Annotated in this window: 107 protein-coding genes, 2 tRNA genes and 1 pseudogene (1 of these 110 only partly in view); 58 read left to right on the top strand and 52 right to left on the bottom strand. The window is 73.7% G+C overall.

What is annotated here, in order from left to right:
• The 11 genes from ACK8HX_RS04420 to ACK8HX_RS04370 form a co-directional block, all read left to right on the top strand.
• Positions 1–694 carry the 3' portion of a cation:proton antiporter domain-containing protein gene (locus ACK8HX_RS04420; protein WP_411939451.1) on the top strand. The gene continues 629 nt to the left of window position 1, outside the view, so the window shows 694 of its 1,323 coding nt (coding positions 630–1,323); its start codon lies beyond the left edge, outside the window; it ends in the stop codon at positions 692–694.
• 186 nt (positions 695–880) lie between these two features.
• Positions 881–1,519 (top strand): LysE family translocator, encoded by a 639-nt coding sequence (locus ACK8HX_RS04415; protein WP_411939450.1) that lies wholly within the window; start codon positions 881–883, stop codon positions 1,517–1,519.
• A 137-nt stretch (positions 1,520–1,656) separates the two neighbouring features.
• Entirely contained in the window at positions 1,657–2,925 is a 1,269-nt protein-coding gene (gene serS / locus ACK8HX_RS04410) for a serine--tRNA ligase (RefSeq protein ID WP_411939449.1), read from the top strand.
• A 178-nt stretch (positions 2,926–3,103) separates the two neighbouring features.
• A complete protein-coding gene (locus ACK8HX_RS04405) occupies positions 3,104–4,156 on the top strand; it encodes an iron-siderophore ABC transporter substrate-binding protein (RefSeq protein WP_411939448.1) in 1,053 nt (350 codons plus the stop codon).
• A gap of 95 nt (positions 4,157–4,251) precedes the next feature.
• Complete coding sequence (locus ACK8HX_RS04400; RefSeq protein ID WP_411939447.1) at positions 4,252–5,235, top strand: FecCD family ABC transporter permease; 984 nt, start codon at positions 4,252–4,254, stop codon at positions 5,233–5,235.
• Entirely contained in the window at positions 5,235–6,323 is a 1,089-nt protein-coding gene (locus ACK8HX_RS04395; RefSeq protein WP_411939446.1) for a FecCD family ABC transporter permease, read from the top strand. The genes ACK8HX_RS04400 and ACK8HX_RS04395 overlap by 1 nt, the downstream gene beginning before the upstream one ends.
• A complete protein-coding gene (locus ACK8HX_RS04390; protein WP_411939445.1) occupies positions 6,320–7,228 on the top strand; it encodes an ABC transporter ATP-binding protein in 909 nt (302 codons plus the stop codon). Before ACK8HX_RS04395 ends, ACK8HX_RS04390 begins: the two co-directional genes overlap by 4 nt.
• Positions 7,225–8,076 carry a siderophore-interacting protein gene (locus ACK8HX_RS04385; protein ID WP_411939444.1) on the top strand — a complete coding sequence of 284 codons (852 nt, stop codon included), beginning with the start codon at positions 7,225–7,227 and terminating at the stop codon, positions 8,074–8,076. The genes ACK8HX_RS04390 and ACK8HX_RS04385 overlap by 4 nt, the downstream gene beginning before the upstream one ends.
• Before the next feature lie 70 nt (positions 8,077–8,146).
• Complete coding sequence (locus ACK8HX_RS04380) at positions 8,147–8,941, top strand: HAD family hydrolase (protein ID WP_411939443.1); 795 nt, start codon at positions 8,147–8,149, stop codon at positions 8,939–8,941.
• A 62-nt stretch (positions 8,942–9,003) separates the two neighbouring features.
• Positions 9,004–9,798 (top strand): DUF1206 domain-containing protein, encoded by a 795-nt coding sequence (locus tag ACK8HX_RS04375; RefSeq protein ID WP_411939442.1) that lies wholly within the window; start codon positions 9,004–9,006, stop codon positions 9,796–9,798.
• Positions 9,799–10,174: 376 nt separating this feature from the next.
• Positions 10,175–10,567, top strand: coding sequence for a hypothetical protein (locus ACK8HX_RS04370; RefSeq protein ID WP_411939441.1), 393 nt, complete (start codon positions 10,175–10,177; stop codon positions 10,565–10,567).
• Positions 10,568–10,582: 15 nt separating this feature from the next.
• Here ACK8HX_RS04370 and ACK8HX_RS04365 read toward each other — a convergent pair whose 3' ends face one another.
• Both ACK8HX_RS04365 and ACK8HX_RS04360 read right to left on the bottom strand, forming a co-directional pair.
• A complete protein-coding gene (locus tag ACK8HX_RS04365) occupies positions 10,583–11,314 on the bottom strand; it encodes a phosphatase PAP2 family protein (protein WP_411939440.1) in 732 nt (243 codons plus the stop codon).
• On the bottom strand, positions 11,315–12,094 hold the full coding sequence (locus ACK8HX_RS04360; RefSeq protein WP_411939439.1) for a phosphatase PAP2 family protein: 780 nt from the start codon (positions 12,092–12,094) through the stop codon (positions 11,315–11,317).
• Between the two features lie 48 nt (positions 12,095–12,142).
• Here ACK8HX_RS04360 and ACK8HX_RS04355 point away from each other — a divergent pair, with 48 nt between their 5' ends.
• Both ACK8HX_RS04355 and ACK8HX_RS04350 read left to right on the top strand, forming a co-directional pair.
• Positions 12,143–12,949 (top strand): TrmH family RNA methyltransferase, encoded by an 807-nt coding sequence (locus ACK8HX_RS04355; protein WP_411939438.1) that lies wholly within the window; start codon positions 12,143–12,145, stop codon positions 12,947–12,949.
• A 144-nt stretch (positions 12,950–13,093) separates the two neighbouring features.
• Positions 13,094–13,729 carry a VOC family protein gene (locus ACK8HX_RS04350; protein WP_411939437.1) on the top strand — a complete coding sequence of 212 codons (636 nt, stop codon included), beginning with the start codon at positions 13,094–13,096 and terminating at the stop codon, positions 13,727–13,729.
• Positions 13,730–13,794: 65 nt separating this feature from the next.
• On the opposite strand, the gene ACK8HX_RS04345 is transcribed toward ACK8HX_RS04350, so the two are convergent.
• The 4 genes from ACK8HX_RS04345 to ACK8HX_RS04330 form a co-directional block, all read right to left on the bottom strand.
• The gene (locus ACK8HX_RS04345) at positions 13,795–16,164 is read right to left on the bottom strand and encodes a heavy metal translocating P-type ATPase (protein ID WP_411939436.1); all 2,370 of its coding nucleotides are present in this window, start codon (positions 16,162–16,164) and stop codon (positions 13,795–13,797) included.
• Position 16,165: 1 nt separating this feature from the next.
• Complete coding sequence (locus ACK8HX_RS04340; RefSeq protein ID WP_411939435.1) at positions 16,166–16,474, bottom strand: metal-sensitive transcriptional regulator; 309 nt, start codon at positions 16,472–16,474, stop codon at positions 16,166–16,168.
• Between the two features lie 43 nt (positions 16,475–16,517).
• Positions 16,518–16,922, bottom strand: coding sequence for a hypothetical protein (locus ACK8HX_RS04335; protein ID WP_411939434.1), 405 nt, complete (start codon positions 16,920–16,922; stop codon positions 16,518–16,520).
• 64 nt (positions 16,923–16,986) lie between these two features.
• A complete protein-coding gene (locus tag ACK8HX_RS04330; protein WP_411939433.1) occupies positions 16,987–17,421 on the bottom strand; it encodes a MarR family winged helix-turn-helix transcriptional regulator in 435 nt (144 codons plus the stop codon).
• 76 nt (positions 17,422–17,497) lie between these two features.
• Between ACK8HX_RS04330 and ACK8HX_RS04325 the strand changes: the two genes are divergently transcribed.
• Together ACK8HX_RS04325 and ACK8HX_RS04320 are read left to right on the top strand one after the other, a co-directional pair.
• On the top strand, positions 17,498–18,124 hold the full coding sequence (locus ACK8HX_RS04325) for a mycothiol-dependent nitroreductase Rv2466c family protein (RefSeq protein ID WP_411939432.1): 627 nt from the start codon (positions 17,498–17,500) through the stop codon (positions 18,122–18,124).
• 11 nt (positions 18,125–18,135) lie between these two features.
• Positions 18,136–18,822, top strand: a complete 687-nt coding sequence (locus ACK8HX_RS04320; protein ID WP_411939431.1) for a maleylpyruvate isomerase family mycothiol-dependent enzyme — start codon at positions 18,136–18,138, stop codon at positions 18,820–18,822.
• Here the strand turns inward: ACK8HX_RS04320 and ACK8HX_RS04315 are convergent.
• The 7 genes from ACK8HX_RS04315 to ACK8HX_RS04285 all read right to left on the bottom strand — a co-directional run bounded on the left by ACK8HX_RS04315 (position 18,806) and on the right by ACK8HX_RS04285 (position 24,759).
• Positions 18,806–19,285 (bottom strand): GNAT family N-acetyltransferase, encoded by a 480-nt coding sequence (locus ACK8HX_RS04315; RefSeq protein ID WP_411939430.1) that lies wholly within the window; start codon positions 19,283–19,285, stop codon positions 18,806–18,808. The two genes, ACK8HX_RS04320 and ACK8HX_RS04315, sit on opposite strands and share 17 nt — an antisense overlap.
• Positions 19,282–20,721, bottom strand: a complete 1,440-nt coding sequence (gene purB / locus ACK8HX_RS04310; protein ID WP_411939429.1) for an adenylosuccinate lyase — start codon at positions 20,719–20,721, stop codon at positions 19,282–19,284. The genes ACK8HX_RS04315 and purB overlap by 4 nt, the downstream gene beginning before the upstream one ends.
• 90 nt (positions 20,722–20,811) lie before the next feature.
• Positions 20,812–21,333, bottom strand: coding sequence for a low molecular weight protein-tyrosine-phosphatase (locus tag ACK8HX_RS04305; protein WP_411939428.1), 522 nt, complete (start codon positions 21,331–21,333; stop codon positions 20,812–20,814).
• 73 nt (positions 21,334–21,406) lie between these two features.
• Complete coding sequence (locus tag ACK8HX_RS04300) at positions 21,407–22,294, bottom strand: hypothetical protein (protein WP_411939427.1); 888 nt, start codon at positions 22,292–22,294, stop codon at positions 21,407–21,409.
• Complete coding sequence (locus ACK8HX_RS04295) at positions 22,291–22,848, bottom strand: RNA polymerase sigma factor (RefSeq protein WP_411939426.1); 558 nt, start codon at positions 22,846–22,848, stop codon at positions 22,291–22,293. The genes ACK8HX_RS04300 and ACK8HX_RS04295 overlap by 4 nt, the downstream gene beginning before the upstream one ends.
• Before the next feature lie 43 nt (positions 22,849–22,891).
• Complete coding sequence (gene bioD, locus ACK8HX_RS04290; RefSeq protein ID WP_411939425.1) at positions 22,892–23,599, bottom strand: dethiobiotin synthase; 708 nt, start codon at positions 23,597–23,599, stop codon at positions 22,892–22,894.
• Positions 23,599–24,759: an 8-amino-7-oxononanoate synthase gene (locus ACK8HX_RS04285; protein WP_411939424.1), complete on the bottom strand. Its 1,161-nt coding sequence runs from the start codon at positions 24,757–24,759 to the stop codon at positions 23,599–23,601. Before ACK8HX_RS04285 ends, bioD begins: the two co-directional genes overlap by 1 nt.
• 196 nt (positions 24,760–24,955) lie before the next feature.
• Between ACK8HX_RS04285 and ACK8HX_RS04280 the strand changes: the two genes are divergently transcribed.
• Positions 24,956–25,372, top strand: coding sequence for a pyridoxamine 5'-phosphate oxidase family protein (locus ACK8HX_RS04280; RefSeq protein ID WP_411939423.1), 417 nt, complete (start codon positions 24,956–24,958; stop codon positions 25,370–25,372).
• 12 nt (positions 25,373–25,384) lie between these two features.
• On the opposite strand, the gene ACK8HX_RS04275 is transcribed toward ACK8HX_RS04280, so the two are convergent.
• The 6 genes from ACK8HX_RS04275 to ACK8HX_RS04250 form a co-directional block, all read right to left on the bottom strand.
• A complete protein-coding gene (locus ACK8HX_RS04275; protein ID WP_411939422.1) occupies positions 25,385–26,713 on the bottom strand; it encodes an adenosylmethionine--8-amino-7-oxononanoate transaminase in 1,329 nt (442 codons plus the stop codon).
• Between the two features lie 86 nt (positions 26,714–26,799).
• A complete protein-coding gene (locus ACK8HX_RS04270) occupies positions 26,800–27,288 on the bottom strand; it encodes a DUF6584 family protein (protein ID WP_411939421.1) in 489 nt (162 codons plus the stop codon).
• Between the two features lie 181 nt (positions 27,289–27,469).
• Positions 27,470–28,027, bottom strand: coding sequence for an NADPH-dependent FMN reductase (locus tag ACK8HX_RS04265; RefSeq protein WP_411939420.1), 558 nt, complete (start codon positions 28,025–28,027; stop codon positions 27,470–27,472).
• A gap of 235 nt (positions 28,028–28,262) precedes the next feature.
• Complete coding sequence (bsaP, locus tag ACK8HX_RS04260; protein ID WP_411939419.1) at positions 28,263–28,508, bottom strand: biotin synthase auxiliary protein BsaP; 246 nt, start codon at positions 28,506–28,508, stop codon at positions 28,263–28,265.
• 16 nt (positions 28,509–28,524) lie between these two features.
• Positions 28,525–29,538, bottom strand: a complete 1,014-nt coding sequence (gene bioB, locus ACK8HX_RS04255) for a biotin synthase BioB (RefSeq protein ID WP_411939418.1) — start codon at positions 29,536–29,538, stop codon at positions 28,525–28,527.
• 68 nt (positions 29,539–29,606) lie between these two features.
• Positions 29,607–30,329 carry an AIM24 family protein gene (locus tag ACK8HX_RS04250; protein WP_411939417.1) on the bottom strand — a complete coding sequence of 241 codons (723 nt, stop codon included), beginning with the start codon at positions 30,327–30,329 and terminating at the stop codon, positions 29,607–29,609.
• Positions 30,330–30,455: 126 nt separating this feature from the next.
• On the opposite strand from ACK8HX_RS04250, the gene ACK8HX_RS04245 reads away from it, so the two are divergent.
• Positions 30,456–30,899: a hypothetical protein gene (locus tag ACK8HX_RS04245; RefSeq protein WP_411939416.1), complete on the top strand. Its 444-nt coding sequence runs from the start codon at positions 30,456–30,458 to the stop codon at positions 30,897–30,899.
• 58 nt (positions 30,900–30,957) lie between these two features.
• On the opposite strand, the gene ACK8HX_RS04240 is transcribed toward ACK8HX_RS04245, so the two are convergent.
• The 6 genes from ACK8HX_RS04240 to ACK8HX_RS04215 form a co-directional block, all read right to left on the bottom strand.
• Complete coding sequence (locus ACK8HX_RS04240) at positions 30,958–31,812, bottom strand: M56 family metallopeptidase (RefSeq protein WP_411939415.1); 855 nt, start codon at positions 31,810–31,812, stop codon at positions 30,958–30,960.
• A gap of 174 nt (positions 31,813–31,986) precedes the next feature.
• Entirely contained in the window at positions 31,987–32,433 is a 447-nt protein-coding gene (locus ACK8HX_RS04235; protein ID WP_411939414.1) for a BlaI/MecI/CopY family transcriptional regulator, read from the bottom strand.
• A gap of 2 nt (positions 32,434–32,435) precedes the next feature.
• Positions 32,436–34,082, bottom strand: a complete 1,647-nt coding sequence (cydC, locus tag ACK8HX_RS04230) for a thiol reductant ABC exporter subunit CydC (RefSeq protein WP_411939413.1) — start codon at positions 34,080–34,082, stop codon at positions 32,436–32,438.
• Positions 34,079–35,746, bottom strand: coding sequence for a thiol reductant ABC exporter subunit CydD (cydD, locus tag ACK8HX_RS04225; protein ID WP_411939412.1), 1,668 nt, complete (start codon positions 35,744–35,746; stop codon positions 34,079–34,081). Before cydD ends, cydC begins: the two co-directional genes overlap by 4 nt.
• Positions 35,743–36,771, bottom strand: coding sequence for a cytochrome d ubiquinol oxidase subunit II (gene cydB / locus ACK8HX_RS04220; RefSeq protein WP_411939411.1), 1,029 nt, complete (start codon positions 36,769–36,771; stop codon positions 35,743–35,745). The genes cydD and cydB overlap by 4 nt, the downstream gene beginning before the upstream one ends.
• Before the next feature lie 15 nt (positions 36,772–36,786).
• Positions 36,787–38,241: a cytochrome ubiquinol oxidase subunit I gene (locus ACK8HX_RS04215; RefSeq protein WP_411939410.1), complete on the bottom strand. Its 1,455-nt coding sequence runs from the start codon at positions 38,239–38,241 to the stop codon at positions 36,787–36,789.
• 181 nt (positions 38,242–38,422) lie between these two features.
• Here ACK8HX_RS04215 and ACK8HX_RS04210 point away from each other — a divergent pair, with 181 nt between their 5' ends.
• Together ACK8HX_RS04210 and ACK8HX_RS04205 are read left to right on the top strand one after the other, a co-directional pair.
• Positions 38,423–38,818 carry a helix-turn-helix transcriptional regulator gene (locus ACK8HX_RS04210; protein WP_411939885.1) on the top strand — a complete coding sequence of 132 codons (396 nt, stop codon included), beginning with the start codon at positions 38,423–38,425 and terminating at the stop codon, positions 38,816–38,818.
• Complete coding sequence (locus ACK8HX_RS04205; RefSeq protein ID WP_411939884.1) at positions 38,811–39,296, top strand: VOC family protein; 486 nt, start codon at positions 38,811–38,813, stop codon at positions 39,294–39,296. Before ACK8HX_RS04210 ends, ACK8HX_RS04205 begins: the two co-directional genes overlap by 8 nt.
• A gap of 85 nt (positions 39,297–39,381) precedes the next feature.
• Here the strand turns inward: ACK8HX_RS04205 and galE are convergent, their stop codons facing one another.
• Both galE and ACK8HX_RS04195 read right to left on the bottom strand, forming a co-directional pair.
• On the bottom strand, positions 39,382–40,401 hold the full coding sequence (gene galE / locus ACK8HX_RS04200) for a UDP-glucose 4-epimerase GalE (protein WP_411939409.1): 1,020 nt from the start codon (positions 40,399–40,401) through the stop codon (positions 39,382–39,384).
• A gap of 53 nt (positions 40,402–40,454) precedes the next feature.
• On the bottom strand, positions 40,455–40,841 hold the full coding sequence (locus ACK8HX_RS04195) for a phage holin family protein (RefSeq protein ID WP_411939408.1): 387 nt from the start codon (positions 40,839–40,841) through the stop codon (positions 40,455–40,457).
• Positions 40,842–40,966: 125 nt separating this feature from the next.
• Between ACK8HX_RS04195 and hisC the strand changes: the two genes are divergently transcribed.
• From hisC to ACK8HX_RS04180, 3 genes are read left to right on the top strand one after another with little or no spacing between them, the layout of a single operon-like run.
• Complete coding sequence (gene hisC, locus ACK8HX_RS04190) at positions 40,967–42,058, top strand: histidinol-phosphate transaminase (RefSeq protein ID WP_411939407.1); 1,092 nt, start codon at positions 40,967–40,969, stop codon at positions 42,056–42,058.
• A 60-nt stretch (positions 42,059–42,118) separates the two neighbouring features.
• Complete coding sequence (locus ACK8HX_RS04185; protein ID WP_411939406.1) at positions 42,119–43,138, top strand: TIGR03885 family FMN-dependent LLM class oxidoreductase; 1,020 nt, start codon at positions 42,119–42,121, stop codon at positions 43,136–43,138.
• Positions 43,135–44,814: an alpha-amylase family protein gene (locus ACK8HX_RS04180; protein WP_411939405.1), complete on the top strand. Its 1,680-nt coding sequence runs from the start codon at positions 43,135–43,137 to the stop codon at positions 44,812–44,814. The genes ACK8HX_RS04185 and ACK8HX_RS04180 overlap by 4 nt, the downstream gene beginning before the upstream one ends.
• On the opposite strand, the gene ACK8HX_RS04175 is transcribed toward ACK8HX_RS04180, so the two are convergent.
• Positions 44,805–45,833 carry a serine hydrolase domain-containing protein gene (locus ACK8HX_RS04175; RefSeq protein WP_411939404.1) on the bottom strand — a complete coding sequence of 343 codons (1,029 nt, stop codon included), beginning with the start codon at positions 45,831–45,833 and terminating at the stop codon, positions 44,805–44,807. The two genes, ACK8HX_RS04180 and ACK8HX_RS04175, sit on opposite strands and share 10 nt — an antisense overlap.
• Positions 45,834–46,099: 266 nt before the next feature.
• Between ACK8HX_RS04175 and pdhA the strand changes: the two genes are divergently transcribed.
• The 4 genes from pdhA to ACK8HX_RS04155 all read left to right on the top strand — a co-directional run bounded on the left by pdhA (position 46,100) and on the right by ACK8HX_RS04155 (position 51,411).
• Complete coding sequence (pdhA, locus tag ACK8HX_RS04170) at positions 46,100–47,296, top strand: pyruvate dehydrogenase (acetyl-transferring) E1 component subunit alpha (protein ID WP_411939403.1); 1,197 nt, start codon at positions 46,100–46,102, stop codon at positions 47,294–47,296.
• Complete coding sequence (locus ACK8HX_RS04165) at positions 47,293–48,264, top strand: alpha-ketoacid dehydrogenase subunit beta (protein ID WP_411939402.1); 972 nt, start codon at positions 47,293–47,295, stop codon at positions 48,262–48,264. Before pdhA ends, ACK8HX_RS04165 begins: the two co-directional genes overlap by 4 nt.
• Before the next feature lie 15 nt (positions 48,265–48,279).
• Entirely contained in the window at positions 48,280–49,767 is a 1,488-nt protein-coding gene (locus tag ACK8HX_RS04160) for a dihydrolipoamide acetyltransferase family protein (protein ID WP_411939401.1), read from the top strand.
• Positions 49,768–49,947: 180 nt separating this feature from the next.
• Positions 49,948–51,411: a Rossmann-fold NAD(P)-binding domain-containing protein gene (locus ACK8HX_RS04155; RefSeq protein ID WP_411939400.1), complete on the top strand. Its 1,464-nt coding sequence runs from the start codon at positions 49,948–49,950 to the stop codon at positions 51,409–51,411.
• Here ACK8HX_RS04155 and ACK8HX_RS04150 read toward each other — a convergent pair.
• The gene (locus ACK8HX_RS04150) at positions 51,348–51,692 is read right to left on the bottom strand and encodes a hypothetical protein (RefSeq protein WP_411939399.1); all 345 of its coding nucleotides are present in this window, start codon (positions 51,690–51,692) and stop codon (positions 51,348–51,350) included. The genes ACK8HX_RS04155 and ACK8HX_RS04150 overlap by 64 nt on opposite strands.
• Before the next feature lie 119 nt (positions 51,693–51,811).
• Between ACK8HX_RS04150 and ACK8HX_RS04145 the strand changes: the two genes are divergently transcribed.
• Positions 51,812–53,017 (top strand): acyl-CoA dehydrogenase family protein, encoded by a 1,206-nt coding sequence (locus ACK8HX_RS04145; protein ID WP_411939398.1) that lies wholly within the window; start codon positions 51,812–51,814, stop codon positions 53,015–53,017.
• A complete protein-coding gene (locus tag ACK8HX_RS04140) occupies positions 53,017–54,243 on the top strand; it encodes an MFS transporter (protein ID WP_411939397.1) in 1,227 nt (408 codons plus the stop codon). Before ACK8HX_RS04145 ends, ACK8HX_RS04140 begins: the two co-directional genes overlap by 1 nt.
• 89 nt (positions 54,244–54,332) lie before the next feature.
• Here the strand turns inward: ACK8HX_RS04140 and nagA are convergent, their stop codons facing one another.
• The 3 genes from nagA to ACK8HX_RS04125 are packed head-to-tail and all read right to left on the bottom strand — an operon-like array spanning position 54,333 to position 57,543.
• Positions 54,333–55,448, bottom strand: coding sequence for an N-acetylglucosamine-6-phosphate deacetylase (gene nagA, locus ACK8HX_RS04135; protein WP_411939396.1), 1,116 nt, complete (start codon positions 55,446–55,448; stop codon positions 54,333–54,335).
• Positions 55,449–55,450: 2 nt separating this feature from the next.
• Positions 55,451–56,776, bottom strand: coding sequence for a PTS transporter subunit EIIC (locus ACK8HX_RS04130; RefSeq protein ID WP_411939395.1), 1,326 nt, complete (start codon positions 56,774–56,776; stop codon positions 55,451–55,453).
• Positions 56,773–57,543, bottom strand: coding sequence for a GntR family transcriptional regulator (locus tag ACK8HX_RS04125; RefSeq protein ID WP_411939394.1), 771 nt, complete (start codon positions 57,541–57,543; stop codon positions 56,773–56,775). Before ACK8HX_RS04125 ends, ACK8HX_RS04130 begins: the two co-directional genes overlap by 4 nt.
• Before the next feature lie 47 nt (positions 57,544–57,590).
• Between ACK8HX_RS04125 and ACK8HX_RS04120 the strand changes: the two genes are divergently transcribed.
• Genes ACK8HX_RS04120 through ACK8HX_RS04110 form a run of 3 tightly spaced genes read left to right on the top strand, consistent with a single transcriptional unit; the run spans position 57,591 to position 59,055 of the window.
• Entirely contained in the window at positions 57,591–57,950 is a 360-nt protein-coding gene (locus ACK8HX_RS04120) for a glucose PTS transporter subunit EIIB (protein ID WP_411939393.1), read from the top strand.
• Positions 57,947–58,405 carry a PTS sugar transporter subunit IIA gene (locus ACK8HX_RS04115; protein ID WP_411939392.1) on the top strand — a complete coding sequence of 153 codons (459 nt, stop codon included), beginning with the start codon at positions 57,947–57,949 and terminating at the stop codon, positions 58,403–58,405. Before ACK8HX_RS04120 ends, ACK8HX_RS04115 begins: the two co-directional genes overlap by 4 nt.
• Positions 58,402–59,055 carry an HAD family hydrolase gene (locus tag ACK8HX_RS04110; protein WP_411939391.1) on the top strand — a complete coding sequence of 218 codons (654 nt, stop codon included), beginning with the start codon at positions 58,402–58,404 and terminating at the stop codon, positions 59,053–59,055. Before ACK8HX_RS04115 ends, ACK8HX_RS04110 begins: the two co-directional genes overlap by 4 nt.
• 139 nt (positions 59,056–59,194) lie before the next feature.
• Here ACK8HX_RS04110 and ACK8HX_RS04105 read toward each other — a convergent pair whose 3' ends face one another.
• The 4 genes from ACK8HX_RS04105 to ACK8HX_RS04090 all read right to left on the bottom strand — a co-directional run bounded on the left by ACK8HX_RS04105 (position 59,195) and on the right by ACK8HX_RS04090 (position 62,748).
• Positions 59,195–60,853: an MDR family MFS transporter gene (locus ACK8HX_RS04105; protein WP_411939390.1), complete on the bottom strand. Its 1,659-nt coding sequence runs from the start codon at positions 60,851–60,853 to the stop codon at positions 59,195–59,197.
• The gene (locus ACK8HX_RS04100; RefSeq protein WP_411939389.1) at positions 60,850–61,329 is read right to left on the bottom strand and encodes a MarR family winged helix-turn-helix transcriptional regulator; all 480 of its coding nucleotides are present in this window, start codon (positions 61,327–61,329) and stop codon (positions 60,850–60,852) included. Before ACK8HX_RS04100 ends, ACK8HX_RS04105 begins: the two co-directional genes overlap by 4 nt.
• Before the next feature lie 79 nt (positions 61,330–61,408).
• The gene (locus ACK8HX_RS04095) at positions 61,409–61,885 is read right to left on the bottom strand and encodes an SRPBCC family protein (protein WP_411939388.1); all 477 of its coding nucleotides are present in this window, start codon (positions 61,883–61,885) and stop codon (positions 61,409–61,411) included.
• Between the two features lie 14 nt (positions 61,886–61,899).
• The gene (locus ACK8HX_RS04090; RefSeq protein WP_411939387.1) at positions 61,900–62,748 is read right to left on the bottom strand and encodes a maleylpyruvate isomerase family mycothiol-dependent enzyme; all 849 of its coding nucleotides are present in this window, start codon (positions 62,746–62,748) and stop codon (positions 61,900–61,902) included.
• A gap of 27 nt (positions 62,749–62,775) precedes the next feature.
• Between ACK8HX_RS04090 and ACK8HX_RS04085 the strand changes: the two genes are divergently transcribed.
• Positions 62,776–64,752, top strand: a complete 1,977-nt coding sequence (locus ACK8HX_RS04085) for a cytochrome c oxidase assembly protein (protein WP_411939386.1) — start codon at positions 62,776–62,778, stop codon at positions 64,750–64,752.
• A gap of 69 nt (positions 64,753–64,821) precedes the next feature.
• Positions 64,822–65,628: a carbon-nitrogen family hydrolase gene (locus ACK8HX_RS04080; protein WP_411939385.1), complete on the top strand. Its 807-nt coding sequence runs from the start codon at positions 64,822–64,824 to the stop codon at positions 65,626–65,628.
• Between the two features lie 139 nt (positions 65,629–65,767).
• Here ACK8HX_RS04080 and ACK8HX_RS04075 read toward each other — a convergent pair whose 3' ends face one another.
• The gene (locus tag ACK8HX_RS04075) at positions 65,768–66,682 is read right to left on the bottom strand and encodes a hypothetical protein (protein ID WP_411939384.1); all 915 of its coding nucleotides are present in this window, start codon (positions 66,680–66,682) and stop codon (positions 65,768–65,770) included.
• A gap of 185 nt (positions 66,683–66,867) precedes the next feature.
• On the opposite strand from ACK8HX_RS04075, the gene ACK8HX_RS04070 reads away from it, so the two are divergent.
• Both ACK8HX_RS04070 and ACK8HX_RS04065 read left to right on the top strand, forming a co-directional pair.
• Complete coding sequence (locus ACK8HX_RS04070; RefSeq protein ID WP_411939383.1) at positions 66,868–68,262, top strand: FAD-binding oxidoreductase; 1,395 nt, start codon at positions 66,868–66,870, stop codon at positions 68,260–68,262.
• Between the two features lie 170 nt (positions 68,263–68,432).
• On the top strand, positions 68,433–68,681 hold the full coding sequence (locus tag ACK8HX_RS04065; protein WP_411939382.1) for a DUF6458 family protein: 249 nt from the start codon (positions 68,433–68,435) through the stop codon (positions 68,679–68,681).
• Positions 68,682–68,810: 129 nt separating this feature from the next.
• Here ACK8HX_RS04065 and ACK8HX_RS04060 read toward each other — a convergent pair whose 3' ends face one another.
• Positions 68,811–70,682, bottom strand: coding sequence for an acyl-CoA dehydrogenase (locus ACK8HX_RS04060; protein ID WP_411939381.1), 1,872 nt, complete (start codon positions 70,680–70,682; stop codon positions 68,811–68,813).
• A gap of 129 nt (positions 70,683–70,811) precedes the next feature.
• On the opposite strand from ACK8HX_RS04060, the gene ACK8HX_RS04055 reads away from it, so the two are divergent.
• Both ACK8HX_RS04055 and ACK8HX_RS04050 read left to right on the top strand, forming a co-directional pair.
• On the top strand, positions 70,812–72,068 hold the full coding sequence (locus tag ACK8HX_RS04055; RefSeq protein WP_411939380.1) for a low temperature requirement protein A: 1,257 nt from the start codon (positions 70,812–70,814) through the stop codon (positions 72,066–72,068).
• Positions 72,065–72,598, top strand: coding sequence for a hypothetical protein (locus ACK8HX_RS04050; protein WP_411939379.1), 534 nt, complete (start codon positions 72,065–72,067; stop codon positions 72,596–72,598). The genes ACK8HX_RS04055 and ACK8HX_RS04050 overlap by 4 nt, the downstream gene beginning before the upstream one ends.
• Positions 72,599–72,605: 7 nt before the next feature.
• Here the strand turns inward: ACK8HX_RS04050 and dacB are convergent, their stop codons facing one another.
• From dacB to ACK8HX_RS04030, 4 genes are all read right to left on the bottom strand, one after another.
• A complete protein-coding gene (dacB, locus tag ACK8HX_RS04045; protein WP_411939378.1) occupies positions 72,606–73,892 on the bottom strand; it encodes a D-alanyl-D-alanine carboxypeptidase/D-alanyl-D-alanine endopeptidase in 1,287 nt (428 codons plus the stop codon).
• 129 nt (positions 73,893–74,021) lie between these two features.
• Entirely contained in the window at positions 74,022–74,498 is a 477-nt protein-coding gene (locus ACK8HX_RS04040; RefSeq protein WP_411939377.1) for an anthrone oxygenase family protein, read from the bottom strand.
• A 39-nt stretch (positions 74,499–74,537) separates the two neighbouring features.
• On the bottom strand, positions 74,538–74,738 hold the full coding sequence (locus ACK8HX_RS04035; protein WP_411939376.1) for a hypothetical protein: 201 nt from the start codon (positions 74,736–74,738) through the stop codon (positions 74,538–74,540).
• Between the two features lie 412 nt (positions 74,739–75,150).
• A tRNA-Gly gene (locus tag ACK8HX_RS04030) sits at positions 75,151–75,221 on the bottom strand.
• A 180-nt stretch (positions 75,222–75,401) separates the two neighbouring features.
• Between ACK8HX_RS04030 and dcd the strand changes: the two genes are divergently transcribed.
• Genes dcd through ACK8HX_RS04015 form a run of 3 tightly spaced genes read left to right on the top strand, consistent with a single transcriptional unit; the run spans position 75,402 to position 77,114 of the window.
• Positions 75,402–75,977 carry a dCTP deaminase gene (gene dcd, locus ACK8HX_RS04025; RefSeq protein WP_411939375.1) on the top strand — a complete coding sequence of 192 codons (576 nt, stop codon included), beginning with the start codon at positions 75,402–75,404 and terminating at the stop codon, positions 75,975–75,977.
• A gap of 10 nt (positions 75,978–75,987) precedes the next feature.
• A complete protein-coding gene (cutA, locus tag ACK8HX_RS04020) occupies positions 75,988–76,377 on the top strand; it encodes a divalent-cation tolerance protein CutA (RefSeq protein WP_411939374.1) in 390 nt (129 codons plus the stop codon).
• The gene (locus ACK8HX_RS04015) at positions 76,374–77,114 is read left to right on the top strand and encodes an alpha/beta hydrolase (RefSeq protein WP_411939373.1); all 741 of its coding nucleotides are present in this window, start codon (positions 76,374–76,376) and stop codon (positions 77,112–77,114) included. The genes cutA and ACK8HX_RS04015 overlap by 4 nt, the downstream gene beginning before the upstream one ends.
• Here ACK8HX_RS04015 and ACK8HX_RS04010 read toward each other — a convergent pair.
• The gene (locus tag ACK8HX_RS04010; protein ID WP_411939372.1) at positions 77,077–78,471 is read right to left on the bottom strand and encodes an MFS transporter; all 1,395 of its coding nucleotides are present in this window, start codon (positions 78,469–78,471) and stop codon (positions 77,077–77,079) included. The two genes, ACK8HX_RS04015 and ACK8HX_RS04010, sit on opposite strands and share 38 nt — an antisense overlap.
• A 155-nt stretch (positions 78,472–78,626) precedes the next feature.
• On the opposite strand from ACK8HX_RS04010, the gene ACK8HX_RS04005 reads away from it, so the two are divergent.
• The 4 genes from ACK8HX_RS04005 to ACK8HX_RS03990 all read left to right on the top strand — a co-directional run bounded on the left by ACK8HX_RS04005 (position 78,627) and on the right by ACK8HX_RS03990 (position 82,194).
• Positions 78,627–79,772, top strand: a complete 1,146-nt coding sequence (locus ACK8HX_RS04005) for an ABC transporter ATP-binding protein (protein WP_411939371.1) — start codon at positions 78,627–78,629, stop codon at positions 79,770–79,772.
• Positions 79,769–80,416, top strand: a complete 648-nt coding sequence (locus tag ACK8HX_RS04000) for an ABC transporter permease (RefSeq protein ID WP_411939370.1) — start codon at positions 79,769–79,771, stop codon at positions 80,414–80,416. Before ACK8HX_RS04005 ends, ACK8HX_RS04000 begins: the two co-directional genes overlap by 4 nt.
• Complete coding sequence (locus tag ACK8HX_RS03995) at positions 80,413–81,174, top strand: ABC transporter permease (protein WP_411939369.1); 762 nt, start codon at positions 80,413–80,415, stop codon at positions 81,172–81,174. Before ACK8HX_RS04000 ends, ACK8HX_RS03995 begins: the two co-directional genes overlap by 4 nt.
• Before the next feature lie 99 nt (positions 81,175–81,273).
• On the top strand, positions 81,274–82,194 hold the full coding sequence (locus tag ACK8HX_RS03990; RefSeq protein ID WP_411939368.1) for an ABC transporter substrate-binding protein: 921 nt from the start codon (positions 81,274–81,276) through the stop codon (positions 82,192–82,194).
• A gap of 190 nt (positions 82,195–82,384) precedes the next feature.
• Here the strand turns inward: ACK8HX_RS03990 and ACK8HX_RS03985 are convergent, their stop codons facing one another.
• Positions 82,385–85,372 (bottom strand): (Fe-S)-binding protein, encoded by a 2,988-nt coding sequence (locus ACK8HX_RS03985; protein WP_411939883.1) that lies wholly within the window; start codon positions 85,370–85,372, stop codon positions 82,385–82,387.
• A 262-nt stretch (positions 85,373–85,634) separates the two neighbouring features.
• Between ACK8HX_RS03985 and ACK8HX_RS03980 the strand changes: the two genes are divergently transcribed.
• From ACK8HX_RS03980 to cysE, 8 genes are all read left to right on the top strand, one after another.
• Positions 85,635–86,840, top strand: a complete 1,206-nt coding sequence (locus ACK8HX_RS03980; RefSeq protein WP_411939367.1) for an ROK family transcriptional regulator — start codon at positions 85,635–85,637, stop codon at positions 86,838–86,840.
• On the top strand, positions 86,837–87,799 hold the full coding sequence (locus tag ACK8HX_RS03975; protein ID WP_411939366.1) for a carbohydrate ABC transporter permease: 963 nt from the start codon (positions 86,837–86,839) through the stop codon (positions 87,797–87,799). The genes ACK8HX_RS03980 and ACK8HX_RS03975 overlap by 4 nt, the downstream gene beginning before the upstream one ends.
• Positions 87,792–88,703, top strand: a complete 912-nt coding sequence (locus ACK8HX_RS03970) for a carbohydrate ABC transporter permease (RefSeq protein WP_411939365.1) — start codon at positions 87,792–87,794, stop codon at positions 88,701–88,703. Before ACK8HX_RS03975 ends, ACK8HX_RS03970 begins: the two co-directional genes overlap by 8 nt.
• A gap of 44 nt (positions 88,704–88,747) precedes the next feature.
• Positions 88,748–90,010 carry an ABC transporter substrate-binding protein gene (locus ACK8HX_RS03965; RefSeq protein ID WP_411939364.1) on the top strand — a complete coding sequence of 421 codons (1,263 nt, stop codon included), beginning with the start codon at positions 88,748–88,750 and terminating at the stop codon, positions 90,008–90,010.
• A gap of 98 nt (positions 90,011–90,108) precedes the next feature.
• Positions 90,109–91,239, top strand: a complete 1,131-nt coding sequence (locus ACK8HX_RS03960; protein ID WP_411939363.1) for a glycoside hydrolase family 15 protein — start codon at positions 90,109–90,111, stop codon at positions 91,237–91,239.
• Positions 91,236–93,545: a glycoside hydrolase family 31 protein gene (locus tag ACK8HX_RS03955; protein ID WP_411939362.1), complete on the top strand. Its 2,310-nt coding sequence runs from the start codon at positions 91,236–91,238 to the stop codon at positions 93,543–93,545. Before ACK8HX_RS03960 ends, ACK8HX_RS03955 begins: the two co-directional genes overlap by 4 nt.
• Positions 93,546–93,689: 144 nt before the next feature.
• A complete protein-coding gene (gene cysK, locus ACK8HX_RS03950) occupies positions 93,690–94,625 on the top strand; it encodes a cysteine synthase A (protein ID WP_411939361.1) in 936 nt (311 codons plus the stop codon).
• Positions 94,626–94,627: 2 nt separating this feature from the next.
• The gene (gene cysE, locus ACK8HX_RS03945; protein WP_411939360.1) at positions 94,628–95,221 is read left to right on the top strand and encodes a serine O-acetyltransferase; all 594 of its coding nucleotides are present in this window, start codon (positions 94,628–94,630) and stop codon (positions 95,219–95,221) included.
• A 37-nt stretch (positions 95,222–95,258) separates the two neighbouring features.
• Here the strand turns inward: cysE and ACK8HX_RS03940 are convergent, their stop codons facing one another.
• The 6 genes from ACK8HX_RS03940 to ACK8HX_RS03915 all read right to left on the bottom strand — a co-directional run bounded on the left by ACK8HX_RS03940 (position 95,259) and on the right by ACK8HX_RS03915 (position 102,075).
• Entirely contained in the window at positions 95,259–97,628 is a 2,370-nt protein-coding gene (locus tag ACK8HX_RS03940) for a CHAT domain-containing protein (protein WP_411939359.1), read from the bottom strand.
• A 195-nt stretch (positions 97,629–97,823) separates the two neighbouring features.
• A complete protein-coding gene (locus ACK8HX_RS03935; RefSeq protein WP_411939358.1) occupies positions 97,824–98,312 on the bottom strand; it encodes a carboxypeptidase regulatory-like domain-containing protein in 489 nt (162 codons plus the stop codon).
• On the bottom strand, positions 98,309–98,890 hold the full coding sequence (locus tag ACK8HX_RS03930; protein WP_411939357.1) for an RNA polymerase sigma factor: 582 nt from the start codon (positions 98,888–98,890) through the stop codon (positions 98,309–98,311). Before ACK8HX_RS03930 ends, ACK8HX_RS03935 begins: the two co-directional genes overlap by 4 nt.
• A complete protein-coding gene (locus ACK8HX_RS03925) occupies positions 98,890–100,773 on the bottom strand; it encodes a S8 family serine peptidase (RefSeq protein ID WP_411939356.1) in 1,884 nt (627 codons plus the stop codon). The genes ACK8HX_RS03930 and ACK8HX_RS03925 overlap by 1 nt, the downstream gene beginning before the upstream one ends.
• A gap of 516 nt (positions 100,774–101,289) precedes the next feature.
• Entirely contained in the window at positions 101,290–101,652 is a 363-nt protein-coding gene (locus ACK8HX_RS03920; protein ID WP_411939355.1) for a protoporphyrinogen oxidase, read from the bottom strand.
• A gap of 336 nt (positions 101,653–101,988) precedes the next feature.
• Positions 101,989–102,075 (bottom strand) — tRNA-Ser (locus ACK8HX_RS03915).
• A 126-nt stretch (positions 102,076–102,201) separates the two neighbouring features.
• Here ACK8HX_RS03915 and ACK8HX_RS03910 point away from each other — a divergent pair.
• The 3 genes from ACK8HX_RS03910 to ACK8HX_RS03900 all read left to right on the top strand — a co-directional run bounded on the left by ACK8HX_RS03910 (position 102,202) and on the right by ACK8HX_RS03900 (position 104,674).
• On the top strand, positions 102,202–103,161 hold the full coding sequence (locus tag ACK8HX_RS03910; protein WP_411939354.1) for a DUF1206 domain-containing protein: 960 nt from the start codon (positions 102,202–102,204) through the stop codon (positions 103,159–103,161).
• 21 nt (positions 103,162–103,182) lie between these two features.
• On the top strand, positions 103,183–104,265 hold the full coding sequence (locus tag ACK8HX_RS03905; protein ID WP_411939353.1) for a substrate-binding domain-containing protein: 1,083 nt from the start codon (positions 103,183–103,185) through the stop codon (positions 104,263–104,265).
• A gap of 205 nt (positions 104,266–104,470) precedes the next feature.
• Positions 104,471–104,674: a cold-shock protein gene (locus ACK8HX_RS03900; RefSeq protein WP_411939352.1), complete on the top strand. Its 204-nt coding sequence runs from the start codon at positions 104,471–104,473 to the stop codon at positions 104,672–104,674.
• Between the two features lie 73 nt (positions 104,675–104,747).
• Here the strand turns inward: ACK8HX_RS03900 and ACK8HX_RS03895 are convergent, their stop codons facing one another.
• A complete protein-coding gene (locus ACK8HX_RS03895; protein WP_411939351.1) occupies positions 104,748–106,649 on the bottom strand; it encodes a penicillin-binding transpeptidase domain-containing protein in 1,902 nt (633 codons plus the stop codon).
• Between the two features lie 162 nt (positions 106,650–106,811).
• Between ACK8HX_RS03895 and ACK8HX_RS03890 the strand changes: the two genes are divergently transcribed.
• Positions 106,812–108,278, top strand: coding sequence for a mannitol dehydrogenase family protein (locus tag ACK8HX_RS03890; RefSeq protein ID WP_411939350.1), 1,467 nt, complete (start codon positions 106,812–106,814; stop codon positions 108,276–108,278).
• Between the two features lie 16 nt (positions 108,279–108,294).
• Here the strand turns inward: ACK8HX_RS03890 and ACK8HX_RS03885 are convergent, their stop codons facing one another.
• Positions 108,295–109,299, bottom strand: a complete 1,005-nt coding sequence (locus tag ACK8HX_RS03885) for a helix-turn-helix domain-containing protein (RefSeq protein WP_411939349.1) — start codon at positions 109,297–109,299, stop codon at positions 108,295–108,297.
• A gap of 270 nt (positions 109,300–109,569) precedes the next feature.
• On the opposite strand from ACK8HX_RS03885, the gene ACK8HX_RS03880 reads away from it, so the two are divergent.
• Together ACK8HX_RS03880 and ACK8HX_RS03875 are read left to right on the top strand one after the other, a co-directional pair.
• The gene (locus tag ACK8HX_RS03880) at positions 109,570–110,931 is read left to right on the top strand and encodes an ABC transporter substrate-binding protein (RefSeq protein ID WP_411939348.1); all 1,362 of its coding nucleotides are present in this window, start codon (positions 109,570–109,572) and stop codon (positions 110,929–110,931) included.
• 91 nt (positions 110,932–111,022) lie between these two features.
• Positions 111,023–111,300: pseudogene (locus ACK8HX_RS03875) on the top strand (sugar ABC transporter permease); the annotation flags it as partial.

Below are 111,300 nucleotides of genomic sequence, written 5' to 3'. Positions count from 1 at the left end.
CGTGGGCAAGGTGGTCGTGGGGGTGGCCGTCGGCGTCGGGGCCGGGTGGGCGCTGGCGCGGCTCGCGTTCCGTGCGCCGGCGAAGTCGCTGCGCCTCGCCGAGGTCGGCGAGCCCCTCCTCGCCCTGTCCGCGCTCCTCCTCGCCTACGGGGCCGCCGAGCTCGTCGGCGGCTACGGCTTCCTCGCCGTCTTCACGTGCGCGCTCACGGTCCGGTCGGTCGAGCGCGACCACGACTACCACCGGCACATGCACGAGGTCGTCCACCGGCTCGAGACGCTCCTCACCCTCGTCGTGCTCCTCGGCCTGGGCTTCGCCATCACCAACGGGCTCCTCGCTCACCTGGACTGGCGCGGTGTCGTGGTGGCGCTGGCGCTCGTCCTCGTCATCCGGCCGCTCGCGGGGTACCTGTCCTTCCTCGGCCACGGCGCCCGGGTCGGCGACGGCGCCGAGGGGGTCCCCGGTCTCGACGCGCAGGAGCGTCTCGCCGTCGCGTTCTTCGGGGTGCGCGGGGTCGGGTCGATCTACTACGTCGCCTACGCCGCGGGACACGCGACCTTCCCCGAGGAACGGTGGCTCTGGTCGACGGTGGGGTTCGCCGTCGCGCTGTCGGTCGTCCTCCACGGGGTGCTCGCGACCCCGGTGATGCGGCGGCTGGACGTCCGGCGCGAGCCGGAGGGCACCCGCCGGTCCTGAGGGGACGCCGACCGCCGACCGCCGAGTGCCGAGTGCCGAGTGCCACCGAACCTTCGTGGTGCCGCCCGATATCGGGGGCCGGAACGGAGGTTCGGTGCCCGTCGGCCGTGGACCGGCCGGACCTCGGTCGCTCCACGGGCTGGAAACCCGGTGCACCGGGCGCGGCGAGGGTCCCACACTGAGGACGTGCCGTCCTCCTCGACCCTTGTCGCGTTCGCGCTCGCGTCGGCGCTCATCATCGCGGTCCCGGGTCCGAGCGTGCTGTTCACCATCGGCCGGGCCCTGTCGGCCGGGCGCCGTGAGGCGCTGCTCACGGTCGTCGGCAACGCGTTCGGCATCCTCACCCAGATCTGCGCGCTCGCCGTCGGGCTGGGCCCGCTCATCGCCGCGAGCGCGACGGCCTACACCGCGCTCAAGCTCGTCGGCGCGGGCTACCTCGTCTGGCTCGGCGTCCAGGCGATCCGCGACCGCCGCCGGCTCGCGGAGGCGTTCGCGTCCGGCATCCCGACCCGTGTCGCCGCGGTCCACGCGGTACGCGCCGGCTACGTCGTCGGTGTGACGAACCCGAAGTCGCTCGTCTTCTTCGCGGCACTGCTGCCGCAGTTCGTCGACCCGGGGGAGCCGGTCGCCCTCCAGCTGCTCGTCCTCGGCGGGATCTTCACCGTGCTCGCCGTCCTCGGCGACGGGTCGGTGGCCCTGGCGGCCAGCCGCGCCCGGGACTGGTTCGCCTCCTCACCGAGCCGGATGGAGCGGGTCGGCGGCGTCGGCGGCTTGATGATGGTCGGCCTCGGCACCACCCTCGTCGCCACCGGCCGCCCCGACTGAGGTCGAGTGGCCACGACACGCTGACGGCCCGGCCGGACCATCAGCGTGTCGTGGCCCCTCGACCGGCCGCTCCGGGGCGCGCCCCGGCCGGACGCCGCGGTGGAGGGCCCCACGCGGCGCGCCGATAAACTCGCCCGGTGATCGACATCAAGCTGCTCCGCGACGACCCCGACCTCGTCCGCGCCAGCCAGCGGGCCCGGGGTGAGGACGAGGGCGTCGTCGACGCCATCCGCGAGGCCGACGAGCGCCGCCGCTCCTCCCTCACCGCCTTCGAGCGCCTGCGCGCCGAGCAGAAGTCGATGGGCAAGGACGTCGCGAAGGCGCAGGGCGAGGAGAAGCAGGCCCTGCTCGCGCGCACCAAGGAGCTCTCCGGCGAGGTCAAGGCCGCCCAGGCACAGGCCGACGAGGCCCAGGCCGAGCTCGACCGCCTGCTGCGCACCATCGGGAACGTCGTCGAGCCCGAGGTCCCGGCCGGTGGCGAGGACGACTACGTCGTCGTCGAGACGCTCGGTACCCCGCGGGACTTCGCGGCGGAGGGCTTCGAGCCGCAGGACCACCTCGCGCTCGCCGAGGGACTCGACGCGATCGACATGGAGCGGGGGGCGAAGGTCGCCGGCTCGCGGTTCTACTTCCTCAAGGGCGCCGGCGCGCGCCTGGAGATGGGGCTGCTCGCCGCCGCGATGCACAAGGCCATCGCGCACGGGTTCGTCCCGCTCATCACCCCGACGCTCGTCAAGACCGAGGTGATGGCGGGCGCGGGCTTCCTCGACCACCACGCCGACGAGGTCTACCGCCTCGAGCTCGACGACCTCTACCTCACCGGCACCTCGGAGGTCGCCCTCGCCGGGTACCACGCCGACGAGGTCATCGACCTGTCGAAGGGCCCGATCCGCTACGCAGGGCAGTCCACCTGCTACCGGCGCGAGGCCGGCTCGTACGGCAAGGACACCCGCGGCATCATCCGCGTGCACCAGTTCAACAAGATCGAGATGTTCGTCTACTGCCGCCCGGAGGACGCCGCTGCCGAGCACGAGCGCCTCCTCGCGCTCGAGCAGGAGATGCTCGCGGTGATCGAGGTGCCCTACCGGATCATCGACACGGCCGCGGGCGACCTCGGCGGCCCGGCCGCGCGCAAGTACGACTGCGAGGCGTGGGTCCCCACCCAGGGCCGCTACCGAGAGCTCACCTCGACCTCGAACTGCACGACCTTCCAGGCCCGCCGCCTCAACACCCGGTTCAGGGGTGAGGGCGGCAACGAGGTCGCGGCCACCCTCAACGGCACGCTCGCCACGACGCGCTGGATCGTCGCGATCCTCGAGAACCACCAGCGGGCCGACGGCTCGGTCGTCGTGCCCGAGGGCCTGCGGCCGTTCGTCGGCCTCGACGTGCTCGAGCCCACCCGCTGATCCCGCCGTGTGCGCGGACCGACCTCTCGGTCGGATCCCGCACGGGCGCAGGCGATTCCGCAGAGGGCGTCCTCCGCGACTCTCAGTCGCCGGGGGTGGTTTGACGGGACCGGCGGGCGTCTGAGTAAGGTAAGGCTTACCTAACCAAGCCTTGCCTACCTGCCCGGAGGTCCCCAGGATGCCGTCCCGCCGTCACGTGTTCGCCGCCGCCCCCGCGGCCGCGCTCCTCGCCCTCGCCGCGTGCTCGACCGGCCCGTCCGGCGGCACGGCCTCTGGGTCGGGCACCGGGTCCTCCGCCGCCGCGGCCGCCTTCCCCGTCACCATCACCCACGCGCACGGCTCGACCACCATCGAGAAGGCCCCGACCCGCGTGGCGACGATCGGCTGGGCGGACGCCGACACCGTCACCGCGCTCGGCATCACCCCGGTCGGCGCCCCCAAGATCACCTGGGGCGGCAACGCCAAGGGCTCGACCGACTGGTTCGACGCCCAGCTCGCGAAGATCGGCGGCTCGGACGCCGACGTCGCCCGCTACGACGACTCGGCCGGCATCCCCTTCGACGCCATCGCCGCGACGAGCCCCGACCTCATCCTCGGCCTCAGCTCGGGCGTCTCGAAGGAGGACTACGACAAGCTCTCGAAGATCGCGCCCGTCGTGGCCTACACGACCGCCCCGTGGGGCACGCCGTGGCAGGAGCAGGTGAGCGTCATCGGCAAGGCGCTCGGCAAGGACGCCGAGGCCGCACGACTCGTCGCCGCGACCGAGAGGTCCATCAGCGACGCGAAGGCCGCCCACCCCGAGATCGCCGGCAAGACGGCGGCCTGGGCGTGGTTCACGCCGACCGACCTGTCGACCATCGGCCTCTACTCCAGCGCCGACCTGCGCCCGCAGATGCTCCGCGAGTTCGGCCTCGTCGACAGCCCGACCGTCGTCGAGCTGAGCAAGGCCGACCCGACGGCCTTCTCGGTCAACCTCTCGGCCGAGAAGGCGTCCACCCTCGACGCCGACCTCGTCGTGTTCTACGCCGACGAGGCCACGACCGCCGAGTCGATCACCGGCAACGCGCTCCTCGGCCAGATCCCTGCGCTGAGGAAGAAGCAGTACGTCGCGAGCGCCGACAACGCCGTGGCCCTGTCGATGTCGCTGCCGAGCCCGCTCTCGGTGCGGACCGCGGTCGAGGAGTTCCTCCCCAAGATCGCCTCGGCGCTCGAGGGCACGCCCGCGTCGTGACGACCACCATGACCCCACCGCGCGTGCGGACGTGGCCGCCCCAGCGACCGCGTCCGCACTCGCGGCCGGGGGGTGGGGCAGCGGGGCGCGGCCGGGTGCCCCTCGCCCCGGCCGTCGGTGGGGCGGTCATCGTCGTCGTGGGGGCAGTCGCCGCGTCGCTCCTCCTCGGCGTGCAGGACCTCGCACCCGGAGCCGTCGTGGACGCCCTCCTCGGGCGCCCCGTCGCCGCGGAGACCGCGGCCGTCGTCGCCTCCCGGGTCGACCGCACCGCCATCGGGCTCGTCGTCGGCGCGGCGGTCGCGCTCAGCGGGGTCGTGCTGCAGGGGCTGACCCGCAACCCCGTCGCCGAGCCCGGCATCCTCGGCCTGAACTCCGGGGCGGCCCTCGCCGTCGTCCTCGGCATCCGCGTCCTCGGGATCTCCTCGGTCACCGGGTACGTCGTCGCCGCACTCGTCGGCACCGTCGTCGTCGCCGTGCTCGTGCAGTCGCTGACGATGATGGCGCCGCGCAGCAGCGCCCCGGTGTCGATGGCGCTGGCCGGCGCGGCGGTCATGGCGCTCGCGCAGGGCGCCATCGGGGCCGTGCTCGTCACCGACCGCGGCGCCCTGGACAGCTTCCGGTTCTGGCAGGTCGGATCGGTCGCCGGGCGCGACGCCGGCCAGGTGCTCGACGTCGCGCCGTTCCTCGTCGTCGGGGCCCTCCTCGCCCTCACGGCCGGGCCCACCCTCGACGCGGTCGCCCTCGGCGACGACCTCGCCCGCGGCCTCGGCCAGCACGTCGTCCTCCACCGCGGCCTCGCCGCGGCCGGCGCGGTGCTGCTCGCGGCGTCCGCCACCGCCCTCGCCGGACCCATCGCGTTCGTCGGGCTCGTCGTCCCCCACCTCGTGCGGGCCGTCGTCGGGGTCGACCACCGCCGGGTCCTCGTCGTCTCCGCGGTCCTCGGACCCGCGTTCGTCGTCCTCGCCGACGTCGTGGGCCGGATGGTGTCGCGCCCCTCCGAGGTCCAGGCGGGCATCGTCTGCGCGGTGCTCGGCGCGCCGGTCCTCGTCGCCGTGGTCCGCCGCGTCAGGGGGCTGTGATGACGGCCCTCGCCACCCGACCCGGGCCCCCCGCGGGCCCACCGACCCAGCCGGGCACCGGCTCGACCGCCGACGCCCTCGCCGCCGCCCGCAGGGGGCCGCGCCGCCGGCGGGCCGTCGTCGTCACGGCCCTCACCGTCCTCGTCGTCGGGCTGGTCCTCGTGCGGGCCCTCCTCGGGGACTACCGCGTCTCGCTCCTCGACGCGATCCGCATCCTCGGGGGCGAGCCCATCCCCGGGGCGAGCTTCGTGCTCATGGAGTCGACCCTGCCGCGCGCCGTCGTGGCCGTGCTCGCCGGCGCGGCCTTCGGCGCTGCGGGCGGGGCCCTCCAGGTCCTCCTCCGCAACCCGCTGGCCAGCCCCGACGTCCTCGGGCTGACCCTGGGCGCGAGCGCGGCCGCGGTCGTCGCGGTCGTCCTCGGGGGGCTGAGCGGCACCCCGGTGACCCTGGCCGCCCTCGGCGGTGCGCTGCTCGTGGCGGCCCTCGTCCTCAGCCAGGCCGGGGGCCGCGGAGGGGCGACGGGCCGGATGGTGCTCGTCGGCGTCGCCCTCGCGGCGGGGCTCTCGGCGGTCATCCACTGGGTCCTCGTGCGCGCGAGCATCTACCAGGCCCAGGACGCCCTCGTCTGGCTCAGCGGCAGCCTCAACTCGGTGACGTGGACCGACATCGCACGGCTCCTCGTCCTCGACGCCGTCCTGCTGCCCCTGCTCCTCGCGCTCGCCGGGCGCCTCCCCGTCCTCGGCCTCGGCGACGACCTCGCGGCAGGCCTCGGGGTGCGCGTGGGCCCGCTGCGGGTCGGCGTCACCGCGCTCGTCGTCGGGCTCGTCGCCTCGGCCACCGCGATCGTCGGCCCGGTCGCCTTCGTCGGCTTCCTCAGCGGGCCGATCGCCCGCCGGCTCGTCCCGGGCCGGCCGGCCGTCGGCGTGGCCGCGCTCGTCGGGGCGGTCGTCGTCCTCGCCGCCGACCACGCCGCCGCCACCGCGATCCCCGGGACGGCGCTGCCGGTCGGGGTCGTGACGGGCCTGCTCGGCGCCCCCGTCCTGCTCTGGATGCTCCGCTCCCGTTCCACCGCCCAGGAGGGCCGATGACCGTGACCGACCCCGCCGCCGTCCGCCTCTCGCCCCACCCCTCCGCCCCGCCCTCGGCGAACGTGGGTGAAGATCGTCGGCCCACCGACGGTCGCCACCCACGTTCCCGGGGGGGCGTCCCGGCGCGGCTGCGCGCGGAGGACGTCCGCCTCGCCTACGACGACCTGGTGGTCGTCGACGGGGTGACGCTCGCGGTTCCGACCGGCCGCACGACCGTCGTCGTCGGCCCGAACGGCTGCGGCAAGTCGACCCTGCTCCGCGGGCTCGGACGGCTGCTCCGGCCGCGCGGCGGCTCGGTGCTCCTCGACGGCGACGAGATGGGGTCGGTGCCGACGCGCGAGGTCGCCCGGCGGCTCGGCCTGCTCCCGCAGCAACCGATCGTCCCCGAGGGCGTCAGCGTCCTCGAGCTCGTCGAGCGGGGCCGCCATCCGCACCACGGCCTGTTCCGCACGTGGGGGCGGGCCGACGAGGAGGCCGTGGCGGCCGCGTTGGAGCGCACCGACCTCGTCCACCTCGCGGGCGTCCCGGTCGACAGCCTGAGCGGCGGTCAGCGGCAACGCGTCTGGCTCGCCATGGTGCTCGCCCAGTCGACCCCCGTGCTGCTCCTCGACGAGCCGACGTCCTTCCTCGACATCGCCCACCAGCTCGACGTCCTCGACCTCGTCCGCGGCCTGTGCGACGACCAGGGCACCACGGTCGTCATGGTCCTCCACGACCTCGCGATGGCGGCCCGCTACGCCGACCACCTCGTCGCCATGCGCGACGGCCGGATCGTCGCCGAGGGCACCCCCGCGGAGGTCGTCACCCCCGAGGTCATCGAGGCCGTCTTCGGTGTCGGTGCCCACGTCCTCACCGATCCCGAGACCGGCACACCGGTCGTCATCCCCCGCCGGAGGCCGCAGTGAAGGTCGTGGAGAAGGTCCACGTCAAGGTGGCGCGACTGCAGTCCCGCCTGACGACGGCGTCGCCGGTGCCGCGCGCGGACCAGCCGCAGTTCGCGATGACGGTCGCGGCGGTCACCGACCTCGGCGGGGGCATGCGGCGGGTCACGTTCGAGGCGCCCGAGCTCGCGGTGTTCGAGACCTGCGGCCCGGACGAGTACTTCGGGCTGCTGATGCCGGCGCGCGGTCGCCCGCTCGCCCTGCCCGACCCCGGGATGCTCAACGTCCGCGCCGCCGTCGCCGACCTTCCCGAGGAGGACCGGCCCGACCTGCGCTGGTACACGATCCGCGCACACGACCCGGCAGCCGCCCGGATCGAGGTCGACATCGTCACCCACGGGGACTGCGGCCCCGGGTCCGCGTGGGCCGGCCGGGCGCGCCCCGGGGACCGCGCCGGGTTCCGGGCGAGCGGCGCCCTCTACCGGGGCGGCGACCTCGCGGGGCGCCAGGTGCTCGTGGCCGACGAGACGGCCGTGCCGTCCGTGGCCGCCATCCTCGAGTCGCTGGGCGGACCCGGGGCGGCCGCGGCACGCGGGGTCGAGGTGCACGTCGAGGTCGGCGACCCCGCCGTCCTGGCGGCGTACGACCTCGGCGCCGCCCACGTGCACGTGCGGCGCGGCATCCCGGGGAGCGCCGTCGTGCCCGCCCTCGACCGGCACCTCGCGCGCGGCGGCGAGTCGGTCGCCTACGCGTGGGCGTGCGGCGAGTCCGACCTGGCAGCCGGCGCGCGCCGGACCCTCGTGCGGCACGGCGTCGACCGTCGCAGGATCTACTTCTGCGGGTACTGGAAGCTCGGCCAGGCGCGCGGCTGACCCGGCTGTCCCCCCGTTCGGGGCCGGACGTTCGCCCCCGCGTCACCAGGCGCGGGTAGCGTCCCCGGTGATGACACCTCCACACCTGGTCTGCCTCGACATCGACGGCACGACCGTCAACCACGAGGGCGCGCTGTCCGAGGCCGTCCGCACGGCCGTGCGCCGGGTCGCCGACGCCGGCCACCACGTGACGATCGCCACCGGCCGCGCCATCATCGGCACCCTCCCGGTGCTCGACCGCCTCGGCCTCACCACCGGGTTCGCCGTCTGCGCCAACGGCGCCGTCACGGTGCGCCTCGACCCCTCCCTCGACGACGGGTACGAGGTCGTCGAGGCCGTGACCTTCGACCCCGCGCCCGCGCTCCGCCTCCTGCGCGAGGAGTTCCCCTCGGCGCTGGTGGCCGTGGAGGAGCTCGGGGTCGGGTTCAAGGTGTCGGCGCCCTTTCCCGACGGGGAGCTCGACGGAACCCCCCGGGTCGTCCCGTTCGACGAGCTGACGGCCACGCCGGTCACCCGCCTGACGATCCGCGACCCCGAGAGCACGAGCGAGGAGTTCCTCGAGCGGACCGAGCGGATCGGCCTCCACGGGGTCGAGTACGCCGTCGGCTGGAGCGCCTGGCTGGACATCAACCCCGAGGGCGTCTCCAAGGCCGCGGCCCTCGAGGGCGTGCGCCGCCGGATCGGTGTCGAGCCGATGCACACCCTCGCCGTCGGCGACCAGCGCAACGACCTCGAGATGCTCCGCTGGGCGGCCCGGGGCGTCGCGATGGGCAACGCCCCCGACGAGGTCAAGGCCGCCGCCGACGAGGTCACCGGGCACGTCGACGACGACGGGCTCGTGGCCGTCCTCGAGTCGCTGCCCTGAGCCGCCCGATGTCGGCGTCCGCAGGTGGTCGGGGGATCGGCGCAGGTGAGAGGGTGTCCGTCATGAACACCTCCGACGTCTCCTCCGCCGCCGCTCGCGCCGGCGACCACCCCGTCGTCGAGTGGGGCGCCCGCCTCGGCTACGTCGCCGTGGGGCTGGTCCACCTCGTCATCGCCTGGATCGCGGTCAAGGTTGCCTGGGACATCGGCGGTGGCTCCAAGAGCGCCGACACCTCCGGCGCCCTCGACACCATCGCCCGGTCCGGCACCGGCCCGGTCCTGTTGTGGATCTGCGTCGCGGGCTTCGTCCTCCTCGCCGTCTGGCAGGTGAGCGAGGCGGCACTCGGCCACGGCGAGACCTCCGACCGACTCAAGGCCGGCGCCAAGGCGGTCGCGTACCTGTTCTTCGCCTGGACCACCTTCAAGGTCGTCAGCCAGGGGTCGAGCGGCTCGGGCGAGCAGCAGGCCGACGACTTCACGGCCGGCCTCATGGGGTCGCCGATGGGCCGCCTCCTCGTGGGCGTCGTGGGTCTCGTCGTCCTCGGGATCGCGGTCTACCACGTCATCAAGGGCTGGCGGCGCACGTTCCTGAGGGACCTGCGCGAGCACCCCGGGCAGTGGGCCGTCCACGCCGGCCGGACGGGTTACATCGCCAAGGGCGCCGCCCTCGTCGTCGTGGGCGTCTTCTTCCTCGTCGCGGCGGTGCAGGCCGACCCCGACAAGGCGCAGGGTCTCGACGGCGCGCTCAGGACGTTCAAGGACGCACCGTTCGGGCCGTTCCTGCTCACCCTCGTCGCCGCGGGCATCGCCGCGTACGGCGTCTACTCGTTCGCGCGGGCCCGCTACGCCCGGGTCTGAGGGAGGGTCCGTCCCGGCGGCGGTCCGTCGCCGACGAGCTCGTCGGGCGCGCGCATCCGCCACGCGTCGGTGACGAGCTCGGCGAGCCGCGCGACGTCGACCTGCTCCAGGCGGAGGAGGACGAGCGGCGCCGACTCGTCGCCGGGCGCCGTGGAGAACAGGTCGCGCCGACGAAGAGCACGGCGACGTCGGTGCGGATGCGGCGGGGCTGCCCGGGGAGCCGTTGCGGGCCCTCGACCCCGGAGGACGTGCTGAGAGGTCCGTGAGGCGGGGGGCCGGATGGCCCGACCGGGCCATTGTCGACCCTCCCGGGCCGCGAGAAGGGTGGTGGTGGACGTCGCGGCAGGGGCCGCGCGATCGGCGGAAGGAGAACGTCATGGTCAGGTTCGGGTCCGCAGTCGCAGCGGCTGCCCTCGGGGTGGGAGCCGCCCTCGCCCCCGCTGCCGCCACCGCCGCGCCCTCCTCGCCGTTCGCGGGCACGTGGGAGTCGACCGACACCGACGGCAGCCACCAGACGCTGCGGGTCAGCGGTTCGGGGCAGGGCGCGCTCGCCCTCGTCTACCTCGACGAGGAGGCCAGCCTGTGCGGCGGCGCCCCGGCCAGGTTCGGCGGGGCGGGACTCGCGGACGGGGACTACCTCGCGGGCCGGGTGCTCGTCGTGTGCACTCCCGGTGGCAACGCCCTGGGCCAGATCGGCGTCGAGTACTGGTACGACGGCGGCACGGACCAGCTCGTGGACGGCTTCGGCATCACGTGGGACCGCACCTGACCGGGCCGCCGGACCCTACGTGCGGCTGCGCACGACCTCGCCCGCCCGGTTCGCGGCGCCCTTGCCGCGACCCCGGCGCAGGTAGACCCACGCGAGCAGGGCGCAGACGACACCGTTGAGGATGCCGACCACGATGTCGGTGACGTGGTGCGCGCCGCGGTACAGGCGCGCGTACGAGACGCTGAGTGGCGCGATGACGCACAGCGCGATGACGACGCGGCGCAGCCACGGGTTCTCGATCCGCGTGGCCATGAGCGCGAACGCGGTGTACAGCGCGGTCGACGCGCCGACGTGGCCGCTGGGAAAGCTCGAGGTCGGGGGCGTGGGGTCGAGGCGCTCGACGTTGGGGCGGTCCCGGCCGACGACGTGCGCGGCGGCGACGAAGATGCTCGCCTGCAGCGAGATGGCGATGCCCGGGATCACCGCGTACCACCACCGCTTCGTGCGCCACCAGATGAGCGCGACGGCCAGGAGGCACACGCCGATGACGTACTCGGTGTTGCCGATGCTGGACATGAACAGCGTCACGGTCTCGCCCGTGGGGGTGCGGCCGTCCTGGAGGGCGCGGTTGACCTCGTTCTCGCGGTCGGCGAACTGCCAGAAGGGGCCGGTGAGGAGGAACCCGATCCCGACGATGACGGCGAACAAGACGACACCGGGCAGCAGCGCGCGCACCGCCAGCTGCTTGAGGGCGTCGGTGAACGAGGGCCGGGACTCGTCGTCCCAGCGGGAGAGGAAGTCGGACATTCAGCGCTCCGGGGTGGTCGGGGTGGTCGCGGTGGCCGAGGGGATCGAGGGTGGTGACGCAGCGGCGGTGCCGTCGACGTCGGGGTCGTGGGCCTCGGTGGGGTGAGGAGGGTTCCAGCCCGAGTAGCCGGCGTACGAGGCGAGGGCGAGACCGGCCCCCGTGACGAGGCCGACGGTGACGTCGCTGGGGAAGTGCACACCGAGGAAGACCCGGTCGAGCGCCGTGAGGACCGGGACGACGACGGCGAACGCGGCGGCGGCGGCCCGTGCCGCGGGGGAGCGCAGCAGCGGCCACACGAGGATGACGACGAGCGTGGCCCAGGCCGCGGCGTTGAGGGCGTGGCCCGAGGGGAAGGAGTAGCCGGGCGCCTCGGACACGGGGTCCTCGACGATCGGCCGGGAGCGCTGCACGACGAGCTTGGCGACGAGGCCGAGGTTCCAGGCGATCATCATCGTGCCGAAGCACCACCACGCCCGGGTCCGCAGCCCGTGGCGCAGCCACACCCACAGGCACAGGAGGGTCCCGACCACGTAGAGGCGCCAGGGCTGGGTGACCTCCTGCCACACGATGAGCGCCTCGCGCAGGCGGGGTCGCTCACGGGTGACCGAGGTGGTCCTGTCGATGATGTCGTCGTCGAGCGACTGCAGCGGGTCCCACTGGCTGCGGACGAGGTAGCCGACCCCGAAGAGGACGACCGCGAGGATCCCGGCGTACACCCCCGCCCGCAGGAGGCGGCGGGCACGCGTGTGCTGCCTCGTCGGCACGTCGTCGCTGACCATCGGGCCTTTCTACCGCACGCGCAGGGCCCGTGGGATGCTGGCTCCCCCATGCCCGAGCTCGTCGTGACGTCCGCGTCCAACCCCCGCCTCAGGTCCGTCCTCGCGCTGCGCCGCCGGCGGGCCCGCGAGGCCGAGGGGCGGACGGTCGTCGAGGGCTACGAGGAGCTGGGGCTCGCCCTCGACGCCGGCGTCGTCCCCGAGTCGGTGCTCCACTGCCCCGAGCTCATGCTCGACCCGGACCGGCAGTCCGGGCTCGTCGCGCGGGCCCGCGACCTCGGCGCGAGCACGCTGCGCCTGAGCCGGGCCGCCTTCGAGAAGGTCGCCTACCGCGAGGGTCCCGACGGCTTCCTCGCGGTCGTCCCCGTGGCGGGTGTCGCGCTGGCCGACCTCGACCTGCCGGCCGACCCGCTCGTCCTGGTCTGCGAGGGCATCGAGAAGCCCGGGAACCTCGGGGCGATGCTGCGCACGGCGGACGCCGCCGGGGTCGCGGCGGTCGTCGCGGCCGACCCGCTCACCGACTGGGGCAACCCCAACGTCGTGCGCTCCAGCAAGGGCACCGTGTTCTCGGTGCCCGTGGCGTCCGCACCCCTCGAGGACGTGCTGACCTGGTTGCGCGACAACGGGATCCGCCTCGTGGCGACGACGCCGGACACCGACGACCTCCACACCTCGGTCGACTACCGCGGCGCGGTCGCCATCGCCGTCGGCACCGAGAAGGAGGGGCTCACGCGGCGGGCGCTCGGCGCCGCCGACGTCCGCGTGCGGATCCCGATGACGGGCACCGTGAACTCCCTCAACGCCGCCACGGCCGCGGCCGTCGTCGTCTACGAGGCGGTCCGCCAGCGGAGCGGCTGACCCTCCCGGCCGCCTCTTCGAGGCGCCGGTGACGGGTGTGACGGACAGGGTCCGTGGGCCGGTCGGGAGCCTGCCGACCGGGTCGGTACCGGGCATCCGGGGTCGTGTCAAGAGCACCCCCCGGCGTGTGCGACGATGATCGACATGCGAGTTGACCACGTCGTCTATGCGGCAGAGCACGACGGCCTCAAGGCCACGGCTCGGCGCCTCGCGGAGCAGATCGGCGTCGAGCCGGTCGATGGGGGAGTCCACCCGCGCTTCGGGACGCGCAACATCATCCTTCCGCTCGCGCACGAGCGGTACGTCGAGGTCGTCGAGGTGCTCGACCACCCCGCGAGCGACAAGGCCCCGTTCGGCCAGGTCGTCCGGGCGCGGTCCGAGGCCGGCGGCGGCTGGCTCGGCTGGGTCGTCCAGGTCGACGACATCAGCGAGCAGGAGCAGCGCCTCGGCCGTGAGTCCGTCCTCGGCAACCGGCACCGCCCCGACGGGGTCGAGCTGCGCTGGCGCCAGCTGGGGGTCAAGGGCCTCCAGGCCGACCCGCAGCTGCCGTTCTTCATCCAGTGGGAGGAGGGCGTGCCGCACCCCTCCCACGACGCGAACACCGACGTGACGATCGAGACCCTCCAGATCGCGGGCGACCCCGAGCGGGTCCGCGACTGGCTGGGCCTGCCCGCCGACGACACGTCCTCGGTCATCGACTTCACCTTCGTCTCCCCGCACGGCACGCCGGGGCTGATGTCCGTGACCTTCGAGACGCCGCGCGGCGAGGTCACCATCTGACAGGCGCCCGTCCGTGACGAGGGCCCCGGCCACCCGGCCGGGGCCCTCGTGCGTCGGGGGCCGGATCAGCCCCGGCCCGTGGGCCTCCAGCTCCGCAGCCGCAGGCTGTTCGTCACGACGAGCACGCTCGACAGCGCCATCGCCGCCCCCGCGATCATCGGGTCGAGCAGGCCGGCGACCGCGAGCGGGATCGCGGCGACGTTGTAGCCGAACGCCCACGCGAGGTTCTGCTTGATGGTCCGCAGCGTCGCGCGCGAGAGCTGGATCGCGTCGACGACCGCGGGAAGCTCGGCCCGCAGCAGGACGATGTCGGCCGAGTCCGCGGCGACGTCGGTGCCCGTGCCCATGGCGATCCCGAGGTCGGCCTGGGCGAGCGCGGCGGCGTCGTTGACGCCGTCGCCGACCATCGCGACGACCTTCCCGCGCTTCTGGAGGTCGGCGATGACGGCGTGCTTCTCCTCGGGCCGCACGTCCGCGACGACCCGTCCCACGGGGATGCCGACGTCGCGCGCCACGGTGAGCGCGGCCTGGTCGTGGTCGCCGGTGAGGAGGTAGGCGGGCAGTCCCGCGGCCGACAGGTCGCGGATCGCGCGCTGCGAGCTGCGGCGCACGGTGTCGGCGACGGTGAGCGAGGCGTGCGCGACGCCGTCCCAGCCGACCCACACCGTGGTGCCGTCGACGGTCGGCCGGCTCAGCTCGTGGGGGACCTCGTCGAGCAGGTCGGCCCGGCCGACGGTGACGACGGTGCCCTTGATGGTGGCGCGGGCGCCGGCGCCGGGGAGCGACTCGAACCCGGTCGACGGCGGCAGGGCCAGCGCCCGGCTGCGGGCCGCCTCCACGACGGCCCGGGCGACCGGGTGCTCGCTGCCGGCCTCGACCGCCGCGGCGGCGCGCAGGGCCTGGTCCTTGGGGAGGCGGCCGGCGGTCGCGACGTCGACGAGCGTCATCTCACCGGTCGTCACCGTCCCCGTCTTGTCGAGGACGACGGTGTCGATCCGGCGGGTGTCCTCGAGGACGTCGGCACCCTTGATGAGGATGCCGAGCCGGGCGCCGCGGCCGGTGCCCACGAGCAGCGCCGTCGGCGTTGCGAGGCCGAGCGCGCAGGGGCAGGCGATGACGAGGACGGCGATGGCCACCTCGAGGGCACGGGCCGGGTCGCCGGTCGCGACCCACCAGCCGGCGAACGTCAGCGCGGCGATGGCGAGGACGATCGGGACGAAGACGGCCGACACCCGGTCGGCGAGCCGCTGGATCGGGGCCTTGGTCGTCTGGGCCCGCTCGACGAGGCGGGCGATGCCGGCGAGCGTGGTGTCGGAGCCGACCCGCGTCGCCTCGACCGCCAGGCGCCCCGTCGTGTTGATGCTGCCGCCGACGAGCTCGTCACCGGGCCCGACGTCGACGGGCAGCGACTCGCCCGTGACGAGGGAGGAGTCGACCGCGCTCGTCCCCTCGAGCACGCGCCCGTCGGTCGCGACCTTCTCACCGGGGCGCACGAGGAAGCGGTCGCCGACCGCCAGCTCGTCGACGGGGATGCGGACCTCGGTCGTCGCGCGGGTCGTGGGGTCGACCCGCTCCACGGCGACGTCCTTGGCGGCCAGGCTCATCAGCCCCCGCAGGGCGTCGCGGCTTCGGTCGGTGGCCCGGGCCTCCATCCACCGCCCCACGAGGAGGAAGGTCGTGATGACGGCCGCCGTCTCGAACCAGATGTGGCTCGTCGGCCGGCCCTCCATCGCCATGCCGGTGCCGGCGCGGCCCAGGAGGACGACGACGGTGGAGGACAGGTAGGCCGCGAGGACGCCCATCGAGACGAGCGTGTCCATCGTCGAGGCGCCGTGGCGCGCGTTGAGGGCCGCGGCGCGGTGGAACGGCCAGGCCGCCCAGAGGACGACCGGTGTGGCGAGGACGAGCTGCACCCACGGGCTCGCCGGGAACTCCAGGCCGGGCACCATCGCGAGGACGAGGACCGGCACGGTGAGGACCCCGGCCACCATCGCCCGGCGCTTGAGGTCGTCCTGCGGCGCGACGGCGTGGTCGAGGTGGTCCTCGTGCGCCGAACCGGAATCGTCCAATACGTCGATCTCGGTACCCGCGGCCGTACGGGATTCGTCCGAGACGTCGATCTCGGGACGGGTGCTGGGTGCGGAGACGTCGGTGACGGCGAGGGTGCGGACCGGGCGGCGGGGGGCCGCCCCGCGCCCGGCGACCTCGGCGCCGTAGCCGGTGGCGCGAACGGTGCTGAGGAGGTCCTCGACGGTCACCGGGTCGGCGTAGCGGACGGTGGCCTTCTCGGTGGCGAGGTTGACGACGGCGTCGACGCCCTCGAGCCGGCCCAGCTTCTTCTCGATGCGGGCCGAGCAGGAGGCGCACGTCATCCCGGTGATGGCGAGGTCGACCTCGTGGACCTCGGCGGTGGGGCGGTCGGTGGTCTGGGTCATCTCAGCTCCTCACGAGGCGCGCGATGGCGGCGCTGGCCTCGGCGATCTTCGCGGCCGCGGCGTCGTCGGACTCGCGGGCGGCATCGACGACGCAGTGCGCGACGTGCTCCTCGAGCAGGCCGAGGCTGACGGCCTGGAGGGCGCGGGTCACCGCGCTCACCTGGGTGAGGACGTCGATGCAGTAGGCGTCCTCGTCGACCATCCGGGCGATCCCGCGGACCTGGCCCTCGATGCGGCGCAGCCGCTTGAGGTGGTCCGCCTTGTGCTCGGCGTACCCGGGAGGGGTCATCGTGTGCTCGTCCACGGCCATGGGAACAGGATACCCCTCTGGGGTATTTCCGGTACGTCCGGGGTCAGCCGAGGTGCTCCTTGACGAGCTTCCTCGGGGCTCGGCTCGCCCAGGCGTCGGCGACGATCTCCGCGAGCTCGACGTACTCGAGCTGCGGGAGGTCGCGCTCGCGGACGAGGACGTAGTCGTACCCGTCGAAGTGCGGGGTCGTGAACCACGGCGGCCCGCTCTGGAGGATGGCCTCCTTGTCGTCGGCGCCCGGGACGACCACCGCGATGACGTCCGCGAGCCGCTCGCCGGTCTCCGGGTCGACGGCGTCCTTGCGGGGGCCGCGCCAGAAGAGGAACCCCTTGCCCCTGACGGCGTAGGCGGGGTGCTCGGGGGTCCCGTCGTTGGTCACCTCGGGCAGCGCCATCGCGAGGGCGTCGACGTCGTCGCGCGAGAGCGGGGCGGGGTCAGGGGCGGGCACCCCTCCACCGTCCCACACTCCTCGACCGGCCGGGAGCCGGCCGCCGGGGGCGCGGCGCGTGGCGTCAGAGGTAGGGGTCGGTGATCTCGCGCAGGGCGGTGAGCGACTCCCTCAGCTGGGCCATGCGCTCCTCGCCGAGGTGGGCCTGCCACTCGTCCTCGATCCGCTGCTCCTCGGCGCGGGCCAGGGGGATCGCCGCGGTCGCCCGGGGGGTCATCCGCACGAGGCGGGCGCGCCCGTCGGCGGGGTCGGGCACCCGCTCGACGTACCCCGCGCGCTCGAGCCGGTCGACGAGGGCGGTGGCGGTCTGCTTGGCGACCTGGGCGCGGGCGGCGAGGACGCTGAGGCGGGTGCCCTCCGGGTCGACGCCCGCGAGGAGCCGTCCCTGCGCGATGGTCACGTCGTCGTAGCCCTCGGCCTGGAGCGCCTCGAAGATGCGGATCGACGCGGCCCGCGCGGCGATCCCCATGAGGAGGCTGGTCGGCAGCTCCCGCTCCATCGCACCCCTTGTCAGTAGTCCTATAGACGAACTATATTGGTTCGCCATTGGGACTATCCTAGCCCGAGGAGGAGCCATGACGGACGACCTCGAGACCGTCGACCTCTGGTTCGACCCCGTCTGCCCCTACTCGTGGACCGCGTCGCGGTGGCTGCACGAGGTGGCGGGCCGCCGTCCGCTCACGGTCCGGTACCACGTCATGAGCCTCTACCTCGCCAACGAGGGGAGGGCCGACGTGGCGCCGGCCTACCGCCGGTCGGTGGACGACAGCCGGGGACCGTCCCGGGTCTTCGCGGCTGCGGCCACCCGGTTCGGCGAGCAGGTGCTCGAGGAGCTCTACACCGCCTTCGGCGAGCTCGTCTTCGACGTCTGGCGCCGCCCCACGGCGCAGGAGTACCGCGAGGTGCTGCACCTGGCGCTCCCGCGGGTCGGGCTGCCGGTCGAGCTCGCCGACGCGATGGAGTCGGACGCCCACGACGAGGAGATGCGGGCGAGCCACGACGCCGGGATGGCCCTCGTGGGCGGTGACGTCGGGACGCCGATCACGAGCATCGGCGGCACGGCCTTCTTCGGCCCGGTGCTCAACGCCATCCCCCGCGGCGAGGAGGCGCTGGACGTCTTCGAGGCGGCCCGGCGCCTGGCCCGCCACCCCGAGTTCTTCGAGCTCAAGCGGACGCGGGTGCGCCCCCCCGTCTTCACCTGAAGGAGCAGCACATGGCCACGATGACGGCCGCCCAGGCCGACGAGCTCTGGGCCGGAGCCGACGACCAGCGGGCCCGCACCGTCGAGCTCCTCGAGTCGCTCACCCCCGAACAGTGGGACACCCCGTCGCTGTGCGAGGGCTGGACCGTGCGGCACGTCGCCGCCCACCTGACGGGGCAGCAGCAGGGGTGGGGAGACGTCGTGCGGTTCGTCGCCGCCCACCCGCGGATCCTGCGCAGCGTCACCCTCAACGCCGCCATCCACGACTCGGCCGTGCTCCTGGCGGGGGTGCTGTCGACCGACGAGATCATCGGGCGGATCCGCGCGTCGATCGGCTCGCGGCGGCACAACGCCTTCGTCACCCCCCGCGAGACGCTGACCGACATCCTCGTCCACAGCCAGGACATCGCGGTCCCACTCGGGGCCGACCTGGCCATCCGTCCGGGGCCCGGTGCGCTCTCGGCGACGCGCTGCTGGGACACGCGCGGCTCGTGGCTGTCGTCGGTCTTCCGGCGCCTCCCCCTCGACGGCTACCGGCTGCGGGCCACCGACGTCGACTGGACCCGGGGAGAGGGGCTCGAGGTCGCCGGCCCGGTCGGGGCCGTCCTCCTGCTGCTCAGCGGGCGGCCGGTCGCGCTGGACCGGCTGACCGGGCCCGGCGCCGACGCGCTGCGCGCCGCCCTCACAGCTCGAGGGTGAGGAAGATGCTGTGGCGGTCGGGACGGTACGCCCCGAACGGCGCGGTCTCGGTGAAGCCGGCGCCGAGGTAGAGGGCGCGGGCGGCGTCGAAGAGCGGCACGACCCCAGTCTCGAGGCTGAGGCGGGTCGCCCCGGCGGCTCGGGCCTCGGCGAGGGCGTGGTCGAGGAGGAGGCGCCCGACGCCGCGGCCCCGGACCGCGGCGGACGTCCTCATCGTCTTCAGCTCGAGGTGTCCGGCCTCGAGCTCCTTGAGCGCCACGGACCCGACGAGGGCACCCTCCAGCTCGGCGACCCACAGCCGTACCCCCGGCTCGCGGAACCGGTCGAGGGTGAGGGCGTGGCGGCTCCCGGGGGGTGCCGTCGGCTCCATCTCCGCGAGGTGCTCGTCGAGCAGGGCCCCGACGCGCGGGTCGGAGAGGTCGGCCGGGACGATGCGCACCCCCTCGGCCGGTGACGTGCTCACCGCAGGTGGTCGACGAGCTCGGGGGCGAGCCCGACGTACGTGGCGGGCGTCATCGCCGCGAGCCGCTCCTCGACATCCGCGGGGAGGCCCAGGCCGCGGACGAACCCGACGAGGTCCTCGCGCCCGATGCGCCGGCCCCGGGTCAGCTCCTTGAGGCGCTCGTAGGGCTCCTCCATGCCGGGGACCCCGGCCGCGCCGAGCGCCCGCATCGCCGACTGGACGGGCTCACCGAGGACCTCCCAGTTGGCGTCGAGGTCGGCGGCCATCGCCTCGGGGACGGCGTCGAGACCGTCGAGGCCGCGGGTGGCGTTGTCGATGGCGAGCAGGCTGTGCCCGAACGCGGAGCCGATGTTGCGCTGCATCGAGGAGTCGGTGAGGTCGCGCTGGAGCCGGCTCTGGACGAGGGTCGCGGCGAGGACGTCGAAGAGGGCGTTGCTCACCTCGAGGTTGGCCTCGGCGTTCTCGAAGCGGATCGGGTTGACCTTGTGCGGCATCGTGCTCGACCCCACCGTGCCCTGGCCGCGGACCTGGGCGAAGTAGCCCATCGAGATGTAGCTCCAGACGTCGGTGCACATGTTGTGCAGGACCCGGTTGAACCGGGCGAGGTCGGCGTAGAGCTCGGACTGCCAGTCGTGGCTCTCGATCTGTGTCGTCAGGGGGTTCCAGGTGAGCCCGAGGTGCTCGACGAACTCGCGGCTCAGCTCCTGCCAGTCGGCGCCGGGGACCGCTGCGGTGTGCGCGCCGTAGGTGCCCGTGGCGCCGTTGAGCTTGCCGAGGAACTCCGCGTCCTCGATGCGGGCGAGCTGGCGCTGGAGCCGCCAGGCGAGCACGGCCAGCTCCTTGCCCATCGTCGTGGGGGTCGCCGGCTGCCCGTGGGTGTGGGCGAGGAGGGGGACCTCGCGCAGGTCGCTCGCCATCGTCGCGAGCCGCTCGACGAGGGCCGTCGCGCGCGGCAGCCAGACCTCCTGGACGGCACCCTTGACCATGACCGCGTACGAGAGGTTGTTGACGTCCTCGCTCGTGCAGCAGAAGTGGATCAGCTCGGCGAGCCCGCGGTCGTCCTCGGCGGGGGCGATGGCGCTGAGCCGTTTCTTGAGGAAGTACTCGACCGCCTTGACGTCGTGCTGGGTGACCCGCTCGGTGGCCGCCATCTCCTCGATCTCGGCCGGGCCGAAGGTGCGGACGACCTCGCGCAGCGCGTCCTGCTCGGCGGCGGTGAGGCGGCGCACGCCCGGGACGACCTCGCGCTCGGTGAGGTGGATGAGCCACTCGACCTCGACGTGGACCCGTGCGCGGTTGAGGGCGGGCTCGCTCAGGTGGTCGACGAGGTCGGCGACGGTGCCCCGGTAGCGCCCGTCCAGGGCGCCGAGGGCGATGGGCGGCTCGGCGTCGGCGAGGCGGGTGGAGGCGGCGAGGCTGGTCGCGTCGGGGGCCATGCGCCCATCCTCCCAGAGCGCCGACGGTGCCCCGACGGCCCGTCCGCCCGGACAGGACCGACCAACGGGGCGATCTTGACCCACCACGGGTCAGAGCTGGTTGCGGGCCTTCAGCTCGGTGCGGACGTGCTCGACGATGCCGGGGACCGCGGCGACGATCTCGGCGTAGGTCCGGTCGTACGCGGGGTCGGTGCCGTACCAGGGGTCGTCCATGCCGAGGTCACCCGAGGCGACGGCGGCGGGGTCGAAGGAGCGGAAGAGCCGGATCTTCGCGCGCTCGCCGTCGTCGGCCGCGAGCCGCCGCAGCCGGTGCTCGTGCTCGTGGTCGACGGGGAGGACGAGGTCGGACCCCTCGAACCAGCCCGCCTCGAAGCGGCGGGCCCGGTGGGCGGACCACCCGGTGTCGGCGTGCCCGTTGCGGCGCATCACCGCCGCGGTGCGCGGGTGCATGCCGTTGCCCTGCTCCTCGGCGGAGGTCCCGGCCGAGTCGACCTCCACCCGGTCGCCGAGGCCGGCGTCCTCGAACGCCTCGCGCAGCAGGTACTCGCCCATCGGCGAGCGGCAGATGTTGCCCCAGCAGACCACGGTCACGCGGTACGGGCGCTCGCTCATGCGGGCCATCCTCGCAGGACGCAGCGGCCTCCCCGGCACGTGCCGGGGAGGCCCTTGCTCCGTCCGCGGGGCCTCAGCCCTGTGGCCACTGCGGCCGCGACGGCGCGACGTCGTGCAGCACGGTCCCGTCGCGCAGGGTCACGTCGTAGCGCAGGAGCGGTTCAGGGGCGCGGCCGGCGTCCGTGTCCGGGCCGAAGACCGACCCCGGCCACCACGCGACGTATCGGCCGTTCGCCACGGTCGCGTCGACGGACCGGCCTCCGGCGTCGTGGATCCGCACGCCGAGGACGTCGGCGCCGGCGACACCGTCGACGAACGCGCCGCCGCCCCCGCCGAACTGGGCCATCGATCCCTCGAGGAACTCCCGGGGCCCGGCCACGGCGGCCGGGCCGTCGCTCCCGGCGAGACCGCTGTCGACGTCGGACACCTCGCCGGTACCGGGAGGGTTGGTCGCGAGACAGAATCCCGAGAGGTCCGCGCCCGTGGTGGGGCGCAGGAGCAGCGCCACGTAGGCGCCTCGGCGCTCGGCGACGACGACACGCGCGGTCTCGGCGTCGAAGGGCGTGTCGGCCCACGGCAGCCAGCCCCCGCCGAGCTGGTCCCGGCAGGCGTCGGTGACGACGGCGAGGTCACGCTCGGCGACCGTGGTCGGAGTCGCGGTCCACGACGCGTACGCGGCCTCGTCGCCCCGGGGGCCGGGCAGGACCACGGCCGCGGCCGTCGCCGTCGCCACGGCGACGGCCAGGAAGACCACCCGGCGCCGCGTGCGGCGAGGGCGGAGGGGGCGGACGGGGCCCGGGAACCCGCCGACGGCCTCCCGGGTGCCGGTGAGGTCCTCGATGCCGGGGAGCGAGGCGGGGATCGCCAGCACCCGCGTGTCCAACCGGGCGCGCAGCGCCGGGTCGGGCGTGCGGTCGGCGGGGTCGAGGGTGCGCAGTCGGGACATGGTCGTGGAGGTCATGGCGTCGTCCTTCCGGTCGGGATGAGCTGGGGGAGGCCGGGGTCCGCATCGGCCAGGAGGTGACGCAGCGACCGCCGGGCCCGCATGAGGCGGACCCGGTAGGCCGCGGGGCTGATCGCCAGGACCCGGGCGGCCTCGCTGGACGTGAGGTCGTCGAACGCGGTGAGCGCGATCGTCTCCTGCTCGCGCGGGTCGAGACGGGACCACGCGGCGACGAGGTCGAGGCGGGCCAGCGCCTCGACCGGGTCGGTGGCAGCGGCAGGGAGCGTGCGGGTGTCCTGCTCGGCCAGCCGGACCGCGACGGCATCCTGCCGGCCGGCGCCGCGCCGGGCGTTGAGGAGGCAGTTGCGGGCGATGCCGAAGACCCAGGCCCGCGCCTCGTGCGGGGGGCGGGGACAGTCCTCGAGCCGGCGCCACACGACGGTGAAGGTGTCGGCCGCCACGTCCTCGGCGTGGCTGGGATGGGCGCGACGTTGCGCGAAGCGGACGACGTCGTCGCAGGTCCGGGCGTACAACGCCCGGAACCGCTCCTCGCGGTCTGGTGTCGTGGTCATGACCGGTACATGTCCGGGTGCGGGTCCGGCGTAACCGCGCGGCTCAGGTGATGTCGAACCAGGTGGGGACCGCGGCGAGGAAGTCCTCGCGAGCCATCGCCCCGGCACCTGCCGGGACCGAGCCCCACAGCGGGGCGCCCGTGACCCGTGGGAGGTCGACGAGGTTGCTCTCCTCGGTGAACCCGGGTTCGGCCGGCCACGAGCCGACGACGACGCCGAGCAGGGGCAGCTGGCGCGAGGCGAGCGCCTCGGCGGTGAGTGCGGCGGAGTTCAGGGTGCCGAGGCCGGCCGACGCGACGAGCACGACCCCGCAGGAGACGCCCTTGTAGCGCAGCGCGGTGCCGAGGTCGGCGAGGGTGCCCCCGCGGGAGTCGAGGCGGACGAGGAGGCCGCCCGCTCCCTCGACGAGGACGACGTCGGCCTCCTCGGTGAGGCCGGTGACCGTGCGGGCGTGGGCGGCGACGGGCGGGAGGTCGGCGCCCTCGCGCCGCGCTGCGGCCTCGGGGGAGAGGGGGTCGCGGAGGCGGACGAGCTCGTGGGTGGCGAGGTCGTCGCCGACGAGCCGGCGGACCTCGTCGACGTCACCGGGGTCGCCGGGCGCGAGGCCGGTCTGTGCCGGCTTGACGACGGCCACCGTGCTCCCGCGCTGTCTCACCAGGGCGGCGAGGGCGGCCGTCGCGACCGTCTTGCCGACCTCGGTGCCGGTGCCGGTGACGAGCACGACCGAGGGGAGCGCCCGGGGATCATCCATCAGCCGACGAGCTCGGCTGCGGCAGAACCGGTCCCGCGCGTGCCGGTGACGAGGTCGAGGACGGCGCACGCGCGCTCGAGCTCGTCCTCGGTGTGGTCGGCGTGGGCGGTGAGCCGCAGGCGCGAGGAGCCGTCGGGGGTGGACGGCGGGCGGAAGCAGCCGATGCGGACGCCCTGCGCGCGGGCTGCCTCGACGGCCTCGACCGCCTCGAACGGGCCCGGCATCGGGACCGACATGACGGCACCGGCGGGGGCGGCCACGCCGCACGCCCGCGCCAGCCGGGCCGCGTTGGCGTGCAGCCGTGCCGTGAGCTCGGGGTGCTCGCGGAGGACCTGGATGGCCGCGAGGGCGGCCCCGGCCGACGCCGGCGCCAGGCCGGTGTCGTAGATGAAGGGCCGCGCCGTGTTGACGAGGTGGTCGCGGACGACCGGCGAGGCGAGGACCGTGCCACCCTGTGCTGCGAGCGACTTCGACAGCGTCCCCGTGACGACGACGTGCTCGGGCAGGGCGCCGGGCACGGAGGCCGCCACGAGCCCGCCACCGCGCGGGCCGACGACGCCGAGCGCGTGGGCCTCGTCGATGACGAGGAGGGCACCGACCTCGGCCGTGAGGGCGATGAGGTCGTCGACGGGGGCGGCGTCGCCGAGGACGGAGTAGATCGACTCGGCGACGACGACGGCCCGCGGGCTCTCGCGCCGGGCGAGCAGCTCGGCGTAGTGCTCGAGGTCGTTGTGCCGCGCGACCGACACGGCGGCGCGGGAGAGGCGGCACCCGTCGATGAGGCTCGCGTGGGCGTGCTCGTCGCTGACGACGAGGGTGCCGGCGTCGGCGAGGGTGGTGAGGGCGGCGAGGTTGGCCGCGTACCCGCTCGAGAGGACGAGCGCGGCGGGGGCGCCGGTGAGGGCGACGAGGGCGGCCTCCAGCTCGTCGTGGATGTCGAGGGTCCCGGTGACGAGGCGCGAGGCGCCGGCGCCGGTGCCGTACGTCTCGGCGGCGGCGACCGCCCCCGCGACGACGGCCGGGTGGGTGCGCAGCCCGAGGTAGTCGTTGCCGGCGAGGTCGAGCCCGTCACCGGACTTGGTCGTCGCGAGGCGTCGCGTCAGCCCGGCCTCCGCACGGGTCGCGGCGGCCTCGCGGATCCAGTCGAGGGGCCCAGTCACGGCGAAGATCCTGCCACGCCTTCCTGACGGCCCGGACGCCGATCTCGCCCGACCACCGGACACGCCGACCTGCCCGTGGCGTCTCCGTCGGCATGTCGCAACCCGGGGGCGCGCGGCCGGTCCCCGAGCCCGCGGACGGCCGCCGCGCGGTTAGCGTGGGCAGGCAGACCGCCCGCCCCGCCCACCAGGAGACGTCATGCCCAAGGCCCCGCTCCCCGACCACGTCGCCGAGCTCTTCGCGCGCCCCAACCCCGCCGTCGTCGCGGTCCTCCGGCCGGACGGGGCCCCGATGTCGGTGGCGACCTGGTACCTCGTCGAGGACGACGGCACCGTCCTGCTCAACATGGACGGCGCCCGCGCCCGCCTCCGGTGGATGCGCGAGCGTCCGGAGGTCGCGCTCACCGCCATGGACGAGGACAACTGGTACACCCACGTCTCGGTGCGCGGGCGCATCGTGCGGTGGGAGGACGACCCGGTCAAGGGCCTGGCCGACATCGACCGCCTCTCGCGCCACTACGGCGGCGAGGACTACCCGGTCCGCGACCGCGACCGGGTCAGCTGCTGGGTCGAGATCACCCACTGGCACGGCTGGGGAGAGGCGAAGGCCGACTGACCTCTCCGCGGGTCAGCCGTGGGCGGAGGCGACGGCCTCGACGAGCGCCGACGTGATGGTGGCGAGGTCGGCGTCGTCGGTGACGTAGGGCGGCATCGTGTACACGAGGTTGCGGAACGGCCGGACCCACACCCCGCGCGCGACCGCTGCGGCCGTCACCTCGGCGACGCGGACGGGCTCACGCAGCTCGATGACGCCGACGGCGCCCAGGGTTCGCACCTCGGTGACCGACGCGAGCTCGGCTGCGGCAGAGAGTCCTTCGCGTAGCCCGGCCTCGATGCGGGCCACCTCGGCGGGGGTGTCGCGGGAGGCGAGCAGATCGAGGTTGGCGCTCGCCACGGCGCAGGCGAGGGGGTTGCCCATGAACGTCGGTCCGTGCATCAGCCCGCCCGCCGCGCCGCGGCTGACGCCCTCGGCGACCTCGCGCGTGCAGAGCACCGCGGCCAGCGTGAGGTAGCCGCCGGTGAGCGCCTTGCCGACGGTGAGGATGTCGGGCGGGGTGTCGACGCGCTGCCCGGCCCAGAGGGGACCGGTGCGGTGGAAGCCCGTGGCGATCTCGTCGTGGATGACGAGGGCGCCGTGCTCACGGGCGAGGTCGTGGAGGACGGTGAGCGCGGCGGGCGCCCACACGTGCATGCCGCCCGCCCCCTGGAGGACGGGCTCGACGATGACGCCGGCGACCTCGTGGGCGTGCGCCGCGAAGAGGGCACGCGTCTCCCGCTCCCACGCGGCGAGGGCGGCGCCATCGGGGTCCAGGCCCGAGGGCGGGCGCGGTGCGAACACGTGCTCGGGGAGGATGCCGCGGAACAGGGCGTGCATCCCGCCGACGGGGTCGGTGACAGACATCGGGTTGAGCGTGTCGCCGTGGTAGCCGCCGCGGACGGTGAGGAACCGCGTGCGTGGGCGGCCGGCGGCGAGGTGCCACTGGAGCGCCATCTTCATCGCGACCTCGACCGAGACCGACCCGCTGTCGGCGAGGAACACGTGCTCGAGGCCGTCGGGGGCGAGGTCGACGAGGCGGCGGGCGAGGCCGACCGCGGGCTCGTGGGTCAGGCCACCGAACATCACGTGGCTCATGCGGCCGAGCTGGGCACGGGCGGCGGCGTCGAGCTCGGGCACGCGGTACCCGTGGAGGGCGCACCACCACGAGCTCATCGCGTCGACGACCTCGCGGGGGGTGCCGTCGCGGTCGCGGACCCGCAGGCGCACCCCGTCGGCCGACTCGACGACGTACGGGTCCTGGGGGCTCAGCGCGGAGGAGTAGGGGTGCCACACGTGCGCCCGGTCGAAGGCGAGGAGCGCCTCGTGGGCGGTGGTGTCGTCGGGTTTCGGGGCGGGCATCGCGGCCATTGTGCCCACTCATCCCGCGGCGAGTGCGGACGTGGTGGCCCGGGTCGCCACGTCCGCACCCACGGGGCGGGAGACGGTCAGCCCCGGATCCAGTGCCAGACGGTCCAGCCACCGACGACGACGAGGACCAGGAAGCCCAGGAGGACGAGGAGGCACCCGACCGGAGCGAGCGCGTCGCGCCACGACCCCTCCTCGGGGACGTCGGGCAGCGGGGCGGTGCGGCCGCGCGACTCGACGACCGCCGCCGCCCGGAGCTCGTCGAGGGCGGTGGGGGGCCGTGCGTGCCGGCGCATCGGACCCGGGATGCTCCGCCACCGCTGCTCGTCCGACGCGTGCCGGTCGCGCCAGGCGTCGACCGCGGCTCGGGCGCGGTCGTCGTCACGGCCCGTGACGAACCACAGGGCACCGGCCGCCGGGAGGTCGCCCATCGTCTCGTGGACCTCGGCGAGGAGGTCGAGCAGCTCGTCGTCCTGCCGCTGCGCGAGCGCGCCGACCAGCCGGTCGCGCGCCATCCACGGGCGACCGGCCTCGAGGTCGGCGCGGGCACGCGCCAGGGCTCCGGACATCCGGCGATGGTCGCAGCCCCCGGCCAGCGCGGGCCACCGGGTTTCGGGCGTCCCGGTCGAGTGGCCACGACACGCTGACGGTCCGGCCGTGGCATCAGCGTGTCGCGGCCACTCGACTCCGCCGGGCTGGGTCGGGTCAGGCAACCGGGCCAGGCGGCGGGTCAGGCAGCGGGGTGCCGGGTCAGGCGGCGGAGGACGACGCGCCGCGGACCTCGCCGGCGAGGCGGGCGACGAGGCGGCGCAGCTCGGCATCGAGGTCGGCGTCGGTGAGGCGACCACCCTCGAAGGCCTGGAACGATGCGGGGACGCCGACGGTGTCGTCGATGACGTGGGCCCCTGCGACGCGCAGGACCTTGACCCCGTCCTCCCGGGCCCACTGGGCGGCGTTGGGTGAGCCGCTGGCGCCGAGGACGGCCGCGGGCTTGCCGGCGATCGACGACGCGCCGCGCGGGCGTGAGGCCCAGTCGACGGCGTTCTTGACGGCCGAGGACAGGGAGCCGTTGTACTCGGGGGTCACGAGCAGGACGGCGTCGGTGTCGGCGACGGCCTCGCGCAGGTCGCGGGCGACCTCGGGCAGGGCGTCGTCGTGGTCGAGCTCCTCGGAGTAGTGCGGGAGGTCGGCGAGACGCTCGAAGACGGTGGCCTCGACGCCCTCGGGGAGGTGGGCGACGGCGGCGTCGGCGAGCTGGCGGTTGGTGGAGCCGGCGCGCAGGCTGCCGACGAGGACGAGGACGTTCACGGGTTCTCCTGGGGTGCGGATCGGGCAGGGCGATCGACGCTGATCAGGAAGTTGAACCGTCAACTACCCTCTCCCATTCCCTCCGGTGAGCCGGGCGGGTGCGTGGCGTCGCGTGTGCTCGCCCGGCTGCCAGGGCGACCAGCTGAGCACACGCGACGCAGGCGGCTGGCCTCGTGTGCCCAGGTGGCTCCTCCGGCGACCGCTTGAGCACACGCGACGAGGAGGGTGGTGGCGGTCAGGACCAGGTGGGCTGCTCGACCGTGCCGTGCTGGACGCAGGTCGCGGACCACGTACCGGGGGTGACCTGCACCTTCATCCGGCGCCGGCAGTGGGCGCAGAAGCGGGGCGGTTCGAGCTCGGCCCGGCGGGCGCAGCGCCCGTGGTCGCCCTCGCCCACCGCCGAGCCGCACTGCCCGCACCACTCGCCGGGCGTGGAGGGGCGCGGCACCGGGCCGACCGCGGCGTCCTCCGACACGACCATCACCACGCGCCTGCGCTCAGAGGGTCTCGTTGAGCGCCTTGATGGGCATCTCGAGCTCGGCGAGGAGGGCGAGGTCCTCCTTGGGCTCGCGGCCGAGCGTCGTCAGGTAGTTGCCGACGATGACGGCGTTGATGCCGCCGAGGAGGCCGTCGCGGGTGCCGAGGTCGCCGAGGGTGAGCTCGCGTCCCCCGGCGTAGCGCAGGATCGTGCGCGGCAGGGCGAGGCGGAAGGCGGCGATGGTGCGCAGGGCGTCGGACGCCTCCATCGGCTCGAGGTCGCCGAAGGGGGTGCCCGGGCGGGGGTTGAGGAAGTTGAGCGGCACCTCGTGGGGCTCGAGCTCTCCCAGCTGGGCGGCGAGCTCGGCGCGCTGCTCGAGCGTCTCACCCATGCCGACGAGGCCTCCGCAGCACAGCTCCATCCCTGACTCCTTGACCATGAGGCAGGTGTCCCAGCGCTCGTCGAAGGAGTGGGTGGTGACGACGTTCGGGAAGTAGGAGCGGCCGGCTTCGAGGTTGTGGTTGTAGCGGTGTACGCCCATGTCGACGAGCTCGTCGACCTGCTCCTGCGTCAGCATGCCGAGGGACGCCGCGACCTGGATGTCGACCGCCGCCCTGATGGCGGCCACGCCCTCGCGCATCTGCTGCATGAGCTTGTCGTCGGGGCCGCGCACGGCGGCGACGATGCAGAACTCGCTGGCCCCGGTCTCGGCGGTCTGCTTCGCGGCGCGCACGAGCTCGGGGATGTTGAGCCACACCGACCGCACCGGCGAGGTGAACTGGCCGGACTGGCTGCAGAAGTGGCAGTCCTCGGGGCAGCCGCCGGTCTTCAGGGAGATGATCCCCTCGACCTCGACCGCGGGGCCCTGGTACTTCATCCGGACCTCGTGCGCCAGGGCGAGGAGGTCCTGGAGGACGTCGTCGCCGGTGCGCAGGACCTCGAGCACCTGCTCCTGGGTCAGCGGGACCCCGCGCTCGAGGACCTGCTCGCGTGCGAGGTCGAGGATGCCGGTGTCGGTCGCCTGAGCCGTCATGTCCGGCATTGTTCCCCATGGCCGGTCCGGGCCCGAGGGGTGTTCCGCAGACGGCCGCGTGCCGGGGGCTACTGGAAGAAGCCGCCGAGCGTCTGGGCGGCACCGCCCTGGCCCTGGTGGCCGCCCTGGGGCACCGACTCGCTCGGCTGGACCACGACGTACCCCTGGCCGCCGAACGCCATCTGCAGCATCTCGCCGGTGCCGCCGCGGATCATCGAGCCGATGCCGCCGGTGTCGACGCGGACGTCCATCGACACCCCGGACGTCCAGAGCACGACGGCCTGGGCATCGGCGAACGTCGGCGACGAGGCGACGTCGAGGGCGACGGGATCACCCTTGGTCGTGACGGCGACGTACCCGGTGCCGCGCAGCGAGACGTTGTAGAGCCCTCCGGTCATCGCGGCCCCGCGCGCCTGGATGCGGTGGATGTCCCACTGGATCGAGTTCGAGAACGCGAGGACGTTCTCGCCGTTGACCGAGATCGCGTCGTTCTCCAGGTACATGACCTGGATCTCGGAGGCGAAGTCGGCGACGAACAGCTCGCCCGACCCGCTGCACTGCATCATCTTGACGCCCTCGCCCGTGGCGGCCGCCTTGAGCATCTTCCCGAGGCCGCCCGAGCCCTTGTTCACGAAGCGCACGTCGCCCTGGTAGGCCACCATCGAGCCCGTGCGCGCCCAGACCTCGCCGTAGCGCATGTCGATCCGGAGCATCTTCTTGTTCTGGAGCGAGAAGGGGTCCTGCGTGTCCTTCTCCTTGAACTCCTGGAACAGCGACCCGTGGATCGGCATGGCACCCCGCCCTTCGTCTCGGCCCGGACCTCGTGCCCGGGTTCATCGGGTCCCAACGCTAGGCGCAGCGGGCCGACTCGGCCTAGGGTTTCGAGGAGGATCAGGAACCAGTCAGGGAGGTCCCCGATGAGCTTCTTCGAGCGAGCCAAGGCCGCCGCGACCGACCTCGCCGCGAAGGCCGACGTCGCGATGCAGAACGCCGGCATCAACACCCCCACGGGTGGCGGCGGCGACCGCGCGCTGCGCGACCTCGGGGTCCTCGCGTACCTCGAGGCCACCGGGCGGCCCGGCTCCGGCGCCGACCGCGAGCGGCTGGTCGCCGAGCTGCGCGAGCTCGAGTCCTCCGGGCGCCTGGGGCCGCTGACGCTCACCCCCACCCATGCCCCCGGCGCCCCGCCGCCCCCGCCCGGCGCCGCGGCTGCGGGAGCCGGGGTGCCGGCAGCGCCGCCGCCGCCTCCGGCCGGGTCCGCCCCGCCGCACCCTCCGGCCGCCGCGCCGCCGCCGGCACCCGAGCCGGAGACCACCCCGCCGGGCTCGACGCCCCCACCGCCGCCGCCCAGCTGGGCCTGACGCGACCGACCGGTCGAGTGGTCACGCAGGACGGAGCCCCCTTCGCCCAGAGCGCAGCTCACGCCCAGGCGAGGGCGAGGAGGGCGACGGGCAGCAGCACCGCGAGGGTGGCGTACACGTAGGCGGTGGTCGACAGCGCAGGGGGCGCGGGTCCGTCGGCGAGCAGGCGCAGGCGCACCGGGGCGGTCGTGCCCGCCCCGAGGGCCGAGAGCGGGGTGCGGCTCTCGGCGAGCGCGACGAGGGCGCGCGCGGTGGCCACCTCGCCGGCCCGGCGGGCGGCGGCCCGGTCGGCCAGCGCCTCGACGAGCAGCCGCACCTCCGACAGCGCCGCCTCCGAGCGCAGCGGCCCCGGCACCGCCTCGTGGACGACGCTGAAGAACTCGAGGAGGAGGTCGTGGCGCCCCCGCAGGTGGGCGTGCTCGTGCGCGACGACGGCATCGAGCTGGTCCCGCGGGAGGGCGTCGAGGACGCCCTGCGACAGCACGACCCGGGACCCGCGACCCGGGATGCAGTAGGCGGTGGGCATCGGGTTCTCGAGGACGCGGAACCGTCCGTCACCCGCGTCGGCGTCGCGCCGCCCGACGATGTCGACGAGCTCGCGCTCACGGGCGCGGACCCGGCGCAGCCGCGTGCCGACGTCGTGACCGGTCCACAGCAGCCGCGCGAGGACCGCCCCGCTGAGCAGGGCCGCCGTGGCGAGGAGCTCGACCCGCGCCGTCGCCTCGTCGCCGCCCAGGAGGGGCAGCGCCGCCGGGGCGACCGCCAGCGCGGACAGAATGCCGGCGACGGACACCGCCTGCCACGCGACGAGCGCGGCCCGCGGGGCGCGGCGGAACCCGGTGCGGCGCGCCATCAGCCCCGGGGCCACCCACGCGAGGAGGACCGCCAGACCCGCGAGGACGATCGGGATCACGGGTCCATGGTGGCAGGCGGGTGCACCGCACCGGACCGCGATCCCGGGGTCGAGCGGCACCCGACCTTCGTCGCGCCACCCGATATCGGGCGCCCGGGCGGAGTTTCGGTGCCCGTGGGGCGGGTCCGGGCGCCCGGGCGGAGGTCCGGTGCCCGTGGGTCCGGGCCGCCGGCCTCAGCGGCGGCGGAGGCGGCCCTTCCTCGGGGGCGGGGCGTCGTCGGCGGCCCGCGCCTCGACCTCGGCGAGGGCGGCCCGGAGGTCGGCGAGCTCGTCGCTCGTCGCGCCGTCGAGGAAGTGCAGGAGGGCGGTGCGCCGGTCGGTGACCTCCATGTCGTCGAGGGTGCGGCGCATCGTCTGGGCGGTCAGGGCCTCGCGGGTGTCGGCGGGGCGGTAGCGCCAGGCCCGTCCGTCGCGCTCGCGGGTGACGAGGTCCTTCTTCGCGAGCCGGTCCAGCACGGTCATCACCGTCGTGTAGGCGATGTCGCGGTCCTTGGCGAGGCGGTCGTGCACCTCGCGGACCGTGGCTCCGGTGAAGCCGTCGGCGCCGGCGAGGTCCCACAGGTGCTCCATGACGACGCGCTCGAGGTCACCGAGGCGTGGTGCGGAGGTCGAGTGCGGCATGGCTACTCCTTCGGGGTGGGCGATGAGCGTACGTCGAGCGCGAGCACCTCGTGGAACCGCGCGAGCGACTCGGGGCGGTGGCTCACCATCACGAGGCTGCGGCCGGCCGTGGCGTCGAGGACGTCATCGAGGACGGCGGTCGCCGTCGGGTGGTCGAGGTGGGCGGTCGGTTCGTCGAGGAGGACGAGGTCGCGGTCGGCGAGGACGGCCCGGGCCACCCCGAGGCGGGTGCGCTCGCCCCCGGACACGCCCCGACCGCCGGTGCCGAGGCGGGTGTCGAGGCCCTCGGGGAGTCCCGCGGCCCACGGTCCCAGCCCGGCGAGGTCGAGGGCGCGGCGCAGGTCGGCGTCCTCGGCGTCCGGCCGGGCGAGGCGCAGGTTGGCGGCGAGGCTGGCGGCGAAGACGTGCGGCTCGTCGTCGACGACCGCGACGCGGCCGCGGACGTCCTCGAGCGGGAGGCGCCGCACGTCCTCCCCGTCGAGGAGGTACGTCCCCCGGGCGGGGTCGAGGTGGCGGGCGAGGACCGCGAGGAGGGTGCTCTTGCCCGACCCGTTCGGCCCGACGACGGCGACCCGCACCCCGGGAGTGAGGACGAGGTCGGTCGGCGGCAGCTGCTCCCCGTCGCCGGACCAGGACGCGGAGACCCCGTCGAGGTCGACGCGCCGCCCCTCGCGGGGGTGCTCCGGTCCGCCGCCACGGACGTGGCCCGGGTCGAGCACGGCCGGAGACCGGCGGAGGAGGGCGTCGAGCCGCGCCGCGCTGCCCTGCGCCCGGGCGAGCGAGCGCATCGTGTCGACGAGCGGGGAGAGGGCGTCGCCCACGGCCACGGGAACGAGGACGAGGAGCGCCGCCACGGGGGCCCCGACGGTCGCGGGGTCGACGACGAGCGCGGCCGCCAGGGTCGCGGCACCGGTCGCGAGGAGGACGACGAGCGAGACGAGCGCGCGTCCTCGGGACTGGCGCCGGGACACGCGGCGCCACGTGGCGTGGGCGTCCTCCAGCCAGCCGGCCGCCGTGGCCGCGCCCTCGACGGCACGCAGCTCGCCGGCGTGCCGGGCGACGAGGTCGGACACCCGCACGACCTCCGCGCGCGCCGCGAGCAGCTCGTCGCGCGACCGGGACTCGACCCACCAGGCGGCCCAGCAGGACAGCGCGACGGCGAGCAGGAGGGCCGCGACGACGAGCCCCACGACGGGCGAGAACCAGGCGACGAGCAGGGTCGCGACGACCCCGGCGACCGCGCTGGACACGACGGGGACGGTGACCCGGACGGTGGCCTCGGTGACGTCGGTGAGGTCGTCGACGACCCCGGTGAGGACCGCCGACCTCGCCCGCCGCCCGAGCCGCGCGGGCGTCAGGGGAACCAGCGCCGCGTACACCGAGGTGCGGCGACGGGCGAGGTCGTCGAGGGCCGCGTCGTGCGACACGACCCGCTCGAGCCACCGCAGGAGGGGGCGCGCCATCCCGAACGCCCGCACCCCGACGATGGCGGTGAGGAGGGTGAGGATGACGGGCCGCTCGCTCGCGCGGACGACGAGCCATCCCGAGGTCGCGGTGAGCGCGATGCCCGCGGACGTCGCGGCCCCGCCGAGCAGCCCGCCGAGCACGACCGCGCGGGACGGCACGAGCAGGGAGCGCCGGGTCGTCATCGCGACACCTCCGCGGGCGCCGCGAGGGCGACGTGGTGGTCGGCGAGGGCCACGAGCTCGGGGCGGTGGGTCACGACGAGGACGGTGCGGCGCTCGCCGAGGTCGACGAGGAGCCGGTGCACCCAGCCGGCGGCGTCGGCGTCGAGGTGCGCGGTCGGCTCGTCGACGAGGAGCACGGGGGCCGTGGAGAGCGCCGCGCGCGCGAGGGCGACCCTGGCCCGTTGCCCGGCCGAGAGCCCGAACCCGTCGTCCCCGACCGGGGTGGCGAGCGACTCCGGCAGCCCGGCGACGACGCCGTCCAGCCCGACCGTCCGCAGGGCGTCCCAGAGGGCCTCGTCCGGGGCGTCGTTCCCCAGGCGCAGGGCGTCGCGCAGGGTGCCGGCGGGGAGGAACGGGCGCTGGGTCACGAGGTGGGCCCGGCCGGCGTCGACGGTGCCCTCGTCCGGGGAGCGCAGGCCGGCGACGAGCTCGAGGAGCGTGGACTTGCCGACCCCCGACGGCCCGGTGAGGGCCGTGAGCCCCGGCCCGGCCGCCAACGAGACGCCGGTGAGGACCGGCGAGGCCGCGCCCGGGTACGTGTAGGCGACGTCGGCGACCCGCACGCCGACCTCCTCCGACGCCCCGGCGCCCTCCCGCCCCTCGACCCGACCTCTGCCGGCCGAGGTCGGCGCACCGGCCCCGGGGTCCATCCGGTCGGTCGTGACCGGACCGGCGCTGGGTGGGGCGAGCTCGGTGAGGATGGCGTCGAGCGCCTCGGCACCGTCGGCCGCGGCGTGGAACTCGGCGCCGACGCGGCGGACCGGCCAGTACGCCTCCGGCGCGAGGAGGATCGCGGTGAGCCCGGCGGTCAGCGTCATCGACCCGTGGGTCAGCCGCAGCCCGACGACGACCGCGACGATCGCGACCGAGACGGACGCGAGCAGCTCGAGCGCGGCCGAGCTCGTGAACGCCAGGCGCAGCGTGCGCATCGTCGCGACCCGGTGGCGACGGCTCACGTCCTCGACGACCTCGACCTGCCGCTCCGCACGCCCGTAGCCGACGAGCGTCGGGAGCCCCCGGACGACGTCGAGGAAGTGCCCGGCGAGCGATGACAGGGCCACCCACCGGCGTTCGGTCTCGGCCTGGGTCGCCCGTCCGATGAGCGCGGCGAAGAACGGGAGCAGCGGGAGGGTGAGGACGACGACGAGCGCGCTCAGCCAGTCGACCCACACGAGGGCCAGGACGGCGAGCACCGGCACGACCGCCCCCGACACCAGGGCCGGGAGGAAGCGGGCGGCGTAGGGCTCGACGGTCGCCACCCCGTGGGCGGCCAGGGTCACGGCACGGTCGGGGTCCGGGCGCGCCTCGGCCGGCACGTCGAGCCAGCGGGCGAGGAGGCGCTCACGCAGGGCCGCGGTCACCTCGACGCCCGCCCACGCCGCGACCCGTTCGACGACCCAGCCGAGGAGCGCCCGCACCCCGAAGACGGCGGCGAGGACGACGGCGGCCGGCGCCACGGCATCCGGGCGGTCTTCGACCGCGACGACCGCGACGACGAGGCGCGCCAGCGCGAGCGCGAGCCCGATCGTCGCCACGCCCTGGGCGATGCCGGTGACCGCGAGCAGCACGACCGGCCCCCGGGCGGCGGGGGCCGCCCGGAGCAGGTGCGGGTCGAACGGCCTCACTTCACCGCCACCGCCCGCGGGATGTGGTGGGTGCCGAGGCGCTTGCGGAAGGTCCAGTAGGTCCACGCCGTGTAGAGGAGGACGACCGGGGTGAAGACGACCGCGGCGACGGTCATGATCTGCAGGGTCAGCTCGCTGCTCGAGGCGTTCTCGATGCTCAGCGACAGGCCGCCGACGAGCGTCGAGGGCATGACGTCGGGGAAGAGCGCGAGGAAGTAGGTCGTGACGGCGGCCGCCATCGTCACGGCGGTCCCGGCGAAGGCCCAGCCCTCGCGCCCCGCGACGTTGGCCGCGAGGGCGCCGACGAGCGAGAGCGCCGCGACGGCGCTCGCGGCCCAGGTCCACGTCGTCCCCTGGTCGAGGCCGAGCCACGCGAGGAGGGCCACGGCCAGGACCGCCGCCCCCGCTCCCAGCGTCGTGCCGAGCCGTTGCGCGTCACCGCGGAGGTCGCCCGTCGTCTTCAGCGCGAGGAAGAAGGTGCCGTGGGCGAGGCTGAGCGCGAGGACGACGAGCCCGCCGAGCAGGCTCGGGACGTTGAGCAGGGTGAAGACGGTGCCCGTGAACTCCATGTCCTGGTCGATGGGCAGCCCGCGGACGACGTTGGTCAGGGCCACCCCGACGAGGAACGGCGCCACGACGGAGCCGCCGACGATCGCGAGGTCCCACCGGCGGCGCCACGTCGCGTCGTCGCGCTTGCCGCGGTACTCGAAGCCCATGTTCCGGACGATGAGCGCGACGAGGAGCAGCAGCAGCGGGAGGTAGAACGCGGAGAACATCGTCGCGTACCAGTGCGGGAAGGCCGCGAAGGTGGCACCGCCGGCGGTGAGCAGCCACACCTCGTTGCCGTCCCAGTGGGGGCCGATCGTCGTGAGCATGACGCGTCGGCGCTTCTCGGTGTCCTCCGCGTCCGCACCGGCACCGAGGACGGGCAGGAGGGCGCCGACCCCGAAGTCGAACCCCTCGAGGACGAGGTACCCGGCCCACAGCAGGCCGATGAGGCAGAACCAGATGAGTGCGTAGTCCATGACGGGTCCTCGGTGTCAGTAGGCGAACTGGAGCGGGGCGTCCTCGTCGACGCCCGCGGGGTCGCGCGGGTCCTCGAAGGGCTCGGCGCCGCGGCGGACGTAGGTGAGGAAGAGCCTGACCTCGATGACGGCGAGGACGGCGTAGACGAGGGTGTAGGCGACCATCGAGATCCACACCTCGGTGGCGCTGACCGAGGGCGAGACGCCGGACGCGGTCGTCATCAGCCCGTAGACGACCCACGGCTGGCGCCCCGCCTCGGTGAAGATCCAGCCCCAGCTGTTGGCGAAGACGGGGGCGAGCGGGGTGAGGACCGCGACGGCCGTCCACCACCTCGCCTGCGGCACACCGTCCTTGCGCGTGGCCCAGAGCACCGCGGCGCAGGCGGCCATCGTCGCGAAGCCGAGTCCCATCATGAACCGGAACGACCAGTAGGTCAGGGGGATGACGGGTGTGTAGTCCTCGACGAGGACGAGCGCGGCGACGTCGGGACCGTAGCGGTCGGCGACCTTCTGGGCCATCGCGAGCTCGCTGGCCTTGAGGTCGTTGATGCCCTCCACGGTCCCGTCGAAGGACCCGGTCCCGAGGAAGGAGAGGAGGCCGGGGACCTCGATGACCCGCGTCGCCTCGCTCCCGTCGAGCGACCCGATCGACAGCACGGAGAACGGCGCGTTGGCCGTCGTCTCGTAGAGCCCCTCTGCCGCAGCCATCTTCATCGGCTGGACCTCGGTCATGATCTTGCCCTGGACGTCGCCGGTCGCGATGACGCCCAGCGACGCGACGAGCGCCATGACGGCGCCGAACCGGGTGGCCCTGCGGTACATCGGCGCGTCGTCGGTGCCGGCGTGCCTGCGCAGGAGCCACAGGGCCACGCCCATCGTCGTGGCGCCCCCGACCATGTAGGCCGAGGTGATGACGTGCGGGAACGTCACGAGCTGCACCTTGTTGGTCAGCACGGCGAGGAAGTCGGCCATCTCGGCGCGACCCGTCTCGGGGTTGAACCGGTAGCCGACCGGGTTCTGCATGAAGGAGTTCGCCGCGAGGATGAAGTAGGCCGAGAGCACCGTGCCGATGTGCACGAGCCACATCGAGGCGGCGTGGAGCCTCTCGGGGACGCGGCCCCACCCGAAGATCCAGATGCCGAGGAACGTCGACTCGAGGAAGAACGCGAGCAGGGCCTCGAGGGCCAGGGGTGCGCCGAAGATGTCGCCGACGAAGCGGGAGTAGTCCGACCAGTTCATCCCGAACTGGAACTCCTGCACGATGCCGGTCACGAGCCCGAGGGCGAAGTTGATGACGAGGAGCTTCCCCGTGAACTTGGCCAGCCGGAGGTACTCGGGAGCCCGGGTCCGCAGCCACTGGGTGTGGAACACCGCGACGACGAGCGAGAGCCCGATCGTGACGGGGACGAACAGGAAGTGGTAGACGGTCGTGATGGCGAACTGCCACCGGGCGACATCGACGGCATCCATGGGCGGGCTCCTGGGCGGCGACTCGGACTGACAACGACGGTGCGTAGTACAAACTACACGACGTCGTAGTGACGGCGAAGCCGCCGGCGGCGCCGACCCTGTGACTCGCCCCACGCCCCTGTGGCACCGTGGGGGTGTGCACCGTGACGACCTCGTCCGGCTCCGCAGGGCCCGCGACCGGATGGACCGCGACTTCGCCGAGCCGCTCGACGTGCCAGCCCTCGCCGCCGAGGCGCTGATGTCGGTGGGGCACTTCCACCGCAGCTTCCGCGAGGCGTTCGGCGAGACGCCCTACCAGCACCTCATGACCCGTCGGGTCGAGCGGGCCGCGGCGATGCTGCGCTTCGGGGACCTCGCCGTCACCGACGTCTGCATGGCCGTCGGCTGCACCTCGCTCGGCTCGTTCAGCAGCCGGTTCACCGAGCTCATGGGGATGACGCCCACCGAGTTCCGCGCCCTGGCGCACGAGAGCGCGCGCGTCATCCCGACGTGCGTCGCGAAGCAGGTCGACCGACCGACGCGCAAGCGGTCAGGATCGGAGAAGCGGGAGGAGGGAGCCCGTGCCCACCATGGGTGACATGGAGACGAACACGACCACCTCGGCCGCACCGGCCGCCGTCCACCCCGCCGCCGCGTCGCTCGCCGTCGCGAACTGCTTCCTCGTCGTCGACGACCACGACAAGGCGCTCGAGTTCTACCGCGACGTCCTCGGCTTCACCGTCACCAACGACGTGAGCCAGGGCGAGTACCGCTGGCTGTCGGTCTCACCGCCGGCGCAGCCGGACCTCGAGGTCGTCATCCAGTCGGTCGGGATCTACCCCGGCAGCAGCGACGACGACCGCACCGCCATGGACACCCTCCTCGCCAAGGGCCTGATGTCCTCGCTCATCCTTCGGGTCGACGACGTCGACGCCCTCTTCGAGCACGTGGCGTCCTCCGGGGTGGGCGAGGTGCTGCAGGAGCCGGCGGACCAGTTCTACGGCGTCCGTGACTGCGCGTTCCGTGACCCCGCGGGCAACATGATCCGCGTCAAGAGCCCGCTGAAGACCAGCTGACCGTCCGGGAACCGACCGATACGTCGATCCGGTACGGCGGGAGCGTACGAGAATCGACGTCTTGGACGATCTCGGAAAGGCGCGGTCAGGCGTCGGGGTAGCCGTGGGGGTTCTGGCTCTGCCACCGCCAGGTGTCGGCGCACATGTCGTCGACGGTGCGGGTGGCCCGCCACCCGAGCTCGGCCTCGGCTCGGGTCGGGTCGGCGTACGAGGCCGCGATGTCGCCGGGCCGGCGGTCGACGATCTCGCAGGGGAGCGCGTGCCCGCAGGCCCGCTCGAACGCGGCGAGCAGCTCGAGGACGGAGGTCCCCTGCCCGGTGCCGAGGTTCCACGTCGAGACCGGGGCGTCGGTGTCGACGAGGCGGTGCAGGGCCGCGATGTGCCCGGCCGCGAGGTCCTCGACGTGGATGTAGTCGCGCACGCCCGTGCCGTCCGGGGTGTCGTAGTCGCCACCGAACACCGACAGCTTCTCGCGGCGCCCGACGGCGACCTGGGCGATGTAGGGCATGAGGTTGTTCGGGATGTCGCTGGGGTCCTCGCCGATCGTCCCGGAGGGGTGGGCCCCGACCGGGTTGAAGTAGCGCAGCAGGGCGATCCGCCAGGACGGGTCGGCCGCCGCGACGTCGCGCAGGACCTGCTCCTGCATCACCTTGGTCCAGCCGTAGGGGTTGGTCGCCGAGGTGGGCAGGTCCTCGCCCATCGGCACCGGCGCCTCCGCCCCGTACACCGTTGCGCTGGAGGAGAACACGAGCTTGTCGACCCCGTGGCGACGCATCGCCCGCACGAGCGAGAACGTGGAGCCGAGGTTGTTCTCGTAGTACTCGAGCGGCTTCTGCACGCTCTCACCGACGGCCTTGAACCCCGCGAAGTGGATGACGGCGTCGAAGGGCTCGTGCGCGAAGAGGTGCTCGGTCTTGTCGACGTCGGTGAGGTCGAAGGAGCGCACGTCGAGCGGGGCGCCGGTCAGGGCCTCGATGCGCCCCACGACCGACGGCTTGGCGTTGGCGAACGAGTCGACGACGACGACGTCGTGCCCCGCCGCGACGAGCTGGACGACCGTGTGGGAGCCGATGTAGCCGGCACCGCCGGAGACGAGGACGCGCATGGGGCGACCCTACCGGCGGCTCCGGGAGGCCACCGCCGCGTGGCCGTGGCCGGTCAGTCGTCGTCGGGGAGGACGACGCTGAGGACCCAGGAGACGAGCGTGATGACGACGGCGGCCATCACGGCGTCCCACCAGAAGTGGTCGATGCCGAAGGAGAGGTCGAGCGCACCGCCGATCCACTCGGTGATCTGGAGCATGAGCGCGTTGACGACGAACGTGAAGAGCCCCAGCGTCAGCACGATGAACGGCAGCGAGAGCAGCTTGACGATCGGCTTGATGACGGCGTTCACCAGCCCGAACAGGAGGGCGACGAGCCCGATCGTCAGCAGCTTGCGGCCCCAGGACGAGTCGCCCTCCGCGAGGTCGACCCCGTCGATGACGAGGGCGGCGACCCACAGGGCGATGCCGTTGATGACGACGCGGATGAGGAAGTTCTTCACCCGCGCAGTGTGGCAGGTCGCGCGACGGGAGACCTCCCTTCGGAGGCGCCCGGCGCGCGGGACCGGCCACCCGCCGGCAGGGAGGGCGGCGGGTGGCCCTCCGGGGCGGTCCTACAGTGGGCGGCATGACCGACCCGACGCCGGTGCGGCTGCGTGCCGCCCTCGACGCCCTGCCCGCCTACACCCCGGGGCGCCCCGCCTCCGCGCCGGAGGGCGTCACGGCCTACAAGGTCAGCAGCAACGAGAACCCCTTCCCACCGCTGCCGTCGGTGCTCGAGGTGCTGAGGAAGGCCGCCGAGTCGGTGAACCGCTACCCGGACATGGCGGTCACGGGCCTGACCGAGGCCCTCGCGGCGCGGCTCGACGTCCCGGCGGCGCGGATCGCCACCGGCCCGGGGTCGGTCGGCGTCCTCGGACAGCTCGTCGCGGCCACGTGCGGGCCGGGTGACGAGGTCGTCTTCGCCTGGCGCTCCTTCGAGGCCTACCCCATCCTCGTGACGCTCTCCGGCGCGACACCGGTCCAGGTGCCCCTCGCCCCTGGAGCGCGCCACGACCTCGACGCGATGGCCGACGCCGTCACCGAGCGCACCCGCCTCGTCCTCGTCTGCACGCCGAACAACCCCACGGGGACGACCGTCGGCGCCGACGAGCTCGAGCGCTTCCTCGACCGCGTGCCGGAGGACGTCCTCGTCGTCCTCGACGAGGCCTACGTCGAGTTCGTCACCGCCCCCGACTCACCCGACGCCCTCGCCATCCACCGGGCGCGACCCAACGTCGCCGTCCTGCGGACCTTCTCCAAGGCCTACGGGCTGGCCGGGCTGCGGGTCGGGTACGCCGTCGCGCACGAGCCGGTCGCGGCGGCACTGCGCAAGGCCGCGATCCCCTTCGGTGTCAACTCGCTCGCCCAGGCGGCCGCGGTCGCCTCGCTCGAGGCGGCCGACGAGCTCGAGGTGCGCGTCAAGGAGCTCGTCGCCGAGCGCGAGCGGGTCGTCGACGCGCTGCGCGAGCAGGGGTGGGACCTCCCCGACCAGCAGGCCAACTTCGTGTGGTTCGGGCTCGGCGAGGACACCGCCGCGTTCGCCGCCGCGTGCGAGGCCGCCGGCCTCACGGTGCGCCCGTACGGCACCGACGGCGCCCGCGCGACGATCGCCGAGCGCGAGGCGAACGACCGCCTCGTCGAGGTCGCGGGGCGCTTCCTCGCGACCCGCTCCGCCTGACCCACCGACCGGGTCGTCACCAACGCCCATCCGGGGCGGAGGAGTGGCAAGGATGACCGGATGACGGTCATCGGGTTCCACTGCTCCCACGAACAGGTCCCGCCGGGCACGCTCCTGCGCGACGTCCAGCACGCCGAGCGGGCCGGTTTCACCGCGGCGATGAGCTCGGACCACCTCTCGCCGTGGTCCGAGCGCCAGGGGGAGTCCGGGTTCGCCTGGTCCTTCCTCGGGGCCGCGCTCGCGACGACGAGCCTGCCGTTCGGCGTCGTCAACGCACCGGGCCAGCGGTACCACCCGGCGATCGTCGCCCAGGCGATCGCGACCCTGGCGAGCATGTTCCCCGGACGGTTCTGGGCCGCCCTGGGCTCCGGCGAGGCGAGCAACGAGCGCGTCACCGGTGACGAGTGGCCCCGCAAGGAGGTCCGTGACGCGCGACTGGTCGAGTGCGTCGACGTCATCCGCCGCCTGCTCTCAGGGGAGGAGGTCAACCACGACGGGCTCGTGCGGGTGAACCGCGGGCGCCTCTGGAGCCTCCCGGACACCGTGCCGCCGCTCATCGGACCCGCGGTCACCCCCGGCACTGCGGCGCGGCACGCGGCGTGGGCCGACGGCCTGGTCACCGTCAACCAGCCCCTCGAGACCCTCCGGCGCGTCCTCGACGCCTACCGCGACGCCGGAGGGCGCGGCGCGGCCCGCCTCCAGGTGCACCTGAGCTGGGCCCCGACCGAGGACGAGGCGCTCGCCATCGCGCACGACCAGTGGCGCAGCAACGTCCACGGCCCCCCGGTCTCGTGGGACACCGAGACGGTCGAGGCCTTCGACACGATGGCGGCCACGGTGACCCCCGGGCAGGTGGCCGAGGTCGTCCGCGTCTCCGCCGACCCCGCGCAGCACGCGGCGTGGATCCACGAGTACGTCGAGCAGGGCTGGGACGAGGTCTACCTGCACCACGTGGGGCAGGAGCAGGAGGCCTTCATCGACACCTTCGGCGAGCACGTCCTCCCCCAGCTGAGCCCCCTCCCCCCGCCGCCCGCCGTCACCGACCGCAGGCCCGTCGAGCGCGAGGAGGACGCCCGATGAGGATGAGCCAGACCGGCGACGTGTGGTGGAAGTCGGCCGTCTTCTACTGCGCCGACGTCGAGACCTTCCAGGACAGCGACGGCGACGGCATCGGCGACCTGCGCGGGATGACCGAGCGCATCGAGTACCTCGCCGACCTCGGCATCACCTGCCTGTGGCTCATGCCGTTCTACCCGACCGCCGGACGCGACGACGGGTACGACATCACCGACTTCTTCGGCGTCGACCCGCGGCTCGGGACCCACGGCGACTTCGTCGAGCTCGTCCGGACGGCCCGCAGCCGCGGCATCCGCGTCATCGTCGACTTCGTCATGAACCACACCTCGGACCGGCACCCGTGGTTCAGGAGCGCCCGTCGCAGCGTCGACGACCCGTACCGGCAGCACTACGTCTGGTCGGCCACCAAGCCCCGCAGCAGCAAGGCCGAGGTCGTCTTCCCCGACCAGGAGGACAGCATCTGGGAGCGCGACGACAAGACCGGCGAGTGGTACCTCCACCACTTCTACAGGACACAGCCCGACCTCAACGTCGCCAACCCCGCTGTCCAGGAGGAGATCTCGCGAACGCTGGGGTTCTGGCTCGAGCTGGGGGTCGCCGGCTTCCGCATCGACGCGGTCCCCTTCCTCTTCGCGACCGACACCTACCCCGGCTCCGAGCCGGGCGGCTTCAACCCGCAGCGCTACCTCAAGGACGTGCGCGACTTCGTCACGAGGCGACTCGGCGACGCCGCGCTCCTCGGGGAGGTCAACCTGCCCTACGACCAGCAGAAGGACTTCTTCGGCGGGGCCGACGGCGACGGCCTCAACCTGCAGTTCGACTTCATCGGGATGCAGCGGCTCTACCTGTCGCTGGCGCGTGAGGACGCCCGGCCGCTCGCGGACGCCCTGCGGGTCCGGCCGCACCTCGACGAGACGAGCCAGTGGGCCAACTTCGTCCGCAACCACGACGAGCTCACCCTCGACAAGCTGCCGATGGCCGAGCGCAAGGAGGTCTTCGCCGCGTTCGGCCCCGACCCCGGGATGCAGCTGTACGGGCGTGGCCTGCGGCGGAGGCTGCCGACGATGCTCGGCGGCGACGAGCGCCGCGTCCGGCTCGTGTACTCGCTGATGTTCTCGCTGCCCGGAACGCCGACCCTGTTCTACGGCGAGGAGATCGGCATGGGGGAGAACCTCGACATCGAGGGCCGCCTCGCCGTGCGCACCCCGATGCAGTGGGACACCGGACCCAACGGCGGCTTCTCGTCGGCGCCGAAGCGGCGGCTGACGCGTCCCCTGCCGACCGGCCTGTCCGCACCCGAGCACGTCAACGCGGCCGACCAGCGGCAGGACCCCGCCAGCCTCTGGAGCTTCGTCCGCACCCTCATCCGCCGCTACCGCCAGATGCCGCAGATCGGGTGGTCGGAGGTCGAGGTGCTCGACCACGCGGTGCCCTCCGTGCTGGCGCACGTGTGCCGCGTCGACCAGTGGCGCCTCCTCGCGCTGCACAACCTCGCCGCGGAGGACGCCGTCGTGACCCTGGAGCTGGGCCGGGTCCCCGAGGGCTCGGTGCTGCGCGACGTCCTCGACGGCGAACCCGACGTCGAGCTGCCGCCGTCCGGACGGGTCGAGCTCCGGGCCGACGGGCACCGGGGCCGCTGGCTGCGCGTCCTCGCCCCCGGGGAGCAGGCCTACGCCTGAGGCCCCGCGAGCGAGGCGGCGAGGGCGCGGGCGACGGGCCAGGCGCCCTCGCTGGTGTTCGACACCACCGTCCACGTGAGGTCGGCCCGGCGGTCGTGGACCGTCCGGAACGACACCCCCGCGTCGCTCCCGACCAGGCCCGCGACGCCGTCCTCCGCACCCAGCCAGAACCCGAGGCCGTAGCGCGAGCCCGACTCGGTGGTGGCGCGGGACGTCATCGCGTCCTCCATGAGCGACATGGGCACCACGGCGCCCGCGAAGAAGGCCCGCCACAGCGCGAGGACGTCGGCGGTCGTCGTGTACGCCCCGCCGTCGCCGCTGCCGACGACCGGCAGGTGGAGGACGTTCGTGCGCGGCCGGTCGGCCCACAGGTAGCCGGTCGCGGCGTCGCCGGGCAGCTCGTCGGAGCGGAGGAAGGCCGTGGCGCCCATCCCGGCCGGGCCGCAGACGCGGTCGAGGACGAGGTCCTCGAAGGTCACCCGCGCGGCACGTCCGGCGACGATCGCCAGCACGACGAACCCGCTGTTGTTGTAGGTGAACCGCTCACCGGGCGGCGACACCTGCGGCAGCCCGTCGAGGACAGCGAGGTAGTCCTCGGCCGTGGTCAGGGTGTGCACCGGCACCCGGAGGACGTGGTCGGTGACCTCGGGCACGGCCTCCTCGTCGACGTAGTCGCCGATGCCCGAGTGGTGCGAGAGGAGGTGCTCGACCGTCACGGCGCCGTCGACGAGCGGCAGGTCGGACCCGAGGAGGTCGCGCACCCGGGTGTCGAGCGAGAGCGTGCCGTCGGCCACGAGGGAGAGCACGGCGAGGGCGGTCAGCCCCTTGGTGCCGCTCGCGATGCCGAACCTCGTCGCCGGCGTCGCCGCGACCCCGTGGCGGCGGTCGGCGAGGCCGTACGCGGCGTCGAGGAGCGTCGTGCCGGCCCGGTCGACCCGCACGGCACCCGAGAACGTCGTGGACGACACGACCGCCTCGACGGCGTCGACGAGCGCGGCGTCCTCCCCTGCGTCGGACATGGCCCGACGGTAGACCCGGTGGCCCGTCGGGCGCGAGCGTGTTTCCACGCACCCGCGCAGGGTGGCCTCCCCACCCCCGACCAGCGGCTTCGTGGGATCGCGGCACCCACCGGTACGGTGGACCCGACACCCGGCAGTGACCGTCGCCACACCCAGCACCAACGGTCACGACGACCCTGCCGAGGGTCCGCGCGGGCCGTGCCCACCGCGGACCCCGGCCCCGACGCGGCGCCCGTCACCACGGACGCCCGGAGAAGGAGTGCCCAGTGAGCGACAACGAGGTCGCCCCCCTCGAGACGGCGTTCGGCGTGGACCACCACGTCACGCGTGCCGAGGCCCCCGAGCGCCCCGTCCAGGACGGCGGCCCCGAGATGGTCCAGCTGCTCAACCCCGAGGGCGAGCGCGTCAGCCACCCCGACCACGACGCCGTGGTCGACGCCCTCTCGGACGAGGAGCTGCGCGGGTTCTACCGCGACCTCGTCCTCATCCGGCGCTTCGACGCCGAGGCCACCGCGCTCCAGCGCCAGGGCGAGCTGGGCCTGTGGGCCAGCCTCCTCGGGCAGGAGGCCGCGCAGGTCGGGTCCGGCCGTGCGCTGAGGCCCCAGGACTACGCGTTCCCCACCTACCGCGAGCACGGTGTCGCCTGGTGCCGCGGGGTCGACCCGGTCAACCTCCTGGGGATGTTCCGCGGGGTCAACCACGGCGGCTGGGACCCCAACGAGAAGAACTTCCACCTCTACACGATCATCATCGGCGCCCAGACCCTGCACGCCACGGGCTACGCGATGGGCGTGCAGCGCGACGGCAACGTCGGCACGGGCGACGACGACCGTGACACCGCCGTCATCGCCTACTTCGGCGACGGCGCCACGTCCCAAGGCGACGTGTCGGAGGCCCTGGTGTTCGCGGGCGTCAACAACAGCCCGGTCGTGTTCTTCTGCCAGAACAACCAGTGGGCCATCTCCGAGCCGAACGAGAAGCAGACCCGCGCCCCGCTCTACCACCGCGCGCGCGGCTTCGGCTTCCCCGGAATCCGGGTCGACGGCAACGACGTCCTCGCGGTCTACGCGGTCACCAAGGCCGCCCTCGACGCCGCCCGCAGTGGTCAGGGGCCCACGTTCATCGAGGCCTTCACGTACCGGATGGGCGCCCACACCACCTCCGACGACCCCTCGAAGTACCGCGTCAGCGCCGAGGTCGAGGTGTGGAAGCACCGCGACCCCATCGAGCGCTTCAAGCGCTGGCTCACCACGACCGGCCGCGCCGACACCGACTTCCTCGAGGCCGTCGACGAGGAGGCCGCCGAGCTCGGCGCCGGCATCCGCGAGCGGTGCCTCGCGATGCCCGACCCCGCCGGCTCGGAGATGTTCGACCACGTCTACGCCGAGGCGCACCCCGTGATGGAGCGCGAGCGGGCCGAGTTCCTCGCCTACCAGGCGTCGTTCGAGGGGGCGCACCGATGAGCCAGACGACGATCGCCAAGGGCATCACGAGCGGCCTGCGCGCCGCCATGGAGAAGGACCCCAAGGTCGTGCTCCTCGGTGAGGACATCGGCAAGCTCGGTGGCGTCTTCCGCGTCACCGAGGGCCTGCAGAAGGACTTCGGCGAGGACCGCGTCATCGACACCCCGCTCGCCGAGGCCGGGATCATGGGCACGGCGATCGGGATGGCGCTGCGCGGGTACCGCCCCGTCGTCGAGATCCAGTTCGACGGCTTCGTCTACCCGGCGTTCGACCACATCGTCAGCCAGATCGCCAAGCTGCGGGCCCGCTCGCTCGGCTACGTGTCGATGCCGATCGTCGTCCGCATCCCCTTCGGTGGGGGCATCGGCGCGGTCGAGCACCACAGCGAGAGCAACGAGGCCTACTTCGCGCACACCGCCGGCCTGCGGGTCGTCGTCTGCTCGAACCCGCACGACGCGCACTGGATGATCCAGCAGGCGATCGAGACCGACGACCCGGTCGTCTTCTACGAGCCCAAGCGCCGGTACTGGGACAAGGGCGAGGTGGGCGCTGCGCCCGACGGCGCGCTCGGCACCGCCCGCGTCCTGCGCGAGGGCAGCGACGTCACCCTCCTCGCCTACGGGCCGATGGTGAAGACCTGCCTCCAGGCCGCGCAGGCCGCCGAGGAGGAGGGCCGCAGCCTCGAGGTGATCGACCTCCGCTCGCTGTCCCCGCTCGACGAGACGGCCGTCCTCACGTCCGTTCGCAAGACCGGACGGGCGGTCGTCGTCCACGAGGCGTCGACCTTCCTCGGGCTCGGGTCCGAGATCTCCGCGCTCGTCACCGAGCAGGCCTTCTACTCGCTCGAGGCGCCCGTGCTGCGGGTCGGCGGCTACAACGTGCCGTACCCGCCGAGCCGCCTCGAGGAGGAGTTCCTGCCCGACCTCGACCGCGTCCTCGACGCCGTCGACCGTTCGCTCGCCTACTGAGAGGGGTTGTCGCACATGGCACTTCGTGAGTTCCGTCTGCCCGACCCCGGTGAGGGCCTCACCGAGGCAGACATCGTCACCTGGCACGTGAAGGTCGGCGACGTCGTGAAGGTCAACGACATCGTCGTCGAGATCGAGACGGCCAAGTCGCTCGTCGAGCTGCCGGTGCCGTTCGCCGGCACCGTCTCGGCGCTGCTCGTCGAGGAGGGCTCCACGGTCGAGGTCGGCACGCCGATCATCGCCGTCGAGGACGGCCAGGGCGGGGGCGCTGCGGCGCCGGCCGGTGGGTCGGGTGCCGAGGCGACCGCGCCGGCTGCCTCGTCCGCCGACGCGCCCCCGGCCGCCGAGCAGGTCGAGGAGGGCCTCATCGGCGGCACGACCTCCACGGGTCGCACCGCCGTCCTCGTCGGCTACGGCGTCAAGCAGACCGAGGCCAAGCGCCGCCCGCGCAAGGGCTCCGACGTCCCGGTCGAGGTCGATGCCCCCGACCTGAAGGCGGAGGCCAACGAGGTCGCCATCGAGCCGCTCGAGCTCGCCCCGGAGGGACTCGCGACCGATGGCGGGTCAACATCGACCAATAGGGCGATCTTGACCCGCGGCGAGGGTGCGCGGGCACTCGCCAAGCCGCCGGTCCGCAAGCTCGCGAAGGACCTCGGCGTCGACCTCGGCTCGGTCGCCCCGAGCGGGCCCGGTGGCGTCGTCACCCGCGCCGACGTCGAGGCGCACGCCTCCGGTGCGGCCGCCCCGGCGGCGACCGCCGCGGCTCCCGCCGCATTGGTCCCGGGTGAGCGGGAAACCCGCGTCCCCGTCAAGGGCGTGCGGAAGATGACGGCCCAGGCGATGGTGGGCTCCGCGTTCACCGCACCGCACGTCACCGAGTGGGTCACCGTCGACGTCACCGCGACGATGGAGCTCGTCGACCGGCTGAAGAAGGACAAGGAGTTCAGGGACGTCAAGGTGACGCCCCTGCTCGTCCTCGCCAAGGCCATGTGCGTCGCCGTCCGTCGCAACCCCGAGATCAACGCGTCCTGGGACGAGGGGGCGCAGGAGATCGTCCTCAAGCACTACGTCAACCTCGGCATCGCCGCCGCCACACCGCGCGGCCTCGTCGTCCCGAACGTCAAGGACGCCGACCGCATGTCGATGCGCGAGCTCGCCGAGGCCATCGGCGCCCTCACCGCCACCGCGCGCGAGGGGCGCACCCAGCCGGCGGAGATGTCCGGCGGGACTATCACCATCACGAACGTCGGCGTCTTCGGCGTCGACGCCGGCACCCCGATCCTCAACCCGGGGGAGGCGGCGATCCTCGCGTTCGGCGCCGTCAACCGCCGGCCGTGGGTCGTCACGGGTGCCGACGGCAGCGAGTCGATCGAGCCGCGCTGGGTCACCACCCTCGCGCTCTCCTTCGACCACAGGCTCGTCGACGGCGAGCTCGGCAGCCGCTACCTCGCCGACGTCGCGGCGCTGCTCAACGACCCGTCCCGCGGCCTCGTCTGGGGCTGAGTCCCGACTTTCCCGCCTGATGCCGGAACCTTCGGTGGGGCACCCCGAACGTCGGGGGGTCCCACCGAAGGTTCCGGTGCCTCGCCACGTCGGCCCGGGCGTCCGGCGGTCCGTCGGCCCGGCGCTGCGACCACCCGACGTCGTGGCGCGGCGCGACCGCACGCTCGGTAGGGTCGACGGGTGAGCGAGCCCACCGGAGTCGTCTTCCCCCAGGTCGACGGGCGCCGGTCCACGGCCGCCACCGGACGGGCCGTCGTCGCCGATGCCCTCGCCCCCGTCGACCCGGTCGGGGCCGCGGCTGCCGCCCGCGAGACCAGCTGGCGCAGCGGCTACCTCACCCACTTCCGGCGGCTCGTCGAGGCCGGGCTGGCCAGGCCGGAGGACGCCCGCGCCGTCGCCGCCGCCGGCCTGGCCTCCCTGCACGAGCGGATGAGGTGGCGTGACCCCGACGGGCGCGAGGTGCGCCTCGACGCCGCCCTCGGCGGGGTGGCCGGCAGCCCGGCCGACCGGCTCGGCACCGAGGTCGTCGAGGGCACCGGCCGGGCGGACACCGCCCTGACCCTGCCCTACCGCGGCCGCCGACTCGCCGGCGACGACCTGCGCCGCCAGCTCGACACGTGGGTGGCCGACGGCGTCGTCGAGCCGAGCCTGCGCGAGGCCGTGACGGCCGTCCTCGAGAACCCCTCGTGGCTGCGGCTCGAGGGCCGCACCGTCGTCGTCCTCGGGGCGGGCGCCGAGATGGGCCCGCTGCGCGCCCTCCTGCGATGGGGCGCCACGGTCGCCGCCGTCGACCTGCCCCGCCCGGAGCTGTGGGGCCGTGTCCTCGAGGAGGCCCGCACCGGCGCCGGGCGCGTGCTCGTCCCCGCCCTGCCCGGCAGGTCCGCGCTCGCGGAACGGGCCGGCGTCGACCTGGTCCACGACCTCCCGACGGCCACCGGCTGGGTCGCCGGCGTCGAGGGAGGGCTCGTCCTCGGCAACTACGTCTACGCCGACGGCGCGACGAACGTGCGCGTCAGCACCGCCGTCGACGCCCTGACCCGCACGGTCCGCGGCGCCCGCCCCGACACCGCCCTCGCCTTCCTCGCGACCCCCACCGACGTCTTCGCCGTCCCCGGCGAGGCGGTCGAGGCCAGTGTCCGGGCCTACGCCGCCCGGCGGACCTCGAAGGTGCTGCGCGTGCCCCTGCGCACGCTGTCCGGCGGTCGCCTGCTGCGACGCAACTACCGGCCGGGCGAGGATCCCGGGCTCAACGACTCGGTCGTCCTCCAGCAGGGCCCGAACTACCTGCTCGCCAAGCGGCTCCAGCGGTGGCGGGCCACGACGGCCCGGGCCGAGGGCGCCACGGTGTCGTTCAAGATCGCGCCGCCCACCCGCACCCGGTCGGTCGTGAAGAACCGGGCGCTGGCGGCGGCCTACGCGGGGGCGCACCGGTTCGGCGTCGAGGTCTTCGAGCCGGGCACCGCGAACACGCTGATGGCGGCGCTCCTCGTCCACGACCTCGTCGCGGGCCCTCCCGCCCTGGAGCACCCGTGGCAGGACGAGGCGTGGGGGGCCGCGCACGGCGGCCTGTGGCGCTCGGCCTACGACCCGCGCAGCGCCCTCGGCCTCGCCGCCCTCCTCGGGGCGGCATCCGCCCGTCCCTGACGTCGCGGCGCCGGACCGGGGAAGGCCGCCTCGAGGACGCGGGCGAAGGCCTCGTCGACGACGGCGGTGAGCCGGATCCGCGCCACCGGGTCGGTCAACGCCTCGGCGAGGCGCTCCATCTCGTGCAGCCGCACGAGGTCGTCGTGGAGGCTGCGGTGGACCGGAGTGGGCTCGCGGCCGGCCTCGGAGGGCTCGGCGGCCGCGCGGCGGCGCAGCGGGATGACCGGTGCGAGGCCCCGGTCCCCGGTGGGGGACGGCCTCCGGCACGGCTGCTCGGCCACGACGGACTCCTTCGCGCGACGACGGACCGGACGGTCCGTCACCTCTGTCAGGAGCCGACGGCGCGGCCGGTGATACGGCAGGGTCGGGCCCGCTCGGTGCGACCCGCCAGAATGGGGGCATGAGCGCCCCGTCGTCGATGCCGAAGCGTCCGTCCGACCCCCTCGACCTCGTCGACGTCGACGTCCTGCTCACCGACGAGGAGAAGGCGGTCCGCGCGGCGACCCGGGCGGTGTGCGCCGAGCACGTCGACCCGTTCGTCATGGAGTGGTACGAGAAGGGCGAGCTGCCCGTCGTCCGCGAGCTGGCCCGTGAGTTCGGCAAGGTCGGCCTCCTCGGCATGCACCTCGACGGGTACGGATGCGCCGGGATGTCGTCCGTCGACTACGGCCTCGCCTGCCTCGAGCTGGAGGCCAGCGACTCCGGCATCCGCTCGCTGGTCTCCGTGCAGGGCAGCCTCGCGATGTTCGCGATCTGGCGCTTCGGCACCGAGGAGCAGAAGCAGGAGTGGCTGCCCCGGATGGCGGCCGGCGAGGCCATCGGGTGCTTCGGCCTCACCGAGCCCGACCACGGGTCCGACCCCGCCTCGATGAGGACGCGCGCCCGCCGCGACGGCGACGACTGGGTCCTCAGCGGATCGAAGACGTGGATCACCAACGGCTCGGTCGCCGACGTCGCGGTCGTCTGGGCCAACGCAGGTGAGGAGAACGGTGGTATCCGCGGCTTCGTGGTTCCCACGGACACAACGGGATTCAGCGCGCACACGATCAAGAACAAGATGTCGCTGCGGGCCTCGGTCACCGCCGAGCTGACGTTCGAGGACGTCCGACTCCCGGCGGGTGCCGTGTTCCCCGGTGTCGCCGGGCTCAGGGGTCCGCTCGCCTGTCTGTCGGAGGCGCGCTACGGCATCGTGTGGGGGTCGCTCGGTGCGGCCAGGTCCTCGCTCGACGCCGCGCGCCGGTACTCGATGGAGCGGGTCCAGTTCGGGCGACCCATCGCCGGGTTCCAGCTGACCCAGGCCAAGCTCGCGAACATGGCCGTCGAGCTGCAGCTCGGTCAGCTCCTCGCCCTGCACCTGGGCCGCCGCAAGGACACCGTCGGCCTGCGCCCCGAGCAGGTCTCGGTCGGCAAGTACAACAACATCTCCAAGGCCATCGAGATCTGCCGGACCGCGCGGACCGTCCTGGGGGCCAACGGGGTCAGCGGCGAGTTCCCCGTCATGCGGCACGCGAACAACCTCGAGTCGGTCCTCACCTACGAGGGGACCGTCGAGATGCACACGCTCGTCATCGGGCAGGCCCTCACCGGCGAGGCCGCGTTCCGCTGATGCTGTCCGCCTACGCACCCCTGTTCAGGGTCCCCGGAGCGCTGCCGTTCATCGCCGGAACCGCCTTCTCCCGCACCGGCGGCGCGATGTTCGGTGTCGCCGTCATCGTCATGATCAGCGAGCGCCGCGGGTCCTTCGGCCTCGCGGGCGCCGTCTCCGCGGTGGGCCTCGCCGTGCTGGCGGTCGCCGGGCCGGTGCTGGGCCGGCTCGTCGACAAGCACGGCCAGCGGCGGGTCGCGCTGCCGTTCGTGGCGTTGTCGGCGGTGGCGTCCGCCGGCGTCGTCGCCTGCTCGGCCCTCGGGGCACCCGCCTGGACCCTGTTCGTCCTCTACGGCCTCAGCGCCGTCCTCCCGGAGCCGGGCCCGATGTCGAGGGCCCGCTGGGCGCACATCTACTCCGACGAACCCGACCGACTGCACACGGCGATGGCGTTCGAGCAGGTCGCCGACGAGGCCTCGTTCGTCCTCGGTCCCGTCCTCGCCGTGCTCGTCTCGACCCTGTGGTTCCCGGAGGCGGGCCTCGTCCTCGCGACCGTCCTGTTCACCGTGGGGTGCGTGACCTTCCTGTCCGCCCGCGCGACCGAGCCGCCGGTGGTGCCGCACGGGGAGCGGCCCGGTGGGCTCGCCATCCGCCGCCCCGGGCTGCTGACCGTCGCGACCGCCCTCGTCATGACGGGTGTGATCTTCGGTGCCAACGAGGTCATCGCCGTCGCGTTCGCCAAGGAGCTCGGCAGCACGAGCTTCTCGAGCGTCATCCTCGGCGGGTTCGCCGCGGGATCGACCGTGGCCGGGATCGTCTTCGGGACAAGGGTGTTCACCACGAGCCTCACCCGTCGCCTCGCCCTGGCCGCTGCGGCGATGTTCGTCCTCGAGGTGCCCGCCCTCTTCGCCGGAGGCCTCTGGCCGCTGGCGGTCATCATGGTCGTCGCGGGCTCGGCGACCGCGCCCATGCTCATCACGAGCCTGTCGCTCTCGCAGAAGCTCGTCCCGCGCGCGCTCGTCACGGAGGGCATGGCGGTCGCGGTCACGGGCATCCTCATCGGCATCTCCGCCGGCTCCGCGGTCGGCGGCTGGGCGATCGAGGCGTGGGGCGCCCAGCGGGCCTACGCGGTGCCCGTCGCCGCCGGTGCGCTCGCCCTCGTCATCATCCTCGTCAGGTACCGGCACCTCGAGCGGGCCGAGGACGCGAGCGCCGGCATCCCCGCGCCTCCCACCCCGCCCGCCTGAGTCGCCTCCTCGACCCACGGCCCCGAAGGGGTCGAGGTATTCGGAGAGCGTCATGCACCGGCCGGACACCTCGAAGGGCCGACGGCCGCTCAGGAGAGCCAGGCGCCGCGGTGCATGACGGCGACGACCTCGAGGTCCTCGTCGAGCTGGACGAGGTCCGCCCGCTTGCCCATGGCGATCGACCCGACGTCGGTGAGGCCGAGGACGCGCGCCGGCGTCGCGGTGGCGGCCTCGACGGCGAGGTCGAACGGCACCCCGGCCTCGGTGACGGCGTAGCGGAGCGCGCGGTCCATCGTCAGGGTGCTGCCCGCGATGGCGCCGCCCTCGGTGAGCCGCGCGACCCCCTCGCGCACCTGGACCGCAGCCGGCCCGAGGACGTAGTCGCCGTCGGCGGCCCCGGCCGCCCCCATCGCGTCGGTGACGAGGGCGAAGCGACCGGGCGTGGCGGCCGCGGCCCAGCGGAGCACCTCGGGGTGCAGGTGGATGCCGTCGGCGATGAGCTCGACGACGACGCGCTCGTCACCGGCGAGCGCCAGGACCGGCCCGGGCTCGCGGTGGTGCACGCCGCGCATCGCGTTGAACAGGTGCGTCCCGACGGTCACGCCGGCGTCGATCGCCGCACGGGAGACGTCGAACCGGGCGTCGGTGTGCCCCAGCGCCGCGACCACACCGCGCGCGGCGAGCAGCCGCACGGCATCGAGCCCGCCGTCGAGCTCGGGGGCGAGCGTCACCATCCGCACGGCCCCGTCGGCGGCGTGGAGGACGCGCGCGACCTCGACGGGGTCGGGCGCGCGCAGGAGCGAGGGGTCGTGCGCGCCGCAGTGGTTCGGGCTGAGCCACGGCCCCTCGAGGTGGAGGCCGACGAGGCCTCCGGAGCGGACGAGCGGAGCCAGCGCCCGCACGTGCGCCTCGAGCCGCTCGACGGTGTCCGTGACGAGGCTGGCGACGAGCGAGGTCGTCCCGCGGGCCCGGTGGGTGCCGATGACGCGAGCGGCCTCGTCGGGGTCGCCGGTCGTGAAGGAGGCGCCGCCGCCGCCGTGGCAGTGCTGGTCGACGAAGCCGGGGACCAGCGTCCCGGGGAGGTGCACGGCCGGCGCCGGCGGGAGACCCCCGCCGGCGCCGGTGACGTGCTCCCCGCGCAGCTCCACCCAGCCCGGCTCGACGGAGCCGGTGGGCAGCACCACGCGGTCGGCGGTGTGGAGCATGCTCAGCCCGTGCGGCCGGAGTCCGAGCCGGAACCCGAGCCCGAGCGCGAACCCGAGCCGGCCGTGGCCTCGGCCGGGGCGACCTCCGGGTCGAACGCGACGGACTCCTCGCCCTCGGCCTCGCGGCCGGGGGTGCGCAGGTTCCACTTGCGGATGACGAAGCGGAAAAGCACGTAGTAGACGACGGCGTACACCAGTCCCATGACGACGAGGAGGAACGGCTTCTCCGCGATGCCGAGGTTGAGCAGGAAGTCGGTGAGACCGGCGCTGAACCCGAACCCGTCCCGGATGCCCAGCGCGTTCGCGATGGCCAGCGAGGAGCCGGTCAGGACGGCGTGGATGACGTAGAGCGGCCACGCGACGAACATGAACGCGAACTCGAGCGGCTCGGTGATCCCGGTGAGGAACGAGGTGAGCGCGGCGGAGATCATGATGCCGCCGACGGCCTTCTTCGCGGCCGGCTTGGCCTCCTGCCAGATGGCGAGGGCGGCGGCCGGGAGGGCGAACATCATGATCGGGAAGAAGCCGGTCATGAAGGCACCGGCGGTCTCGTCACCGGCGAGGAATCGGGCGATGTCGCCGTGGACGACGTCGCCGGCCGGGGTCGTGTACTCGCCGAGGATGAACCACGGCACCGAGTTGAGGATGTGGTGCAGGCCGAGCGGGATGAGCAGGCGGTTGAGCGTGCCGTAGACGAAGCCACCGGTGATCGAGTTGTTCGCCACCCACTCACCGACGGCGGTGAGCCCGGCGTCGAAGGCGGGGTAGACCAGGCTCATGAGGACGGCGAGGACGAGGGTCGCGAACGCCGTGATGATCGGCACGAAGCGCCGGCCGCCGAAGAACGCGAGGTAGGTCGGAAGCGACTTGCGGTGGTACCTCTCCCACAGCCTGGCCGCGATGAGGCCGCAGAGGATGCCGCCCAGCACGCCGTAGTTGACGAGCTTCTGGTCCTCGCCCTCGGCCGCGGCGCCGTTGACGAGCGGCGACATCGCGTCGCCGACGCCCTTGAAGACGAGGTAGCCGACGACGGCGGCCAGGGCGGTCGAGCCGTCCGACTTCTTCGCCATGCCGATGGCGACACCGACGCAGAACAGCAGCGGCAGGTTCGCGAAGAGGGCGTTGCCACCGGCGAAGAGCACGGCGGCGACCTGGTCCCACCCGAGGCCGTCGGCCCCGAGCATGTCCGGGGCACCGAAGCGCAGGAGCAGCGCGGCAACCGGGAGGGCGGCGATCGGGAGCATCAGGCTCCGACCGAACTTCTGGATCGGCGCCAGGTTGAGGCGCTTCTTGCCGGACTCTCCGGCGGTCGCGTCGACGGTCGTCATCGCGTGTCCTTTCGGTGGTGGTGGGGCATCGTGCTGTCGAGGGAGACGTGCAGCTGGTAGCGGTCGCCGCGGTAGTGGCTCACGGCGCGTTCGAGGGGGCGGCCGGCCGACATCCCGTGCCGGTCGAAGGCCATGACGGGGGCCCCGACCTCGATGGCGAGGTGGCGGGCGAGCCGGTCGTCGGCGACCTCGGCCCAGACCGTCTGCTCGGCGGTGTCGATGGCGAGGCCGTACTCGGAGCCGAGGATCGTGTAGAGCGAGCCGGTGAGGTCGTGCCGGTCCAGCCCCGGGAGGAGGGCCCTGGCGTACCAGCTGGCCTCGAACGCCATCGGCTCCCCGCCGGCGAGGCGGACCCGCTCGAGGCGCCAGGCGGCCTCGCCGGGTCCGAGGCCGAGGAAGCGGGCGACGTCGGCGGGCGGCTCGGCGGCGTCGGCGCGCACGACGCGGGTCGACGGCTCGAGCCCGCGTCGGCGCATGTCCTCGGTGAACGAGGCGAGGTGGAGGTGGGACTCGACGCGCGGCCGGGCGACGAAGGTGCCCTTGCCCTGGACCCGCCTCAGCAGGCCCTCGGTGATGAGCGACTCGATGGCGCGGCGCACCGTGGCCCGCGAGACGCCGTAGGCCTCCATGAGCTCGCGCTCGGACGGGATGGCGGTGTCGGCCTCGAGCTCGGTGGCGGCCATCGCGGCGAGCACGTCGCGCAGCTGCGCGTGCTTCGGCCGGGCTCCGTCGGTGATGCGACGGGCGGCGACGGCGGTGTCGGCCACGGTGCGGAGAACCTCTCGACGGGGGTGGTTCCAACTGGTACGGTCCAGTGCGTACCAGTGAGGAGGATGCACCTCCGCGACGCCGCTGTCAACCACCGGGCACTGGCGGCGGGCGGCGGGCTCCACGACACTCGGCACGAGACGCAGCCCCGACCGTCCCGGAAGGACACGACATGAGCAGCAAGGCAGAGCAGATCATCGCGGGCCTCGGCGGCGCCGAGAACATCGTCGAGATCGAGCCGTGCATCACCCGCCTCCGTACCGAGGTCAAGGACCCCTCGAAGGTCGACGAGGCGGCGCTGAAGGCCGCCGGTGCGCACGGCGTCATCGCGAGCGGGTCCGTCGTCCAGGTCGTCGTCGGCCCCGAGGCCGACAACCTCGCCGAGGACATCGAGGACCTGATGTGAGCGAGGTCCTCGCACCCGTCGCGGGCCGGGTCCGCCCGCTCTCCGAGGCGCCCGACCCGGTGTTCGCCGCCGAGATGGTCGGCTCGGGCGTCGCCATCGAGCCCACCGGCGGGCGGGCCGACGCCGTCTCGCCGGTCGCCGGCACGGTCGTCAAGCTCCACCCGCACGCCTACGTCGTCGTCACCGACGACGGCGCCGGGATCCTCGTCCACCTCGGCATCGACACGGTCAGGCTCGGCGGCGCCGGGTTCGAGCTCCTCGTCGAGGAGAAGTCGCGCGTCGAGGCCGGCCAGCCGGTGACCTCGTGGGACCCCGAGGACGTCGCAGGCCGCGACCTCAGCCCGATGGTGCTGCTCTGCGTCCTCGACACCAAGCCGGGCGCGGTCTCGAGCGGGGCCGTCGGTGAGGACGTCGCGCCGGGCGACGTCCTCTTCCGCTGGCCGGCGGAGGCGTGACGGCGCCCGGCGTCGCGGCGCTCCTCCTCGACCTCGACGGCACGCTCGTCGACTCCGAGCCGATCCACCGCGAGGGGTTCGCCGCCTGGTACCGCTCGCGCGGGTGGGAGTACACCGACGAGGTCTCGGCGCTGTTCATCGGGCGCCGGGCCGACGACGTCTTCGCGACGGTCGACGGGCCGTGGCGCGGGCTGGACGCCCAGGTGCTCTTCGCGGAGGCGGTCGCCGCGATGCCGGCTGACCGGCTGCCCGAACCCGTGCCCGGGGCGGCCGAGCTCCTCGACCACGCGGCCTCCGCGGGGCTGCCGGTCGCCCTGGTCACCTCGGCGAACCTCGCCTGGGCCGAGAAGGTCCTCGCCCCCCTCGGCGGCCTCGACCGCTTCGCCTCGCTCGTCACGCGCGACGACGTCGCGGACGGCAAGCCGCACCCCGAGGGCTACGCGAGCGCCTGCCGTCTCCTCGGCGTCGACCCCGCGCTGGCGCTCGCCTGCGAGGACGCGCCCAACGGCGTGCGGGCCGCCGTGGCCGCCGGGGTCGGGACGGTCGTCGGCATCACGACCTCCTTCGGGGGACGCGACCTCGAGGATGCCGGGGCGCACCGCACGGCCCCCGACCTCCGCGGCCTCCCGGCCCTCCTGGCCCACCGCTGACCGACCGGCCGGGTCACAACTTTTTCGCCTGATGCCAGAACCTTCGGTGGGGCACCCGGAAGTTCGGGGTGTTCCACCGAAGGTTCTGGTGTTCAACCGAAAGTTTCCGCATCAGGCGGGAAAGTTGATGCGACTCAGGTCAGTGGGGGGCGGCCGCCGGGGCGTCCTCCGCCGGCTTCGAGCCGCGCTCGGTGTAGGCCGACCCCTTGCGGAGCTCGACGTGCGGCAGGAGCAGCATGACGAGGAAGCCGAACACCATGACGGCGGCGCCGACGAGGAAGACCGAGTCCATCGCCTCGGAGAACCCGACGAGGAAGGGGCGCGCCAGCCGCTCGTCGAGGTCGGTGAGGAACGAGCTGTCCTGCAGCACACCGGAGGTCGCACTCGCTCCGCCGCCCTGTGACCGGAGCTGCTCGGCGAACGCCGCGTTCGCGGGGTCGCGCAGCGCCGCCTGGAAGTCGGCCGTCGGCACCGCGGCCTCCACGGCGACGGCGATCCGCTCCCCGGCCTGCGAGAACAGGATCGAGAGGAAGACCGCGGTCCCGAGGGTGCCGCCGATCTGGCGGGTGAAGGTTGCCGTCGAGGTCGCGACGCCGATCTGCTGCGGCGGCACGGCGTTCTGGACGGCGAGGGTGAGCGGCTGGAAGTTGAAGCCGAGCCCGAGGCCGAAGGCGACCATGACGAGCATCGTCTGCCACAGCGGGGTGTCGAACTCGACGTAGTGGAAGACGAACAGCGACACCGTGAGCAGCGCGGACCCGATGATCGGGAACTTCCGGTAGCGACCGGTGCGGCTGATGACCTGCCCCGACAGCACCGACCCGGCCATGATGCCCAGCGTCATCGGGAGCAGCAGCAGGCCGGCCTCGGTGGGCGTCGCGCCCTTGACGATCTGCAGGTAGAGGGGCAGGGCGGCGAGCCCGCCGAACATCGCGACCCCGATGAGGACCGACGCGACCGACGACACCCCGACCGTGCGGTTGCGGAAGATCGACAGCGGGAGGATCGCCTCGTCGCCCATCCGCGCCTCCTGGACGAAGAAGGCGACCGCGCCGGCGAGACCGACGACGTAGCAGACGAGGGCGTTCGTCGAGGTCCAGCCCCACTCGCGGCCCTGCTCGGCGACGAGCAGCAGCGGCACGAGCGAGACCGACAGGAAGGCCGCGCCGAGCCAGTCGATGCGGTGGTCGAGGCGCTGGTGGCGCAGGTGCAGGGTCCGTGAGACGACGAGCAGGGCGATGATGCCGACCGGCACGTTGACGAGGAAGACCCATCGCCAGCCGGTGATGCCGAGGATGGAGTCGGCGCCGGCGAGGAAGCCGCCGACGACCGGGCCGAGGACCGACGAGGTGCCGAACACGGCGAGGAAGTAGCCCTGGTACTTGGCGCGCTCCCGCGGCGGGACGATGTCGCCGATGATGGCGAGCGCGAGCGAGAACAGGCCGCCGGCCCCGAGGCCCTGGACCGCGCGGTACACGGCGAGGGTGCCCATCGAGGTGGCGAACGTGCACAGCACCGATCCGATGACGAAGACGCTGATCGCCGTGACGAACAGCTTCTTGCGGCCGTAGATGTCACCGAGCTTGCCGTAGAGCGGGGTGACGATCGTCGAGGTGATGAGGTACGCGGTCGTCGCCCAGGCCTGGTGCTCGAGGCCCTTGAGGTCGTCGGCGATGGTGCGGATGGCCGTCGCGACGATCGTCTGGTCGAGGGCGGCGAGGAACATGCCCGTCATCAGCCCGAGCAGGATCGTGACGATCTGCCGGTGGGTCAGGGGCTCCTCGGGGTTGGCGGTCATCGGTCGGTCCTCCGGGTGAGCTCGGCGAGGGAGGCCTCGAGGTTCGAGGCGAAGTGGCGCAGGTGCGCGGAGAAGGTGGCGACGTCGGCGTCGTCCCAGTCGGCCAGCAGGCCGCGGATCCAGGTGTCGCGGCTGTCGCGGATCGCGACGAGCAGGGACTCGCCCTCGGCGGTGAGGGTGAGCGCCTGGGCGCGACCGTCGTCCGGGTCGGGCCCGCGCGTGACGAACCCGAGGTCGACGAGGGTCGACACCTGGCGGCTCACCGTGGAGACGTCGGAGTGGAGCAGCTCGGCGAGGGCCGAGACGCGCAGCGACCCGCCCTTGAGGTTGAACAGCAGCGGGTAGGCCATCGGGTCGACCTGCGGGTGCTGGCGCGGCGCGTGCTGGCGCACGACGTGGAGGAGCTTGACGACCCGGACGAGGTCGTCGCCGAGGGCGAGCGTCGGTGTCCCGGCCCGGGTCTCGTCGGCGTTCACGGCGCCCTCCACAGATTGATTGCTTGCAGCAAGCAACTATAGGCGCGCCGGCGGCATCCGCCAACTCCGTGTCGAGGGTTCAGACCGGCCGGGCGTCCAGGTGCTGCAGGAGGTGCGCCGAGAACCGCTGGCCCATGAGGACGACGACCCCCTTCATCGCGGTCGTCACCGCCGGCCGCAGCAGCCCGGGCACCGGCAGGTCGACGGTGATGGCGAGCGAGGTCTCGAGGTGCGTGTGCCCGCCGCGCCGCGAGAGCGCGTACCAGCCCTCGACCCCGGCGGCCTCCTTCGCGCCGGGCGCCGGGTCGTGGGTGAACTCGATGCGGTGCGGCTCGTCGAAGGTCATCCGCTCACGGAAGGCGAACGAGTAGCTGCCCCCGAGGACGGGGACCTTCGACAGCTCCCACACCCAGTGGTCATCACCCTGCGGGGTGACCCGGTGGAGGAACGGGGTGAGGCGCGCGAGCAGCTCCGGGTCGGTGAGGGCGGCCCACACCTCGTCGACCCCCGCCGTCACCGTGGCGGCGGAGTGGGTCGACGTCGTGAACGAGGCCACCGTCGGGCCCGCCGTCAGGGGGTGATGGCGAGGGAGGCGAGGACGCGGGCCGCGACCTCCTCGTCGCCGTGGACGACGACGTGCAGCTCCTCGGGCGGGCGGCGCCCCGCGAGCAGCCGACCCGCCACCTGGGTCGACATCGTCAGGGTCGTCGCGACGACGTCGGGGTGCTCGTCGGGCTCGCCGGTGAAGAGGGGGATGCCGCGCGCCCTGCCCTCGCGCTCCTCGACGCGCACCCCCGCGCGCCCGACCGTGGGCCCGGTGAGCTCGAGGACCACCGCGTGGCCGGGCGGCACCTCGGAGTCCTTGGCGACGATCCGCGGCAGGGCGTCGAACAGGGACGTCATCGCGATGGAGGCCGCGGCCCCCTCGAGCCCGCCGGGGCGCCCGAGCGCCTCGCGGAGGTCCTGCTCGTGGACCCAGACGTCGAAGGTGCGCACGCGCAGGAAGTCCGGCCAGGTCGTGGGGCCGAAGGGGCCGCGGACCGGCGCGGACTCCCACCCGGTGTCGGCGGCGTGGAACGCGAGCCGGGCCTCGAGCCGCTCCTCGAGCTCGTCGAGCACCTCCTCGAGGGAGCGGCCGCGCCGCGCCTCGACGTAGGACTCCATGAGGGCGCCGAACTCGTGCCGCACGTGCGCGTGGTGGCTCACGTCGACCTCGGGCCGGGGCTCGCCGTCCGTCATCGCCTCGGCGCCGGCGACGTGGGCGACCTGGTCGAGGACGGTCCAGCCCGGGCAGTCGGTGGGCTTCTCGGCGTCCCCGGGTCGGGCGGTGCGCCCGAGGTCGACGACGTTGCGGACCGTGCGCGCCCAGGCGTCGACCAGCCCCGCCGGGTCGGTGGGGGGCGGCGGGTGCACGGGCATGCCAGCACAGTACCTACGCTGGTGGCCATGACAGCCCGGCAGACCCCGTCGCTCGCGCGGCCGCTGGGTCTGGCGCTCGCGGTCGGCCTGGTCACCGCGTCGGCGGCCGCCGCCCTCACCGGGGTCGTCGCCCCGCTCGACCTCGCCGACCCGGGGCCCGCCGTCCGCTGGGGGCTGCCGCTCGTCTCGACCGTGGCCACCCTCGCGTCGGCCGCGACCGTCGGCCTCGTCGGGCTCGCCGCCTTCCTCGTCCCGGAGCGGACCTCCACGGACCGCCGGGTCACGGCCACCCGTTTCGCCGCGCGGGCGGCCGGCCTCTGGGCGGTCGCGGCGCTGCTCGAGGTCGTGCTGACCTTCGCCTCGCTCGCCGGCACGCCGCTGTCCAGCCCCGACCTGCCGAGCCAGCTCCTCTCCTTCACGTGGACGCTCGAGACGACCCGCGTCCTGCTCATCTCAGCCCTGGTGGCGGTCGTCGTCGCCGTGTCGGCCGCCGTCACGACCCGCCGGGCGCCCATGGCGTGGCTCGCGGGGATGACGCTGGCGGCGGTCGTCATCCTCGCCCTCACCGGGCACGCGGCGGGGTCCTCGAGCCACGAGGACGCGGTCAACTCCCTCGGCGTGCACCTCCTCGGGGTCGTCGTGTGGGTCGGCGGGCTCCTGGCGCTCGTCGCGATGCGCCGCGGTCTCGGCGCCGACCTCGGCGCCACCGTCGGGCGCTACTCCACCGTGGCCGGGTGGTGCTTCGCCGCCGTCACCGTGACCGGGCTCCAGCAGGCCTGGATCCGGCTCGGCTCGCTCGGCGCCGTCGCGACCGCCTACGGGGGGGTCGTCGCGCTCAAGACCCTCGCCCTCGTCGCCCTCGGTGTCCTCGGCTGGCTCCACCGGCGCGGCATCGCGACCCGCCTCGCCGACGACCCCGGCGACGGGAGGACGTTCGCCCGCCTCGCCGTCGCCGAGCTCGCCGTCATGGGGGCGGCCACGGGCCTGGCGGCGGTGCTCTCGCGCAGCGTTCCGCCGGTACCGGACGCGCCGCCCGCGCCGAGCCGCATCCTCGAGCTCACCGGCTTCCCCGACCCCGGCCCGATGGCGGCGGGCGACTGGTTCACCGCGTGGCGCACCGACTGGCTCCTCCTCGGCATCGCCCTGCTGGCCGTGGGGCTCTACCTCGCCGGGGTCGTGCGGCTCACCCGCCGCGGTGACCACTGGCCGGTGCTGCGCACGGTCGCCTGGGTCGCCGGGTGGGCGCTGTTCGTGTGGGCGACCTCGGGGGCGCCCGGCATCTGGGGCCGGGTGCTGTTCAGCGTGCACATGGTCATGCACATGGCGGTCGCGATGATCGTGCCGCTGCTCCTCGTGCCGGGGGCGCCCGTGACGCTGGCGCTGCGGGCCCTCACGGCGAGGCCGGACCGTACCTGGGGCCCGCGCGAGCTGGTCCTCCAGGTCGTCCACTCCCGCGCCGTGCAGGTCTTCGCGAACCCGGTCGTGGCGGCGGCGATGTTCTTCTTCAGCCTCGCGATCTTCTACTGGACCGGGCTGTTCGAGCTGTCGCTGACGACCCACACCGGTCACCTGCTGATGCTCGCCCACTTCCTCCTCACCGGGTACCTGTTCACCTGGGTGCTCATCGGGATCGACCCGGGCGTCCCGCGCTGGTCGCCGTTGATGCTGCTCGTCATCCTCTTCGTGACCATCTCCTTCCACGCCTTCTTCGGGGTGTCGCTCACGGGCTCCGAGCAGCTGCTCGCGCCGGACTTCTTCGCCCAGCTCAACCTGCCGTGGGGTCCGCCGCCGCTCGCCGACCAGCACCGCGCCGGCGAGATCGCCTGGGGCGTCGGCGAGGCCCCGACCCTCGTGCTCGCGGTCGTCGTGGCGGTGCAGTGGATGCGGCGCGACGGCGCCGAGACGCGCCGCCTCGACCGGCAGGCCGACCGCGACGGTGACGCCGACCTGCACGCCTACAACGAGCGCCTCCGCCGCCTCTCCGAGCGCAGCACCTCCGACTGACCGCGGGTCGTGTGCCCGGATGGTCGCCCGGTCAGCCACCTGGGCACACGGCTCGGGGAGAATGGCCGCATGCGGATCGCGGTCGTGCAGCTCGCCTACGGCGACGAGGAACCCTTCGAGGCCCGGGTCGACCGGGTGGCGGGGCTCGTCTCCGGCCTCACGGGCCACGACCTCGTCGTCCTCCCCGAGCTGTGGGCCCCGACCGGCTTCGCCTACACGCGGTGGGACGACCAGGCGCAGCCCCTCGACGGGCCGTGGGCGCAAACGATGTCCGAGGTCGCCCGGTCGGCGGGGGTGGTCCTCCACGCCGGGTCCTTCGTCGAGCGCCTGCCCGAACCCGGCGAGGACGGGCACGTCCTCGCGAACACCTCGCTCCTCCTCGGTCCCGACGGGTCCACGCTCGGCGTCTACCGCAAGGTGCACCGCTTCGGCTTCGGGGCGGGGGAGCCTGCGTTGATGGAGGCCGGTGGCGAGGTCGTGGTCGTCGACCTCCCCCTGTCCGGCGGCGGCAGCGTGCGCGCCGGCCTCTCGACCTGCTACGACCTGCGCTTCCCCGAGCTCTACCGCCGACAGCAGGAGGACGGTGCCGAGCTGTTCGTCGTCCCTGCCGCCTGGCCGGCCGCCCGCGTGGGCCACTGGACCCTCCTCGGGAGGGCGCGCGCCGTCGAGAACCAGGCCCTCGTCGTCCAGGCGAACACGGGTGGGACGCACGCCGGCACGCCGATGGGCGGCCACAGCCAGGTCGTCGCCGCGACCGGTGAGGTGCTCGCCGAGGCGGCCCACGGCGATGAGGCCGTCCTCTCGGTCGAGGTCGACCTCGCCGCGACCGCTGAGTACCGTCGGACCTTCCCCGTCCTCGCCGACCGCCGGCTCTGACCACGCTCGATTCGCCGCGTGTGCCCACGTGGTCGTCGGGGGAGCCGCCTGGGCACACGAGCGCAAGCCCGCCTGCGGCGCGGGCTCAGGTGGTCGCTCGGGCAGCCAGGTGAGCACACGCGAGGCCGGCGTCCGGCGGTCAGGCCGCGATGCGGGGTACGCCAAGAGCGAGGAGGTCGCTGACCACCTCGAGCGGCTCGCGCCGCAGCTCGTGGGTGGTGCACCTGATGACGACCCGCGAGGGCGTGGTGAGCCGGCGCTGCCGTCGGACATCCGAGCCGTACGCCATGAGATCGAGGTGGACCTCCCCGTCGACCTCCAGCACGAGGGTCCGCCCGTCGGGAAGGTCCCACTCCGCGTCCGTGAACCGCACGCGACCGGACCGGTCACGGCGTCGCGTCTGCCTCCGCGGCGGCACGATGCCCCAGGCGCGGCACAGTCGTGCCACGTCGACCTCCCCCATGGAGTGCGACCCGTTCCCCACGTCGCCCAGCACCTCCCGGATCCGTGGTGCCCGCCGCAGCGGTCGGAGCAGACGGGTCCACTCGGCGAGGCGCTCGGCGGTCGTGAGCCGCTGCTGCACGCCGGCGACGACCGCTCCCAAGGCGGTGCGCTCGTGCGCCTCGTCCGCGGCGAACATCAGCAGGGCCGGTTCCAGCCGACAGGTCGGCAGCCCGGGCCGGGGTGAGCGCAGGAGGAGGGGCGAGCGTCGGGTCCGCACGAAGCGGATGCCGTCGACCGCGTCGAAGGAGAGCTCGTCGTCGACCAGCACCGTGACGGTCTCGCGGTGCCACCCGGCCAGACCGTGCCGGCCCGCCGCGGTGAGCCCACCCACCATCGCGGTGGGCCCGGCGTGCGCGACACCCACCCACTGGAGCTGCTCGCGAGACAGTGGTCCGGTCGTCGTGGTGAGGACCGAGTGGGTTCGCTGCGACCAGCGCCTCGCCCTCAGCTGGTTGCGGACGAAGGAGCGGCTGACGCCGAGGCGGGCGAGGGTCGCCCGCGACAGGACACCCTCCTGCCGTGCCGCGAGGTCCTGCCAGGTCTCCGTCATCGCCGGAGTCTCGCGGATCGCCCGGGGCGGCCCGCGGCGTCATCCACAGGCGGCGTGTGTGCTCACCTGGTCGCCCCCGCGACCGGCGCAGCACACGCCGCAGGATGCTTCCGGCTCGTGTGCTCAGGTGGTCGCCGGGACAGCCACCTGAGCACACGCGCCCAGAACTCTGGGAGGGTGGGGGGATGGACGCCGATGCCGCCGCCCACCCGCTGCCGCCCGTTGCCGAGCTGGTCGAGGCGCTGCCCGAGGGAGTGGTGACGACGCGCGCCGACACCCTCGAGAAGTACCGGTTCGACTGGACGCACGACGCCTCCGCCGGGACCCCGCTCGCGGCCGTCCGCGCCGAGACCGCCGAGCACGTCCAGGAGACCCTGCGCTGGGCGACCCGCCACGGTGTCCCGGTCGTCCCGCGGGGCGCAGGCTCCGGGCTCAGCGGCGGCTCGTTGGCCGTCGACGGCGGGGTCGTCCTCAGCCTCGAGCGGATGACGAGCATCGAGGTCGACACCGCCACCCGCACCGTCGTCGTCGAGCCGGGCGCCCTCAACGTCGACGTCAAGCGGGCCGCGGCGGCCGAGGGTCTGTGGTACCCGCCGGACCCCAGCTCGTTCGAGATCTGCTCGATCGGGGGCAACATCGCGACGAACGCCGGCGGCCTGTGCTGCGTCAAGTACGGCGTCACGACCGACTACGTCCTCGGGCTCGACGTCGTCCTCGCCGACGGGACGCTCGTCACGCTCGGGGGCAAGCGGGTCAAGGACGTCGCGGGCCTGTCCCTGCTCAAGCTCTTCGTCGGCTCGGAGGGCACCCTCGGCGTCGTGACGCGCGCCGTCCTCCGGCTCCTCCCCGCGCAGCCGGCCCGCTCGACGACCGTCGCGACCTTTCCCACCGTCGCCGCCGCGGCTGCCGCCGTCATCGAGCTCGGCCGCACCACGCGGGCCTCGATGGTCGAGCTCATGGACCAGGCGTCGATCAACGCCGTCGAGGACCACCAGCCGATGGGGCTCGACCGCGACGCGGGCGCCCTTCTCCTCATCCAGTGCGACGCCCCCGGAGCGGCGCGCGCGGAGGAGGCCGCCGCCGCCACCGCGGCCTGCGAGGTCGCCGGGGCCAAGGAGGTCTTCACGACCGACGACCCGGAGGAGGGTGAGCTGTTCGTCCAGGCGCGCCGGCTGCACTTCACGGCCATCGAGGGGCGCGGCACCGTGCTCCCGGAGGACGTGGGCGTCCCCGTCCCGCAGCTCCCGGCCCTGCTCGAGCGGGTGGCGGCGATCGCCGAGCGCCATGCCGTCGAGATCCCGGTCGTGGCGCACGCCGGGGACGGCAACACGCACCCGGCGATCATCTTCGACCCGGCCGACCCCGATGCCGAGCGCCGCGCCCACCTCGCGTTCGACGAGGTGATGGCGGCCGCGATCGCCCTGGGCGGCACGATCACCGGTGAGCACGGGGTCGGCCGCCTCAAGGCCGGCAACCTCGAGGCGCAGCTCGGCCCCGACGTCATGGCGCTGACCCGCCGCGTCAAGGACGCCCTGGACCCGAAGGGCATCCTCAACCCCGGGTCCGTCCTCACCCGCTGACCGGCGCGGTCCCGGTGCCCTGGGGCGCGGGCCCCGCCCGACCGACGGCCCGCCTCGACGTGCGACCGCGGGACTCGCCCGAAAACATTCGACACACCTTCGACCTCGCAGGTCGGAGGTTCGGAGTATGGTCGACCCACCCCGCCGACCCCGACCCCACGGAGGAACCCATGTACATCGGTCTCGGCATCGTGCTCATCGTCATCGGCGCGATCCTCGCGTTCGCGCTCAACGTCGACATCCCCGGCGTCGGCGACGACACGCTCGGCTACATCCTCATGATCGCCGGGCTGCTCGCCATCGTCCTGTCCTTCGCGTTCCGCGGCCGCCGTCCCGGCGCCGTGACCACGACCCGCGAGAGCCACGTCGACCCCGCCACGGGGACGCGCGTCGACCGCACCGACATCGACCCGCGCTGAGCACCGGCGCCACCGGGCGCCGGTCACGACGGCGAACGGCCCCACCCCCGCGCGGGGGTGGGGCCGTTCCTCGTGGTGACCGGGCCGGGAGCGCGCCCGGGGCAGCGCGCCCGACCCGGGGTCAGGACCTCAGAACGCCGACTCGGGGACGTCCATGAGGAGGGAGTCGGTCGCCTCGGCGACCGCGCGCTCGGCGGAGAGCCTCGGGAGGACCTGGCGCGCGTAGAACTGCGCGGCCGCGACCTTGCCCTCGTAGAAGTCCTTGTCCTTGCCGGAGGCGCCGGCGGCGAGGGCGTCGAGCGCCACCGCGGCCTGGCGGAGCAGGAGCCAGCCGACGACGAGGTCGCCCGCGGCGAGCAGCAGCCGGGTCGTGTTCTGGCCGACCTGGTAGACGTTCGTGATGTCGCCGCCGTTGCGGACGTCGGACTTCATCAGCTCGCCGACCATGAACCCGAGGATGCCCTGGACGTCCTCGAGGCCCTGCGCGAGCAGCTCGCGCTCGCGGTCGATGCGCCCGTCGTGGGCGCCGAGGTCCTTGGCGAACTCCTGGATCTGCGAGGACACGAAGGTCAGCGCCTGGCCCTTGTCCTTGACGATCTTGCGGAAGAAGAAGTCCAGGCCCTGGATGGCGGTCGTGCCCTCGTAGAGGGTGTCGATCTTGGCGTCGCGGACGTACTGCTCGACCGGGTAGTCCTGGAGGAAGCCGGAGCCACCGAAGGTCTGCAGCGACTCGGTGCCCAGCAGCACCCACGCCCGCTCCGAGCCCAGCCCCTTGACGATGGGGAGGAGGAGGTCGTTGACGCGGCTCGCGATGTCGGCGGCCGAGCCCTTCTCGAAGTGCTCGGACCCGGTGGCGAGGAACTCCGCGTCGACGATGTCCTGCTGCGTCGCGGTGAACAGCACGAGCGCGCGCAGGCCCTCGGCGTAGGCCTTCTGGGTCATGAGGGAGCGGCGCACGTCGGGGTGGTGGGTGATGGTGACGCGAGGCGCGGTCTTGTCGGCGGCCTGGGTGAGGTCGGACCCCTGGACGCGCTCCTTGGCGTACTCGAGGGCGTTGAGGTAGCCGGTGGAGAGGGTGGCGATGGCCTTGGTGCCGACGAGCATCCGGGCGTTCTCGATGACGTGGAACATCTGCGCGATGCCGTCGTGGACGTCGCCGAAGAGGGTGCCGACGGCCGGCCGCTCGCCGCCGAAGGTCAGCTCGCAGGTCGGGGAGACCTTCAGGCCCATCTTCTTCTCGACGTTGGTGACGTAGACGCCGTTGCGCTCGCCGAGCTCGCCGGTCTCGAGGTCGACGTGGAACTTCGGGAGGATGAAGAGGGACAGGCCCTTGGTGCCGGCGCCGGCGCCCTCGGGGCGGGCGAGGACGAAGTGCACGACGTTGTCGACCATGTCCGACTCGCCGCTGGTGATGAAGCGCTTGACGCCGGTGAGGGTCCAGGTGCCGTCGTCGTTCTGCACGGCCTTGGTCCGGCCGGCGCCGACGTCGGAGCCGGCGTCGGGCTCGGTGAGCACCATCGTGCAGTGCCAGCCCTTCTCGACGATCCAGCGGGCGAGCTTCTTCTGCTCGTCGGTGCCGAGGAGGTGGAGCAGCTTGGCGAAGGAGTAGCCGGCGGCGAACATCGCCAGGGCCGGCTGCGAGCCCAGGAGCATCTCGTTGACGGCCCAGCGCAGGCTGGGCGGGGCGACGGTGCCGCCCAGCTCGGCGGGGACGTCGATGTTCCAGAACCCGCTCTCGCGGTAGGCCTCGAACGAGGCCTTGAACGACTCGGGCATCGTCACGGTCTGGGTCGTGGGGTCGTAGACCGGCGGGTGGCGGTCGGCGTCCTGGAAGGACTCCGCGAGCTCGTTCTCGGCGAGGCGGGCCACCTCCTTGAGCATCTCGCGCGCGGTGTCGGCGTCGAGCTCCTCGTACGGACCGGACCCCAGCACGTCGCCGCGCCCGAAGACCTCGAAGAGGTTGAACTCGAGGTCGCGCAGGTTGCTCTTGTAGTGGCCCATGGCCGCAGTCCTCCTGGTTGGCGAGTGAGCGCTTGCTTACCAGTGTTCTACCGGTCGGTAACAAAAGCAAGGGGAACGAGACACTGCTCACCCCGGGGGGCCGGTGACCAGCGGTGGCATGCTCGGTGGGTGAGCATCATCCCCGTCGCGGTACGGCGCCCCCTCGTGCCGCGTGACACCGGCGAGCACCACCGGACCGCCACCCCTCTCGAACTGCTCTTCGACCTCGTCTTCGTCGTCGCCATCGCGAGCAACGCCGCGCAGCTCCACCACGGTCTCGCGGCAGCCCACTACGAGACGGTCATCGGCTACGTCCTCACCTGGTTCGCCATCTGGTGGGCGTGGATGAACTACTCGTGGTTCGCGTCCGCCTACGACAACGACGACGTCGGCTTCCGGCTCCTCACCTTCGTCATCATGACCGGCGCCCTCATGCTCGCCGCCGGGGTCCCCGACCTGTTCGAGGACGGGCAGTCCGTGCTCGTCGTGGCCGGGTACGCCGTCATGCGGTTCGCGATGGTGGCGCTGTGGCTCCGGGCCGCGAGCGGCCACCCGGAACGCAGGGCCACGGCGCTCTGGTACGCGGGCGGCATCACCGTGGTCCAGCTGCTCTGGATCGCCCGCCTCGCCCTCCCCGCCGAGCCGTCCGTGCTCCTGCCGTCCTTCTTCGTCCTCGTCGCCGCCGAGCTGCTCGTGCCCGTCGTGGCGGAGCGGGGCCACGGCTACACGCCCTTCCACCCCCACCACATCGCCGAGCGGTACGGGCTGCTCGTCATCATCGTGCTCGGCGAGGTCATCCTGTCCTCGGTGCAGGCCGTCCAGGGAGCGATGGCGGCCGGGTCGCCCGAGGGGGCGGGGGGCCACACGGCGCCGTACCTCGCCGAGCCCGCGGGGTCGGTCGGCGGCTTCGGGCCGCAGATGTGGCTCCTCGTCGCGGGCGGCCTGCTCGTCGTGTTCTCGCTGTGGTGGGCCTACTTCTCCCGCGACCACGCCCGGGTCGTGGCGAACGACGGCCCGGTCTTCTTCTTCGGGTACGGCCACTACGTCGTCTTCGCGGCGACCGCCGCCGTCGGGGCGGCCATCTCCGCGGCCGTCGACGTCGTCCAGGGCGAGGCGGCCGCCGGGGTGCGCCCCATCGCGCTGACCCTCGCCGTGTCGGTCTCCCTCGTCCTGGTGACCATGGCCGGCCTGCACGCCCTCGGCACGCACGAGACCGTGCTGACGATGGTGCCCGCCGGTGTCGCCTCGGCGGCCTGCGTGCTCGTCGCGCTCGTCGTCCCCTCGATGGGGGCCGCCGTCCTCTGCGTGGGCCTCGTCCTCGTGGCGTTCGTGGTCCACAAGGTGTGGGTGCAACGGCACCACGCCCCCGGGGAGGTCGCCGCGTGAGCGCGCCCACGGAGCGGACCGTCGTCGAGCAGGCCCGCCGGCTCGTCGCCGACGGGCGCGCGTGGCGGGCGCGCGACCTGCTCCTGGACCACGTCGAGTCCGAGCGCGACCCGGAGGCGCTCGCCTACCTCGGCGAGGTGCTCCACGACATGGGTGACCTCCCGCGCGCCGGCGCGGTCTGGTTCGCGGCGGGGGCGCGGGGCGCCGAGGTCGACGCCGCCGTCGCCGCGTGGCGCGAGCAGACCGGCGACGACTTCGTGGCGATGTGGCGCTCGCTCCCCGCGCCGGTGCGCGAGGCGCCCCGCCCCCGCCGGGTCGAGGCGCTGCGCGAACGGGCCCGCGCCGCCGAGGGCGAGCGCGCGGCCACCGACGACCCGGGGGCGCACCCGGACGGCGGCGCGGCCGACGACGACTCCGGGAGCAGCGGGTTCGACGGCGCGTGGGTGATCGCCTGGGTGCTGGCCCTGCTCTTCGTCGTGCTCGCCGTCATCGGGTTCGTGACCGTCCTCGGCTGGGTCGTCCCGGGCTGAGCACGGGTCAGTAGCACCCGTTCACGGTGGCCGCGAGCATGTCGATGCTCTGCTTGAGCGTCGTCGTCGAGTCCTTGCCGTTGACGACGAAGGCGAACACCTTGACCCGCCCGTCCGCGCCCTTGGTGAAGCCGGCGAGGGCGACGACGTCCGAGAGCCGGCCGGTCTTCCCCCACAGCTTGCCGGCCGCGCAGCTCGACTCCGCGGTGACGAAGCGCTTCGAGGAGGCCGAGAGGGTCCCGGTCCTGCCGGCGGTCGGCATGCCCTCCGCCGAGCGCATCGGCCACAGCTCGGCGTGGGCCGTGTCCACGCCGCGGTCGACGATCCGGGCGAGCTGGAGGGCGCTGAGCCGGTCCGAGCGGGACAGGCCGGAGCCGTCGTACAGCGCCCCGATCGAGAGGCCCTGCTGGCCCAGCACGCTCGCCTGCGCGGACCTCGCGCCGGTCCACGTCGCGCCCTTGCCCCTGGCGATGCCCACGAGCTTGTGGAGCGACTCGGCCATCTCGTTGTCGCTGACGAGGAGCATCCGGTTGACGATGGTCGACACCGGGCTGCCCTGCGAGCTCGCGAGGGTCGTGGCGGTCGAGGCGGCGTCGGCCCGGCCCGAGTAGCCGGCCCCCGTGATCCCGTAGGCCTTGAGGCGGTCGCGGAAGTACGTGCCGACGTCGGCGCTCGTGTCGGCGAGGTTGCGCTGGTCGCGGACGAGTCCGCGGACGGGGGCGATCGAGTCGGGGACGTAGCTCGACTTCCAGCCCGTCGCCAGGCTCGGCGCGGGGAAGACGTCGTCGTCGACGTGGACGCGGACCGTGCCCGTCGTCAGCCCGCGGCCCGCGAGGACGCCCGCGACCGTCTTGGCCATCGCGTCGAGCTGGGCGCTGCTGAGGCTGGGGTCCCCGGCCCCCTCGATGACGACGCGCTCGGGGGAGGAGCCGGAGCGGACCCGCGTGGTGAACCGCTTCGTCGGCCCGAGCACCGTGAGGGCGTTGGCTGCCGTCACGAGCTTGGTCGTCGACGCCGGCATCAGGGTCGTCGTCCCGTTCTTGGACCACACGACGGCGTTGCTCGTCGCGTCGACGACGGCGCCGGAGAACTGGGTGCCGAAGCGTGCGGTCGTCACCCGGCTCGTGAGGGCGCTCGCCATCCGGTGGTCGGCCGCGGTGCGGACGTAGACCTTGTTCTCCGGCCCGGGGGCCGCCGAGGCGGTCGTCGGTGCGGCGGCGAGGAGCAGGCCGCCCGCCACGGCGGAGGCGGTCAGGGCCGCGAGGCGGCGGGGGGTGTGGGAGGTCGTGCGCATGTCAGGGGCCCCTCGGGTGGTGGTGCGTGTGTGGCCACCGAGGCCCCTGCGACGACGGTTGCTGCCGGAAGGGTAGCCCCGCCGGTCAGGGCCTGTCCTGCGGTCGGGGAAGCCCGCGCCGCGGACTTCTCAGGCGAGCGTCAGCGCCCAGCCGAGGAGGACCGTCGCGGCGACCGAGACGAGCACGCGGACCCAGTTCCAGCGCACCCAGACCGCCTCGTCGAGGGCGGCCCGCGCGGTCGTCGCGGCGTACCGGCCCTCACCGCCGGTCATGGCGGTCACCTTCGCGTTGCGCGGCAGGTGGACCCGTGCCGTGATGCCGGTGCCGACGACGTGGAGGACGAGGGCGGCAGCCGTCCAGGTCCGTGTCGGACCACCCCAGCCGGCCGCCAGCGCCGCGGCGCTGAGGACCGGGGCCCCGAGGAACGCGGTCGCCATGAAGACCGGGTTGACGATGCGCCGGTCCAGGGCCGCGAAGGCCGCGACCGCAGGCTCGTCCGGGAGGTCGGCGACCGCCGGCATCACCGTGTGCGCATAGAGGAGGTAGACGCCGGCGAGCAGCCCGCTCGCGAGGACGGCCCCGAGGAGGAGCACCTGCCCGACCATGGTCGCGAGCGTAGTGGCCCGCGCGGGGCTCCACCGGGGTCAGGCGCGCTGGGTGTCGCTGCGCCGCTTGTGCAGGACGTCGACCGCGATGCCGTAGAGGACCGTCGCGACGAGGAACATGCGCAGGGGCTGCGCCAGCGGCATCGACACCGACGCGAGGAGGGCCCCGCAGAAGGTCATGAGGTAGACGACCCCCCAGAAGGCCCAGCGGAGGAACTGGACGAGCAGGTCGGGGGTCATGGCCGGCCGTCCGGGTGACGGGAACCGGCGAGGCGAGGGTGACGGGTCCGGGGCGTCATGCTCCATCGTGCGCCCGTGAGGCCCTCGTGCGGGAGTCTCGTGCAGGGGAGAATCCGACCGTCGAAGGTCGGCCGTGGTGCTGGGTCTCCTTCGTGGGGCTCGTGGGGCGGATGATCCGCACGCCCGTGCCGATGACGGGATCCGTCGCGTCGGCGCTCGCGGGGGGTGCTCCTCCCGCGCAGAGCGTGGGACCCGCCGATTCCCGCCAGTCCCTCTGAGCCGGTGACGGGATCCGTCGCGCCGGGGCTCGCTCCGCTCGCTCGGGGTTCCTCCCGATTCCCGGCCATCGCCCAGTTTCAGAGAATGACGAACCCCCAGACGAAAAGCGTGTCTGGGGGTTCGTCATTCTCTGAGCCGGTGACGGGAATCGAACCCGCGTGTCCAGCTTGGGAAGCTGGCGCTCTACCATTGAGCTACACCGGCGCGCCGGGTCGAGAACCTCGCAGTCCTCCCCGGCGCCGGACACTCTAGCCGACACGGTGAGCACCCCACGACGCCCGGTCCCCGCGCGCCACCGGTGGGCCGTGTCCAACCTGAGAGCGGCCCCGACGGCATCGCCGCGCGCCGCCGGGCGCTCCGGCGACTCATGGGTAACCTGACCGCGTGCTCCTCTCCGACCGTGACATCCGCGCCGAGGTCGAGGCCGGCCGGGTCCGCCTCGACCCGTGGGACCCGGCGATGATCCAGCCCAGCAGCATCGACGTGCGGCTCGACAAGTTCTTCCGGCTCTTCGACAACCACAAGTACCCGGTCATCGACCCCGCACAGGACCAGGCCGACCTCACCCGCCTCGTGGAGGTCGACCCCGCCGAGGGCTTCGTCCTCCACCCCGGTGAGTTCGTCCTCGGGAGCACCATCGAGACCGTGTCCCTCCCCGACGACCTCGCGGCCCGGGTCGAGGGCAAGTCCAGCCTGGGGCGCCTCGGCCTCCTCACCCACGCGACGGCCGGCTTCGTCGACCCCGGCTTCACCGGTCACGTCACGCTCGAGCTCAGCAACGTCGCCACGCTCCCGATCATGCTGTGGCCGGGGATGAAGATCGGCCAGCTCGCGTTCTTCCGGCTCTCCTCGAGCACCGAGAACCCGTACGGCAGTGCGGCATACGGCTCCCACTACCAAGGGCAACGCGGGCCCACGGCGAGCCGCAGCTTCCAGAACTTCCATCGCGCGGACGTCTGAGCCGGCGGCCGTGCAGCAGGGGCAGGGCCGCGAGCCACACGCAGAGGACCTCGTCGAGGTGCGCGTCAGCGCTCCCGACGCGGACACCGCAGCCGCGCTCGCCCGCGCCCTCGTCGAGGGCCGCCTTGCCGCCTGCGTCCAGGTCCTCCCCGGCATCACCTCCACCTACGTGTGGCGGGGCGAGGTCGAGGAGGAGGCCGAGCACCTCCTCCTCGTCAAGTCCACCGCGAGCCGGTTCGAGGCCATCCGTGCCCTCGTCCGTTCCGAACACCCCTACGACACGCCCGAGGTGCTCGCCGTCCCGGTCGTCGCAGCCGACCCCGCGTACGCCGCGTGGGTCGCCGACACCGTCGACGGCGAGGCTCCGCCGGGCCGGGAGAGGACCGAGGACGACTCATGAACGAACCGAGCACCGGCGTGGCAGAGGGCGCCGATGTCCGGGGGGAGACGAAGCGAGGCGACCGGCACGTGGCAGCCGACCGGGCCGCGGCACTGCTCGATCCCGTCGGCGGTGGCGGCGCCGAGCTGCGCGGTCACGTCCCGGCGCGCCCGCGCGGCGTCGTCCTCGTCCTCCACGGTGGCGCCGAGTCCGGCCGGGCGCCGGTCGCGTGGTGGCGGCTCGCGGTGCTGCGGATGGTGCCCTTCGCCGCCGCCGTCGAACGGGGCACCGGAGGACGCGTCGCGGTGCTGCGGCTGAAGAACCGCGTGCGGGGCTGGAACGGCTCGCGCCAGGACCCCGTCCACGACGCCCGCTGGGCGCTCGACCGGATCCGCCACGTCCTTCCCGGTGTCCCGATCGTCCTCGTCGGCCACTCGATGGGTGGCCGCGTCGCCCTGCGGATGGCCGCCGAGCCCGGAGTCGTCGGCGTCGCCGCCCTCGCGCCGTGGGTCGAGAGCGACGTCGTGGCCGCGCGGCCGGATACCCCTGTGCTGCTCGTCCACGGGTCGCGCGACCGGGTGACCGACCCGAGGCGCACGGCCGTCCTCGCGTCGCGGCTCTACGACCGCGGTGTCGACGTCCGCAGCGTGACGATGGACGGCGACACCCACGCGATGCTCCGTGACGCCGGCGCGTGGCACCGGATCGTCCGGGACTTCGTCATCGAGGTGCTCGACGACCGAGGCCGAACCAGCTGACCAGGCCGCCGAGCGCGAGGAGCACGGCGCACCACGTCATCGCGCCGCGGAAGCCGGAGGCCATCGACGCGGGGTCGAGGTAGTCGTCGCCCGCCAGGCCGACGAGCGCCGGTAGCGCCGCCACCGCCAGGAGCGAACCCGCCCTCGCCACAGCGTTGTTGACGCCACTGGCGACCCCGGCGAGCCGGTCCGGCGCGGCTGCGAGCACCGCCGCCGTCAGGGGTGACACGAGGAGCGCGAGGCCGAGCGCAAAGACGACCATCCCGGGGAGCACGCGCAGCCAGGTCGCCTCGTCGGCGACGGGGAGCAGGAGGAGGGTGCCGCCCGCGCAGACGAGCGGTCCGAGGCTCATCGGGAACCGCGGCCCCGTGCGGGCGGCGAGGCGGGCGGCCGCGCTCGACAGCAGCATGAGGGCGACGGTGACCGGCAGGCTCGACAGCCCGGCCTCGAGGGCGCCCCAGCCCGCGGCCTGGAGCTGGAGGACGACGAAGAGCGTCACTCCGCCGAGCGCGCCGTAGACGAGCACCGTCATCGCGTTGGCCGCGGAGAACACGCGCGACCGGAACATCCCGAGCGGCACCATCGGATGGGCCGACCGGCGCTCGACGACGACGAAGCCGACGGCGCATGCCCCGGCCACGACCCAGGAGGCGACGACGACCGGCCCGGTGGACTCGCCCGCGGCCGTGAGGGCGTAGGTCGCCGCGCCGAGCGAGAGGACGGTGAGGACGGCGCCGGCCACGTCGAACGTGCCTGTGGCAGAAGGGTCCCGGCTCTCGGGCGTGGAACTGCGGGTCAGGAGCAAGACCCCGACGCAGAGGGGGACGTTGATGGCGAAGATCCACCGCCAGCTCGCGTGGTCGACGAGCCAGCCGCCGACGAGCGGACCGAGGGCGGCGGCGATGCCGGACATCCCCGCCCACGTCCCGATGGCGGGAGCGCGGTCCTCCGGCCGGAAGGACGCCTGGATGAGGGCGAGCGCGCCCGGGGTGAGCAGCGCCGCCCCGACACCCTGCAGGACGCGGAGGCCGACGAGCTGCCCCGGCGTCTGGGCGAGGGCGCACAGGGCCGACGCCACCGCGAACGCCACGATGCCGACGAGGTACACCCGCAGCCGCCCGCGGCGGTCCCCGAGGGCGCCCCCGACGAGGACGAGCGAGGCGAGGGCGAGCAGGTAGCCGTTGACGACCCACTGCAGCTGGGCGAGCGAGGCGTCGAGGTCGCGGCCGATGGCCCGCAGCGCGACGTTGACGACCGACCCGTCGAGGATCGCGACCCCCGAGCCGAGGGTCAGCCCGGTGAGCATGCGCCGGCCCCGGGCCGACCGGAGGTCGAGGAAGGCGGGGGCCTCGGTCACCGGCCATGACTACCACGCGGCCCGCCCCGCGCGGGTCCGGGTCCGGGTCCGGGCGCCGTCGCTCGTCGGGCCGTCGGGCCGTCGAAGGTCGGGGGCGCCGTCGGAGGTGTCCGCTAGGTTGGATCGCACGTCGTCGACCTCCGAGGGGGCCAGGCATGATCCGGTTCGATGCCGTGACCAAGCAGTTCCCGGACGGGACGACCGCGGTCGACGAGCTGACGCTCACGGCGCCCACGGGCAGGATCACCGTGCTCGTCGGCCCGTCCGGGTGCGGCAAGACCACGAGCCTGCGCATGGTCAACCGGATGATCGAGCCGACCCGCGGCACCATCACCCTCGACGGGCAGGACACCGGGCGGATGGACGAGGCCGAGCTGCGCCGCGGCATCGGCTACGTCATCCAGCACGCGGGACTGTTCCCGCACCGCACCGTCCTCGACAACATCGGCACCGTGCCCCGGCTCCTCGGGTGGGACCGGAAGCGGGTCCGCGACCGGTCCGCCGAGCTGCTCGAGCGCGTCGGGCTCGCCCCCCAGCTGGGTGGTCGGTACCCCGCCCAGCTGTCCGGGGGCCAGCAGCAGCGGGTCGGGGTGGCGCGTGCGCTCGCCGCCGACCCGCCGGTCATGCTCATGGACGAGCCGTTCTCGGCCGTCGACCCCGTCGTGCGCGACCAGCTCCAGGACGAGTTCCTGCGCCTGCAGGGCGAGCTCGGCAAGACGATCGTCTTCGTCACCCACGACATCGACGAGGCGATCAAGCTCGGCGACCAGGTGGCGGTGCTGCGGGTCGGGGGGCGTCTGGCGCAGGTCGCCGAACCCTCCTACCTGCTCGCCCACCCGGCCGACGACTTCGTCGCCGACTTCGTGGGGCGCGACCGGGGCTACCGGGCGCTGCAGTTCCAGCAGGCCCCGCGGCTGCCGCTGCGGTCCGAGCCGACCGTCGTCATCGGCGAGGTCCCCTCGTCCACCGCCGCGTGGCTCCTCGTCGTCGACGACGAGCGCCATCCCCTCGGCTGGGTCGAGCCGGCGCGCATCGGCACCCGCGAGGTCGCCCGCGACGACCTCCACCGCGGGGGCACCGTCGCCCGCGAGCACGGTTCCCTCCGTGGGGCGCTCGATGCCGCCCTGTCCTCGCCGAGCCGTCGCGGGGTCGTCGTCGACGACAGCGGCGCCCTGTGCGGCACCGTCCTCGCGCACGAGGTGCTCACCGCCATCGAGGAGGCCGACCGTCCCGAGCGCGACGAGGACGACCCGGTGCGCGGCGGGGCCGCGTGGGTCGCCGCGGAGGCCCAGGGCTCGTGACCTGGCTGGCCGACAACTGGCGCACCGTCCTCGACCTCGCGGTCGCGCACGTGTGGCTGGCGGGCGTCCCGCTGCTCCTCGGCCTCGTCGCGTCGCTCCCGCTCGGCTGGGCCGCGAAGCGCTGGCCGCGCTCGTACCCCCCGATCCTCACCTCGACCGGGCTGCTCTACACGATCCCCTCGCTGGCCCTCTTCGTCATCATGCCGGGCCTGCTCGGCACCAAGATCCTCGACCCCGTCAACGTCGTCGTCGCGATGACGATCTACACCGTCGCGCTGCTCGTGCGCACGGTCGCCGACGGCCTCCGCGCCGTCCCCGACCACATCGAGCAGGCCGCGACGGCGATGGGCTACCGCGGCATCCGGCGGCTGTTCGGCGTCGAGCTGCCCCTGGCGGTGCCGGTCATCGCCGCCGGGCTGCGGGTGGCCGCGGTGAGCAACGTCAGCATCATCTCGGTGGCGTCCCTGCTCGGGGTGCCGCAGCTCGGCGACCTCCTCGTCGACGGGTACCAGCGGGTCATCTGGGGCGAGCTGCTCACCGGGATCGCCGCGTGCGTGCTGCTCGCCCTGCTCTTCGACGCCGTCATCGTCGCGCTCACCCGGGTGCTGACGCCGTGGCGGGCGGCCCAGGGAGGGCGCGCATGATCGCCGCACTCCTCGCGTGGTTCACCGACCCCGCCTCGTGGACCGGTGAGGACGGCATCCCCGGGCGGCTCCTCGAGCACCTCGGCTACACGGCGGTGACCCTCCTCGTCGCCGCGGCCGTGGCGATCCCTCTCGGGCTGTGGGTCGGTCACACCGGTCACGCCCGGTGGCTGGTCTCCGTGGCGAACTCGTTGCGTGCGGTGCCGACCCTCGGTCTGCTCTTCGCCGCGGCCCTGGTGCTCTTCCCGCGCATCGGCGGCGACCTCGCCTTCACCGTGCCGAGCGTCCTCGTCCTCGTCCTCCTCGCGGTGCCGCCGCTGCTCGCCGGCACCTATGCGGGGGTCGAGGCCGTCGAGCCCGCGGCGCGGGACGCGGCCAAGGGCGTCGGGATGACGGGCTCCCAGGTCCTGTGGCAGGTGGAGGTCCCCAACGCCCTCCCGCTCCTGTTCTCCGGGGTGCGCTCCGCCGTCCTGCAGGTCGTGGCCACGGCCACCATCGCCTCGTACATCGGCCTCGGTGGGCTGGGGCGGTACCTCATCGACGGGATCGCCCTGTCCGACTACGGGCGGGCCGCCGGGGGAGCCCTGCTCGTCGCGGTGCTCGCGCTCGTCCTCGACGCCCTCCTCGCCCTGCTCCAGCGCCGGGTCGTCTCGCCCGGGCTGTCCGGCGGGAACCGTGTCGGTGGCCGGGGGAAGGATTCGTCGCGGCCGGAGGTTGAGGGCGACAGCGCGGCGGCCACCGTCCGCGCACCCGCCTGACCCCGGACGCTCCACCGCAGCACCGACCCGACCCCCAGCACCGACCCCGACCCCGCACCACCGCCAGCCCCGCGCCCCCCCAGGAAGGGACCAACTCCCATGAAGCGCAGAACCTTCGCCACCGCCATCGCAGCGGCCTCGATCATCGGGCTCACCGCCTGCGGCAGCGGGGGCGACCCGCTGGCCTCCGACACCCCCTCCGGCACCGCGAGCGCCGGAGGCGGCGGCGGGTCGATCGTCGTCGGCGGCGCCAACTTCTCCGAGTCCACGCTCCTCGCGGAGATCTACGCCGGCGCCCTGCGCGCCAAGGGGATCGACGCGACGACCAAGCCCAACATCGGCTCGCGCGAGGTGTACCTGCGCGCGCTCGAGGACAACTCGGTGCAGGTCTTCCCCGAGTACACCGGCGCCCTCGCGTTCTACTACGACAAGGACTACACCGGCACCGACCCGGAGGAGGTCTACACCCACGTCCAGGAGGTCATCCCGGACACCCTCAAGGTGCTCGAGAAGTCGGCCGCCGAGGACAACGACTCGATCGTCGTCACCAAGGAGACCGCGGAGAAGTACAAGCTCGCGACCATCGAGGACCTCAAGGCCGTCGCCGGTGAGCTCACCCTGTCGGCGCCGCCGGAGTTCAAGGAGCGCCCGCAGGGCATCCCCGGCCTCGAGAAGACCTACGGCGTGACGTTCAAGTCGTTCCGCCCGCTCACCGGCCAGGGCATCGTCCAGGCGCTGAAGAACGGCCAGGTCCAGGCGGCGAACATCTTCTCCACGGACCCGAACATCGCGGCCAATGGCTTCGTCCAGCTCGAGGACACCAAGAAGCTCTTCGGGTCGCAGAACATCGTGCCGCTCGTGCGCGCCGACAAGGCCGACCAGGTCAAGCCCGTCCTCGACGCCGTGTCGGCGAAGCTGACCACCGAGGTCATCGCCGGACTGCTCAAGGAGACCGACATCGACAAGAAGGACCCCAAGGCCGTGGCCGAGGCGTTCCTCAAGGCCAACGGCCTCGCCTGACGGCCTCCCTTCCGCGGGCCGGTGCGGCCCGCCCGAACCGATGACGTGGGCCCCGGCGCGTACTGCGCCGGGGCCCACGTCGTGCCTGCGGCGGGTGGGGCCGGGACCCCGCCCCGACCGTCGACCCCTGCCTGACTTCGTCAACCCGCTTGATCGATCGATCCAGCGGGTTGACGGTGCCGGGGCGAGGTCAGTCCCAGGGGTCGGGTTCGTCGAGCAGCGCGGGGTCGCCCTTGGCGTCCCCGGCTGATGCTGCCGGCTTCCGGGCGGGCTCGTCCGTGGGATCCACCGACCCAGGCGCGGGCGCCGGGGCCGGTGCGGCTGCACCGGCCGGCTCGTCCCAAGGGTCGACGTCGTCGGTGGATGCCGCCGCGTCCGCTCTGACCTTCTCCTCGGACGGCTCTCCCTCGGAGCGCCCGGCCGTGGTGTCCTCGACGGCCGGCGGCTCGTCCCAGGGGTCCGGCTCGGCGCCCGAGGGGTCGACGTTCTCGGCGGCGGGCTCCGGCGCGGGTGCTGCGGCCGTGGTCGGCGCGGGCTCGTCCCACGGGTCGGCCTCGTCGGTTGCGGGGGCGGTCGTGGTCGGTGCGGGCTCGTCCCACGGGTCGGCCTCGTCGGTTGCGGGTGCTGCGGTCGTGGTCGGTGCCGGTGCGGCCGCGGTGGGGGTGTCGTCCCAGGGGTCGGTGTCGGCGGCGTCGTTTGCCGCAGGGGCACCACCGCCCTCTTGGTCGATGTCGTCCCTGGGGGCCGCGGCAGCAACCGGTGCCGTGGTCGCCGCCGCGGTCGCGGCCACCGGAACTGCCGGCTGGGTGGCTGCCGGCTGGTCTGCGACCGGCGCCTCCTCTTCCTCGACCTCCTGGCTGCGGCGGACGGCGGCGAGGAGCATCTGGGCGACGTCGACGACCTCGACGTCCTCCGCCTCGCCGGTGGCCTGCTTGGCGGTCAGTCCGTCGGAGATCATGACGCGGCAGAACGGGCACCCGATGGCGATGCGCTCGGCGCCGGTGGCGACGGCCTCGTCGGTCCGGCTGGTGTTGATCCGGGTGCCGAGCTTCTCCTCCATCCACATCCGGGCGCCGCCGGCGCCGCAGCAGAACGACTTCTCGCCCGAGCGCGGCATCTCGCGCAGCTCGACCCCGGGAAGGGCGCCGATGAGCTCGCGCGGCGGGGCGTACACGTGGTTGTGCCGTCCGAGGTAGCAGGGGTCGTGGTAGGTCACGGTCGCGGCGGTCGAGGCGGCGTTGCGAGCGGTCGACATCCCCGGCACGTCGGCCGGACGGGCGACCGGGGTCAGCTTCTTCTCGCGGACGAGCCGGTTGAGCAGCTGGGTGTGGTGGACGACCTCGTACGAGCCGCCGACGGCCGGGTACTCGTTCTTGATCGTGTTGAAGCAGTGGGCGCAGGTGACGACGACCTTCGTGACGCCGAACTCCCCGAACGTCTCGACGTTCTGTGCCGCGAGGGTCTGGAAGAGCAGCTCGTTGCCGGCGCGGCGGGCGGAGTCACCGGTGCAGGTCTCGCCGTCGCCGAGGACGGCGAACGAGACCCCGGCGGTGTCGAGGAGCTCGGCCACGGCGCGGGTGGTCTTCTTCGCGCGGTCCTCGTACGCGCCGGCGCAGCCGACCCAGAACAGCCACTCGACGTCCGAGGCCTTCTCGACGTCCTGGCCGAGCACCTTGACGGGGAACGGGAGGTCCTTGGCCCAGTCGAGCCGGGCCCGGGCACCCATGCCCCACGGGTTGCCCTTGCCCTCGAGGTTCTTGAACAGCCCGCCGAGCTCGGAGGGGAACGCCGACTCGATGAGCGTGGCGTAGCGGCGCATGTCGACGATGTGGTCGACGTGCTCGATGTCGACGGGGCACTGCTCGACGCACGCCCCGCACGTCGTGCAGGACCACAGGACGTCGGCGTCGATGACGGCGTCGGGGCCGTGCGGGTTGTAGGCGGTCAGCGGCGCGGTGATGTCATAGCCGGTGTCGCCGACGAGCGAGACCTCGGGCCACGAGACCGTCTTCGACGTCGCTGCGCCCTCCAGCCCGTGCGTCGCGTCGGGGGCGGGCTGCCGCGCCGCGACGGTGGCGAGAGCCTTGTCGCTGTCGCCCGCGTGCTCGGCGAGGGCCCTGAGGTAGGGCGCCTTGGCGTCGGCGTGGTCGCGCAGCGTCATCATCAACAGCTTGGGCGAGAGCGGCTTCTCGGTGTTCCACGCCGGGCACTGCGACTGGCAGCGGCCGCACTCGGTGCAGGTGGAGAAGTCGAGCAGGCCCTTCCACGTGAAGTCCTCGACCGCCCCGACGCCGAGGCGCTCGCCCTCCTCCATCTCCTCGAGCGCGTCGAGCGTGAACGGCTCGCCGCCCACGGTGAGCGGGCGCACGGTGCCCAGCGCGGTGCGGCCGGAGGCCTCCCGCTTGAACCAGATGTTCGGGAAGGCGAGGAAGCGGTGCCAGGCGACACCCATCGTCGGCTGCAGGGCGATCGTGATCATCCACGCGAAGGAGATGAGGATCTTCACCGTCGCCACGACGTACACCCAGGTCGCCAGCCCCGGCAGCGACGCCCCGGACCACAGCCCCGCCATCCAGCCGGTCAGGGGGAAGTGCAGCGCCAGCGAGGTGTCCGGCTCCAGCCGGGTGACGATCGCCGCCTCGAGGCCGCGCAGGGCCAGGATGCAGATCGTGACGAACAGGATCGTGGCCTCGACGTAGTACGCCTGCCAGAACGTCGACCCGAAGAACCGCGAGCGGCGCCCGCCCTCACCGGCGGCCGAGCGCGGGTGCTCCTTCTGGCGGATCGCCATGAGGACGACGATGCCGACCAGGCCCGTCCAGGCGAACAGCTCGACGACCCACTCGAACGGCGCGAAGTGGCCGATGACGGGCAGCCGGTAGTCGGGCTGGACCAGCTGGAAGAACGCGTTGATCAGCGTCGTGAACAGGATGAGGAAGGCCAGCGCGGTGAACCAGTGCGCGGCCGCGACGACCTTCAGCCGGGACATCCGCGTGTGGCCGAGGAACTCCTTGGCGAGGGTCCACGTCCGCGCGGCCGGTGCGTCGGTGCGCGTCGTGTCCGGCCGGCCCAGGCGGTACAGCGCGACGAAGCGGCCGACCTGCCGGAACAGCAGCGCCCACCCGACGAGCGGGACCACGGTGCACACGACGAGCGCGACCACCTGGACCGCGCCCAGCCCCCCGAACCGTTCGTCCGGGACGGGGAGGACCGCCCCGCTGAGGGCGGGTCCCACGGCGGGCACGACGACGGGCGCGAGCGTCACGGACATGGAGCGCAGCCTACCGGCGGGTAAGCGAGCGCTCACCTGCCTGTGACGACGGTCAAGCGGCCACCCCGGGGCGGTCCGCCGGAGACGTCGTCCCGAAGGGCTTGACGCCGGCGGCAGCAGCAGTTAATTTGTGTCTAAATTTACTGCCGAACTAAGCGGGTGAACGACGGTGTCACGGCCTTCCCAGACGAACCGGGGTGACCTGGTCCGCGCCGCCGTGCTCGGCCTCCTCGGGACCCGGGGCCCGTCCTCGCGCGCCGACATCGCCCGCGTGCTCGGCGTGAGCCCGGCGACGGTGACGCAGACGACGAAGGACCTCCTCAGCCGCTCGCTCATCACCGAGCTCGAGTCGGTGCCGAGCCTCGGAGGACGGCCGGCCCGCCTCCTCGGCCTCGTCGACGCCGCGGGTGGCGCCATCGGCGCCAAGGTCACCGCCGACCACGTCCGCATCGTCTCGGTCGGCCTCGACGGGGCGGTTCGCGACTCCGCGTACGTCGACCTCGACGCGAGCGGTGACCGGGCGCTCGACCAGATCACCTCGGTGCTCGGCGAGGCGGTCCGGGCCCACGACGGGCCCCTGCTCGGGGTCGGCGTCGGCCTGCCCGGTGCGGTCGATGCCCAGGCCTCCGGCATCGTCGACGCCCCGACCCTCGGCTGGAACCGGCTGCCGGTCGGCCCGCAGCTGCGCCAGGTCCTCGACGTCCCCGTGCTCGTCGACAACGACGTCAACACCCTCGCGGCCGCCGAGATCCTCTACGGCACCGGCCGCAGCCACGAGAACTTCCTCGTCGTGACCATCGGCCGTGGCATCGGGCTCGGCATCGTCCAGAACGGCGCCGTCAGCCGCGGGGCCCACGGCGGTGCGGGCGAGTTCGGCCACACCCCGGTCGCCGTCGACGGCCCGCCCTGTGGCTGCGGGAACCGCGGCTGCCTCGAGGGCTTCGTCGGTGAGGCCGGTCTGCTCGCGGCGGCGCGGGAGGCCGGTGTCGTCGGCCCGCGCGGCTCCCTGCGCACGCTCGTCCGCGCCGCAGACGCCGGCGACCCCGCCGCACTGGCCGTCTACGCCGACGCCGGGGCCCTCCTCGGCCGGGCCCTCGCCGGCGCCGTCCACCTCCTCGACCCGGAGGTCGTCGTCCTCCTCGGCGAGGGCATCGACGAGTGGCCGCACTGGGAGGGTGCGTTCGACGCGGCCTTCCGCCGGCACCTCATGCCCGCCCGGCGTGGCGTGCAGGTGCTCGTCGAGCCGTGGAGCGAAGACCAGTGGGCCGTCGGGGCCGCGTCGCTCGTCCTCGCCTCGCCGTTCGACGCGGCCTCGACGGGCCGGGAGGGCGAGCTCGTCCGGGCGCGCCTCCAGACCAACGGGGTGCCGTCGTGAGCGTCGTCGAAGCCCTCCGCAAGACCGGCCGGGGCACCGGGCGGGGCACCCGGCCGCGCACCGGGCCGCGCAGCGGCGGCCCGCGGGGATCCCGCTGGAGGAACCGCGGCTGGGTCCTCCTCTTCCTCGCACCCAGCGCCGTCCCGCTCGTGATGTTCACCGTCGTCCCGATGGTCGGCTCGGCCTGGGTGTCACTGCACTCGTGGAACCTCATCTCGCCGATGGAGTGGGTCGGCCTCGAGAACTACCGCTCGCTCCTCACCGACCCGACGACGCGCACCGTGTTCCGCAACACGCTGCTCTACTGCGCGGGCTACCTGCCGCTCGTCTACGCCGGCGGGCTCGGGCTGGCCCTGGCGCTCAACCAGCGGCTGCGCGGGCGCAGCATGTTCCGCGCGGCGTTCTTCCTGCCGGTCGTCACAAGCTGGGTCGTCGTCGCCCTCGTCTGGAAGTGGCTGCTCAACCCCACGAACGGCCTCGTCAACGCCATGCTCGGCGTGGTCGGGCTGCCGCAGCCCGGGTGGTGGACCGACCCCGTCTGGGCCCTGCCGGCGGTCATCCTCAGCTCGGCGTGGAAGGACCTCGGCTTCGTCATGGTCATCATGCTGGCCGGGCTCCAGGCCATCCCGGCGGACGTCCTCGAGGCGGCGCGGGCCGACGGCGCCAACGCGTGGCAGCGGTTCTGGCGGATCACGCTGCCGCTGCTGTCGCCCTCGACCTTCTTCGTCGTCGTCATCAGCCTCATCAACGGGTTCCAGGTCTTCGACCAGGTCTACGTCATGACGGGTGGCGGACCCAGCGGGTCGAGCCAGGTGGTCGTGGGCCAGGTGTACGACCTGACCTTCCGCTACGGGCGGGCCGGCGAGGCGAGCGCGCTGTCGTGGCTGCTCTTCGCCGTCATCCTCGCGATCACCGCGGTCCAGATCCGCGGCCAGCGCCGGTGGGTGCACCATGCCTGACCTCCTCTACCGTCGTCCCGGCGCACCCCACGACGCCCACTCGAGCGGTCACGAGGCCGTCGCCCGCCCTCGCCCGGGGGTCCGTCGCCGGAGGCCCCGCCCCGCCCGGGTCCTCGCCCACGTCCTGCTCGCGGCGGGTGCCGCCGTCATGCTCTTCCCGTTCCTCTGGACCGTCGTCACGTCCGTGACGCCCGAGGGCAGCCTGGCGGGCGGCCCGACGCTCCTCGTCGAGAACCCCACCCTCGACGCGTACCGGACCCTGTTGGACACCCTCCCGATGTGGCGGATCGTCCTCAACTCGCTGTGGGTGGCCGTCGTCTCGACCGCCCTGCAGCTCGTCACCGGCGCGATGGCCGCCTACGCCTTCGCCCGGCTGGAGTTCCGCGGACGCAGCGTCGTGTTCGGGCTCTACCTGGCGACGCTCATGGTCCCGCTGCAGGTGCTCGTCGTGCCGCTCTTCATCGAGATGAGGACGCTCGAGCTGCAGGACACCTACGCCGGTCTGCTGGCACCGAGCATCGCCTCGGCGTTTGGGGTCTTCCTCCTCAAGCAGGCCGTCGAGTCGGTGCCCCGCGAGCTCGACGAGGCCGCGACGATCGACGGCGCGAGCCACCTGCGGATCTTCCTGCAGGTCATCCTTCCGCTGATCCGCCCGGCGCTCGCCACCGTGGCCGTCTTCGCCTTCATGGCGAGCTGGAACGGCTTCCTCTGGCCGCTCGTCATCATCCGCTCGCCCGAGTTCATGACCCTTCCCCTCGGCCTGGCCACCCTCAACGGGCAGTTCACCACGGAGTGGGACGTCGTCATGGCCGGGTCGGTGTTCTCGATCGTCCCGATCGCCGTTGTCTACCTCCTCGCCCAGCGGCACGTCATCGCCGGCGTCGCCCACACGGGCATCAAGTGACCCCCACCGCGTCCCCTCGCACCCACCCCCGAAAGGAACCATCCATGCGCACCACCACCAGGCGCAGCGTCGCGCCTGCCGTCCTCGCTCTGACCCTCGCCCTCGGGGCATGCGCCCAGGGCTCGGCGACCCGGACCGACGACGCCGCGGCGTCCGGCGGGCCCGTCACCGTCCGCTACATGAACTTCTCCGCCAACGGCGGGCACGAGAAGGACCTCGACGCCATCAAGTTGGCCTTCGAGAAGGCCAACCCCGACGTCAAGGTCCAGATCGAGACGACCCCCTACGACGACTACTTCACCAAGCTCCAGACCGCCGTCGCCGGTGGCACCGCCGCCGACGCGTTCGAGCTCAACTACGAGAACTTCGTGACGTACTCCTCGAACGGCTCTCTCGCCCCGCTCAAGGACGTCGACGCGAGCGGATACAAGCCCTCGCTGCTCGAGGCGTTCTCGGTCGACGGCACGCAGTACGGCCTGCCCGAGTCGTTCTCCAACGTCGTCCTGTTCTACAACAAGGACCTGTTCGAGAAGGCCGGCGTCGCCCTCCCGACGGCCGACTGGACCTGGGCCGACGAGAAGGCCGCCGCCGAGAAGCTCACCGACGAGAAGGCCGGCGTCTGGGGCGACTACCAGCCGATCTCGTTCTTCGAGTACTACAAGGCGGTCGCGCAGGCCGGTGGCGAGTTCCTCAGCACGGACAAGAAGGCGGCGGCGTTCGACTCCGAGGCGGGCCGCAAGGCCGCCGAGTGGCTCGTCGGCAAGTCGGGCACCACGATGCCGACCGAGGCCGACGGCGCCGGGACGCCCGACTTCGACTCGAAGCTGTTCAAGGGCGGCAAGCTCGCCATGTGGCACACCGGGATCTGGATGTTCTCCGGGATGGCCGACGCCCCCTTCGAGTGGGACGTCGTCGTCGAGCCGGGTGACACGAAGAAGGCCTCGGCGATGTTCACCAACGGGGCCGTCGTCAACGCCAAGAGTGCGAACCAGACCGCCGCGCAGCGGTGGATCGCCTTCCTCACCGCCTCCGACGAGATGGTCGCCAAGCGGCTCGAGACCAGCTGGGAGCTGCCGCCCGTCGCCGACGAGGCCAAGCTGAAGGCCTACCTCGACGCCGGCAAGCCCGCGAACCGGCAGGCCGTCTTCGACTCCCTCGACGCCACCGTCCTCCCGCCCGTCGTCGAGCGGCAGCAGGAGATGCAGGACGCCGTCGGCAAGGAGCTGAGCGCTGCCGCCGCCGGGCGGATCTCGGTCGAGGAGGCGGTGGCGAACGCGGCGAAGGCCGTGACCGCCCTCCTCTCGTGACCCGAACGACCGCCTGACCGCCTCACCGCCCGACCCGACCCGCCGACACCGCCGGGCCCGGACCCTGCTCCGGGCCCGGCGGCCACCTGAGGACCTCGATGACGACACTGCCCACCCACCGCACCGACGAGGTCGTGGCCCTCGCCCACCGCAGCCACGCCGTGATCCGTGAGCACCAGCACGCCTCCGGTGCCTACCCGGCGGCGCCGACCTTCTCCGCGTACCAGGGCTACGCGTGGCTGCGGGACGGGGGCTTCACCGCCGAGGGGATGTCGCGTTACGGGGACGTCACGTCGGCCGACGCCTTCCACGACTGGGTCGACGCCACGCTCGCTGACCGCCGCGAGGCGGTCGACGAGGTCGTCCGGCTGCGCGCCGCCGGTGCGGAGGTCCCGCGCGCCCTGCTCCTGCCGACCCGCTTCACCCTCGACGGCGGCGACGGCACCGACGCCTGGTGGGACTTCCAGACCGACGGGTACGGCACGTGGCTGTGGGCGGTCGTCACACACGCGACGCGCCACGCCCTCGACCTCGCGCGCTGGCGGCCCGGCATCGAGGTGGCCGCCGACTTCGTCACCGCGTTGTGGGACCTGCCCTGCTACGACTGGTGGGAGGAGCACGACGAGCATCGTCACGTCTCCACCCTCGGGGCCATCGTCGGCGGGCTCGAGGCGGTCGCGGGCAGCGGTGTCCTCGATGACGACCGCTCGGCCCGGTGCCGGGCGGTGGCCGCCGAGGCCCGGGCGCTCACCCTCGCCGAGGGGGTCGTCGACGGCCACCTCGTCAAGTGGCTCGGGTCCGAGGCCGTCGACGGGTCCCTCCCCGCCTGCGTCGTGCCGTTCGGGCTCGTCCCGCGCGGGTCGGCGCTCGCCGCCGGGACCCTCGAGGCCGTCGCGGCCGAGCTAGACGTCGAGGGCGGGGTGCACCGCTTCCTCGCGGACGTCTTCTACGGGGGTGGCCAGTGGCTGCTCCTCTCCTGCCTCCTCGGGTGGAACCTCGCCGCCGCCGGTGACCGGGAGGGCGCGCGCCGCCTCCTCGACTGGGTCGCCGCCCACGCCACGGCGGAGGGCGAGCTGCCCGAGCAGGTCGACGACCACCTCCTCCACCCGGGCTCGCGGGCCGAGTGGGTCGAGCGGTGGGGCGAGGTCGCGACCCCGCTCCTGTGGTCGCACGGCATGTACCTCGTCCTCGCCGACGAGCTCGGCCTTCTCGACGGGGTCGCACGATGACCGGCCCGCTGCTGCGCCACCGGCCGCACGGCATCGAGCACCCCTACGCGACGTCGCTCGACCAGCGGGTTCCCGTCCTCCCGCTCGCGGGAATGGCCGTCCTCCTCGGCGTCGAGGCCGACGCCTCCGTCGTGGCGGTGTCGTGCGAGTGGGTTCCGGCACCGGCCGGCACCGACCCCTCGCCCCCGCTGGCGCTCGACCTCGCACCACGCTCGGCCTCGGCCGCCGACGCCGCCGCGCTCGCCGGTGGGGAGGGGCACCTGGCGGCCGCCCAGGCCGCCTCCCTCGGGGGCGAGGGAGGGTGGGCCGTCACGAGCCCACCCGTCGACGGGGTCGTCGCCTACCGCTTCACCGCGAGGACGCAGGACGGCCGCGAGGAGACGACGCCCTGGTTCGAGGTCCGCCCCGCACGCTGGGTCGCCCGGGTCCCCGACGGCCTCACCGTCGCGTTCTCCGGCGGCGGGGACCGCGTGGTGCCGGGGTCGGTCGAGTGGCTCGTCACGGACCGCGGGGTGGAGCGGGCGCGGTTCGCGCTGGCGCTCGCCCCGGGTGACCACGTCGTGGGGTTCGGCGAGCGCTACGACCACCTCGACCAGGCCGGCCGACGGCTGGACGCGGTCGTCTTCGAGCAGTACAAGTCGCAGGGGACGCACGGGCGGACCTACCTGCCGATGCCCTTCGCCCACGTCGTGGCGAGCGACGGCTCGTCGTGGGGCTTCCACGTGCGGACCTCCCGGCGCACCTGGTACGACGTCGGCGCCACGGACCCGACCCGGCTGGTGGTCGAGGTCGCCGTGGGCGGGTCGGCGGCCGAGCGGGTCGAGCTCGACCTCCACGAGGGGTCGCCCACGGAGGTGCTCCGTCGGTTCCTCGACGTCGTCGGCCGAGCCGAGGAGCTTCCCGCGTGGGTGTTCCGGCTGTGGGCGTCGGGCAACGAGTGGAACACCCAGGAGCTGGTCACCACCCGGATGGACTCGCACCGGGACCTCGGCATCCCCGTGGGCGTCGTCGTCATCGAGGCGTGGTCCGACGAGGAGGGCATCATGCTGCTGCGCGACGCCCGCTACCGGCCGCGGCCCGACGGCTCGCCCTTCGTCCTCGACGACTTCGAGTTCCCGGCGGACGGCGCCTGGCCGGACCCGCGCGGGATGGTCGACGACCTCCACGCGCGCGGCATCAAGGTGGTCCTCTGGCAGATCCCGCTGCTCAAGACCGCGGCCTCGGAGGACGGCCTCCACGAGCAGGTGCTCGCCGAGGGTGTGGCGATGGTGGCGGGGGACCACGCGGTCCGCGAGGCCGACGGCACGCCCTACCTGAACCGGGGCTGGTGGTTCCCGAAGTCGCTCATGCCCGACCTCTCCGTCCAGCGGACGCGCGACTGGTGGACCGCCAAGCGCGACTACCTCGTCCGCGACCTCGACATCGACGGGTTCAAGACCGACGGCGGCGAGCACGCCTGGGGCCACGACCTCCGGTACGCCGACGGCCGCCGGGGTGACGAGGGGAACAACCTCTTCCCGGTGCACTACGCGCGGGCGTTCGGAGACCTGCTCCGCAAGCACGGGAAGGCACCGGTCACGTTCTCCCGCAGTGGTTTCGCCGGCTCCCAGCCCCACGGGCTGTTCTGGGCCGGTGACGAGGACTCGACCTGGGAGGCCTTCCGGAGCTCCGTCACCGCCGGTCTGACCGCCGCCTCGTGCGGCATCGTGTACTGGGGGTGGGACCTCGCCGGGTTCTCCGGTCCCGTCCCGGACGCCGAGCTCTACCTGCGGGCCGCAGGCGCCTCCGCGTTCATGCCGGTGATGCAGTACCACTCCGAGTTCAACCACCACCAGCGCCCCCTGCGCGACCGGACGCCCTGGTACGTCGCCGAGGTCACGGGTGACGACCGCGTGGTCCCGGTCTTCCGGCGCTTCGCCGTCCTCCGCGAGGCCCTCGTCGAGCACCTCGCGGCCGAGGCAGCGGTCACCGTGGCGACCGACCGCCCGCTCATGCGACCGCTCTTCTTCGACCACCCGTCACTCCCGGCGGTCTGGGAGCACCCTCGCCAGTGGATGCTCGGAGCCGACCTCCTCGTCAGCCCGGTCCTCGAGCCGGGTGCCGAGGCGTGGCCGACCTGGCTCCCCCCGGGGACCTGGGTCGACGTGTGGACCGGGGCGGCGCACGAGGCGGGTGCCGACGGGCTGGTCGCCACCCGGCCCGTCCCCCTCGACGAGGTGCCGGTCTGGTGCCGGGTCGAGGCGTGGCCCGGGCTGTCCGCCGTCTTCGCCGCCGCGCGGGACGTCACGGACCCCGACGAGGGCTGACCGGGCGAGACGCCGTTGCCCCGACCGATAACCGTCTGTTGGAATATGCATAAGCAGGCGTCGGTTGCCCCGATGTCGGCACGACCGACCGGTCGACGGTGTCCACGAGGCGCCCCGCCCGGACCCCCAGCGAAAGGCGACTCGATGCCCATCCTCGACGACGTGACCCAGGCCGTCGGCAACACCCCGCTCGTCCGGCTCAACCGGATCATCGATGCCCCGGAGGGCACGACCGTCGCCGCGAAGCTCGAGTTCTACAACCCGGCGAGCTCGGTCAAGGACCGCATCGGCGTCGCGATCATCGACGCGGCGGAGGCCTCGGGGGAGCTGCCCCCGGGCGGCACGATCGTCGAGGCGACCTCGGGCAACACCGGCATCGCCCTCGCGATGGTCGGGGCCGCCCGCGGCTACAAGGTCGTCCTCGCGATGCCCGAGTCGATGAGCAAGGAGCGCCGCGCCCTCCTGCGCGCGTACGGCGCCGAGCTCATCCTCACCGACCCCTCCCTCGGGATGAAGGGCGCCGTCGCCAAGGCCGACGAGATCGTCGCCGAGCGCGAGGGTGCGGTGCTCGCCCGGCAGTTCGCCAACGCCGCGAACCCCGAGATCCACCGGAGGACGACCGCCGAGGAGATCTGGAAGGACACCGACGGCCAGGTCGACATCGTCGTCGCCGGCATCGGCACGGGCGGCACCATCACCGGGGTCGGCGAGGTCCTCAAGTCCCGCAAGCCCGACGTGCAGATCATCGCCGTCGAGCCCGAGGAGTCGGCCATCCTCAACGGCGGCCAGCCCGGCCCGCACAAGATCCAGGGCATCGGCGCGAACTTCGTCCCCGAGATCCTCAACACCGAGATCTACGACGAGGTCATCGACGTCAACGCGGCGACCTCCGTCGAGTGGGCCCGCAAGGCCGCGACCGACGAGGGACTGCTCGTCGGCATCTCGTCCGGCGCCGCCCTCGCCGCTGCGAACCAGGTCGCCACGCGTCCCGAGAACGCCGGCAAGACGATCGTCGTCGTCATCCCCAGCTTCGGCGAGCGCTACCTCTCGACCATCCTCTTCGAGGGTCTCGTCGACTGACCATGTCCCTCATCCGTGACGCCCGGGCGAGGATCCGCGAGGACCTCGATGCCGCCATGCGGCGCGACCCCGCCGCCGAGAACCGGCTCGATGTCGCCGTGAACTCGCCCGGGCTGCACGCGATCTGGGCCTACCGGGGCCTGCACCGGTTGTGGCAGCGCCCCGGAGGACGGCCTGCTGCCCGCGCCCTGTCCACGGCGGTCCGCGCCGTGACCGGGGTCGAGATCCACCCCGGCGCGCAGATCGGCCGCCGCTTCTTCATCGACCACGGGATGGGCGTCGTCATCGGCGCCACCGCGGTGGTCGGCGACGACGTCATGCTGTACCACGGCGTCACCCTCGGAGGACGCACGCTCGCTCGCGGGACGAAGCGCCACCCCACGGTCGGCGACAGGGTGACCATCGGTGCGGGCGCCCGCGTCCTCGGGGACATCGAGATCGGCGACGACGCGCAGATCGGCGCGAACTCGGTCGTCGTGAAGCCGATCCCGGCAGGCGCGGTCGCCACGGGCATCCCGGCGCAGGTGCGCTTCCCCGACCACCCGGCGCAGGACCCCTACGACGCGCTCTTCTCCGAGCCCGCGATCTTCATCTGACCGTCGGGCCGTCGGGCCCACCGGGAGGCGGACCGGCTCAGGCCGCGTCGTCCGGCGCGGGCGCCCAGTCGGCGCCGTACGCGCAGAACAGGCGGCCCTCCTCGACGCCCGCCGTCGCGAGGTCGAGCGCCTGGGCGGCGTCGAGCCCCTGCGCGAGCACCCGGTGGTACGCCGCCATCACGGCGTGCGCGTCCTCGTCGCCGACGGGTCCGACGGAAGCGACGACCGTCCGCACACCCGTGGCGAGCAGGCTCGCGGTGAGGCCGAGCGCCTCGTCCCCCGTGCGGACGTGCGTGCGTCCGACCTCGCACGAGGAGAGGATGACGTGCTCGGCGCCGACGCCGGTGCGCTGGAACTCGTGCGCGAAGACCGGCCCGTCGCCCATGACGACCGACGAGAAGAGAGGGCTCTCGTCCTGGTGCACCCCGTGGGCGGCGACGTGGACGACGGTGGCGTCGCGCAGCGCGGTCCGCAGCTGCTCGCCGGAGGCCACGCCCCCGCGGGAGCCCGCCGCCGAGGCGACGTCCGGACCCCACACCCGCGCGACGTCCTCGGCCTCGGTCGTCGCGCGCGACAGGCCGGGACCGGCGAGGGAGACGACCCGCTGCACCGGTGACCCCTGACCCGGAGGGGTCGACCGGCGCGCCCAGAACGTCGCCGAGGGCGCCACCGTGACGATCCGGCCGCGGATGCCCGGGACGAGGCGCCACGGGAACGACGCGAGCGACGCCGACGGGATGACGACGAGCCGGTGCGAGCGTGGCAGGACCGGGCCCAGGGCGTCTCCGAGCACCCCGACGCTGCGCGCCATCGACCGCTCGACGACCTCGTGGAGCGGTGTCCCCAGGGCGAGCCGCCGGGTGGTGATGTCGGCGCGCAGCCGGGCCGCGACCTCGACGACCCGATCCCCGCCCGGCACCCGGGTGAGCCGCGCTCCCGACGGGTCGACGGTGACCGCCCAGAGGACGTCGCGGTGCAGGAACAGGCTGAGCAGCCCGGCACGGGCGCCCTCGAGCAGCGGGCGCAGGGCCGAGACCGTGACGGCGCGCTCCTCGGTGCCCGTGCCACCGGCGCGGTGCTGCTCCCAGTCGCGCCGGGCGACGGCGCGCTCCGCCTCGCGCGCCCGTGCCTCGAGGGCCGAGCGACGGGCGGCGTCCGGCGTGTCGAACGCCTCCGCGTGGAGGCGGCGCGCGTCGGCGGTGAGGCGGGCCAGCTCGACGTCGGGGGAGGACACGAGGGGCGGAAGCCGTTGTGAGACACCGCGCCACAGTTCGGTCGCCGAGAACACCTGTGCCGGGGACCCGGTGGCGAGGGCGTGGTCGAGGTGGGCGTCCCGCAGCCGCCGCGTGTGCAGGGCGACGGCGGTGCGCGAGTCGAGGGAGGTGTGCCGCGCCTGCTCGACGGCCAGGCTGTGGGCGCCGCGGCGCAGCTCGCGACGGACGAGGTCGGGGCGGCCCTCCGCGTCGTGGAGCTCGGCGAGGGCGAGGGTTCGCTGGAGGCGCAGGGAGAAGGTCGTCGGCCGTCGCAGCTCGGGTCGGTCGAGGTGGGCGCGGGCCGCCTCGGTACGGCCGACGAGGGCGTTGGCCTCGGCCGCGAGGACCGCGGCCTCGGTCGCCACCGCGCTCGCCGCGGCCGGCCCCGCGACGAGCCGGTCCAGGGTGGTGGCGACGGCCCGTGGCCGCCGCCCCTCGAGCATCTCGGCCTGCAGCCGGAGCAGGGACGCCCGCACCGTCCAGGCCGACTCCGACCCCCTCGCGAACCGCCTCTCGGCGCGCGACGCCCAGCGCCGGGCCTCGGTGACCTCGCCGCGCAGGAGGGCGATGCGCGCCCGCTCGAGGTCGGCCTCGGCGACGTCGTGCGCGACCCCGCCTGCGCGGGCGGCCGCCGCGCCCTCCTCGAGCATCTCGAGGGCCTGGTCGAGCAGCCCGGCCTCGGTGAGGACGCGCGCCCGGTCGAGCGCTGCCGCAGGCGGGAGCAGCGCGTCGCCGAGCTCGCGGGCCTGCTCCATGAGCGCGAGCGCCCGGGGCAGGTTCCCGAGGAGCAGCTGGAGCCGGCCGCGGTTGTGCACGGCGGCGGCGGCGAGGTCCGGGAAGCCGAGCGCCACTGCATCCTGGTGTGCGCGCCGGAGCCGGACGTCGCTGTCGTGGTACCGGCCGAGGAACTGGTAGGTCAACCCGAGGTTGAGGTGGAGCAGGCAGCGGGTGCGCGGGGCGACCTCCGCAGTGAGCGCGACGCCCTCGAGGAGCACCCGCGTGCGCTCCCACTCGCCGACCCGCCCGTGCAGTCCCGCCCGCTGGACCACCGACAGCGAGTGGACCGGCGTCGACGGCCGCCCGGCGAGGAGCTCGTCCGCCGCGTCGAGCAGCGCGAAGGCGCCCTCCCGGTCCCCGCGCTGGACCCGGGCCACCGCGTGCGTGACGTGGACCCGCGCGCGCAGCGTCGCGACGTCGTGGGGGCCGGCGGCACCGTCGCCGTCGAGGCGGCGCAGCGCCCGGCGCAGGATGGACTCGGCCCGCGAGGGGGCGCCCGCGGCGTTCGCGAGGACGGCTTCCTCGACGAGGCGGGTGACGTGGTCGTGGAGGTCCGCGCTGATCCGCGAGCCTCAGATCTCGACGGTCGGCGTGATGACGGGACGGACGTCGCCGGAGGGCAGGAACACGAACCGCACGAGCCCGCGGGGGGCCCGCTCGAAGGTGAACCGGCCGTCCTCGTCGACCTCGGCGGTCGTCGTGCCCCCGTCGGCGCGCAGCTCGACGGTGGCCGAGGAGTCCAGGCCGGTGACCCAGCCGTCGACCCGGACCTCGTCGTCGTCGATCGGCGACAGGGTCACCATCGCCGACAGGGCCTCGGCGCTGAAGGTCAGTGTCTGGGTGCGCGTGTACTCCGACCGGGCGAGGGCCGTCTCCGCGCCGAGCCGTTGCAGCTCGGCGACCTCGGCGTGCAGCGCCTGGACGGTGAGGGCGAACTTGACGTCGTCGGCCAGCCCGGCCGGGACGGGGTCGTTGGCGCGCAGCACGTCGGCGATGGCCGCGAGGATGCGGTCGTCGAGCTCGTCGAGTGGCTGTGCGGCGAGGTCGTGGTCGGCGTTCACAGGGCACCTCCCCAGGCGGGGTCGTCGGCGAGGGCGGTGCGCAGCTTGGCGAGGCACCGTCCTCGGGTGGGGCCGATGCTCCCCACCGGCATCTTGAGGGCTTCGGACACGGCGGCGTAGTCGGGCTTGTCGGCGAAGGCGATGACGCGCAGCAGGGCCTGGCAGCGAGGGGTGAGCCGCTGCACGTGCGCCCAGAGGACGCGGTGGTCCTCGCGCCGGACCGCGACGGTCGCCGGGTCGGGCTGCACGTCGGGGGTGCCCTCGTCGAGCTCGCCGTCGGTGCGCCCGGCGACGCGGGTGGAGCGCCAGCACTCGCGGCGCACGGTGACGATGAGCCAGCCCATGACGGCCTGCGGGTCCTTGATCCGCTCGGCGCCCTCGACGAGCCGCAGCCACGCGGTCTGGACGGCGTCCTGGGCGAGCTGGTCGCCGGCGCCCTGCGCCCGGGCGGTGTGCCAGAGGACCGGGGTGAGGAGGTCGACGAGCTCGTCCATGGCCCGCACCTCGCCGTCCCGGTACCCGCGGAAGGCCGCGGCCGCCCTCGTCGAGAGGGTGTGCACCGTGTCGTCGGGGGACATCACTCCTCCTTCGTCCTGCGCTTGGGGAACCGCTCGCGGTTCGCCTTGGCGACGACGGTCGCTGCGGCCGCCTTGGCCCGGCCGGCCCCCGGGGCAACGGTCGCCCGGTCGTCCTCGGGGGAGGGGCGGACGATCTCGCGGGCGATGTCACCGGCGACCCACGGGGCCGCGAACGAGGTGCCGCTCCAGACCGCGAACCCGGACCGGAAGTCGTCGAAGTCGATGCTCGACCGGGGCCCCGGGCCCACCCCCTTGACCGAGACGCCGGCCTGCCCGGAGCCGGACAGCGTCCTCGGGACCGTGCTGACGATCCCGGCGCCCGGTGCGTGCGCCGTCACCCAGTCGCCGACGTTGGAGAACAGGGCGACGCTGCGGTCGTCCGGGTTGGTGGCGCCGACGCCGACGAGGGCGGTGTCGGCGGTGGTCGCGAAGGCCGCGGGGAAGAAGCGGGCACGGGTCGCGTCGTTGCCTGCGCAGGCGACGACGACGACGCCCTCCCGGCCGAACTCGCGCAGGAGGTCGTGGAGCGCGGTGTCGTCGGCCTCGTCCGGTGTCTCGTGGTAGTAGCCGAGCGAGAGGTTGAGGACGTCGAGGCGTCCGTGCCGGATCGAGGGGTCGTCCTTCGCGGCCTTGTGGCGCGCGAGGAGGAGGGTGAGGGCGTCGATGACGTCCTCCTCCAAAGCGGCTCCGTCGGACGCCATGATCGGAACGGCGAGGATGACGGCCTCGGGGCAGCGCTGGCGGACGATGCCGGCGATGAAGGTGCCGTGGCCGCAGAGCACGTCCATGAGCCCGTTGACCTCGTCGATGATGACACCGGTGTTCTCGGGGTCGCGCGAGGGCTCCTTCCAGACGCCGACCTCCCGGCCGGCGTGGACGACGCGGCGGTGCACGCCGGGGCAGGCGGCGCCGCCGGGGCAGTCGTCGACGGTGGCCTTCTCGCCCTCGGGCGGGAACCAGGAGTGCTCGCCGAGGCCGGTGTCGAGGATCGCGACCACGGGCGGCTCGTCCGGCAGGCCGGCCCTGACGGCGAGCCGCGGGTCGGGGGCGGACCAGACGACCGGGGTACGGCCGCCGACTCCGGGCGCGCCGTACTCGGCGAGGAGGCCCCCGCCGCCCCACACGCCGCCACCGCCGCCCCAGACGCCACCGCCACCGCCCCAGACGCCACCGCCTCCGCCCCACACGCCGCCCCCGCCGCCCCAGACGCCGCCACCGGCGGTGAGGACGTGCTCGACGGTGACGCCGGAAGCCATGCTGCGGCCGCGGGTGTCGCGGCGCCGGCGACGGGCCTGCTCCTCGGGGGACTCCTCGCCGTCGGGGTCGGGGAGGCGGCCGAGCCCGAGCTTGTCGTAGAGGATCGCGGCCCGGTCCGAGGTGGAGGTCAGGGCCGTCTGGAGGAAGCGCCACGCGTCGGGGGACTTGCCGGCCTGGTCGCCCTGGCGCTCGAGCCGCACGCGGGTCACCGTGACCTCCGCCTCGGGCGAGAGGGCCTCGGCGACGCTGCGGGGGAGCGGGAGCGTCGTGGGCGAGCCGATCGACTGCACGCTGAACGAGTCGGCGCCGACCTGCCTGGCCAGCTCCTGCAGCTCCTGCACGCGGGTCAGCTGCCCCTCGCCGTCGAGCGAGGGGTCGGACACGTCGCGCACGAGGAGGGTGTCGGAGACGTACACGGTCGGCAGCGGCAGCGGCTGCCCCGGTGCGAGGTAGGCCGCCTCGGGGTCGAGGACCCGGGCGTTGAGCCGGCGAGCGAGCAGCGGGGAGAGCACGGGGAACGGCGGGAGCGGGGAGGGCTCATCCACGGGCTGCTCGGGACGGGGGCCGGGGCGCTCGGACCCGGCAGAGCCGTCGGAAGGGGCCTGCTCGGAGGGCTTGGCGGCCATCGGGTCTCCTGGGGGGGGAAGGAACCGGGGCGAGAGCGGTCGCGCCCAGCGTAGTGATCACGGTCGACGTGGAACAGGAGTCGCTGATCGGGACCGTGATACACGCCGACCTGCACGGATTCGCGCCGGACGGCGCCGCTCGAGGGCTCGGCTCGGGGCGGCCCGGACGGGCCGGCGAGAAATTCTCGGGGCCTGCCGTATCAGGGCGGGACCGGACGGCTCCTCGTCGTCGTGGAACCCAGCGGGATCCACGGTGCGGCCCGACCGATCAGGGGCGGGAGGGCGGCACCGGGACCTCGGGGCGCCGCGACGCCGGGCCGGACACGCGCGACGTCGGGGCGACGGTCCCGTCACACGGGGAGCCGGCCACGTCGGGACCTGGCGCCGCAGGGGGCGCAGAGGTCCGGCGTGGCCGGCGGTGTGGCATGTCCCGACCCGGCGGCGGGTGCGGACGTGGTGGTCAGGGCGACCCCTTCCGCGGTCACGGCCCTCGGGAGGGGGCTGCGGCGCTCGCGGTCAGGCGGCGCCGTCGGTGCGGCGGGTCGCCGTTGCCCAGGGGTCGCCGTGGGGCGCGGTGTGGCTCGCGCCGTCGCCCCCGGGACGGGTCTCGGGGGCGCTGCGGATCGCCTCCGTCGACACGGTGCGGCTGGCCCGCAGCCGCTCGCCCGTCGCGCGGGCGGCGTCGGCGACGAGGTCGGCGACCACCGGGGCCGCCTTGGTCCTCGCGGCCTCCTTGGCGATCCCGACCTGCTTCTGGACCGGGCCGGAGTTCCACACCTTCGAGGACGTCCGGCGGATCTGCTCGTAGCGGTGCTTGCCCGCGCGGGCACCGAGGACGTACCCGGCCGCCAGGCCGGCGAGGAACGACAGCTTCGCCATGGGGTGGATCCTTTCGTCGGCCTCCGACCATACCCGCGGACCGTCGCCGCACCCGGTCGAGGTGGAACCCGACCGTCAGGTGGTCGCCTTTCACCTCGACCCGACCGTCGGGTGGGCTGCGGAGGGCGTGGGACTCCGCCTCTCACTCCGTTCGAGGCTCCCCGTCATCCCACCGCCGCTCCGCAGGCACTCCAAGGGCGCTCCGCGCCCGCCGGAGTCCAGCGGAGGGCGTGGGAACCGTCGGGGCTCGTTCCTCGCCCCTCCTCCCGAATCCCGCGTGCTCGATTCGCGAGATGCGGACGAACCTCGTTCCTCGGCCCGTCCGCATCTCGCGAGCGGAGGGCGTGGGATTCGAACCCACGATGACGTTGCCGCCATAGCGGTTTTCAAGACCGCCGCACTAGGCCACTATGCGAGCCCTCCTCGCCCGGGCGACCCGGGCACGACACAGGGTAGGCGCCTCCCGCGGTCGTGTGCCCAGGTGGCCGCCAGGGCAGCCACCTGAGCACACGACCGCGCAGGTCGGGGCTCGGGTCTAGCCTCTCGGTCGTGAGCCCGAGCGACCCCGACACCGGCGACGACGGCCTCCCCGTCGTCGAGGCGGTCAAGGAGGCCGCCGAGGGCGTCGTCGAGCGGGTCGAGGACGTCGCCGAGGACGTCGTCGAGCGGGTCGGCGAGGTGGCCGAGGACGTCAGGGAGCACACCGGTGAGGCGGTCGAGGCGTTCGCGCAGGTGACGACCCACGCCGCCGAGGTCGCCGAGACGCACCCGACGGTCAGCACCGGGGCCCGCGTCGGGTTCCTCCTCGACGGCGTCCTCCACATCGCGATGGGGTGGGCCGGCCTCGGCATCGCGTGGGGGTGGGGCGGTACGGCCGACGAGTCGGGCGCGCTCACCACGCTCGCGGACACCGCCGGAGGGCGCTGGGCCCTGTGGGTCGGGTTCGCCGGCTTCACGGTCGTCGCCCTCTGGAACCTCGCGCGCGCCATCACCGGACGGCACTGCCGCACCGGCTTCAAGCGGCTCGAGCACGGCGCCGACGGCCTCGCCTACGTCACCGTCGCCTGGAGTGCGGCCGCCTTCGCGGTCGGCGCCGGCACGAGCAGCCGCGACTCGAGCATCGGCATCACCCGCACCCTGCTCGCCCTCCCGGGCGGCACGCTCCTCGTCGTCGCGGTCGGTCTCGCGGTCGCCGGCGTCGGCGCGTTCAGCATCTGGTCGGGCTGGACGAAGGACTTCCTCGTCGACCTCGAGCGCCACCCCGGCCGGCTCGCCGAGGTCATGGGCCGGATCGGGTTCATCACCCGCGGCATCGCGTTCGGGCTCGTCGGGTGGCTGTTCCTCGCCGCGGCGTGGACCCGGCGCACCGAGGAGTCCACCGGCCTCGACGGTGCGCTGCGGTACCTCCAGGACGCCCCCCTCGGTCGCTACGAGCTGAGCGCGATCTCGGTCGGCCTGATGTTCTTCGGTGTCTACCTCGTGACCAGGGCCCGGCACCTGCGCAGGTGAGTGCGCGAGAATGCCTCCGCCATGCAGACCCGCCGACTCGTCGCAGCCCTCGCCCTCGCCGCCGTCGCCCTCGGGCCGGCCGCCTGCGTCCGCGAGGAGGGTCGTGCGCTTCCCGGGGGCGGCAGCAACATCCGGGTCTCGCTCATCACCAAGGACGCGACGAACCCGTACTTCACGGCGATCGAGGAGGCCGCGCGCTCGACCGCCGAGCGGGTCGGGGTCGACGTCGCCGTCACCTCGGGGGCGAGCGACGACGCCCGCCAGCTCGCGGCCATCGACGCCGCGGTCGCGCGCGGTGACCGCGGCATCCTCATCACGCCGGTCTCGTCGGCGGTCGAGTCGGCGATGAAGAAGGCGCGCGACCTCGGCCTGTACGTCATCGCGCTCGACAGCCCGCCGGACACCCCCGGCGCCGTCGACGTCACCTTCGCCAGCGACAACCGCAAGGCGGGAAAGCTGCTCGGGGGCTGGGTCGCCGCCGAGCTCGGCGGGCGGCCGGCCACCATCGCGCTCCTCGGCCTCGACGCGGGCTCCGACGTGCGCCTCGACCGCGACCGCGAGGAGGGCTTCCTCGAGGGCATGGGCATCGCGGCCGGAGACCCGAGGACCAGGGGCGACGTGCCCCGGGTCGGCCGCTACCCCGCCACGTCCTCCGGGACCCCGGGTGGGGCGTACTCGATCGACTGCGTCGAGGCCACGGCCGGAACCGAGGCCGGAGGGCGGACGGCGATGGAGTCGTGCCTGGCTGCGGCACAGGGGATCTCGGTCGTCTACACGGTCAACGAGCGAGTCGCCGAGGGGGCCGTCGCCGCGCTCGAGGGCGGCGACGCCCCGGACGTCGTCCTCGTCTCCTTCGACGGTGGGTGCGAGGGGGTCGAGGCGGTCGCGGCCGGGACGATCGACGCCACCGTCCAGCAGTTCCCCCTCCGGATGGCGACCCTCGGCGTCGAGTCGATCGCCAGGGTGGCGCGGGGTGGCGAGAAGCCGGAGCCGACCGAGGGGCTCGACCTCGTCGACACCGGTGTCGCCCTCGTCGCCGACCGGCCGCGCGGCGGCGTCGCGAGCATCGACACGACCGAGGCGGCCCGGCTCTGCTGGGGATGAGCGGGTCGAGCGGCATCCCGCCACGTGAACTGTGCATGACGGACCGCGCGCCGGGGCACCGTGCGTGCTAGCGTTTTCGCCGGTTGCAGCAACAGCATTGCCTTGAAGGTCGATCCATCCGGAGCCAGAGGGGACTGGAGTTCGCATCCACGGTCGGTGCGAGGTGTACCGACCGCGTGCTACACACAGAGAGAGTTACCCCCATATGGCACAGGGCACCGTGAAGTGGTTCAACGCTGAGAAGGGCTTTGGTTTCATCGCCCAGGACGGCGGCGGCCCCGACGTGTTCGTTCACTACTCCGCCATCGACGTCCAGGGCTACCGCAGCCTCGACGAGGCCCAGCGGGTCGAGTTCGAGGTCACCCAGGGTCCGAAGGGTCCGCAGGCTGACGCAGTCCGCCCCATCTGAGACCCGGGTCCACCCGAGTCCTCGCGAAGGCCCCGTCCGGTTCGTCCGGGCGGGGCCTTCCGCATGCCCGGGGTCAGCCGCGGGCGAGGATGGTGAGGAAGTCCTTGGCGATGGGGGCGGCCACCGTGGCGCCGCTCCTGCCCGCCTCGACGAGGACGGCGAACGCGACGTCACCCTGGTAGCCGACGAACCACACCCGCGGCGGGGTGTCGGGGTCCGAGCCGTACTCGGCGGTGCCGGTCTTGCCGCGCACCGGTCCACCCGGGGTGTCGCGCAAGATCGTCGCGGTGCCCGACGAGACGACGGACGCCATCATCGAGCGCAGGTCGGCGACGACCGTGCCGTCGAGGGGTGTCGGGCGGCGGCTCCCGCTCCCGGTCTCGACGAGCACCGGCGGGATGAAGGTGCCGCGCCCGACGCTGCCGGCCATCACGGCCATCGCGAGGGGCGACACCTCGGTGCGGCCCTGGCCGATGACCGCAGCGGCTGCGTCGGTGCCCCCGGTCGTGGGCGGGACGCTGCCCTCGAACGCGCCGGTGACACCGAGCCCCTCGGCCCAGCCGGCGCCGATGCCGAGGGCCTTCGCCGCGGTCGTGAGGTCGTCGGCCTCGAGCCGGGAGGCGAGCGAGACGAACGCCGTGTTGCACGAGATCGTGAAGTCCTCGAAGAAGGTCGGGTGCCCCGGGGCGGACTCGCCCGCGAAGTTCCGGAACTCGCGCCCGTCGACGACCGCGGACTCCGGGCACCGGACCTTCGCGCCGGGCGAGGTGATCCCCCGGGTGAGGAAGGCGTAGGTCGAGGCGACCTTGAACGTCGAGCCCGGGGGGTAGCGCCCGGTGAGCGCCCGGTCGAACCCGCTCGACGGGGCGTTCGCCGCGGCGAGGACCTCGCCCGTCTCGACGTCGATGGCCACGAGGGCGGACGCCGCCTCGAGCCGGGCGTCCGCGAGGGCCTTCTCGGCCGCCTGCTGCACCCGGGGTGCGAGGGTGGTGCGGACGTCCTCGCCGTCGGTGGCCGCCTTCTCGAACAGGGTCCGGCCGCCGCTCGACCTCACGACGAGGCCGGTCGTCCCGCCGAGCTGCTCGTCGTACTGGCGCTGCAGCCCGCTCGTGCCGGCCCGGTCGCCGGCGGCGTAGCGGCCGCCGCCCTGCTGAACCATCTCGGCGGTGACGTCGCCGAAACCGCCGAGGAGCGGCTGGCCGAAGGTCCGGGTGACGGCGAGGGGCTGCACGCCCTCGCGGACGACGACCCCGGCGAGGGCGTCGAGCCTGGCCTTGCGGGCGGTGTAGTCGGCCTCGCGGTAGGTGATGGCGGTGACCGGCGCCTTCGACGACGCGTCCGTGGCCTTCCCCAGCGCCTCGACGAGGCTGCCCTTGCGCGCCCCCACGACCGTCTCGAGGCCGGCGGCCGACTCGGGCGTGGCGTTGACCGGGTCGAGCAGCACGGTGAAGACGGGGCCCTCGGGCATGAGGGGCCGGCCGTCGCGGTCGAGCAGGTCGCCGCGCGCCCCGCGGGTGCGCTCGACCTCGATCGTCTCGTCGGCGGCGAGCCCGGGGAACCACGGCGAGCGGGCGTCGTCCGGGGCGGCGACGACCCAGCGCTCGCCCCGCTCGACGGCCCGCGCGGGGACCTCGTACTCCCAGACGGACTCGCCGGGCAGGGTCCAGCGCACGGTGAGCGTGGAGGTCGCGCCCGCGTCGCTGCGGCGCACGGACCCGGTCCGCACGGTGACCGGCGCCTCACCGAGCGGGGCCACGGCCTCCTCGAAGGCGGAGGCCAGGGCCGGGTCGGCCAGCGGGGCGCCCGCCAGGTCCTTCGCGGCCCAGGCGCGGGCGAGGAGCTCGACCGCCTCGGTCGCGGCCGTGTCGCGGGCGGCCTCGCGCTGGCGCCACCACAGGGCACCGCCCAGCGCACCCCCGAGGACGAGGACCGCGACGACGGCGATGACGATGCGACCCCTCAGGCGACCCCTCATGCCCCCAGTCAACAGGCCCGTCGCGGGGTCCGTCGTCACGGGTCGGTACCAATCCGTTCGACGTCGATGCTTTGATGCCTGCGCGCGGCCGGGGGCTGTTCACGCGGCCCGGGTGCTGCTTGGCTGCTGCGGGGTTTCCCGTGCACGAAAGGACCTGCACCCGTGACCGCACTCACCAGTGGGCCGCTCGGCCCGGGCGTCTCGACGCCGTCCTACGACCGGACCGCGGCCTCGGTCGGCATCGTCCACTTCGGGTTCGGCAACTTCCACCGCTCCCACCAGGCGATGTACGTCGACCGGTTGATGGAGCTGGGGCGCGGGCTCGACTGGGGCATCTGCGGCGTGGGCGTCCTCACGCACGACGCGGCGATGCGCGACGCGATGCGCGCCCAGGACTGCGAGTTCACGCTCGTCGTGCGCCACCCCGACGGCTCGCTCGAGCCCCGGGTCGTCGGCTCGGTCCTCGAGTACCTCTACGGCCCCGAGGACGCGGCGGTCGTCTACGAGCGGCTCGTCGACCCCGCCGTCCGCGTCGTCAGCCTCACGGTCACCGAGGGCGGGTACCTCAAGAACGCGGCGACGGGCGAGTTCGACGCCGAGCACCCCTCGGTCCTCCGCGACCTCGAGAACCTCGACGCACCGGGCACCGCGTTCGCCTTCATCGTCGAGGGCCTGCGCCGCCGCCGGGAGGCCGGCCTGGAGCCGTTCACCGTCCTGTCCTGCGACAACCTCCAGGGCAACGGCGACGTGACGCGCAGGACGATCACCTCCTTCGCCCGGCTCGTCGACCCCGGCTTCGCCGACTGGATCGGGGCCGAGGTCGCGTTCCCGAACTGCATGGTCGACCGCATCACCCCGGCGACCACCGACGCCGACCGCGAGGCGCTGACCAGCGAGTTCGGCATCCACGACCGCTGGCCGGTGCCGGCCGAACCGTTCACCCAGTGGATCGTCGAGGACCACTTCCCGCTCGGGCGGCCGGCGCTGGAGGAGGTCGACGTCCAGTTCGTCGAGGACGTCACCCCGTACGAGCTGATGAAGCTGCGCCTGCTCAACGCGAGCCACCAGGCCCTCGCCTACCTCGGCGCCCCGCTCGGGTACGTCCTCGTCGACGAGGCGATGCGCGATGACCGGGTCCGCGAGTTCCTCGCGCGGTACATGGCCGACGAGGCCGCGCCGACCCTGGGCGAGCTGCCCGGTATCGACCTCGAGGGGTACATGGCCACCCTCCTCGAGCGGTTCTCGAACCCCGGCATCAAGGACACCCTCGTCCGGCTCGCCACCGACGGCGGCAACCGGATGGCGACCTTCACCCTCCCCGCGGTGCGCGACAACCTCGCGGCGGGGCGCCCCGTCGAGCTCGGCGCCGCGATGGTGGCGGCCTGGGCGCACTACTGGTCGCTCATCGGGCGCGGCGAGCTGACCGGCGCCGCCGTCCCGGACGACGTCCACGCCGACGCGCTGCGCACGGCCGCCCTCGACCCCAGGCCCGAGGCGTTCGTCGAGCTGGCAGACCTCTTCGGCGACCTCGGGAGCGACGAGCGGTTCCTCGAGCCGTACCGACGGCTGCGGGCCGTCGTGGAGCAGGACGGCGTACACACGCTCGTCGACCGCGTCCTCGGCCGCTGACGCCCCGGGAGGACCCTCAGTCGACGGGCGCGCGCAGCCCGAGGCTGAAGACCTCCGGCGGCGGCTTGAGCGAGGACTCCAGGCGCCGGTAGACCGTGGGCGTCGTGCCGACCTCGGCGAGGAACTGGCGGTTGAAGTTCGCCATGTTGTGGTACCCGGAACGGGCCGCGACCTGTGCGATCGGCTCGTCGGTGGAGTCGAGCAGGCGCCGGGCGTGGGCGATCCGCAGCTTCTTCACCATGCTGCTGAACGTCTGCCCCGTGGCGCTCTTGAAGTACTTCGAGAAGGTGGGCTCCGACATGTACGCCAGCTTCGCGGCCGTCGACAGCCGGATGTCGCCGGTGAGGTGCTCGAAGATGTAGGTGAGGCCGGCCTCGACCGCGGCGCGCGAGTTGCTGTCGGTGGGTCGGCCCATCCACTCGCTCGCGACGACCTCGCGCTCGTCCTCCGGGGCCCGCGCGAACAGGGTGAGCAGCCTGAACAGGTGCGACAGCTGCTCGGAGCCGCGCGACCCGACGACCGCGAGGATCGTCTCGGCCGCCCGCCAGGCCGTGGCCCCGGAGAACACCAGGCCCCGGCTGCTCAGCTTGAGCATCTCGTCGAGCTCGATGAGCTCGGGCATGACCTCCATGCAGCGCCGGATCCACTCGTCGGTGAACTGGACGACGGCGTCACGGTCGACGGCCACCTGGCCCGGCTCGAGGTCGCTGACCCAGTCGTGGGGCAGGTTCGGGCCCATGATGCTGACGTGGCCCGGCGCGAAGGTGCCGATGTGGTCGCCGGCGATGAAGCTGCCGTGCGTCTTGGTGATGAGGTGGATCTCGTACTCGGGGTGCGACCCCCAGCCGCAGATCTCGCTCGGGAAGTCGTGGGTGATCGCGCGGACCGACGACATCGGGTGCGGGGGGATGATCTCGCGCCGCGGCGGGTCGGGCATCGGGAGGTGGTGCGGATGGACGGGCTCGTGGCCGGGCGTGACCTGGGCCACGCCGCCGGTGCGCGGGTGATACGAAATCGTCATCGCCTCCCGTCGGCTCCGTCGTCGCCCCCCACGGCGGGGAAAGCGTTCTCGCAGCCGGTTGGGGGCCGGTTGCGGGTGACCGCGGGGTGGCGACGAGAAAAATAGTATCGAAACGGCCGCCCATCTGGTGCTTGTCGCCGACGCCGGGCGCTCCCACCCTTGCAGGTGTTCCAGGCAGTGGATCCACCGACGCACCCGACCGGGCCAGGCCCCGGGCCCGTGCCCGTCCACCGCCGGGAGTGGACGACACACCTACCAAAGGAGTTAGGCATGCGGCGCACACAGCGCACCATGACGCTCGGGGCCGGAATGCTGGCCTCGGCCCTCGTGCTCGGGGCCTGCTCGTCGGGCGCCGTCTCATCGGGAGACGGATCCGGCGCGGCCGGCGGCAACGTCACCTTGAACCTGGCCACCGTGAACAACGGCCAGATGAAGGACATGGAGAAGCTCAAGACCGAGTACGAGAAGGCGAACCCCGGCACGACCGTCAACTTCCAGGTCATGGAGGAGGGCGACCTGCGCTCTGCCGTGACCGCCGACGTCGCGAGCGGGGCCGGCCAGTACGACATCGTCACCATCGGCGCGTACGAGACCCCGCAGTGGGGCAAGAACCAGTGGCTCGTCGACCTCACGCCCGAGCTGGCGAAGGACGCGGCGTACGACGTCGAGGACATCCTCCCGCCCGTGCGCGACGCCATCTCGTTCGAGGGCAAGCAGTTCGCCGTCCCGTTCTACGGCGAGTCCTCGATCCTCATGTACAACAAGGAGCTCCTCGACAAGGCCGGCGTCACCCTCGGGGCCAACCCGACCTGGCAGGAGGTCGCCGACGCGGCCAAGAAGGTCAAGACCGGCGACACCGCCGGCATCTGCATGCGCGGCAAGCCCGGCTGGGGCGACCTGTTCGCGCCGCTGACCACGGTCGTGCAGACCTTCGGTGGCAACTGGTACGACAGCGACTGGAAGGCCACGGTCAACACCCCGGAGTGGAAGGAGGCCGTGACGTTCTACAAGACGATGCTCGACGAGTCGGGTCAGAAGGACCCGGTGTCCTACTCCTTCAACGAGTGCCTCACCGCGCTCAAGGAGGGCAAGGCCGCGATGTGGGCCGACGCCTCCGTCGCCGCGTCGATGCTCGAGGCGTCCGACTCGCCGGTCAAGGGGAAGATGGGCTACGCCCACATGCCCGTGAACAAGACCAAGGAGTCGGGCTGGCTGTGGAGCTGGAACCTCGCGGTCCCGGCCTCGACGAAGAACAAGGACGCCGCGATCAAGTTCGTCAAGTGGGCGACGAGCAAGGAGTACCACCAGCTCGTCGGTAAGCAGATCGGCTGGAGCAACGTCCCGCCGGGTGCCCGCAGCTCGACGTACGAGATCCCGGAGTACAAGGAGGCCGCGGCCGCCTACGCGCCGATCACCCTCGACGTCATGACGGCCGTCAACCCGAAGCAGCCGGGTGTCAACCCGCAGCCGTGGGTCGGCATCCAGTACGTCTCCATCCCGGAGTTCCAGGACGTCGGCAACCAGTGCGCCCAGCTGATCGCCGACTACATCGCCAACCGCACCTCGGTCGACGACGCGCTCGGCAAGTGCCAGTCGCTCGCCGAGGCGGCCGGAGCGAAGCAGAAGGGCTGACGCCCTCGACGGGCACCGGTGCCGGGGCGTGCACACTCGCCGCCCCGGCACCGGGTCCCGGTCCCGCAGAACGACGCACAAGGGAGTGCGCATGACCACCACCGAGCTCGACACCGTCGAGGCGAGGACGGCCCAGGACAAGCGACGGATCACCAGTCGCAACGCGTGGACCAGCCGAGGGCTGCTCCTGCCGGCCGTGATCTTCCTCGTCCTCCTGACCCAGGTCCCGTTCCTCGTCACCATCGGCTTCTCACTGATGAGGTGGAACCTGCTCTACCCCGATGAGCGGGGCTTCACCGGGCTGGACAACTTCAAGACCGCGCTGACGTCGGGGAACCTGTGGCCCTCGATCGTGGCGACGGTGCTCAT

It is taken from the genome of Oryzobacter faecalis, assembly GCF_046764005.1.
GTDB classification, from domain to species: domain Bacteria; phylum Actinomycetota; class Actinomycetes; order Actinomycetales; family Dermatophilaceae; genus Oryzobacter; species Oryzobacter faecalis.
This window is presented reverse-complemented; position numbering and strand designations above follow the sequence as displayed.

Bases quoted from the DNA above. Each gene is read 5' to 3' on its own strand.
- bioD (WP_411939425.1), bottom strand. From the start codon at position 23,599: ATGGATGATCCCCGGGCGCTCCCCTCGGTCGTGCTCGTCACCGGCACC.
- ACK8HX_RS04275 (WP_411939422.1), bottom strand. From the start codon at position 26,713: ATGCCCGCCCCGAAACCCGACGACACCACCGCCCACGAGGCGCTCCTC.
- ACK8HX_RS04270 (WP_411939421.1), bottom strand. From the start codon at position 27,288: ATGTCCGGAGCCCTGGCGCGTGCCCGCGCCGACCTCGAGGCCGGTCGC.
- hisC (WP_411939407.1), top strand. From the start codon at position 40,967: ATGACCGACCCGACGCCGGTGCGGCTGCGTGCCGCCCTCGACGCCCTG.
- ACK8HX_RS04130 (WP_411939395.1), bottom strand. From the start codon at position 56,776: ATGACGACCGTCGACGCGACCGCCGGAGAGTCCGGCAAGAAGCGCCTC.
- ACK8HX_RS04345 (WP_411939436.1), bottom strand. From the start codon at position 16,164: ATGACCCAGACCACCGACCGCCCCACCGCCGAGGTCCACGAGGTCGAC.
- ACK8HX_RS04370 (WP_411939441.1), top strand. From the start codon at position 10,175: ATGGTCAGGTTCGGGTCCGCAGTCGCAGCGGCTGCCCTCGGGGTGGGA.
- dacB (WP_411939378.1), bottom strand. From the start codon at position 73,892: ATGCGCACGACCTCCCACACCCCCCGCCGCCTCGCGGCCCTGACCGCC.
- ACK8HX_RS03960 (WP_411939363.1), top strand. From the start codon at position 90,109: ATGACGACACTGCCCACCCACCGCACCGACGAGGTCGTGGCCCTCGCC.
- ACK8HX_RS04250 (WP_411939417.1), bottom strand. From the start codon at position 30,329: ATGCCGATCCACGGGTCGCTGTTCCAGGAGTTCAAGGAGAAGGACACG.
- ACK8HX_RS04295 (WP_411939426.1), bottom strand. From the start codon at position 22,848: ATGACCACGACACCAGACCGCGAGGAGCGGTTCCGGGCGTTGTACGCC.
- ACK8HX_RS03905 (WP_411939353.1), top strand. From the start codon at position 103,183: ATGCAGACCCGCCGACTCGTCGCAGCCCTCGCCCTCGCCGCCGTCGCC.
- cydC (WP_411939413.1), bottom strand. From the start codon at position 34,082: ATGACGACCCGGCGCTCCCTGCTCGTGCCGTCCCGCGCGGTCGTGCTC.
- ACK8HX_RS04325 (WP_411939432.1), top strand. From the start codon at position 17,498: ATGACGGACGACCTCGAGACCGTCGACCTCTGGTTCGACCCCGTCTGC.
- ACK8HX_RS03965 (WP_411939364.1), top strand. From the start codon at position 88,748: ATGCGCACCACCACCAGGCGCAGCGTCGCGCCTGCCGTCCTCGCTCTG.
- ACK8HX_RS03995 (WP_411939369.1), top strand. From the start codon at position 80,413: ATGATCGCCGCACTCCTCGCGTGGTTCACCGACCCCGCCTCGTGGACC.
- ACK8HX_RS04350 (WP_411939437.1), top strand. From the start codon at position 13,094: ATGCGAGTTGACCACGTCGTCTATGCGGCAGAGCACGACGGCCTCAAG.
- ACK8HX_RS04165 (WP_411939402.1), top strand. From the start codon at position 47,293: ATGAGCCAGACGACGATCGCCAAGGGCATCACGAGCGGCCTGCGCGCC.
- ACK8HX_RS03955 (WP_411939362.1), top strand. From the start codon at position 91,236: ATGACCGGCCCGCTGCTGCGCCACCGGCCGCACGGCATCGAGCACCCC.
- ACK8HX_RS04210 (WP_411939885.1), top strand. From the start codon at position 38,423: ATGGACCGCGACTTCGCCGAGCCGCTCGACGTGCCAGCCCTCGCCGCC.
- ACK8HX_RS04090 (WP_411939387.1), bottom strand. From the start codon at position 62,748: ATGCCCGTGCACCCGCCGCCCCCCACCGACCCGGCGGGGCTGGTCGAC.
- ACK8HX_RS04075 (WP_411939384.1), bottom strand. From the start codon at position 66,682: ATGACGGAGACCTGGCAGGACCTCGCGGCACGGCAGGAGGGTGTCCTG.
- ACK8HX_RS04105 (WP_411939390.1), bottom strand. From the start codon at position 60,853: ATGACCGCCAACCCCGAGGAGCCCCTGACCCACCGGCAGATCGTCACG.
- bioB (WP_411939418.1), bottom strand. From the start codon at position 29,538: ATGACGGCTCAGGCGACCGACACCGGCATCCTCGACCTCGCACGCGAG.
- ACK8HX_RS04140 (WP_411939397.1), top strand. From the start codon at position 53,017: ATGCTGTCCGCCTACGCACCCCTGTTCAGGGTCCCCGGAGCGCTGCCG.
- galE (WP_411939409.1), bottom strand. From the start codon at position 40,401: ATGCGCGTCCTCGTCTCCGGCGGTGCCGGCTACATCGGCTCCCACACG.
- ACK8HX_RS03970 (WP_411939365.1), top strand. From the start codon at position 87,792: ATGCCTGACCTCCTCTACCGTCGTCCCGGCGCACCCCACGACGCCCAC.
- ACK8HX_RS04305 (WP_411939428.1), bottom strand. From the start codon at position 21,333: ATGAGCGAGCGCCCGTACCGCGTGACCGTGGTCTGCTGGGGCAACATC.
- ACK8HX_RS04340 (WP_411939435.1), bottom strand. From the start codon at position 16,474: ATGGCCGTGGACGAGCACACGATGACCCCTCCCGGGTACGCCGAGCAC.
- ACK8HX_RS04235 (WP_411939414.1), bottom strand. From the start codon at position 32,433: ATGCCGCACTCGACCTCCGCACCACGCCTCGGTGACCTCGAGCGCGTC.
- ACK8HX_RS04040 (WP_411939377.1), bottom strand. From the start codon at position 74,498: ATGGTCGGGCAGGTGCTCCTCCTCGGGGCCGTCCTCGCGAGCGGGCTG.
- ACK8HX_RS04245 (WP_411939416.1), top strand. From the start codon at position 30,456: ATGAGCTTCTTCGAGCGAGCCAAGGCCGCCGCGACCGACCTCGCCGCG.
- ACK8HX_RS04215 (WP_411939410.1), bottom strand. From the start codon at position 38,241: ATGGATGCCGTCGATGTCGCCCGGTGGCAGTTCGCCATCACGACCGTC.
- ACK8HX_RS04205 (WP_411939884.1), top strand. From the start codon at position 38,811: ATGGGTGACATGGAGACGAACACGACCACCTCGGCCGCACCGGCCGCC.
- ACK8HX_RS03880 (WP_411939348.1), top strand. From the start codon at position 109,570: ATGCGGCGCACACAGCGCACCATGACGCTCGGGGCCGGAATGCTGGCC.
- ACK8HX_RS04355 (WP_411939438.1), top strand. From the start codon at position 12,143: ATGCCCGAGCTCGTCGTGACGTCCGCGTCCAACCCCCGCCTCAGGTCC.
- ACK8HX_RS04390 (WP_411939445.1), top strand. From the start codon at position 6,320: ATGACCGTGACCGACCCCGCCGCCGTCCGCCTCTCGCCCCACCCCTCC.
- ACK8HX_RS04365 (WP_411939440.1), bottom strand. From the start codon at position 11,314: ATGTCCGACTTCCTCTCCCGCTGGGACGACGAGTCCCGGCCCTCGTTC.
- ACK8HX_RS04405 (WP_411939448.1), top strand. From the start codon at position 3,104: ATGCCGTCCCGCCGTCACGTGTTCGCCGCCGCCCCCGCGGCCGCGCTC.
- ACK8HX_RS03930 (WP_411939357.1), bottom strand. From the start codon at position 98,890: ATGTCCCCCGACGACACGGTGCACACCCTCTCGACGAGGGCGGCCGCG.
- ACK8HX_RS04065 (WP_411939382.1), top strand. From the start codon at position 68,433: ATGTACATCGGTCTCGGCATCGTGCTCATCGTCATCGGCGCGATCCTC.
- ACK8HX_RS04070 (WP_411939383.1), top strand. From the start codon at position 66,868: ATGGACGCCGATGCCGCCGCCCACCCGCTGCCGCCCGTTGCCGAGCTG.
- ACK8HX_RS04160 (WP_411939401.1), top strand. From the start codon at position 48,280: ATGGCACTTCGTGAGTTCCGTCTGCCCGACCCCGGTGAGGGCCTCACC.
- ACK8HX_RS04395 (WP_411939446.1), top strand. From the start codon at position 5,235: ATGACGGCCCTCGCCACCCGACCCGGGCCCCCCGCGGGCCCACCGACC.
- ACK8HX_RS03885 (WP_411939349.1), bottom strand. From the start codon at position 109,299: ATGACGATTTCGTATCACCCGCGCACCGGCGGCGTGGCCCAGGTCACG.
- nagA (WP_411939396.1), bottom strand. From the start codon at position 55,448: ATGCTCCACACCGCCGACCGCGTGGTGCTGCCCACCGGCTCCGTCGAG.
- ACK8HX_RS04145 (WP_411939398.1), top strand. From the start codon at position 51,812: ATGAGCGCCCCGTCGTCGATGCCGAAGCGTCCGTCCGACCCCCTCGAC.
- ACK8HX_RS04360 (WP_411939439.1), bottom strand. From the start codon at position 12,094: ATGGTCAGCGACGACGTGCCGACGAGGCAGCACACGCGTGCCCGCCGC.
- ACK8HX_RS03920 (WP_411939355.1), bottom strand. From the start codon at position 101,652: ATGGCGAAGCTGTCGTTCCTCGCCGGCCTGGCGGCCGGGTACGTCCTC.
- ACK8HX_RS03990 (WP_411939368.1), top strand. From the start codon at position 81,274: ATGAAGCGCAGAACCTTCGCCACCGCCATCGCAGCGGCCTCGATCATC.
- bsaP (WP_411939419.1), bottom strand. From the start codon at position 28,508: ATGGTCGTGTCGGAGGACGCCGCGGTCGGCCCGGTGCCGCGCCCCTCC.
- ACK8HX_RS03925 (WP_411939356.1), bottom strand. From the start codon at position 100,773: ATGGCCGCCAAGCCCTCCGAGCAGGCCCCTTCCGACGGCTCTGCCGGG.
- ACK8HX_RS04035 (WP_411939376.1), bottom strand. From the start codon at position 74,738: ATGACCCCCGACCTGCTCGTCCAGTTCCTCCGCTGGGCCTTCTGGGGG.
- ACK8HX_RS04375 (WP_411939442.1), top strand. From the start codon at position 9,004: ATGAACACCTCCGACGTCTCCTCCGCCGCCGCTCGCGCCGGCGACCAC.
- ACK8HX_RS04005 (WP_411939371.1), top strand. From the start codon at position 78,627: ATGATCCGGTTCGATGCCGTGACCAAGCAGTTCCCGGACGGGACGACC.
- ACK8HX_RS03895 (WP_411939351.1), bottom strand. From the start codon at position 106,649: ATGAGGGGTCGCCTGAGGGGTCGCATCGTCATCGCCGTCGTCGCGGTC.
- ACK8HX_RS04185 (WP_411939406.1), top strand. From the start codon at position 42,119: ATGACGGTCATCGGGTTCCACTGCTCCCACGAACAGGTCCCGCCGGGC.
- ACK8HX_RS04080 (WP_411939385.1), top strand. From the start codon at position 64,822: ATGCGGATCGCGGTCGTGCAGCTCGCCTACGGCGACGAGGAACCCTTC.
- ACK8HX_RS04015 (WP_411939373.1), top strand. From the start codon at position 76,374: ATGAACGAACCGAGCACCGGCGTGGCAGAGGGCGCCGATGTCCGGGGG.
- ACK8HX_RS04320 (WP_411939431.1), top strand. From the start codon at position 18,136: ATGGCCACGATGACGGCCGCCCAGGCCGACGAGCTCTGGGCCGGAGCC.
- ACK8HX_RS04180 (WP_411939405.1), top strand. From the start codon at position 43,135: ATGAGGATGAGCCAGACCGGCGACGTGTGGTGGAAGTCGGCCGTCTTC.
- ACK8HX_RS04280 (WP_411939423.1), top strand. From the start codon at position 24,956: ATGCCCAAGGCCCCGCTCCCCGACCACGTCGCCGAGCTCTTCGCGCGC.
- ACK8HX_RS04060 (WP_411939381.1), bottom strand. From the start codon at position 70,682: ATGGGCCACTACAAGAGCAACCTGCGCGACCTCGAGTTCAACCTCTTC.
- cysE (WP_411939360.1), top strand. From the start codon at position 94,628: ATGTCCCTCATCCGTGACGCCCGGGCGAGGATCCGCGAGGACCTCGAT.
- ACK8HX_RS04300 (WP_411939427.1), bottom strand. From the start codon at position 22,294: ATGACCTCCACGACCATGTCCCGACTGCGCACCCTCGACCCCGCCGAC.
- cydB (WP_411939411.1), bottom strand. From the start codon at position 36,771: ATGGACTACGCACTCATCTGGTTCTGCCTCATCGGCCTGCTGTGGGCC.
- ACK8HX_RS04330 (WP_411939433.1), bottom strand. From the start codon at position 17,421: ATGGAGCGGGAGCTGCCGACCAGCCTCCTCATGGGGATCGCCGCGCGG.
- cysK (WP_411939361.1), top strand. From the start codon at position 93,690: ATGCCCATCCTCGACGACGTGACCCAGGCCGTCGGCAACACCCCGCTC.
- purB (WP_411939429.1), bottom strand. From the start codon at position 20,721: ATGGCCCCCGACGCGACCAGCCTCGCCGCCTCCACCCGCCTCGCCGAC.
- ACK8HX_RS04380 (WP_411939443.1), top strand. From the start codon at position 8,147: ATGACACCTCCACACCTGGTCTGCCTCGACATCGACGGCACGACCGTC.
- ACK8HX_RS04085 (WP_411939386.1), top strand. From the start codon at position 62,776: ATGACAGCCCGGCAGACCCCGTCGCTCGCGCGGCCGCTGGGTCTGGCG.
- ACK8HX_RS04175 (WP_411939404.1), bottom strand. From the start codon at position 45,833: ATGTCCGACGCAGGGGAGGACGCCGCGCTCGTCGACGCCGTCGAGGCG.
- ACK8HX_RS03900 (WP_411939352.1), top strand. From the start codon at position 104,471: ATGGCACAGGGCACCGTGAAGTGGTTCAACGCTGAGAAGGGCTTTGGT.